The following is a 111,230-nucleotide window of genomic DNA, read 5'->3' as shown; positions in this document are numbered from 1 at the left end:
GCCGCCGAGGCGGAAGCCCCTCGTTGGGTTGAGCAGATCGTCCGAGCCGTCGTAGTTGAGGCTGGTCGGCAGCGCGCCGATGAAGAAGGTGCGGCGCCGTGGTGCGCCCGTCGAGAGGATCACGTCCTGCTCGTCCGACGCGAGCAGTTCGGCGCCCACGGACCATGTCCAGGTCTTCTGGAAGAAGATGTTGGTCTGGCGCTCCAGCGTGCCGGCGAGCGAATAGGTCTTCGCGTCGTACGCGTCGCGGTTGGTATGCGCGGCCGACGCCTGGAGCGTCAGCACCCGGTCTCGTGCCTTGAAATTGTTGCGACGGAAGACGACCGAGCCGAGCTGTTCCTGCGTTCCCAGCACGCCGCGCAACGTCAGCGCGCCTTCGGGCGGGAACAGGTTGCGATGCGTCCAACTGAGTTCCGCGCGCGCGCCTTCGCCAGTACCGTAGCCGAGTTCGCCCGCGACGGTATGCGGCGGCGCGCGATCGAGCCTCACGGCGATGTCGACGGTGTCGGGGGTGGCACCTTGGACCGGTTTGAGATCGACCGCGGAGACGAGACTGGTCTGGATCAGCGCGCGGCGGAGGTCGTCGAGCTTTGTCGCGTCGTAAAGGTCGCCGGGCGAGAAGCGTGCGATTTCCGCGACATGGTCCGCGCCGAATACGCGGTTGCCGGGCAGCGCGACGACCTGTCCGAACTTGCGCGCGCCGCCGGGTTGAACGGACAGGTCGAGCGTTGCTGTGCGCGTGGCATGGTCGACGACGATCGCCGGATCGCCGACCTTGGCGAACGGGAAGCCCTCGCGGCCGATCTGCGTCGTCAGCTTGGCTTGCCCCGCGACGATCGCATCGGAATTGACCGGGTCCTCGGGCTTCACGCCGAACGCAGTCGTCAGGCCCGGCGCCTTGTCACCTGCCGCGGCGATGCCGTCGATCGTCACGCCCTTGAACTTGTAGAGCGTGCCGGGGGTGGCCGAGAGCACGACCATTGGTTTCGCACCCGGCTCGACGCGCGTGACGACGTTGGCGTCGTAATAGCCTTCCGCGCGGAGCAGGCTGTTGAGCAAATCGGCATCTTCGCGTGCGCGACGATCGAGTTGCGCGGCGTTGGCGGCCTGATGATCGTTCGCGTCGAGCGTCGATAGCTGCGCGAACCGTTGGCGGAGCAACGCGTCGTTGATCCCGTCGATGCCGTCGATCCGCCAGGCGTAGCGGCTCTCCGCATTGGCATCGACCGCAGCGACCGTGGCGGCCGGGTCCATTGGCGACGTGGCGAGATCGGGCCAGGCGACGCCGATGTCTGGCAACGGCGCGAGCGGCGAATTGGGGTCGAGCGACATCGGTGGGTCGGCGGTTGGCGTTGCTTGCGTTTGCGTCGGCACAGACGGGGTTTGTGCTCCTGCGGCACGTATGCCCGCGCAAGGTAGCGCACCCGCTGTCGTCAGAACGAAAAAGACGGCGGCCGGCCCGGCTCGCCCGACGCGGAACACCATGTCCGGCTCCTAGCCGGGCTTGTCGTTGCGGAACAGTATCTAACGCCGTATTTCCGCCACGTTTCGTCCGGGGGGCGGAACAGGTGTGCCGTGTGGCTGGCATCCCATGGCTGCGCGTGGCAGGACATGGCGATGGCCGATCCGACTTCCCGCGACACCCTCCCCCCCCACAAGGACCCGAGCGCTGCGGGCGGGTTCCTCGTCGCGCTGGGGATGCTGGGCGGTGCGGGGGTCGGCTTTGCGATCGGGGAGGCGACGCCTGGGTTTCTGGTTGGGACTGGGGTCGGCGTGCTGGCGGCGGTACTGGTTTGGTTGAGGGACCGGCGGTAGGGGCATCGCTCCTCATTTCCGTTCGTCCCGAGTAGTCGTCGAGTAGCTCCAACGGAGCGTATCGAGACGGCGTATCGAAGGACAGGTTGGCGCGGGTAACCCATGCTTCGATACGCGCCCTCGATACGCTCCTTGCGGAGCTACTCGGTCTCTACTCAGCACGAACGGAATGTGGCGTGGGGCCCCGTACCATGCTGATTTAGCGACCACCTACCGCCTATCGGCTACCGCGCCAGATCTGAAGCGGTGCGCTCGGGTTCAGTCCGCCCTGATGCACGGGGCAGCGGCGGTAGCGGAAGCGGCGGTCCAGGCAGATCCAGACCTCGTCGAGCCAGCCCTGCTTCGTCGCGGTGACGCGCATCATGTCGGGCTTCAGGCCGGGATTCGCCCCCGCCATCGCCGCAGCGAACCGGCCCGCCGTCAGCGGTGCTCGCGACAACGCGTCCATGTCCGGATACCGAAGCTTGCCGTACAGCCCGGCGGACTGGTTGAAATACTTGGCCGGACGATAGCCGGGCATACAGGTGCCGTGCTTGGCCCATTCGTGCTGGAGCAACTGCGCGGACGGCGTCGTGCAGAGATGCGCGCGGATCACCGGCGGCGGGACGAACTCGGCGTCATGACAATATTGTGGCCAGTCCTTGCCGACCCCGTCCGGCCACAGACCGTGCAGCGTAAAGCCGAACCGGTTGCCCGCCCCGCACTGGAAGGTCGATCCGGTGCGATCGCCATTCTCACGGCAATATTGCGGCGCCCAAGTGATCGCGAGCGTGTAGCTGCCGATCGGGATATCGCGCTTCGGCTGGCTCTCCGACGGCAGGTCCGGGCGGACGCGCTCGACCGACGCGGGGGTCGAGCATTGATAAGCCTGCGCCTGCACGACGCTCGGCAACGCGATCACCACGGCGGCAAGGGTCAGCCTGGAGATCATGCGACGTTCCCTCTGTCGGTATCCGTGTCGAAATCGGCGTCGTCGTCCTCACCGAACCAGGCTTTGCTGCCGGGCCGGAAGAGGTGGACGGCGGCGGCGACGTAGAGTGCTTCTGCGATGAGCGAGAGGATCGATGCCGTGCCGACGATCGCACTACCCGTCGCGAGCGTCGCAAGCGCCTGAACGGCGGCCCAGGTCGACAAAGCCGCGAGGATCACGACCACCCATTTCGCGACGACGCTCGGCGCGCGCGCGGTGAAGTACCAGAGCAGCACCGTCACCGCGATCCCGATGGCCTGGAACGTCGGCAATATCCACGTCGCCTTGGCGAGTACCGGATAGGCGGTGACGATCGCCTCGCGCTGCGTCCAGGTCATCGCCGCGACGACCGTATCCAGTATGAACGCTGCCCAATAGAGGCGCTCGTAGCGAACGATGGCAACCGGCCTGATCATGGTCCTACTCCCTGACCTGGCCAGCCGAAGGCCCGCGCCGGATCTGGCGGAGCTATTCGACGGTCGCGAAGTCCAGCCCTATATCTGCTGCGGGCGCCGACTGCGTCAAGCGGCCGACCGACACATAGGTCACACCAGATTCAGCAATCGCGCGGATGGTGTCGAGATTGACGCCGCCCGATGCCTCGGTGGGGACACGACCGGCGACGAGCGCCACCGCGTCGCGCAACATCGCTGGCGGCATATTGTCGAGCAGCAGATGCGTCGCGCCCGCCTCCAGCGCCGGCTCGATCTGGTCGATGTGGTCGACCTCGACGATGATCTGCGCGATTCCCGCGGCCTTTGCGCGACGAACCGCCTCGGCGACGCCACCGGCAACCGCGACATGATTGTCCTTGATCATCGCGGCATCCCACAGACCCATGCGGTGGTTCTGCGCGCCGCCCATCCGGGTCGCGTATTTCTCCAGCACGCGCAGGCCGGGGATCGTCTTGCGCGTGTCGAGCAGGATCGCGCCGGTGCCCTCGATCGCGTCGACATACGCGCGCGTCATCGTGGCGATGCCCGACAGATGCTGGACGGTGTTGAGCGCGGACCGCTCCGCCGTCAGCATCGCGCGCCCTGCCCCTTCGAGCCGCATGAGTTCGGTGCCGGCGGCCACCTGCTGCCCGTCGTGGACGAGGCGTTCGATCCGCACGCCCGGGTCCAGCGCGCGGAAGAAGGCTTCGGCGAGATCGAGGCCAGCGACGACGATCGGATCGCGGCTGCCCATGACGCCGGTGAACCGTGCGTCGGCGGGAATCACAGCGGCCGAGGTTATGTCGCCGATAGTGCCGAGATCCTCGGTCAGCGTTGCCGCGACGAAGGCGTCGATATCGAACGACTCGGGCAATGCTGTCTTCACCTGTCGTCTCCGGATTGTTCGTCGAAAAGATGCTCGGCGCGCGGTGCCAAAAAATAGACGGTCGGAACAGTGACTTCACGGTTCATTCGACTCATCGAATTATTTTTCCGGTATAGGAACCATTCGATACTTCGAGGGTTTGCCGATCACTACCGAGGATATTCTTATGCCCACCACCACGATGGCCGATACCGCACGCCTGCATGCCCTGCTGGACGAAGCTCTTACGCTGGCCGATACGCTGCAGCTGCCGCTTGCCGCCATCCATATCGACCAGGCGCTCGCCCAGTTGAGCGGTGCCGACGTCCCGGCACTCTGAGCGCGCCCTGATCTGAACTATTCCTGATGTGACCGCGCCGGGTTGGAATAATCCAGCCCGAACGGCGGCCAATTGAAACGGGCCGTCACTTCGGCCCGAGATCACCCTTCCCGACGGTATTCGATGCCATCGACAGCATGCGGTCGAGGCTTTTCTTCGCCTGGAGCCGAAGCCCCTCCTCGATCTCGATCCGCGGCGAGAGATCGCGTAGCGCGACGTACAGCTTTTCGAGCGTGTTGAGCGCCATGTACGGGCAGATGTTGCAGTTGCAGTTGCCGTCCGCGCCGGGCGCACCGATGAAGCGCTTGTTCGGGAGCGCCTTTTCCATCTGGTGGATGATGTGCGGCTCGGTCGCGACGATCAGCGTGTCGCCGGGCATCGCGAGCGCATAATCGAGGATCCCGCGCGTCGAGCCGACATAGTCAGCATGATCGAGAATGATCGGCGGGCATTCGGGGTGCGCCACCACGGGCGCACCGGGGTGCTGCGCCTTGAGCTTCATCAGCTCGGTTTCGCTGAACGCCTCGTGGACGATGCACACGCCCGGCCACAGCAGCATGTCGCGGCCGGTCTTCCGCGCGAGATACCCGCCGAGATTGCGGTCGGGGCCGAAGATGATCTTCTGCTCGGGCGGGATCTGCGCCAGGATCGTGTCCGCCGACGACGAGGTGACGATGATGTCGGAGAGCGCCTTCACCTCGGTCGAGCAGTTGATGTAGGTCAGCGCGATGTGATCGGGGTGCTTCGCGCGGAAGGCGGCGAACTGCTCGGGCGGGCAGCTGTCCTCGAGGCTGCAGCCGGCATCCATGTCGGGGAGCACGACGATCTTGTCGGGCGACAGGATCTTGGCGGTCTCGGCCATGAACCGCACGCCGCAGAATGCGATCACGTCGGCATCGGTGGCCGCGGCCTTGCGCGACAGGTCCAGACTGTCGCCGACGAAATCCGCCAGATCCTGAAGCTCTGGCTTCTGATAATAATGCGCGAGGATGACGGCGTTCTTCTCCTTGCGGAGGCGCTCGATCTCTGCGCGTATGTCGATGCCGGCGAAGTTCTGCTTCAATTCCATGGTCGTATCCCGAGTTTAGCGCCCGTCTTCTAGCGACGATTCCCTAGCACGTCCTGCAGCGAGCGCGAGGTATCCCAGCGTTCCGCGTTCGCGGTCGGCTCGTCGGCGAAGCGCACTGCGACGGTCGCGTCGATTCCGGCAGCCCGCAGCGGCATCGCGAAACTGCGTTCGACCGCACGACGCGTCGCGTCGCGCGCGAGCTTGATCATCGCGGGCTCGCGCGCCTGGCGGATCAATTCGATCTGGCCGGCGCGACGGTTGGCGGCGTCGAGGCGCTTCTCGACATCGGTGAACGTGGTCAGCACGCCGCCCGACCCATATTCACGGACCGCGTTGAGATCGACCTGCGGGCCATCGGCCTCGACGGCCGGCAAGCGCACGGACAGCGTCTTCGAAGTGCCATCCCACGCGACATCGGACTGGGTCAGCTTGGCCATGTCGACTTCGTAGCGGACCATGCCGGGCATGATCAGCGTCTTCTCGGTGGTAAAGCCGAGCTGCGACTGTTTCGAGGTGACGACCGCGACGTAACGCGCGGCGAACGCCGACAGGCGGTTCTGCTCGCGCAGTCCTTCAAGGCTCGCGCTGGCGATCGTCGTCGGGTCGGGCGTGAGCCGGTCGCTGACGTAGCGCTGCACCCCCCAAAGCACGAGCAGCCCTGCGAGGACGAGGATCAAGACGATTCCGACGGCCTTAGCCAGGAACGGGGCCACGCCGCTCTTGCGTACGGGTTCGGTCACGCTGTCGTTCGCCATGTCTCGCCTTCCTCGATAACCAGTCCGCGGGTTTGCAGGTCGTACAGGTGTGCCAGCACCGATCGTGCAGCGGCGGGCACGAGTTGCGGGCCGAGACCGACATACATGCGCTCGACCATCGCCGGGATCGGCCGCGCGCCCTCGCGGAGCAGGCGGAGGATCTGCCCTTCGCGTTGCTTGCGGTGGCCGAGCATGCCGCGAACGAGGCGTTGCGGCTTGTCGATCGCCTCGCCGTGGCCAGGATAATAGATGCGGTCGTCGCGCCCCATCAGCTTTTCGAGGCTGGCCATGTACGCCGTCATATTGCCGTCGGGCGGCGAGACGATCGTCGTCGACCAGCCCATGACGTGATCGCCCGAAAACAGCGCCTTCGTCTCGGGGAGCGCGAAGGCGAGATGGTTCGAGGTGTGGCCAGGCGTCGCGATCGCCTCCAGCGTCCAGCCTTCGCCGGTGACGGTATCGCCCTCGGAAAGAACGCGGTCGGGTGCGTAGGCGGCGTCGAACGACGCGTCTGCGCGCGTACCCGGATCGGTCAGGTCGAACGGCGCCGCGCCGACGATCGGGGCGCCGGTGAGCGACTGGAGCGGACGCGTGGCGGGGCTGTGATCGCGGTGGTTATGCGTGACGACGATCGCCTCGACCGGGCGGCCATCGATCGCGCGCAGCAATGCGTCGATGTGCGCGGGATCGTCGGGGCCGGGATCGATCACGGCAAGATCGGTCGCGCCGACGATGTGCGTCTGCGTACCCGTATAGGTGTAGGGAGAGGCGTTGGGCGCGAGCACGCGAACGACGAGCGGCTCGAGCTGGATCGGGATACCGGTCGGATGCTCAGCCATGGATGCGAGATGGCGGCTCGACGCGGCGATGGCAAGACCTCGTTAGTCTCGGAAAGCTGTCGGAAACTCTTACAGGCCGACGCCGGGCCAAACCTGGATTAACTATCGAACGTCGCCAAAACTGCGAACGGCAGGTTCTGGCACAGGCCGTGCAAATACTATTCCGTCACCGAACGCGAACGCGTTCACAGGGTGGATCGACCGCTTTGCCTTCCGGTCTCGCGTCGATCCATCCACCCGGTGCCTCGATCAGTTGGCCTTCTGCGTCTCGAACAACTGCGCCAGCTCGCCGCTCTCATACATCTCCATCATGATGTCGGAGCCGCCGACGAATTCGCCATCGACGTAAAGCTGCGGGATGGTCGGCCAGTCGGAATAGCTCTTGATACCCTGGCGGATACCCTGGTCCTGCAACACGTCGACGCTCTCGAACTCAACCTCGAGATGGTTGAGGATCGCGATCGCGCGGCTGGAAAAGCCGCACTGCGGGAACAGCGGGCTGCCCTTCATGAACAGGACTACCGGGCTGGCTTTTACCAGGGCGTCGATGCGGGCGTTGGAATCGTCGGTCATGTCTTCGGTCCTCAGGAGATTGCGGTCGTAAGCTGTAGTGCGTGCAGGACGCCGCCCATCCGACCGCCGAGCGCGGCATAGACGGCCTGGTGCTGCTTCACCCGGCTCATCCCGGCAAAGCTGGCGGCGGTGACCTTGGCGGCATAATGATCGCCGTCGCCCGCGAGATCGGTGATCTCGACCTGGGCATCGGGGATCGCGTCCTTGATCATTGCTTCGATATCGTTGGCAGCCATCGGCATATCAATGCGACTCCAGCAATTGGCGACGCGCCTCGATCATCTGTTGCGCCAGCGCGCGGCGGACGGTGGCCTCGTCATGGTCGAGACCGGCCGCGGTCAGGTCGCCGACCAGTTTTCGCACGACATCGTCGTCGCCGCCGCCTTCCATGTCGGCATGCACGAGCGCGGTGGCATAGGCGTCCGTCTCTTCAGGGGTCAGCTGCATTTCATGCGCCGCCCAGCCACCCAGCAGCCGATTGCGACGCGCCGTTATCCGGAAGGCCATCTCTTCCTCGCGCGCGAAATTCGCCTCGCTGGCGCGTTCGCGGTCGTCGAAAGTGGTCATTGCGCAGGTCCCCGTTCAGCCTTGTCGTCGGCCCCGAGATAGGTCGCAGGGCGCCGCCGCGCAACAATCGACGAAAACGTACAAAAACTACTGGAACAATGGTGCAGTTGTAACGATATATAAGTCGATCACGTGACACAGTGCACGGATAGGAGAGTGATATGTCGACGCTATCCCAACTACCATCCGTTCCCCTGGCCAAGGCGCGTGCCACGCCGCCGGTCATGCATGGGCTTGCCTACGGAATTTTTGCGTCGATGGCGATGTGGGGCGCGATCGCTGCTGTTGCGTACAACGTGTTTTAAACCCCCTGTAGAGGCGGCTTTTATTTAGCCGACCTCTACGACCAGTTTCCCGATAGCACCGCGAGCCGCCATCTTCCCGATAGCCTTACCACCGTCCTCGAACGCAAATGTCTCGGTTACGCGTGGCGCGATCCTTCCCGCTTGCCACAGATCGAACAGCGTTTCGATATGCGCCTGGTTCGCCTTCGGATCGCGCGCTGCGAATGCTCCCCAGAATACGCCGCAGACGTCACAGCTTTTGAGCAGCGTCAGGTTGAGCGGGAGTTTCGGGATGCCGGCGGGGAAGCCGACGACGAGATACTTGCCCTCCCACGCGATCGATCGCAGCGCCGGCTCGGCATAATCGCCACCGACCGGATCGTAGATCACGTGCGCGCCGTCGCGACCAACCGCGGCCTTGAACTGCTCGGCGAGCGCCTTCGACTGGTCCTTGTCGAACGGGGCGCGGGCGTAGATCAGCGTTTCGTCGGCGCCCGCGGACTTGGCGGCGGCGGCCTTCTCCTCTGACGAGACCGCGGCGACGACCTTTGCGCCGAACGCCTTGCCGAGTTCGATCGCGGCGAGCCCTACCCCGCCGGCCGCGCCGAGCACGAGCAAGGTCTGCCCGGCCTTGATATGGCCGCGGTCGAGCAGTGCGTGGATCGTCGTGCCGTAGGTGAGGATGAGCGAGGCACCCTCGGCGAAGCTGCGGCCTTCTGGGAGGCGATAGAGCTTGGCGGGGTCGGCAATGACCTTCTCGCACAGGCCGCCGTGACCGAGCATCGCGATCACGCGGTCGCCGACTGCCCAGCCGGTGACGCCTTCGCCGATCGAGTCGATCGTGCCGGCGATCTCGCCGCCCGGTGCGAACGGGCGTTGCGGCTTGAACTGGTATTTGTCCTCGATGATCAGGACGTCGGGGAAGTTGATCGCACAGGCCTTGACCGCGACGACGACCTGTCCGGGGCCTGCTACCAAATCGGGCAGCTCGACCATTTCCAGAGTTTCAGGTCCGCCGACTGCCTTCGACACCAATGCTCGCATACCCACTCTCCACCGTCGTCCAGGGGCGATTCGATGCGACCGCCTCCTCGAATTTCGAAATCTGGGTATCCCTTGCCAGCGTCAGGCCGACTTCGTCCAGCCCTTCCATGAGACACTGGCGACGGAATGCGTCGAGTTCGAAGGTGAAGCGGTCCTGGAACGGGGTGGTGACGGTCATCGTCTCGAGATCGACGGTGACGGTCTGGTCCTTGGCGACCTCCAACAGGCGGTCGATCGCTTCCTGCGGCAGCACGACGGGGACGATGCCGTTCTTGAACGCGTTGCCTGAGAAGATGTCGGAAAAGCTCGGCGCGATCACCGCGGTGATGCCCATGTCGGCGAGCGCCCACGCGGCATGCTCGCGGCTGGAACCGCAGCCGAAATTATCGCCCGCGATCAGGATCGGCGAACCGGCATAGCGCGGGTCGTCGAAGATGTTGCCGGGTTGCGCGCGGACCGTCTCGAACGCGCCGCGGCCGAGGCCGGTGCGCGTGATCGTCTTCAGCCAGTGCGCTGGGATGATGACGTCGGTGTCGATGTTCTTCGCGCCCCAGGGATAGGCGCGGCCCGAGACGGTCGTGACGGGAGTCATCGCTGTTCCGTGCGCTCCGGAACCACACGCGCTGATGCGACATAGGCCGCGACGCCGCTGATCATCGCGCCAGCCGCCAGCAATACGAAAACCTTCTTCATGCTCTTTCCCCCATCAACTCTCTGACGTCGCTCAGCTTACCGGTCACCGCCGCCGCCGCCGCCATTGCGGGTGATACCAGATGCGTGCGCGCTCCGGGACCCTGTCTGCCGACGAAATTACGGTTCGACGTGGAAGCGCAACGCTCCCCCGCAGGGACTTTGTCCGGGTTCATCGCGAGGCACATCGAACAGCCCGGTTCGCGCCATTCGAAGCCGGCGGTGATGAAGATCCGATCGAGCCCCTCGGCCTCGGCCTGACGCTTGACGAGACCCGATCCAGGGACGACCAGCGCCCGCACGCCGGTCGCGACATGGCGGCCGTCGGCGATCGCGGCGGCGGCGCGCAGGTCCTCGATACGGCTATTGGTGCAGCTGCCAATGAAGACGTGCTGGATCGTGACGTCGCGCATCGCGGTGCCGGCGGTGAGTCCCATGTAATCGAGCGACTTCTGCGCGGCGGCCTGCTTGGCAGGATCGGCGAAGCTCGATGGTTCGGGGACGAATCCGGTGATCGGCACGACGTCCTCGGGACTGGTGCCCCAGGTGAGACCGGGGGCAATATCGGCGGCGTCGAGCGTGACTGTCTTGTCGTAGCGCGCGCAGGGATCGGTCGCGAGGCTGCGCCACCACGTCACCGCGCGGTCCCAGTTCTCGTCGGTCGGGGCCATCGGGCGGCCGTTCAGATACGCGAAGGTCGTGTCGTCGGGCGCGATCAGGCCGGCGCGCGCGCCCGCCTCGATCGACATGTTGGCGATCGTCAGTCGGCCTTCGATCGACATGTTGCGGATCACGCTGCCGGTGAATTCGATGACGTGGCCGGTGCCGCCCGCGGCGCCGATCTTGCCGATGATCGCGAGGATGACGTCCTTCGGGCTGACGCCGAAGCCGAGTTCGCCGTCGACGCGGACTTCCATCGTCTTAGCTTGCGACAACAGCAACGTCTGCGTGGCGAGGACGTGCTCGACTTCGCTGGTGCCGATCCCGAACGCCAGCGCGCCGAGTGCGCCGTGTGCGGAGGTGTGGCTGTCGCCGCAGACCAGCGTGGTGCCGGGGAGCGTGAAGCCCTGCTCGGGGCCGACGACGTGGACGATGCCCTGCTCGATCGCGGTCGCATCGATATAGTCGATGCCGAACTCAGAGGTGTTGCGGCGGAGTGCGTCGAGCTGTTGCGCGCTTTCGGGGTCGGCGATCGGCAGGACGCGACCGGCGGCATCTTTCCGCGCGGTAGTCGGGAGGTTGTGATCGGGGACGGCGAGCGTCAGGTCCGGGCGGCGGACTTTGCGGCCTGCCACGCGGAGGCCTTCGAAGGCCTGCGGGCTGGTGACTTCGTGGACGAGGTGGCGGTCGATATAGATCAGGCAAGTGCCGTCGTCGCGGCGTTCGACGACATGCGCCGCCCAGATCTTTTCGTACAGCGTTTGCGGAGTGGCCATGATGGAGCGCGCGGTAACCGAAAAGGGGTGCTGCGCCAAGGTTGTATGTAATTTTCGGTCGTTCAGAGGAGCCGGGGTCACGCTCAGAGGAAGCTTGTTCTCCCGCGAAGACGGGAGCCCAGACTGGGTCCCCGCCTTCGCGGGGAAACAAGATTACCGCGCGGGCATCGTCTTGTTCAGGAACGCGACGCTGTCGGCCAACACGGGCGCCTTGCCGCGGAACGGCTTCGACAATGCCATCGCGACGTTCTCGTGGCTCAATCCGGGGTAATCGATGTGGGTCACCGGCGCGCCGAGCGCCTGCAGCCGCGCGGTGAGGTTGATCGCGTTGTGCGGCTTTACCTGCGTGTCGTCGCCGGCGGTGATCAGCAGCATCGGCGGGGCGTCGGCGCGCGCGAAGTGGATCGGCTGGGTCATCACCGGGTCGGCGGCGCCCTGCATCGCATCGATCGCGCGCTTGGCGGTGAAGGGGTAGAAGTCGTAGGGCCCGCACAGGCCGACCGCGGCCTTGATGATGTGCGGGTCGACGCCTTCCGCCTTCAGCCAGCGCTGGTCGAGCGTCAGCATCGCCACGGTGTAGGCACCCGCGGAATGGCCGGCGACGGCGATCCGGTTCGGGTCGCCGCCGGACTGTGCGATGTGGTCGCGGGTCCATTTCACCGCTTCTGCTCCGTCCTGGACGAAGGCGGGGAAGCGGACGTCGGGCACTTTGCGGTAGTCCGGCATGACGACGACGTAGCCCGCCTTCGCATAGGCGCGGGCGGCGAACGCGTAGGCGCCGCGCGAGCCGTGAACCCAGCCGCCGCCGTACCAGAAGATCAGCACCGGCAGGCCGGTCTTGACGCCGCCGGACGGGCGCCAGACGTCGAGCTTTTGGCCGTGCGTGCCGAACGGGACGTCTTCGCGGATGCGGGCGGTGCCGCGACCGCCGCCCATCACGCCGTCGAGGACGCTGAGCGTGCCGGGGCCTGCGGTGAACGCCGTGCCCGCGATCAGGATGACGATCAGCGCTATGACGATCGCGGCGCGGCGCATCAGCGGCGGAAGTCCGCAGTGATCGATCCGTATGTCGCGAGGTCGGCCTCGTGGCTTTCCTCGCGCCATGTCTCAGCGAGCGCGGTCGCTTCCCATTCGCGCATCGCCGGGTGGGCGATGATCCGCTCGACCCAGGCGAGTCCAGCCGCACCGACGTCGATCCCGTAGGTCCGGACGCGAAACGCGACCGGCGCATAGAAGGCATCGACGGCGGTGAACTGCGCGCCTGCGAGCCAAGGTCCACCGAACCGGTCGAGTCCCTCGCTCCAGAGTTCGGCGATCCGCGCGACGTCGCGCTCGAGCGCATCGCTACCGGGGGCGGCGTCGACGCGGACGCCGACGTTCATCGTCCGCTCGTTCCGCAGCGCGGAGAACCCGCCATGCATTTCGGCCGTCGCGCAGATCGCCCACGCGCGTGCCTCGGCGTCGGAAGGCCAGACGCCGTCGTGGCGTTCCGCAAGGTAGAGGACGATGCCGAGCGAATCCCAGACCGTCCGCTCGCCGTCGATCAGCACCGGCACCTGCCCGGTCGGCGAGAAGGCGCGGAACGCCTCGTAATTGACGGGCTCCAGGAACGGCTCGATCCGGTCCTCGAAGTCGATGCCGAGCACCTTCATCAGGACCCAGGGGCGCAGCGACCAGCTCGAGTAATTGCGGTTCGCGGTGACGAGGGTGTAGCCCATCAGGCGGTGTAGCGTGCGGTGGTCTTCGCGGCGATCTCGTCCGCGGTGACGCCCGGCGCCATCTCGACCAGCTTGAACGGGCTGTCGTGATCGGGGCGCTGGAACACGGCGAGATCCGTGACGATCATGTCGACGACGTTCTTGCCGGTCAGCGGCAGCGTGCACGACGGGATGAACTTCGGCGTGCCGTCCTTGGCATTGTGGTCCATCACGACGATGATCTGCTTGACGCCTGCGACCAGGTCCATCGCGCCGCCCATGCCCTTGATCATCTTGCCGGGGATCATCCAGTTGGCGATGTCGCCGCCTTCGCTGACCTCCATCGCGCCGAGCACCGTCAGGTCGATGTGGCCGCCGCGGATCATCGCGAAGCTGTCCGACGAGCTGAAATAGACCGACGAAGGGAGTTCGCTGATCGTCTGCTTGCCGGCGTTGATCAGGTCGGCGTCCTCCTCGCCCGCGTACGGGAACGGGCCGATCCCGAGCATGCCGTTTTCCGACTGGAGCGTGACGGTCATCCCCTCGGGGATGTTGTTCGCCACCAGCGTCGGGATACCGATGCCGAGATTGACGTAATAGCCGTCCTTGAGTTCCTGCGCCGCGCGCGCGGCCATCTGGTTACGGTCCCAGGGCATCAGTGCATTCCTTCCTGGATGGTAGTGATGGTCGTGAATTGTTCGCGGAGTTCGGTGCCGACGCCGTCGACGATCGCCTGCAACGCGGCGTCCTCGTCGAGGCCCCAGGTGCCCGCATAGGCGCGCGCGGCGTGGCGGATCGTGTCGGCGAGGAGATAGCCGAACACGGTCGGATCCTCGAGGATACCCGCGTCGATCAGCACGTTGCTGCCGGCGCCATTGGTGATCCAGATCCGCGCGACCTCGACCGATTCGCCGGTGAGTTGCGCGCCCTTGTCGAGCGCGATCGCGTTTGGGTGGTCGGCCATCAGCGTACGCCTCCTGTCGGGGCCCAGCGGACTGCGGGCGGGAATACCTCGTCGCGCTTGCCTTTCAGCGCGGTGCCGTAGACGGGGTTGGGGAGGACGAACCACCCTGCTCCCCATTTCGCGGCAATCGCGGGCGACTGGACCGTGGCGCGACGCGCGGCGGGGGTCTGGCCGGCGTTGAAGAGGTCGCTGAAGTCGCCGAGCTGGTCGCCCCCCATCGCGACGACGCAGTAGCGCGCAGCGATCGTTGCGCGGCGGCCGTCCTTCTTCGAGCCCATCGCGTCGTCGCCGGCCAGGAACAGCGTCTCGCCGTGGCGGGCTGGGCCGAGGCCGGCGGCTTCGATCGTGGCTTCAGTCTGTGCGGCGTTGGCGGCGGAGCGGTTGGTGTTGAAGATCACCGTGACGCCCATCGCGCGGAGTTGCGTAAGCGCGGCGCGCGCGCCGGGGACGGGGGCGACCTGCTTGACGCCGGTGCGCTCCCAATCCTGCCAGCGGGGATCGGACCAGGGCTGACCGGAGGACGCATCGTATTCGAAGCCGAGGTTGAGGAGGACGGTTTCGTCGACGTCGAACACTGCTGCTTTGGGTTTGATGCCGCAGGTGGTCCAGGTGGGTGCGGCTAGCGAAGCGCCTTGGGCCAGGACCACGGAGGTTGGCATGTGTTGTGTGCGGACGTATCCGACGAACGCGTTCCAGGCCTGGATGCTGACTGCTGCGGCTTCGCCCGAGGCGTAGAGATACTGCATGCCGGCGGGGACGCCGTTAACGGTCACCGGTGCAGAGATGACCGGCGCCGTCGCTACCGAGGTTGGCGCGGACACGCTTACGCACCCCTGCAAAACCAGTGCCCCTGCGAACGCAGGGGTCCAGGATACCAAGCGCCCCGCCCGCGACCCTCGGCTCCTGCGTGCGCAGGAGAACGGGGAGCGCTTGCGATCAACCATCAGGCCTGACTTCACGCGGAAACCCGCTCGCGGACGGTGCGGAATTCGATCTGTTTGTCGTACGGCGCACCGACGATCATCCGCTTCACGTAGATGCCCGGCAGGTGGATCGTGTCGGGGTCGAGGCTCCCCACGGGGACGATCTCCTCGACCTCGGCGACGCAGATCTTCCCCGCGGTCGCCATCGGCTGGTTGAAGTTGCGCGCGGTCTTGCGGAAGATGAGGTTGCCGCTTTCGTCCGCCTTCCAGCCCTTGATGATCGCCAGATCGGCGTGGATGCCGCGTTCGAGGATGTATTCCTGGCCGTCGAAGACCTTGGTTTCCTTGCCCTCGGCGACCTGCGTGCCGACGCCGGTCTTGGTGTAGAAGCCTGGAATGCCCGCCCCCCCTGCCCGGCAGCGTTCGGCGAGCGTGCCCTGCGGGCAGAACTCGACCTCGAGTTCGCCGCTGAGATATTGCCGCTCGAATTCCTTGTTCTCGCCGACATAGGACGAGATCATCTTCTTCACCTGGCGCGAGCGGAGCAGTTTCCCCAGCCCCTGCCCGTCGATCCCGGCATTGTTGCTGGCGATCGTCAGGTCCTTCACGCCCGACGCCTCGATCGCGTCGATCAGCCGCTCGGGGATGCCGCACAGCCCGAACCCGCCCGCGCAGATCGTCATGCCGTCGAACAGCACGCCTTCGAGCGCCGCCGCCGCGTCGGTGTAGAGCTTGTTCGCCATGCATCCTCCTCAGGTCTTTGGCCTCGCATAAAGCGCGGCGGCAGCGACGGCAACGCCTCGACTTCGCGCGCGCCGCCTGGCTAGGATGCGGCGAGGAGATTTGCATGACCCAGCGTACCGGCGGCCGCATTCTGGTGGATCAACTCATCGCACAAGGGTGCGACCGCGTCTTCACGGTGCCGGGGGAGAGCTTCCTGGCGGTACTCGACGCGCTGCACGATACGCCCGCGATCGATCTCGTCGTGTGCCGGCAGGAGGGCGGCGTCGGGTTCATGGCGTGCGCGGACGGGACGCTGACGCATCGGCCCGGGGTGGCGTTCGTGACGCGCGGGCCGGGCGCGACCAACGCTTCGATCGGCGTGCATGTCGCGATGCAGGATTCGCAGCCGATGATCCTGTTCGTGGGCGATATCGATCGCGGCACGCGCGACCGCGAGGCGTTCCAGGAGATCGATTTCCAGGCGATGTTCGCGCCGATCGCGAAGTGGGCGGCGCGGATTGACGATGCGCGGCGGATCCCCGAATATGTCGCGCGCGCCTATGCGACGGCGATGTCGGGGCGGCCTGGGCCGGTCGTATTGGCGTTGCCAGAGGACATGCTGCTCGACGTGGTCGACGCGGTCGATCGGCCGCGGGTCGAGCGGGTGGCGCAGGCTTGCGACGCCGACACGATGGACCTGCTCGCGGATTTGCTGACGACGGCGGAGCGGCCGGTGGCGATCGTTGGGGGTGCGGGCTGGGATGTCGCGGCGTCGGGGGCGTTCTCGACCTGGGCGGATCGTAACGGCATTCCGGTGGCGGCGGCGTTTCGGCGGCAGGATGCTATTCCGAACGACTGCCCGGTTTGGGCCGGGAACCTGGGGTATGGGCCTAATCCGAAGCTGGTCGAGCGGGTGAAAGCCGCGGACCTACTCCTGGTAGTCGGGCCGCGGCTCGGGGAGGCAACGACCGACGGCTACGCGCTGATCACGCCTGATCATCCGGGGCAGCGGCTGATCCACGTCCATCCCGATCCTGACGAGTTGCACCGGGCGTATCGCGCGGATGTCGCGGTATGTGCGGGGATGGAAGAGTTTTCCGAGGCGTTGCTGGCGGTCGACTTGCCGCCGCGAACTGCCGGGTCGGAGGCGCATGTGGAATGGCTTGCGTGGTCGACGCCGGCGCCGCGGGATCTGGTGATGGACCTGGGGCCGTGCGTGACGGCGATGCGCGAGCGGCTGACAGCGGATGCGATCATCTGCAACGGGGCGGGGAATTACTCGGGGTGGTGGCACCGTTACTGGGCGTATGCCGGGCCCGGGACACAGCTTGCGCCGACTGCCGGGGCGATGGGGTACGGCGTACCGGCGGCGGTCGCGGCGTCGTTGCGGCATCCGGAGCGGACTGTGGTCGCGCTCGCGGGGGACGGGTGTTTCCTGATGAACGGGCAGGAGTTGGCGACTGCGGTGGCGCATGGTGCGGACATGCTGGTGATTGTCGTGGATAATGGCGGGTACGGGACGATCCGGATGCATCAGGAGCGGGAGTATCCGGGGCGGGTTTCGGGGACCGGGTTGCAGAACCCAGACTTTGCCGCGCTCGGGCGGGCTTATGGGTGTTGGGCGGAAACCGTCGAGCGGACCGAGGATTTTGCGGGGGCGCTGGAGCGGGCGATGTCGCGGGGCGGGGTGCGGATGTTGCACTTGGTGACGGATATCGAGGCGATTACCGCTGGGACTACGCTGGCGAAGGTGCGCGGGGGCTGAGCCGTCTTCTGAAGTAATGCCCAACGCTCGACACGAGCACCACCCCGGCGAAGGCCGGGGCCCAGTTGGGGGACGGCGATAACAAAGGACCGCGCTCCGTTATTACCACCTTTCCAGCTGGGCCCCGGCCTTCGCCGGGGTGGAGATAGTTGTAGCGGGCGACTTCATCAGCGCAGTCTGTTCCCCCGGCGAAAGCGGGAGGCCAGGAGCCAAGGCAGCTAGCGGTACTTAGCTGGCCCCTCGCGTCCGCGGGGGAACATTGCTTGGGGTTAGTGTGCGGCGATGGCGAGTTTCAGGCGCCCGCCGCCTCCAGCTTTGCTCGCACCGCCGCGACTGCTTCCGCAGCCTTTTCGCCGTCGGGGCCACCGCCCTGCGCCATGTCGGGACGGCCGCCGCCGCCCTGCCCGCCTAGCGTCGAGACCGCGATCTTGAGCAGGTCGACCGCGTTGTAGCTCGCCACCAGATCCGCCGTCACGCCGACCGCGACCGAGGCGCGGCCGTCGTTGATCGCGACCATAACCGCGATGCCCGAGCCGAGGCGCTGCTTGGCTTCGTCGACCGCGCCGCGCAGGCCTTTCGCTTCAAAGTCGTTGAGCACCTGGCCGATGAACGCGACGCCGCCGACCTGTTCGGGGCCAGCCGCTTCGCCCGAACCGCCGCCCCCCAGCGCCAGCGCCTTCTTCGCCTCAGCGAGTTCGCGTTCGAGGCGGCGACGGTCTTCGAGGAGGGACGCAACACGTGCCGGGACCTCGTCGGGGGTCGACTTCAGGACTGCCGCCGTCTCGCGGAGGCGGTCGTCACGGCTGGTCAGATAGGCGCGCGCCGCCTCGCCGGTGAGCGCTTCGACCCGGCGGATGCCGCTGGAGACCGCACCTTCGCCGACGACCTTGAACAGGCCGATGTCGCCGAGCGCGGTGACGTGCGTGCCGCCGCACAGCTCGATCGAATAGGTCCCGTCCTCGGTCGAGCCCATCGACACGACGCGGACCTCGTCGCCGTATTTCTCGCCGAACAGCGCCATCGCGCCCATCGCGATCGCGTCGTCGGGGGTCATCAGCAGTGTCGTCACGGCGCCGTTGCCGCGGACCTGCGCGTTAACGTCGGCCTCGACCTGCGCGATGTCGGCGGGGGTCATCGCGACCGGCTGCGAGAAGTCGAAGCGCAGGCGGTCGGGCGCGACGAGGCTTCCCTTCTGCGCGACGTGCGTGCCGAGGCGTTCGCGGAGGGCCTCGTGCAGGAGGTGCGTCGCGGAGTGGTTGGCGCGAATCTGTGCGCGGCGGGCGACGTCGATCTGGAGCTTGACCGGGTCGCCGACCTTGATCTCGCCCGCGTCGACGATCGCGTGGTGGACGAACACGCGGCCGAGCTGCTTCGAGGTCTCGGTGACGTTCGCGCGCAGGCCGCTATCGTTGGAGATGTGGCCGGCATCGCCGACCTGGCCGCCGCTCTCGCCGTAGAAGGGCGTCTGGTTGACGACGATCGCGACGGTGTCGCCGGTGGTGGCGTGGTCGACGCGCGCGCCGTCCTTGACCAGTGCGACGACCTCGCCCTCGCCGGTATCCGATGCGTAGCCGAGGAATTCGGTGCCGCCGGTCTGCTCGACGATGTCGAACCAGATGTCGTCCGAGGCCTTCGCGCCCGAGCCCTTCCAGGCGGCACGGGCGGCGCGCTTCTGCTCGGCCATCGCGGTGTCGAAGCCTTCGCGGTCGACCGCGATGTTGCGTTCGCGCAGCGCGTCCTCGGTCAGGTCGTACGGGAAGCCGTAGGTGTCGTAGAGCTTGAACGCGACGTCGCCCGCCAGCGTGCCGTCGGTCATCCCGGTGGTCGCTTCGTCAAGCAACTTCAGCCCCTTGTCGAGCGTCTGGCGGAAGCGCGTTTCCTCCTGCTGCAACGTCGCCTCGATCAGCGGGCGTGCGCGCGACAGTTCGGGGTACGCGGCGCCCATCTCGGTGACGAGTGCGGGAACGAGCCGGTGCATCAGCGGCTGCTTGGCGCCGAGGATGTGCGCGTGGCGCATTGCGCGGCGCATGATCCGGCGCAGGACATAGCCGCGGCCCTCGCTCGCGGGCAGCACGCCGTCCGCGATCAGGAAGCCCGCAGTGCGCAGGTGATCGGCGATCACGCGGTGGCTGGCGGTGTTGGCGCCGTCGGTCGCGGTGTGCGTCAGCGCGCCCGAGGCCGCGATCAGCGCCTTGAACGTGTCGGTGTCGTAATTGTCGGTGACGCCCTGCATGACCGCGGCGATGCGCTCGAGCCCCATGCCGGTGTCGATCGACGGCTTGGGCAGGTTGCCGACGATCTCGGCATTCTCCTGCTCATATTGCATGAACACGAGGTTCCAGATCTCGACGAAGCGATCGCCGTCCTCGTCGGGGCTGCCGGGAGGACCGCCGAAGATGTGGTCGCCGTGGTCGTAGAAGATTTCCGAGCACGGCCCGCACGGCCCGTTGTCGCCCATCGACCAGAAATTGTCCTTGGTCGGGATGCGGATGATGCGGTGATCGGGGAGGCCGGCGACCTTCTTCCAGAGATCGAACGCCTCGTCGTCGGTGTGGTAGACCGTTGCCGTCAATTTATCCGGCGACAGGCCCCATTCGCGCGTGAGCAGCGTCCAGGCGTGGACGATCGCCTGTTCCTTGAAATAATCGCCGAACGAGAAATTGCCGAGCATTTCGAAGAAGGTGTGGTGGCGCGCGGTGTAGCCGACATTGTCGAGATCATTGTGCTTGCCGCCGGCGCGGACGCATTTCTGCGACGAGGTCGCGGTGGTGTAGGGGCGCGATTCGAGGCCGGTGAAGACGTTCTTGAACGGCACCATCCCGGCGTTGACGAACATCAGCGTCGGGTCGTTCTGTGGCACGAGCGGTGCGCTGGGCACGATCTGGTGCCCCTGCGATCCGAAATAGTCGAGGAAGCCGCGGCGGATGTCGTTCGTCGATGTCATGCGCGGGGACTTAGGCGAGCGGGGCGGTTCGCTCAAGTGAGGTGTGTGGGGCTCGCCTTGCACGCATCGCATTGAAACGAAGATAGCTTGTTTCCCCGCGAAGGCGGGGACCCAGACTGGGCTCCCGCCTTCGCGGGAGAACAAGGAGGCGTGGGCTGCGGTTCGGTAAGAGCCGCCGTTTGCCACAATGCACCACCCCGGCGAAGGCCGGGGCCCAATTGGAGAGGTGGAAATAATGGAGAGCAGCGCTTCGTTATCGCCGTCCCCCAATTGGGCCCCGGCCTTCGCCGGGGTGGTGGTGTTGGTGGAGGGGGTGGCGGTCCTTGGGCGTCCCTTACCCCAACGGTGCGTCGATCGACTTGGGCGGTTCGCTGAACCATTTCGGCCCGGCATCCGTCATGTGGAAACAATCCTCGATCCGCACGCCGTACCGTCCGGGAATGTAGATCCCCGGTTCGTCCGAGAAACACATTCCCGCCGCAAGCTTGGTCGTCTCGCCGCGGACGAGGTTGACGGGTTCGTGGCCGTCCATGCCGATGCCGTGGCCGGTGCGATGCGACAGCCCGGGAAGCTTGTACCCCGGCCCGTAGCCCAGCGTCTCGTAATGCCGACGGACCGCGTCGTCGACGCTGCCAGCGGGTGCACCGATCTTGGCGGCGGCGAACGCGATCTGCTGGCCTCGGGCGACTTGGTCCCACGTCTTGCGCTGGTCGACGGTTGCCACGCCGTGGACCCAGGTGCGCGAGATGTCGGACTGATAGCCCTGCACGGTGCAGCCGCAGTCCATCAGCACGACCTGGCCGTCGGCGACGCGGTGGATCTCGCGGCTTCCGTGCGGATAGGCGGACGCCTCGCCGATCAACGCGAGCGCGAATTCGGGCGCGCCGCCCAGTTTCTTGGTCGCGGCGTTCATCAACGCGCCGATCTCGGGGCCGGTCATGCCCTTCTCGACGCGCGGCTTGGTCCAGCGATAGGCGGCGAGCGTGACTTCGGTCGCTGCCTGCATCAGCGCGATCTCGGCGGGGGTCTTGATCATGCGGCAGGTGCGGACGACCGGGTCGGCGGACACGATCTTCGCCTCGGGCAGCACGCGCGCGAGTCCGGCATAGGCGAAGTAGCGCACCTCCGCCTCCAGCCCGACCGGCCGCGTTACGAGCTTTCGGTCGCGCAGGAACCCGGCGACCACGGCGAGCGGGTTCTCGTCCTCCTGCCACACGCGCACTTCGGCCGGGACGGCGAGCGTCTCGCGCACCGAGGGCTCCTCGAAGAACGGCGTGACGATGCACGGTTCGCCCTCGACCGGGAGGATCGCCAGCGTCAGCCGCTCGCTCGTGTGCCAGCGGACGCCGGTGAAGTAGATCATCGACGATCCCGGCTCGATCAGCACCGCGCCGATGCCCGCCGCCCTCATCAGCGATTGCGCGCGGACCAGCCGCGCGACGCGTTCGGTGGCGTCGATCGGTCTGGTCGCGCCGGTGATGTCGGACAGCGCCGACAGGTCGGGCTCGGCGGCGCGGAGAATCGCGCTGGTCGACAGCAACGGCGCCGCGATGGCGAGGCTCAGCAGGTCGCGACGCGAGGGGCTGAAGGCGGGCTTGTGGGATGCGGTCGACATCGCCGGACGATAGGGTCCTTGACCCGGGCGCCGCAATCCCCTTCCCTGTCGCCAATTCTCGGGAGCGATTAATGGCCAAGCGGCTAACCTATTACATCTTGTTCGGCCTCGTCGCGGGGATGGTCGTCGGCTGGATCCTGAACGCGTCGATCGACGACGGCACGGCCGAGTCCGCAGAACGGCTGAAGGACATCGCCGGCTATTTCTCGATCGTGACGACGCTGTTCCTCCGGCTCATCAAGATGATTATCGCGCCGTTGGTATTCTCGACGTTGGTCGTGGGCATCGCGCATATGGGCGATACCGGCGCGCTGGGCCGGGTCGGATTGCGTAGCCTCGGCTGGTTCATCTGCGCGAGCCTGTTGTCGCTCACGCTGGGCCTGATCCTGGTCAACGTGTTGCAGCCGGGCGTCGGCCTCGCGCTCGCGATCCCGCCCGCGACCGCGTCGAGCGGCGTCGACCGCGCGGCGTTCGATCTCGCCAAGTTCATCACGCACATCGTTCCCGATTCGATGATCGCGGCGATGGCGGGCAACGAGATCCTCCAGATCGTCGTGTTCTCGGTGTTCGTCGGCGTCGCGATCACCGCGGTCGGCGAGAAGGCCGCGCCGCTGGTCAAGGCGATCGAGGCGCTGGTCGCAGTGATGCTCCAGATCACCAATTACGTGATGCGGTTCGCGCCGTTCGCGGTGTTCGCGGCGGTGACCGCGACGCTCGCCGAGCGGGGGCCGACCATCCTTGGTCAGCTCGGCTATTTCATGTTGAGCTTCTATATCGGCCTTGCGCTGCTGTGGGCGATGCTGATCGGGATCGCGTTCCTGTTGATCGGCCCGCGGACGCGGTTGCTGGTGCGGTATATCCGCGATCCGTTGATCCTGGCGTTCTCGGCGGCATCGTCGGAGGCGGCGTATCCGCGGACGCTGGAGGCGCTCGACCGGTTCGGCGTGCCGCCGCGGATCGCGAGCTTCGTGCTGCCGCTGGGCTATTCGTTCAACCTCGATGGGTCGATGATGTACATGACGTTCGCGTCGCTGTTCATCGCGCAGGCGTACGGCATCCACATGCCGATCGGGCAGCAGATCGCGATGCTGCTGGTGCTGATGGTGACGTCGAAGGGCATCGCGGGGGTGCCTCGCGCGTCGCTGGTGGTGATTGCGGGGACGCTGTCGATGTTCAAGATCCCGGAGGCGGGGATCCTGTTGATCCTGGCGGTGGATCATTTCCTCGACATGGGGCGCTCGGCGACGAACGTGATCGGGAATGCGGTGGCGGCGACCGTGGTGGCGAAGTGGGAGGGCGGGCTCGACGAGCGCGAGCCGGCTGATCGGGATTTCCCGCATGCGCCTACCGGGCATGGGCCGAAGGTGGACGTGGACAGCTACGAGAAGATCGGGCCGGGGCAGGTTTGAGGCTAGTCGGCGATCTTGAACCGGTAACTTCTCAAGGCTGCCCTTTTACGCTGGCGGACCACTGAAGAAGTACCACCCCGGCAAAGGCCGGGGTCCAGTTGGGAGACGCCAGTGATCACCGTAGCGCCTGGTTATTTCGACCTTTCCAACTGGGCCCGGCCTTCGCCGGGGTGGTGTTCGAGGACAGGTAGTATTGTTGGCTCCGATCTGTTTCCCGACTCGCACTACTCAAGCGTAGGCGTAGGGGCCGCCCTTGTTGAGCCCGGCCTGATACGCTGGCCGTGCGTGGACCTTTGCCAGGCACGCGATCGTCGCGGGACGGGACTCGTTGAGACCGCCGCGGCTGCGGGCGGCTTCGAGGGGGAAGCTCATCATGATGTCGGCTGCGGTCATCTCAGCGCCGGCGAACCAGGGGCGCTTTGACAGTTCGGATTCGACATAGTCGAGGTGGACGTCGATCATCGGCTGGATCTTCTTGGTCGCCGCTTTGCCCAGGATCGGGATGCGCGCGAGGACGAGCTTCAGCAGCAGCGGCGGCATCATCGAGCCTTCCGCATAGTGCAGCCAGAAACGGTAGCGCAGCGCGTCGGCGCGGTTGGCGGGGGCACCGAGCTTGCCGTCCGCCTTGTCGACGAGATATTCGACGATCGCGCCGGTCTCGGCGACCACCTGGCCGTCATCCTCGATCACGGGCGACTTGCCGAGCGGGTGGACCTGCTTGAGTTCGGGCGGAGCGAGCATCGTTGCCTTGTTCCGCTCGTAGCGCTTGATCTCGTAGGGCAGGCCGAGTTCCTCGAGCATCCAGAGAATCCGCTGCGATCGCGAGTTTTCGAGGTGGTGGACGATGATCATGCGGGCTCCCCTATTCCTAATTCGTCGATTTACGCGCGGTCCAGATCCAGGCGGCGGCGGGGAATTCCACCGTGTCGCCGTCTCGGTACCGGTCGCAGACTTGGGTGAGACGCGCGATGTGGCGCTCGCGTTCCTCGGGGGCGGCGTCTCGGATGGCGGATGCTGCGGGGCCGATGCGGCGGAAATAGTCGACGGCGTCGGCTACGGGGTCGGCGCCCTCCCCTGCCCGGTAGGCGAAGTCGAGACGCTCGGGTGCCGCGACGTGCCAGCCTGATTTTCCGAGGATGCTCGCGACATAGGTTGGGTCGGCGAAGGCAAAGGGGCCGGGTGCGGTGCTTGCCGGAGCGTCTGCATCGCCGCCGGTCGCGGTGATGATTTCGGTGGCCCAGCGGTTGGCGGCGCGGTCGGCGAAGCAGGAGAAGACGAAAGTGGAGTTGGGGTCGGCGGCTTCGGCTAATGTCGTGAAGGCGGCGACGGGGTCCGCGAAGAACATAACGCCGTGGCGGGAGACGTAGAGGTCGATGGGGGCGTGGTTCGGGGCGGCGGCGGTGATGTCCGCGCACTTGAAGCTGGCGTTGGTTTGGGTTTTGGCGCGGTGTTTGGCGATCTCGATCAGGTTTGGTGAGAGATCTATGCCGGTTATTTGTGCGGTCGGGATCGCTTGGGCGGTGGTGAGTGAGGTTGCGCCGGCGCCGCAGCCTATGTCGATAATCTTGCGGGTTTGGGGGGTGGCGGCGGACAGGATCGCTGCGTTCAGGTGCGGTTTCAGGTTGGTGAAGCTGCGATCGGTTCGGCGCCATTCCGCGGCCCAGACATCGCCTATTCTGCCGGTCCAGTCGTAGGTGGTGGTCATGGGCTGGGGTGCTTTTTCGGTTGCGGTCGGGGCGGTGGTTTGGAGTGAAGTATAGGAAGTGTAGACGCTGGCGTGGGTTTGGTGTTGCGGGGTTTCGAGACTTTCCCAAAGCTCGCGCCCTGCCCTTCGCTTCCTTGTTTCCCCGCGAAGGCGGGGATCCAGACTGGGCTCCCGCCTTCGCGGGAGAACAAGGAGGGGGTCGGCTCGTTCAAGAATATGGTGCCATTGCCGCAAAAGAGCTTGGTTTAGCGCAGGACTTTATTTGCAGGGTCATGCCAATTGGGCCCCGGCCTTCGCCGGGGTGGTGCTGAGGGTGGGTTAGCGGGGTGCCAGTTCGCCACGCGTTTGAACTATCGGCCGTGCGCGTCCTTGGCACTATGAGCCGTGAGCCATGAAGCGTGCAGCCACCGCGTGCCCTCACCCTCCCATTGCGGAGGCAATGGGTCCCTCCCTCTCCCCACAGGGGAGAGGGTAAAGGAGGTTAGGCGTCGTCGCCTTCTTCGGGGCCGGCCATCATTTCCTCGGCGACCTTGTCGGTGCGCGCGCGGATCTGCTTTTCGAGGCGGTCGGCGGTTTCGGGGTTGTCCTTGAGGAAGGTCTTCGAGTTCTCACGGCCCTGGCCGAGGCGGACGCTGTCGTAGCTGAACCAAGCGCCGGACTTTTCGACTAGGCCCGCCTTCACGCCGAGATCGAGGATCTCGCCGAGCTTCGAGACGCCCTGCCCGTACATGATGTCGAACTCGACCTGCTTGAACGGCGGGGCGACCTTGTTCTTGACGACCTTCACGCGGGTCTGGTTGCCTGTCACCTCTTCGCCGGCCTTGATCGCGCCGATGCGGCGGATGTCGAGGCGGACCGAGGCGTAGAACTTCAGCGCGTTGCCGCCGGTCGTCGTCTCGGGGTTGCCGTACATGACGCCGATCTTCATGCGGAGCTGATTGATGAAGATCACCATGCAGCGCGAGCGGCTGATCGAGCCGGTCAGCTTGCGCAACGACTGCGACATCAGGCGGGCCTGGAGGCCGACGTGGCTGTCGCCCATCTCGCCTTCGATTTCGGCGCGCGGCACGAGCGCTGCGACCGAGTCGACGACGAGCACGTCGATCGCGTTCGAGCGGACGAGCGTATCGACGATCTCGAGCGCCTGCTCGCCGGTGTCGGGCTGCGACACGATCAGCTCGTCGATGTTGACGCCGAGCTTCTTGGCATAGACCGGGTCGAGCGCGTGCTCGGCATCGACGAACGCCGCGGTGCCGCCGCCCTTCTGCGCTTCGGCGATCACGTGGAGCGCGAGCGTGGTCTTGCCTGAACTTTCCGGACCGTAGATCTCGATCACGCGACCGCGCGGCAGGCCGCCGACGCCGAGCGCGATGTCGAGCCCAAGCGAGCCGGTCGAGATGACCTCGACCTGCATGGTTTCCTTGGAGCCCAGGCGCATTGCCGAGCCCTTGCCGAAGGCGCGGTCGATCTGCGCAAGCGCGGCGTCGAGCGCCTTCTGCCGGTCGTTGGTTGCGGTTGCCATGCCGGTGTCGATCACTTTCAGATTAGCGGCCATCGAATATGCTCCCATCGCTAAAGCAAGCGCGCGTGCCATTCAACGCGTCAAACACCATGTATTCTCTTTGTTCCTTTGGAACAAGTGGGGAACGATAGGTTTTCTGGAAAAGGTCGACGTTTGGTAACGGCCGTGAGCGGTTGCCGAGCTTAGTCATGCCGGGCTTGGTTCAGCGTCCACCGTTCCGCGCTCATCGACCATTGAGTATGCGGAGCGCTAGCCGCCTGAACACGTCGGCTGCTGTCCTTTGCGCGGAAGTAAGACATGTCTCCCCGCGAAGGCGGGGATCCAGACTGGGCTCCCGCCTTCGCGGGAGAACAAAACGCAAGGGCGTGGTGCCGTATCACTGCGGACTTCCACGTTTTCGAAGGGGATAAGCACCGTACACATCCGGATGTAACGAGATGGGCCGGGCAGAGTTTGGTCGAGATCGATTCTGGTTGTTCGAGCGCGGTTTTGGCGGCGATCGAATCGTCGATGGTGTCACGAACTGGTTTTAACGGGTGGTTCCGTTTGCCGCTCTGGATCCTGACGTTCGTCAGGATGACAGGCGGTGGCGGCGCGGTGGCGCCCCGTCTCAAAGCTGCCGCCGCCTATCGATCGATCACGCGAGCTTCGTTGCGAGGGCCCACCAGCCTTTGGCTTGGGCGGCGGTGGCGGCGGTGTCTCTGGCTTCGGGGGTTTCGAACAGGGCAAAGCAGGTGGCGCCGGAGCCTGACATTCTGGACAGGAGGACGCCGTGCGCCTTGTCGAGGAGGGTGCGGACTTCGGCGATTACGGGGGCGAGGGCCAGCGCGGGGGGTTCTAGGTCGTTGCGGCCTTCGAGGGCGCGGTCGAGGAGATTGCCTTCGGGGATTGGGCCTCGGTCGTGGCCGTCCCAGGTCTTGAAGACGGCGGCGGTGGAGACCGCGACACGTGGGTTTACGAGCAGGAGGGGGGTGCCGGACAGGCCTTCGAGATTGGTGAGGGTGTCGCCTTTGCCGGTGCCTAGCGTGGTGCGGTTGGCGAGGCAGGCGGGGACGTCTGCGCCGAGCTTTGCGGCGATGTCGTGGAGGCGGGGGTCGGTTGGGGGCACGCCGTGGAGGCGGGCTAGTGCGCGGAGCGTGGCGGCGGCGTCGGCTGAGCCTCCGCCTATGCCCGAGGCGATGGGGAGGTGCTTTTCAAGGGTTATTGCGTGGTGGGCCTCGGGGGCGAACGCGGTGGTGAAGGCGTCTGTTGCGGCGGTTACGAGGTTGCCATGCCAGGGGGCGTTGCCGGACAAGTGCGGTGCTTCGTCATTGCCCGTCCCCAATTGGGCCCCGGCCTTCTCCGGGGTGGTGTTGGGGGTCGGAGCGATGCTCTCGACGGGCAGGAGTGCTGCGGCGAAGGGGCCGGTTATGGTGAAGCTGTTGGTTTGGGCGGGTTCTACCGTGACCAGGTCGCCGTCGGTGGCGAAGGCGAAGAGCGTTTCGAGGTCGTGGTAGCCGTCGGGGCGGCGGCGGCGGACGTGGAGGGCCAGGTTGATCTTGGCGGGCGCGGGTTCGGTGATGGCGGGCATTGTCGGTCTCGGGGTTTGGCGGCGGGCCTGGTGCGTGCTTTGCCTATGCGCTTAGCCAACAATCGACCGTCATCCCAGCGAACGCTGGGATCTTATCGTTTGGCGGGCGGTGCGCGCCTCGTGGGAGATCCCAGCGTTCGCTGGGGTGACGGATGTTGGCGGAGCAAGCCCCTTCCCCATCGATTTTAGGGCGAGGGTCGTTGTTTCAGCGGCGGGCGTTGGCGGGGAGGCCGTTGGCGATCTTGGCGGCTATGCGCGCCGTGTCTGCGGGTTCGGCGGTCAGCAAGGCGGCGCGCCAAGCGTAGCGCGCTTCGTAGTTTCGGCCGGTGCTCCAATAGGCGTCGCCAAGGTGGTCGGCGATTTCGGCGTTGGTGGGTTCGGCCTGTGCGGCGGTTTCGAGCAGGGGGAGCGCTCGCGCCGTGTTGCCGGAGAGGTGGTAGGCCCAGCCGAGCGAGTCGGTGATCGACGCGTTGGTCGGGTCGATCCGGCTGGCGCGTTCGAGCAGCTTGATCGAGGTGGGGATGTCGTCGCCGTGCTCGACTTGCGCGAAGCCGAGATAATTGAGCGCGAGCGGTTGGGCGGGGCCGCGGGCGACGGCTTTTTCGAGCGCGTCGCGCGCTTCGGGCCAGCGGCCGGCCTGATCGAGCGCGCCGCCATATTGCAGCCAGTTGCCCCAGCTGCCGCCCTTCGCGCCGTCGGCAGTGATGATGCGCTGGTACCAGGTTGCGGCCTCGGCGGGGTTGCCGGTGGTCAGCAGGAGGTCGGCGTAGCGTTGCCAGTCGGCGGGCACCGAACCCTTCTGGTCGACGCGGTTCTTGGCGGCGGCGAGCGCTTCGCCGTTGCGGTCGGCGGTGGCGAGGATGTCGATGCGTTCGGCGGCGGCTGCCGGCGCGGACGGGCTCTTTGCGTCGACGCCGTCGAGCACGACGAGCGCGCGGTCGACGAGCTTGTTACGGGCGAGCGCGTCGGCGAGGAGGACGCGCGCTGCGTCGTAACTCGGATCGGCGCGCAGGGCTGCCTGGGTTAGCGCGATCGACAGCGGCGAGGGTTCGCCTGCGCTGAGGTCGCTGGCGAGGCGGGCGAGCAGGCGCGAGACGCCGATCGATAGCGGTTGCTTGCGCGGTGCCGCAGCGATCAGTGCGCGCGTCTCGGTGGCGAAGCGGTTGGCGACGGGGTCCTTCGCAGCGGTCGTTAGCGAGGGTTCGGGGTCGCGGCCTTCCGCATGCGCTACCCAGGCGTAGAGCGAGGGCGCGAGGACCACGAGGGGGCCGCTCGACAACGTGGCGATCGCAGCGCTGGCGGCTTTCGGATCGTTGCGGCGGGCGGCATCGGCGAGCGGGATCAACGCGGCGTCGGCGGGGGCTACGCCGGCCTTGTTTAGCACTGCGACGGCGCGGGTGGCGAGCGGCACGTCGCCGGCCTCCAGCGCCTCGCGGTAGGCGCGGATCGCGACGACGGGATCGTCGGGCGATGCCGCCAGCACCTTGGCGTAGCTAGCCGCTGCGAGGTCCGGCTGGCCGGCGGCGTCGGCGACGCGGGCCTTGAGATAGGCGGAGAGATCAGCCGGCGCAGCCGTGGCGGGCGCCGCCACGGCAAGACCTAGGGCTAAAAACAGACGCTTACATGTTGGGATAATTGGGGCCTCCGCCGCCCTCGGGTACGACCCAGTTGATGTTCTGGGTGGGGTCCTTGATGTCGCAGGTCTTGCAGTGGACGCAGTTCTGCGCGTTGATGACGAACTTCGGATCGGACGTGTCTTCGCCGACGACTTCGTAAACGCCGGCCGGGCAATAGCGTTGCGCAGGCTCGTCGTACATCGGCAGGTTGTAGGCGATCGGCACGCTCGCGTCCTTGAGCGTCAGGTGGACCGGCTGGTCCTCCTCGTGGTTGGTGTTCGAGACGAACACCGACGAGAGGCGATCGAAGGTGAGGACACCGTCGGGCTTCGGATAGACGATCGGCTTGACCAGGTCCTTGCGCCACAGGCTCTCGTTGTCGGGATGGTGGTGCATCGTGAAGGGCATCTTGATGCCGAGATGCTCGGCCCACATCGTGATGCCGGCGAGCCCCGAGCCGACGAGGTCGCCGAACTTCTTGACCAGCGGCACGACGTTGCGGACGACCGACAGCTCCTTCTTGACCCACGACTTCTCGAACGCCTCGGGATAGGCGGCGAGTTCGTCATGGCCGCGCTGCGAGACGATCGCCTCGACCGCGGCCTCGGCGGCCATCATGCCGGACTTCATCGCGGTATGCGTGCCCTTGATCCGCGGCACGTTGAGGAAGCCCGCGCTGTCGCCGATCAGCGCCGCGCCGGGCATCACGAGCTTGGGGATCGACTGCAGCCCGCCGTCGCTGATCGCGCGCGCGCCGTAGCTGACACGCTTGGCGCCCTTGAGCAGCGCGGCGATCTCGGGATGCGTCTTCCAGCGCTGCATCTCGCTGAACGGCGACAGATACGGGTTGGTGTAGTTCAGCCATGTGACGAAGCCGATCGAGACCTGGCCGTTCGCCTGGTGATAGATCCAGCCGCCGCCGTTCGAGCCGTCGGTTTCGGACAAGGGCCAGCCCTGCGTGTGGATGACGCGGCCGGGGACGTGGAGTTCGGGATCGATGTCCCACAGCTCCTTGATGCCGAGGCCGTAGACCTGCGGATCGCTGTCCTTGTCGAGCGCGAAATTGCGGATCAGTTCCTTCGTCAGGTGCCCGCGGCACCCTTCCGAGAAGAAGGTGTATTTGGCGTGGAGTTCGAGGCCGGGGGTGTAGTCGCCCTTGTGCGTGCCGTCGCGCGCGACGCCCATGTCGCCGGTCGCGACGCCCTTCACCGAGCCGTCGTCGTTGAACAGGATTTCCGCCGCGGCGAACCCCGGGAAGATCTCGACGCCGAGCTCCTCCGCCTTGCCCGCGAGCCAGCGGCAGAGGTTGCCGAGCGAGCCGGTATAAGTGCCCTTGTTGTGCATGAACGAGGGCGTGACGAAGTGCGGCATTTCGCTCTTCTTCGTCTTGGTCAGGATCCAGTGATGGTTCTCGGTCACCGGCACCTCGGCGAGCGGGCAGCCATCCTCGCGCCAGTTCGGCAGCAGCTCGTCGAGCGACTTCGGATCGATGACCGCGCCGGACAGGATATGCGCGCCGACTTCGGAGCCCTTTTCGAGCACGCAGACGCTGATCTCGGCGTCCTTCTCCGCGGCAAGCTGTTTCAGGCGGATCGCTGCCGAGAGACCGGCCGGGCCAGCGCCGACGATCACCACGTCGTACGGCATCGATTCACGTGTCGTCATCATCGTCTCCCGGGGGATGTCCCCTATTGCCATAGCTTTGCGCCCCACCCTTCGTTCGGGCTCGGGCCGGCACCATCTTGTCCAATATGGCGATTGCGCGAGTTGACCGCCACGTCAACCGTGCAGCATAGGTTACCCTGTGGGGGCGGACCAAACCATCGACTGGCGAAATACAGCGGCGAGCGCGCTCGACTGGTGGCACGAGGCTGGCGTCGACACGCTGGTCGACGACGTCCCGCGCGACTGGTTTGCGGCGCCCGAACCTCTTATCGTACCCGCCGCAGTGCCTGTTGCGCCAGTGTTGGCACCGTCCGCGATGCCGCATTTGCTGGCCGATTTCCTGGCTTGGCGGAGCAGCGCGGAGGTTCCCGAGGCGGACTGGAGCGGGGTTTCGCTCGCTGCCGTAGGTCCGGCTGACGCTACGGTCATGGTGCTTGTCGATTGCCCGGACCGGGACGATGGCGATGCGGGCGCGTTGCTGAGTGGTGCATCGGGGCGGCTGCTCGACAAGATGCTCGCGGCGATCGGTTTGACCCGTGACGAAGTGCATCTGGCGGCGGTCTGCGCAAAGCGGCCGACCGCCGGGCGGATCCAGAGCGAGGTCGAGGCGCGGCTGTCGGAAATCGCCAAGCATCACATCGGGTTGGTTGCGCCCAAGCGGCTGCTGTTGCTGGGCAATGCGGCGAGCCGTGCGATCCTCGGGACGGAATTACAGGCAGCGCGCGGGCGTTTACACGAGTTTAACCATAAGACCGGAGAAACGGGGTCCGGTTCGACGTCTGGCGAAGCTTCCGACGAGACCGGCGTGGTCGCGAGCTTTCACCCGCGGTTTCTGATCGAGAAGCCCGCGGCCAAGGCCGAGGCCTGGAAGGATTTGCAGATGCTGATGCGCGGACTGACGTCGCAAGAGGGTGTGAGATGATTCGGACTCTAGCTATCGTTCTGGGGCTCAGCGCCCTCCCCCTTCCGGCTCTGGCGGCGACCGGCGCCGGAGAGCCCGCTGGCGATGCGCGGCTCGGCACGACGCAGTTGATCGGCGCACCGACGATCGAGCAGATCCCCGACCAGCTCGATGCCAGCCAGCGCGAGGCGTACAAGACCGTGTTCGCGGCGATCCGCGACGGCAAGTGGACCGACGCGCAGATCGGGCTCGACACGATGAAGCCCGGCCCGCTGCATGCGATCGCGCGCGCCGAGATGTATACCGCGAAGGGCTCGCCCCGCGTCGAGATGGAGCCGCTGGTCGCGCTGCTCAACGAAGCGCCCGAACTGCCCGAAGCCGCGCAGATCTCGCGCCTCGCGACGACCCGCGGCGCGGTCGACCTGCCCCCCCTCCCCACGGCGCAGCGGCTGATCTGGCAGGACGGCGCACCGCGTCGCGTCCGCGCAAAGAGCCTGCAGGGCGACATGATCGCCGCCGATCTCGCGTTGAAGATGCAGCCTTATGTGAAGGCGGACATGGGCCGCGAGGCGCAGTCGCTGCTGGAAAGCACGCCGGGGCTCACTCCCGAGGCGCTGACCGAGTGGCAGCAGAAGATCGCGTGGATTTACTTCCTCCAGGGCGATGACGTGAACGCGCGCGTAATGGCCGCGAAGGCACAGGACGGCGTTGGCGATTGGGCAGTGCAAGGCCGCTGGGTCGGCGCTCTTTCGGCATGGCGGCAGAATGATTGCGCGAATGCCGAGACCGGGTTCGAGGGCGTCGCGGCGCGCGCCGGCGACGTCGATCTGCGCGCGGCGGCACTGTACTGGGCGTCGCGCGCAGATATGGTGTGCTCGCGCCCCGACAAGATCGAAGGCCGGCTGAAGGCGGCGGCGCAGTTCGGCGAGAGCTTCTATGGCCAGCTTGCGCGCCAGCAGCTTGCGATGAAGGACAAGGGCACGTCGGTCGGCGGGCTCGTGGCCAGCGACTGGAAGGTCGTCGGCAAGCGTCCGAACGTGCGCGTCGCCGCTGCCTTGGTCGAGGTTGGCGAGACCGACCTGGCCGATACCGTCATCCGCCAGCAGGCGAAGATCGGCGACCCGCGCGAGTTCGGCAACCTTGTCCGCGTGGCGGAAGCGCTGAGCTTGCCCGCTACGACCGTCTGGCTCGCGCACAACTGCCCGCAGGGGGTCACGTCGACCGCCGAAGCGCGGTACCCGACGCCGAACTGGACGCCCGACAGCGGCTGGCACATCGACAAGGCGCTGGTCTACGCGCACACGCTCGAGGAATCGCGGTTCCGCAACACGATCAAGAGCCCGGCCGGCGCGTATGGCCTGATGCAGATCATGCCCGCCGCCGCGACCGATTTCGCGCGCGAGCGTGGCACGTCGATCGACGTGAAGGCGCTGACCAAGCCCAGCACCAACATGGATGTCGGCCAGCGTCATCTCGAGCGGCTGCGCGACATGGCGGGCGTCACCGGCGGGCTGCTGCCGAAGGTCATCGCGGCGTATAATGCGGGCCCGCGCCCGGTCGGCGACTGGAACGCGATCGTCCACGATAACGGCGATCCGCTGATGTATATCGAGAGCATCCCGTATTGGGAGACGCGCGGCTACGTCACCACCGTGCTGCGCAACTACTGGATGTACGAGGCGCAGGGCGGCAAGAAGGCATCGACCAGCCGCAACGCGCTGGCGCAGGGCATGTGGCCGCGCTTCCCCGGCCTGCCGGGTGCGACCGCGGTGCGGATGGCGGCCAAGCCGTACACGCAATATCGTGCCAGCACGGCGCCGTTGAATGCTACCGTCGCGGTCAACGCCAGCGTCGGGCCGCAGTCCACCACTGTCACGCGCGCGGACTGAGCTTCATGCCGATCGATGAAAGCCGGACGTTCCTGCCGGTCCGAATTGCCGTGCTGACCGTGTCGGACACGCGGGGCCTTGCCGAAGATCGCTCCGGCGATACGCTGGTCGCGCGGCTGACCGAGGCGGGGCATGTCCTCGCCGATCGCCGGATCGAGAAGGACGACGTCGAGACGATCGTTTCGCGTCTCCACGTGTGGATCGGCGATCCCGAGGTCGACTGCATCATCACCACTGGCGGCACCGGCGTGACCGGGCGCGATGTGACACCGGAGGCGGTCGAACAGGTCGCGGAGAAGATGATTCCCGGCTTCGGCGAACTCTTCCGCATGCTGAGCTACCAGACGATCGGCACCTCGACGGTCCAGTCGCGCGCCTGCGCCTGCGTGTCGCATGGCACCTATATCTTCGCGCTGCCCGGCTCGACTGGCGCGGTGAAGGACGGCTGGGACGGCATCCTGCGCGACCAGCTCGATAGCCGCCACCGGCCCTGCAACTTCGTCGAGTTGATGCCGCGACTGCTGGAGCGCTGAGTTCATTTCAGGCTTGAGCCGGCATCTTCCAGTTTACTGTCATGCCCTCGCTCCTTTTACGGCCAAGTGCCGCGGACTCTTCCCCCTCCCGATTGAATGGGGAGAGCTGGCGAGTATCGATCCCGCCAATTTACTGTGGATTTCGCTAAGGTGTGGTGTGTCTCACTACGAAATCCACATCAGCAGACCTACCTCTACTTGTTGAAAAATCTCGCTAGCTAAGTGACTTCGCCCTCGCGTGGCGCTGTATTATGCAACTGGCACGGTCGATGCAGTAGTCGAGATACCGCCCAGCCGGGCGCGTCTCAACCACTGAAGGACGCTACCATGACCTCGATGATCCTGAAGAGCCTAGCCCTCGCCACCGTGCTCGTCGCCAGCGCGCCAGCCTTCGCAGCACCGTCGGATCCACAACAGAAGACCGTTCTCAAATACGAAGCAAAAACCGGTCAATATTGCCTGACCGAACCCGCAATGACCGGAACACGGATCAATCGGAAAACCTGCCGGACTTCCGCACAATGGTCGGAAGCCGGACTGAACATGCCGAAGCCGACCGAGCTCGCACAGAAGTGACCGGCGTTGCGCGGTCCGTCAGGGTGGCGGGCCGCGTCGCGGCGTATGACGCGACCGGACGTTCAGCCTTTGGCGGCGTGGATCAACTCGACGAGCTGTTTGTTGATCGAAGCGCCGTGCAGATGGAGATGCACCGCGTCATACCCCTCGCGCCGCAGTCTTTGGCGCAAGTCGTTGACCGAGTTGCACGCACCCGATCTTGCTAACTCGAAGGCACGCTCCACCGTGGTGATCTGTTCCGTCATCTCCCTGCCCTAGGCGCTCTGCCGCACCTCTGCGAGCGATCATTCGCACCGGTGCGAAACAGATCGAAAATGAATGTTTCACCACCGAATTAACCGTCTGGAAGGCACGTCGAATCCATGAACCCAGTGTGGGATCGGCCAGGGGGCCCGTCCGAAGGGGTCATCGTCGAATGTACAAGTTCATGCTTATCGCGGCACTCGCCGCAACGCCGGCGGCGCCTGCGTTCGCACAGTCCGACACCGGGCGGGATTTCGGACGCGACGCCGGACCGGGCTACGGCGCAACCGACGGCGTCAGCGGCTTTCGTGCCGAGCCGCGCATAGGGTACGACCGCGTGATCACCGAATTGAACGTCGAGACCGCGGACGACTCGGCGAGCGTGCGCGAGGGCAAGAGCGGCGTCACTTATGGCGGCGAACTCGGCTACGACATGGTCGTCAACACCGACATGATGCTGGGCGTCTATGGCGGCATCGAGGGATCGAGCGTCGAGCAGTGCTTCCCCGGCAACGGGACGGAAACCTGCCTTACCCCCGGCCGCAACCTGACGGCAGGCGTACGCGGCGGCTTCCTGCTGGACCCCAACACGGTGTTGTACATCAAGGGCGGCTATTCGAACGGCCAGATCCGCATCGGCTATTCGGACCGCGACTTTCCCCAGGACAATTTCCGCGTGTCGGACAATCTGAGCGGTTTCCATGCCGGCGCAGGCGTGCAGACCGCGTTCGGGCGCAATTTCTACGGCAAGCTCGAATATGTCTACACCGACTATAACGGCTACGAGATCACCGACGGCACCGACAAGGCCAGCCTGGATTTCAGCCGGCATCAGGTAGTTGCGGGGCTCGGCGTTCGCTTCTGATTTCGTTCTTGCTATGTTCTCGGACGTCGCCTAGTTTCTAGTCATGAAACAGGCCCGTCCGGTTCGTGGTGCCACGCTCAACAGCGAAAGCCGGCGGTTCAACCTGCCGCAAACCGAGGCGGATGGCGACTGGCTCGACATGCGCGAGGGAATCGACGGGATCGCGCCGAAACTTCGGACGACGGTGACAGTCGAGACCCCGCGCACGATCATAAGCCGCAACGCGTCGCCCGACGTGCCGTTCGACCGTTCGATCAATCCTTATCGCGGGTGCGAGCACGGCTGCATCTATTGCTTCGCGCGACCGACTCATGCGTTCCACGATTTGTCGCCGGGACTGGATTTCGAGAGCAAGCTGTTTGCGAAACCGTCGGCTGCGGCGCTGCTGCGCACGGAACTGGGGAAGCCCGGCTATACGGTCGCGCCGATGGCGCTGGGGACGAACACCGATCCCTACCAGCCGATCGAGACCGACTGGCGGATCACACGCGGCATCATCGAAGTGCTGGCCGAGACCGATCATCCGCTGACGATCACCACCAAGTCCGACCGCGTGGTGCGCGATATCGACCTCCTGGCACCGATGGCGGCGAAGGGGCTGGCGGCGGTGGCGATGTCGATCACCTCGCTCGATCCGAAGGTGGCGTCGACCGTCGAACCGCGTGCACCGCATCCGGAGCGGCGGCTGGCGGCGGTGCGCAAACTCGCCGATGCGGGGGTGCCGGTCTACGTTTCGATCGCGCCGGTCATCCCTGCGATCACTGACCACGAGATCGAGCATCTGATTGCGCGGGCGGCGGAAGCTGGGGCGACACGAGCGTTCTTCATCCCGGTGCGATTGCCGCATGAGGTGGCACCGCTGTTCCGGGCTTGGCTCGACGAGCATTTTCCGGATCGCGCGGGGAAGGTGATGGCGACGATCGCGTCTTTGCGCGGGGGCAAAGATAACGATCCGAACTTCTTCACGCGGATGCAGGGGCAAGGGCCTTGGGCGGACCTGTTGGGGACGCGGTTCCGGATTGCGTGCGCCAAGCACGGGTTGAACCGAGAGCGGGTGGCTTTGCGGAGTGATCTGTTCCGGGCGCCGCGGGGGCCGCAGGGGGAGCTGTTCTAGACGGGGACGAAGGTAGGGCTCGGCTAAAACCCTGGGGCAATCCACTGGTGAGAGATGACTGGCCAACCTGTTCCCCCCTCCCTGGAAGGGAGGGGTTGGGGGTGGGTCGGCTTCCGCACACCCGAATCGTGGTGGCTCAATCGGGCCAACCCACCCCCGGCCCCTCCCTTCCAGGGAGGGGGGAAGGTCGCCGCGTCGGCAAGGTCGAGACTAGCCCGCCCTCTCCCGAACTACCGCTGATCGTCAGACCAAGCTCGGGCGCTTCCTCAACATTCTGGTTCCTCGGGTTGCCACAGTTCGATCGGATTACCTTCCGGATCATGGATCCGCGCGAAGCGGCCAAAACCAGGCATGTCCCATTCGGGATTGGTGATTACCGCAATTCCCGCCGCATGGAGGGTCGCGATTAGAGCATCGATATCGTCGACGCGCAGATTGAACATCCACGGGCGATCCGTAGGAAAATAGTCGGCGTCGACAGCGAACGGCGAGAAGACGCTGGGGCCTGCCTGCGTCTCCCACGATCCATAGGGCACCGACCCGACGCCGAGATGCTCGACATACCATGAGCGTATCCCCTCCGGGTCCTTTGCCCGAAAGAAGAGGCCGCCGATCCCGGTCACGCCCATAGCCGCCCCCTAATGTCGCCCCGCCAAAAGCCGAGGCGATGATAGCAGACGGGGCATGGCGACACAGCCGACAGACCGGTCCGTTTCGGTTGCTCATGGCATCGGGTATCCAGGCTACTCCCGGCACAGCGCCGGTTAGCAGCCTTGGAGGTAACGCCGGTCCCAGCTTGTCAGCGCCTAGTAGGCGCGGCCGATCAGGATGCGCTCCACCGCGGGTTCGCCGGTGAAGATGCAGGCGCCGTCGTCACATCCGGTCTGCCCCATCGGCGCGTTGCGGATCGTGAGCTTGAGCGCCTTCAACCGCTCGACGACCTTGTCGAGCGCCGCGCCGGTCGGCTTGGACCAGCGGACGTCGACCCAGCCGGGGTTCTTCACACCGTCGGCGAAATGCGCCTCGACCGCGGCGAAGTCGTTGGCGGGGACGATGTTGCCCTTCACGCGGTTCATCGATTCGACGTGTAGCGTCGCCTGGATGTCGTGCAGCATGCCCGAGACTTCGCTCACGAACACGTCGCGCGACGTGGCGATGCTGTCGAGCTTGCCGTCCTCGCGGTAGAGCCGGTCGCGGCGGATCACGGTGACGTTGCCGCCGGCCATGTCGCGGCCGCCGACCTCGATCACGATCGGGGCGCCCTTCTTGACCCAGCCCCAGCGCTTGGTCGCGGCCTTGGCGGGCTTGAGGTCGAGTAGCGTGCGGACCGGTTCGCCGAGCGCGGACTGCTTGGCAAGTTCGGCCTGGAGCGACTTGCAATACTCGACGATCGCCGCGTCTTCGGGGACGTCGCGCAGCATCGGCACGATCACGACCTGCCAAGGGGCGATCATCGGCGGCACGCGCAGGCCGTCGTCGTCGCCGTGGACCATGATAACCGCGCCGATCATCCGCGTCGACACGCCCCAGCTGGTGGTGTTGCACAACTCGAACTCGCCACCAGCATTCTGGAAGCGGATGTTCTGTGCGGACGCGAAGTTGGTGCCGAGGAAGTGCGAGGTGCCGGCTTGCAGCGCCTTGCCGTCCTGCATCATCGCCTCGATCGAGTAGGTCGCGACGGCGCCGGGGAAGCGCTCGTTCTCGGGCTTCTCGCCGGTGATCACGTGGACGCCGAGGCATTCCTCCGCGAAATCGCGATAGACTTCGAGCATCTTGAGCGTCTCGTCGCGCGCCTCGCCGGCGGTGGCGTGCGCGGTGTGGCCTTCCTGCCAGAGGAACTCGCTGGTGCGCAGGAACATGCGGGTGCGCATTTCCCAGCGGACGACGTTCGCCCATTGGTTGATGAGCACGGGCAGGTCGCGCCACGACTGGACCCAGCGTGCGAACGCGGCGCCGATGACCATCTCGGAGGTCGGACGGACGACCAGCGGCTCCTCGAGCTTGGCGTCGGGATCGGGGATCAGGCGGCCATAGCCGTCGGCCTTGAGGCGGTGGTGCGTGACCACGGCCATTTCCTTGGCGAACCCGTCGACGTGCTCGGCCTCCTTCTCGAAGTACGAGAGCGGGATGAAGAGCGGGAAATAGCAGTTCTCGTGGCCGGTCGCTTTGATCCGGTCGTCGAGCAGGCGCTGGATACGCTCCCAGATGCCATAGCCCCAGGGGCGGATGACCATGCAGCCGCGAACGCCGGATTCCTCGGCGAGATCGGCCTCGGAGATGACGGCTTGGTACCAGGCGGAGAAATCCGCCTCGCGGGTGACGGGGAGTGCGCGCTTTATCATGGGGTGCGGATAGCGGGTGTGGGGGTGTTCGTCACCCCGTCTCCAGCGCCGGTCTGGTCAGATCAGCTTGCGAACTCGCTCGAATCTATTGGGGGTATCGTCATCGTACCTCCGACAGCCGACGCCCTGAAGAACCGTGCCCCATGATCTAGCCCGTTGCGCGTATCGTAGATCATCCAGCCAAGGTCGATCGACTCCGACGCGTAGTGGCTGACAGGGGGCCTATCATCCTTGTCCAGCAACCTGATTACGGCTGGAAATTCGGTCAGTCCAAGAAAGGGTGGATGATGGTACCGCCCCTGCCTGACTCGGCGTCGAAATAGTCCGGCATGCGCCGCCGCCGTGTCGGCAGTATCCGCGACCGCCGTAAGATCGAAGCGTCCCGTGACGAGATAGCCGACATCGAGCAGAATGTTCGCGCGACGAGTCCCCGCCCCTCGGTGTTCGACTATCGTCCATTGACTCCGGATCGGATGCAAAATCGTGATTTGCTCGATCGCCCAGCGGATCGACGGCGGCCCATGGATAGCCTGAAAGATATTGCGGGCCGCGACCGGCGGCATCGCGTCGTAACTCACGAGATCGGCGCCGAACTCCGGACGCCGGAAACACGCGCGGTCACCGCGTATCAACAATCTGAATACCACAGATTCTTGCCTCGTGTCGTTTTTGTTCGTCTTATGTTTTCGGTATTATCTGTTTTCGGGGCAAGGCGAAGTTCGACCGAATTGGCGGCGGTTTTCAAACACCCTGCCCTCTCCCGTTCTATCCTTTACGAGCCGCTGGCATTTGCCGGCGATTGTAGGAGGGCTAGCCTCATGACGACCAAACTAACGGCTACATGCGTTCTGAAAGGCTCCATCTGGACGGCGATCATGTTCGCAGTCGAACGTCGAAGGGCGCACTCCAGTGAGCCAGCCCGGCCGAGCCAAGCTAGCGGTGGCGAGGCAACCATTGCCGATCCTGCGAACAGGCATGCCTGCCGTTGCCGAACACCTTGAGGGCCGAAAGCGGAATGACGTAAGCGGGATGCTTGGTTAGAGGTCGCGCATGCCCACCGACCGCATCCTTCCCGCCATCGGCATGCGGTTGCTGTCGGTCGTGATCTTCGCGCTGATGAACACCGCGATCAAGCTGGCCGAGCGGCATGGCGCGAGCGTCTCGGAGATCCTGTTCTTCCGGCAGTTCGGGGCGTGCTTGCTGGTGTCGGCGGTGATCGTCGCGGGGCCGGGTTTGTCGTCGATCGCGACCAAGCGATTGCCGGCGCATATCGTTCGCGCGGTGGTCGGGCTGTCGGCGATGGCATTTACCTTCAACGGGATCGTCGCGCTGCCGCTCGCCGAGGCGACGACGATCGGGTTCACGGTGCCGGTGTTCGCGACGATCCTGGGGGCGCTGGTGTTGCGCGAACCGACCGGGTGGCATCGCTGGGCGGCGGTCGCGACCGGGTTCGCGGGGGTGTTGATCGTCGCGCAGCCGGGCGGGGATCACTTTCCGTTATGGGGTGCGGGGTGTGCGCTGGCGGGGGCGTTCGGGACGGCGAGCGTGTCGATCCTGTTGCGGCAGATCGGCAAGACCGAGAGCGCGCTGACGACCGTGTTCTGGTTCTCGGCGCTGTCGTTGATCCCGCTGTCGGTGTTCTACACGCAGGCGGCGCAGTCGCATGATCTGGTCGCCTGGATTTGCCTGGCAAGCGTCGGCATCTTCGGGGGGCTGGCGCAGATTGCGATGACGACGTCGTTGCGGCTTGGGCCGGTGTCGGTGGTGGTGCCGATGGATTATTCGAGCCTGTTGTGGGCGACGTTGCTGGGGTGGCTGGTGTTCGACACGCTGCCGGCGGAGGCGACCTGGGTCGGAGCGCCGGTCATCGTGGCGAGCGGGTTGTATATCGTCTGGCGCGAGCATGTCCGGCGGCGGGAAGAGACGGAGCAGGCGATTTCTTGAGGCCCTTCCCGTCATCCTGACGAAAGTCAGGACCCAAGGTAACCAAGCGCGGCGTTAGTGGCTCTGGGTCCTGACTTTCGTCAGGATGACGGGGGTTAGCGGACGCGGGCCGTTTCGAGCATCCGCTTGGCGCGGAGGTACATTTCGATCCGTTGCGTGGTGAACAGGCCTAGCGCCAGCGCGACCAGCATGTCGGTGATGGCGAAGGCATCGAGGTGGAGCACGTGGCCGTCGCCGATCACGGCGCGCGCGCCGGTGCGGACTGCGACGATCGCTACGATGAACAGGACCGCTGCCGGTGAGGACGTCGTGTTGAGCGCGTGGCTGTCGGGATCGATCGTGATCCGCATGAGCTTGCCGCGCTGCCAGCCGAGCGCGGCGCCCATGACCAGGGCTAGTGCGCAGAACAGCCAGGCGAGGCCGTGCGGCGGGTACATCAGGAACATGTAGAGCGTGACGGCCGCGTAGAGCGCGGGGAAGACCCAGAGGCGTTCGAGCTTGAGCGGCTTCACGATGCTCATGCGGCGCCAGCGGACCGCGAAGACTATGCCGATGACGACCGCGGTGATCGCATAGCTGATCCAGCCTTGTGCTTCGTGCGCCTGCATCGATCCTGGCCCCCACCCCTGTTGGGGCGGAGGCTAGATCGGTTGCGGTGTTCTAGGCAATCCGTTTTCCTGCGAACGCAGGAAGCCAGGGTTACGGGGGGTTGCGTTCGTAACCCTGGGCTCCTGCGTTCGCAGGAGAACTGCGAGGTTTACTCCGCGGCTTGCGCCAGCGGAGCCGGGTCCTTCCAGACCAGTACCGGTTTGCGTGCCGCAAGCGTCTCGTCGAGACGCGCGCGGGGGGCGAAGTGGGGGGCAGTCTTTAAGCTGGGGTCGCCGGCTTTCGCGCGTTCGGCGACCGAGCGGAGCGCGGCGATGAACTGGTCGAGTGCCGCCTTCGATTCGGTCTCGGTCGGCTCGACCAGCATCGCGCCATGGACGACGAGCGGGAAATACATCGTCATCGGGTGGAAGCCCTCGTCGATCAGGCCCTTGGCGATGTCGATCGTCGAGAAGCCGGCGGCGAGGCCCGAGTCCGAGAACAGCGCCTCGTGCATGCACGGACCCGAGGGGCCGAACGGGGCATCGAGCGTGTCGTCGAGGCTGCGCAGGATGTAGTTCGCGTTGAGCACCGCATCCTCCGACACCTGGCGGAGGCCGTCCGCGCCGTGGCTGAGGATGTAGGTCAGTGCGCGCGTGAACATGCCCATCTGGCCGTGGAACGCGACCATGCGGCCGAAGCTGCCGGCATGGTGTTCGCCTGCGGTTTCCTCCTCGACGAGGACGAACTGGCCGTCCTGGTTCTCGACGAACGGGAGCGGTGCATAAGGAGTCAAAGCCTCCGAGAACACCACCGGGCCTGAACCTGGGCCGCCGCCGCCGTGCGGGGTCGAGAAGGTCTTGTGCAAATTGATGTGCATCGCGTCGATGCCGAGATCGCCCGGCCGGACGCGCCCGACGATCGCGTTGAAGTTCGCGCCGTCGCAATAGACGAAGCCGCCCGCCGCGTGCACCGCGTCGGAAATCTCGCGCATGTCGCGCTCGAACAGGCCGCAGGTGTTGGGGTTGGTGATCATCACGCCGGCGACGTCGGGGCCGAGCCGGGCCTTCAGCGCGGCGGTGTCGACGCGGCCTTCGGCGGTGGCGGGGATGTCCTCGACGCTATAGCCGGCGAACGCTGCGGTGGCGGGGTTGGTGCCGTGCGCGCTCTCGGGGACGAGGATGATCTTCCGCGCGCCTTCACCCTTGGCTTCGAGTGCGGCGCGGATCGCTAGGATGCCGCAGAGTTCGCCGTGCGCGCCGGCCTTGGGGCTCATCGCGACCGAGGTCATGCCGGTGAGCGTTACGAGCCAGTGTGCGAGCTGGTGGATGACTTCGAGCGCGCCCTGGACGGTGTCGACCGGCTGGAGCGGGTGGACGTCGGAGAACCCGGGCAGCCGCGCCATCTTCTCGTTGAGGCGCGGGTTGTGCTTCATCGTGCAACTGCCGAGCGGGAAGAAGCCGAGGTCGATGCCGTAGTTCTGGCGCGAGAGGCGGGTGTAGTGGCGGACGGTTTCTGGTTCGGACAGGCCGGGGAGGCCGATCGGTGCGGTGCGCGACAGGTTGCCGAGGCGCGATAGCCCTCTCCCCTTCGGGGAGAGGGTTGGGTGAGGGGCTGTTCCGGGTGCAGCATTGCTGGGCTTCCCCTCACCCCGGCCCTCTCCCCGGGGGGGAGAGGGAGCAGCGAAATCTACGCCAGTGCTGTGCGCGTCACCGATCTCGAAGATCAGCGCTTCTTCCAGCATCAGGGCCTTGTTGCCGGTGACGCTGGCGGGAACGTTGCCCGTGTTCGCCTCGGGCGAGGTCGGGCGCCAGCCGCTCTGGTTGATGCTCATGCCAGTATCTCCTGGAGTTCGGACGCAAGCGTTTCGACGTCCTCCGCGGTGGTCGTTTCCGTCACGGCGACGACGAGGCCGTTCGCGAGGGCGTCCTGCCCGGGGTAAAGACGCCCGAGCGATACGCCGGCTAGGATGCCGCGATCGGCAAGCGTGCGGACGACGGGGCGGGCTTCGACGGGCAACTTCAGTGTGAACTCGTTGAAGAAGCTGTCGTTGACGAGTTCCACTCCGGGGATCTGCGAAAGGCGTTCGGCGGCGGACACCGCGCCTGCGTGGTTCACCTCGGCCAACTGGCGCAGGCCGGCTTCACCGAGCAGAGTCATGTGGATCGAGAAGGCCAGCGCGCAGAGGCCGGAGTTGGTGCAGATGTTCGACGTCGCCTTTTCGCGGCGGATATGCTGCTCGCGGGTCGACAGCGTGAGGACGAAACCGCGGCGGCCGTTGGCGTCGACGGTCTCGCCGCAGAGGCGACCGGGCATCTGGCGGACGTATTTGTCCTTGCAGCCGAAGAGCCCGACATAAGGCCCGCCGAACTGGAGGCCGACGCCGAGCGACTGGCCTTCGCCGACGACGATATCCGCGTCCATCTCGCCCGGCGAGGTGATTGCGCCGAGTGCGACGGGCTCGGTGACGACCGCGATCAGCAGCGCCTTCTTCGCATGGCACGCATCCGCGAGCGGACGCAGGTCGGCGATGCGGCCGAGGATGTCGGGGTACTGGACGACGACGCACGACGTCTCGTCGTCGATCTTCCCGATCAGCTGGTCGAGGTCCATGTCGGCGACCAGCTCGGGCGCGGCGGTGTCGAGCACGTCGCCGGTGAACTTGGCCATCGTGTTGGCGACCGAGACGTAGTGCGGGTGGAGGCCCGACGACAGGATCGCCCTGCCCCGCTTGGTGATGCGACGCGCCATTACGATCGCCTCCCAGCACGCGGTCGAGCCGTCGTACATCGAGGCGTTGGCGACGTCGGTGCCGAGCAGCCGCGCGACCTGCGTCTGGAACTCGAACAGCATCTGCAGCGTGCCCTGCGCGATTTCCGGCTGGTACGGCGTGTAGGCGGTGAGGAACTCGCCGCGCTGGATCAGGTGATCGACCGACGCGGGGACGTGATGCTTGTACGCGCCGCAGCCGAGGAAGAACGGCGCTTCGCCGGCGGTTAGGTTCTTCTTGGCGAGCGCCGACATGTGGCGTTCGACCGCCATTTCGGAGGCGTGCATCGGGAGTTCGCGGATGGGGCCGTCGAGGCGCGCGGCTTCGGGAACGTCGACGAAGAGGTCGTCGATGGTCGAGGCGCCGATGACGGCGAGCATCGCCTCGCGGTCGGGCTGGGTCAGGGGAAGGTAGCGCATTCTAGTCTCCTCCCCTCCCGTTCACGGGAGGGGTCGGGGGAGGGAATGAGACGGGGAACGACTGTAACAGCCCCTCCCCCGACCCCTCCCGCAAGCGGGAGGGGAGCAGTTAGCTCAGAGTCCTTCGACGAAGGCTGCGTAGGCGGCTTCGTCCATCAGGCTGTCGAGCTCGCTCGGGTCGCTGAGCGTCAGCTTGAAGAACCAGCCCGCGGCTTCGGCGTCCGAGTTCACCAGGCTGGAGTCGTCGGTCAAAGCCGCGTTGCCCTCGTTGACGGTGCCCGAGACCGGCGAATACACGTCCGAGGCGGCCTTGACCGACTCGACGACCGCGGCTTCGTCGCCCTTGCTGAGCGTCTTGCCGGCTTCGGGGACGTCGACGAACACGACGTCGCCGAGCTGGCTCTGCGCGTATTCGGAGATGCCGACGGTGCCGATGTCACCATCGACGTCGACCCATTCATGATCCTGCGTGAAGTAACGGCTCATATCACTTGGCTCCTGCACGGACGTAGCGGTGGGGAATAAAGGGCATCGCGGTGACGGTGGCGGTGTGGACTTTGCCGCGTTGCGCGATCTCGATGCGGGTGCCGGGCGTCGACAGCGCGAGCGGCACATAGGCCATCGCGATCGGCTTCCCGAGCGTGGGTGCGAAACCACCGCTAGTAAGGCGGCCGATCGGCGCGCCGGTGTCGTCGATCACTTCGGCGCCTTCGCGGGCGGGCTGGCGGCCTTCGACGATCAGGCCGACTCGCTTGGTGGCGGGGCCATGCTCGCGCTGGGTGAGGATGCGCTCGGCACCGGGGAAGTCGGCGGCTTCGCGGCGGCGCTTCGAGAGCGCGAAACCGAGGTCGGCCATGACCGGCGTGATCTCGGGATCGAGGTCGTGACCGTAGAGCGGCAGGCCGGCTTCGAGTCGCAGCGAGTCGCGCGCGCCGAGGCCGATCGGCTTGATCTCTGCGAGCGCGAGCAGCGCGTCGGCGAACGCGACGGCGTGTTCGGCGGGGAGCGAAATCTCGACGCCGTCCTCGCCGGTATAGCCCGAGCGGCTGATCCACAGCGGGACGTCGTTCCAGTGGAACGCGCCGGCGGTCATGAACACGAGGCCGTCGACGCCGGCGACGATCCGCGCGACTGCCTCGACCGCCTTGGGACCCTGCACCGCTAGCAATGCCTGGTCTTCGAGGATGTTGATCGTGACGTCGTCGGGCAGATGCTCGATCAGATAGCTGATGTCGTCATACTTGGTCGCGCCGTTGACGACGACGTAGAAGCTGCCGCTTGCGGTCGGCAACGGGTGGAGCGGGTCGTACGCCTCGGGCTCCACGTCCTGCGCGGAAAAAGGCGACGGCTGATCGTCGGGGAGGCGCGTGGCCATCAGGTCGTCGAGAATGCCGCCGTCCTGCGCGAGCAGCAGCGAATAGCGCATCTTGCCCTCGCCGAGTCCTGCGATGTCGCCCGGCAGCACGGTTTCGAGCGCATGCGCGACGCCTTCGCCCGAGAAGACGAGCTGGCCCATGTGGCTGACGTCGAACAGCCCCGCCGAGTCGCGCGTCCAGGCGTGCTCGGCCATGATGCCTTCATACTGGATCGGCATATCGTAGCCGGCGAACTCGACCATCCGCGCGCCGTGCGCCCGGTGCCATGCGTCGAGCGGCAATGGCAGGATCTCGGGCTCGACGTAATCGTCGGCCTGATCGATGATGCTGGCGTAATCGCTCATGGTCGTCTCCGTCGAAGGGGCGCGCGGCACCAAGGGGTGCAACGATCCGAACCCCCTCTGTCACGGGACCTGAGAGCTTTCGCGCCGGACTTGTCCAGCGCTTACCCCTTCGGTGGCCCTCGACTCACGTCAGGACGCTTTCCAGAGTGTCGATCAGCCCCGCGCGGTCTCTGGTGCCTGAGAGATTCCGGGGTGGTTGCTCCTTCGGCGGTTCCATCAGCCCTGAAAGGACCGGAAACGCTCTCCCGCGCGGTGCCATGCCGGTTGCCCGACATCGACGCCGCGAGTTGTGACGCGGCGCACAATCTTAGTCAATCGAGGGTTTGGGGCGGGGGGAAGAAATTGGTGGATACCCCGTCCTTAGCACCACCCCGGCGAAGGCCGGGGCCCAATTGGAAAGGTCGCTGTAACAGAGGACTGCGCCTCAGTTACCTCCGTCCCCCAATTAGGCCCCGGCCTTCGCCGGGGTGGTATAACGGGTGGGGTACGGGCGCGTTATTCGACCGTCACGCTCTTCGCGAGATTACGCGGCTGATCCACATCCGTGCCCTTGAGCACCGCGACGTGATACGCGAGCAACTGGACCGGTACCGCGTACACCAGAGGCGCGATCAGCGGGTGGACCTTGGGCATGGTGATGGTCGCCATGCAACCTTCGCCGGCAGCCTGGATGCCGTCGTAATCCGAGATCAGCACGACCTTGCCGCCGCGCGCCATGACTTCCTGCATGTTGCTGACGGTCTTGTCGAAAAGCGGGCCTGAAGGTGCGATGACGATGACGGGAACATGCTCGTCGATCAGCGCGATCGGGCCGTGCTTCATTTCGCCGGCGGCATAGCCCTCGGCGTGGATGTAGCTGATTTCCTTCAGCTTGAGCGCGCCTTCGAGCGCCAGCGGGTAATCGGTCCCGCGCCCTAGATACAGCACGTCGCGCGCGCCGGCGATGTTGTGCGCCATCGCCTCGATCGCCTCGTCATACGCCAGCGCGCCGTTGAGCGCGGCGGGCGCCTCGGCGAGGTGGCGGACGATCTCGCGCTCCTGGTCCTTGCTCAGCAGCCCCTTGGCATGCGCCAGATTGGCCGCGAGTGCCGCGAGAACCGCCAACTGGCAGGTGAACGCCTTGGTCGATGCCACGCCGATTTCAGGCCCCGCATGGGTCGGCAACAGAAGGTCGGCCTCGCGGGCCATCGTGCTGGTCGGCACGTTGACGACGACTGCGATCTTCTGGCCCTCGGCCTTGGCGTGGCGCAGCGCCGCGAGCGTGTCCGCGGTCTCGCCCGACTGCGAGATGAAAAGAGCGAGGCCGCCCTCCTCCATCACCGGCTCTCGGTAGCGGAATTCGGACGCGACATCGAGGTCGACGGGGACGCGCGCGAACTGTTCGAACCAGTATTTGGCGACCATGCCCGCGTAGAAGCTCGTCCCGCACGCAACGATCGTCACGCGCTTGATGGTCGACAGGTCGAACTCTGGGATCGGCAGCGTGATCTCGCCTTCCATCCGCTTCAGATACGAACGCAGCGTCTGTGCGACGACGATCGGCTGCTCGTAGATTTCCTTCAGCATGTAATGCTTGTGGTTGCCCTTCGAGATCACGTCGCCGGTAATGCCCGAGATCGTGATGGCGCGTTCGACAGGCGCGTTGTCGCGGTCATAGACCTGCGCGCCGTCGCGGGTCAGAACGACCCAGTCGCCCTCGTCGAGGTAGGCAATACGCTGCGTCAGCGGGGCGAGCGCCAGTGCGTCGGAGCCGAGATACATCTCGCCTTCACCGTGGCCGACGACCAGAGGCGAGCCGAGCCGCGCACCGATCAGTAGGTCGGGATGCTGGCGGAACAGGATGGCAAGCGCGAACGCACCATGAAGCCGGGGTAGGATCTCGCGGACGGCCGAAACCGGGTCCATCCCCGCCTCGATTTTTTCGCTCACCAGATGCGCAACGACTTCGGTGTCGGTTTCGCTGGTGAACGTCCGGCCGCGCGCGATCAATTCGTCGCGCAGCGGCTTGAAGTTCTCGATGATGCCGTTGTGGACCACCGCGACTTCGCCGGTGGCGTGCGGATGCGCGTTGTTGGTGGTCGGGCCGCCATGCGTCGCCCAGCGGGTATGCGCGATCCCGGTCTTGCCAGGCAACGGATGCGCGGCGAGTTCGTTCGCCAGATTGACCAGCTTGCCCGACGCACGACGCCGCTCGATCGCGCCGTCATTGTCGGTCGCGATGCCAGCCGAATCATAGCCGCGATATTCTAGCCGCTTCAGGCCATCCAGGAGACGACCGGCAACATCCTCGCCGCTCAGGATTCCAACGATACCACACATTTACATCATACTCCGTGGAACGGGTCTTACTTGCCGCTTGCCTGCGCGGCCTTACGCGCGATCATGCCGTCGCGAAAGCGCTTGGCCCAGCCGGCCCTCGCGGTTTGCGGCGGGCGGACCAGCGCAAGGGCATCGGCCTCGACGTCTTCTGTCAGAACCGAGCCCGCTGCAACGATCGCGCCTGCACCGACCGTGACGGGTGCTACCAGCGCCGAGTTCGAGCCGATGAATGCGCCCGCGCCGATCACGGTGCGGTATTTGAAATAGCCGTCATAGTTACAGGTGATCGTCCCCGCGCCGATGTTCGCGCCCGCGCCAATATCCGCGTCGCCGATATAGCTGAGGTGGCTCACCTTCGCGCCTTCGCCGATCACGGCCTTCTTGATCTCGACGAAATTGCCGACCTTGGCGTCCGCATGCAGGTCCGCACCGGGGCGGAGGCGGGCGAACGGACCAACGTTCGCGCCCTTGCCGACTGTGGCTCCCTCGACGTGGCTGAACGCGTGGATCGTCACGCCGTCGGCGATGCGCGCGCCGGGGCCTAACACGACATTGGGCTCGATGACGACGTCGCGGCCGAGGACCGTGTCGTGCGAGAACCAGACCGTGTCGGGCGCGATCAACGTGACGCCGTCGGCCATCGCCTGCGCGCGTCGCGTTGCCTGCCATGCCCCTTCAACGCTGGCGAGTTCACCGCGACTGTTGACGCCGGCGACTTCGTCCGCGCCGGTTTCGATGACCGCGGACGATCGGCCGGCGGCTGCGGCAAGCTCGACGATATCGGTAAGGTAATATTCGCCCGCCGCATTGTCGTTGCCGAGCCGGTCGAGCAACGCGAACAGATCGCTCGATCGTACCGCCATCAGCCCGGAATTGCACAGCGTCACGGCGCGTTCCGCCTCCGACGCGTCCTTATACTCGACGATCCGGTCCATTCGGCCCGCGGCATCGGCGATCACGCGACCATAGGCCCCGGGATTTTCAGGACGAAAGCCGAGCACGACGACGGCGGGCGTGTCGTCGGCGTGCAACCGGTCGATCATCCGCTGCATCGTCGTGGCGGTGACGAGCGGAACGTCGCCGTAGAGGATCAGGACGTCGCCCTCGAACCCGGCCAGCGCCTCGCGGGCCTGCGCGACCGCGTGGCCGGTGCCGAGTTGCTCCGCCTGGAGCGCAGTGGCGATCCCAAGCGGCGCCACCGCCGCCTCGACCTGTTCACGCCCTGCCCCGGTCACGACGACGGTCTTCGCCGGCTGCAACGCCGCCGCGCTTGCAACGAGATGCAGCAGCATGGGTCGGCCGGCGATCGGGTGAAGCACCTTGTGAAGATCGGATTTCATCCGCGTACCCTTGCCGGCGGCGAGGATCACGACTGCGATGGGGTGGGCCGGAATCGGTTGGTCGATAGAATGCGTCGTCATGGAAGGATCGCTGCCACGAAAGCCTTGCCAATTCCATAGTCTCGCTGGCAGGCCCGCCCCCAATGACGCATTTTTTATTCGATATCGTCGGGTTCGACCTAGACGGCACGTTGCTCGACACGAGCGGCGACCTAGCCGCCGCCGTCAACCACGCGCTCGCTACGGTCGGTCGCCCGCCCCTCACCGTCGCGCAGGTCAAGCCGATGATCGGCGGCGGCGCGCGGCACATGCTCAAGCAGGGCCTGACCGCGACCGGCGGCTATGACGAACCGATGCTCGATGCGCTGCATGCCAAACTGCTCGCCTATTACGAGGCGAATATCTGCGTGCTGACAAAGCCTTACCCAGGTGTGATCGCAGCGCTGGACGCTTTGACTGCGAAGGGCGTGACGCTGGGGATCGTCACCAACAAGATCGAACGGTTCGCGCGGACCGTGCTGGGCGAGCTCGGGCTGACCGATCGTTTTGCGTGCATCCTCGGCGGCGATACGATGACGGAGTCGAAGCCCTCTCCGATGCCGATCCACGAGATGGTGAAGCTGTGTCGTGAAAGCGGGGGCGGCGGAGACCGCGCGGCGTTCGTCGGCGATTCGATCTTCGACATCCAGGCGGGGCAAGCAGCAGGCCTGCCGACGATCGCGTGCAGCTTCGGTTTTCTGATGCAGCCCGTAGCAGAGCTTGGCGCCGACGCGGTGATCGACGGTTTCGACGAACTCATCCCGACGCTCGAAAGGCTTGGCGCATGAACCGGACAACGCTCACGCGTATCGCCCTGATCGTGGCGATCGTCTTCGCGGTGACGATGGCTTTGCTGCCGAAGCCGCCGCACATGCCGATCGACCAGTTCGGCGACAAGTTCGGGCACATGCTCGCTTTTGCGACGATGGCGTTGCTGGCGGCGCTGTCGTTCCCGACCGCGCGGCTGTTCCGGATCGGCGAGCGGCTGTCGTTCCTCGGCGCGATGATCGAGGTCCTGCAGGCGATCCCGTCGCTCCACCGCGATTGCGACATCTACGACTGGATCGCCGATACGTTTGCGATCACCGTCGTGTTGCTTATCGTCTGGGCCGTCCGGCGCAAACGTGGCGCGCGTCTCAACTAAGCCTTGCGCCACTTCGTCCAGAGGTGGCGGGCGAGCATTGCCGGGGGCATGCGTAGCCAGTGCGAGCGGACGTAGAAGGCTAGCCGGGTTAATGGTCGGGTCGGCCTGCCCCAGCCATCTCGCGCGGTGATGCGGCGAATGTAGAAACGATCGATGCCGGTCGGCTTGCCGTTGCCGAAGAGCGCATCGATCACCCGGAGCGACCGGCCGACTTCTTGGCATAGTCCGTGGCTTTGCGCTTCCGCATCGAGCCCGTCCATGCCGAAGTCATCGACCAGACAGCGGATATCCCACAGGTTGCGCAAGCCACCGGCGAGATCGCCATCGGCGAACAGATGCGCCGCGGCGTGAACCAGCATGCCGTTGGGGGAGAGCGTTCGCAGACCATTCTCCAGCGCCATGCTTCCGTCGATAAGCGCCGCCGCATCGGGCGTAATTCGCGCGGTTAGCGGCAATATGGTGTGGTGGACGTCGATCATCCGGTCGCGGTCGCGATGAATCAGCGGGGGGAGCTCGTGCATCCAGCGGCGGTAATAGACATCGTCATACGGGTCGGGCTTCACCCATTCCCAACCGGCCGCGAGCAGCGCCGCCTCGACCGCATCGAGCGATACACGCGGCACCAGAATATCGAGGTCGCCGATCGAACGCCCCTGCCCTGCCGACAATCCCGCGGCGACGAACGCGGTGCCCTTCAGCAGGATGACTGGGCAATCGACCGCAGATAGCGCCCGCCGTGCCATCTCGGCCTCCCATAGCGCGGCACGGCGGCCGTGCTCGGCGGCGGCGCGGGCGTCGGCCAGGATGGCCTTCACGCTATCCGGCATCGGCAGGCCGTCGAGACGCATCGCCAGCGTACCGATCAACTGCTCCGCTCGCGCCATCGTCAGCAGTGCGGTCCAGCCGTCCCAATCGAGCCCGACGATGCTGGCCGGATCGGCGAGCGCGCGAGCAAGGATGTGGGCATCGTTCACAGGGCGGACCATAGCGCTTCGACCTGCTCGATCGCGCTCGCACCGTCCGGATAATCGATCGCGACCGAAGGAACGTCGGCGATCAAGCCCGTCAGCGACCGAAAGCCGGCCTCGCCCAGCGCGACGTAATTCGTCGAGGCCTGTGTCATCCGCACGAACGCCTCGGCCGGCGGCACCGGTCGCGTCTCCGCCTCGAAACCATAGCGCGGAAACACGAGCAGCGCGGGCGTGGCGGGCACATCCATCGCCGCGATCGCACGCGCGTCGGGGACCATGTGGCGGATGTCGCCTTTCGGCGTCGCCGGCATCAGCGGCCCCATCCGCGCGGTCGGCCATGCCGCCTCGGCCGCCGCGATCGCTTCATTCTTGAGACTGATCAATCGCGGGAACGCATGGATCAGCCCGGTCGCGGGATCGAGCAGCGCGAACTCGTCCCCCATGAACCGCCAGCCCTTCACCGCGAGCAACGTCGCGAGCGTCGATTTTCCAGCGCCCGAAATGCCGGTCATCAACAGCGCGCGACCATCGCGTTCGACTGCGGATGCGTGGAGCAGCAGATAGCGGCGGGCGCCCAGCGCCATCTGCAGATTCATCGCCATCTCGGCTGCGAGCAATCCTTGGCGGAGCGGCAAAGGTGCAGCTTCAGGGAGCATGTAGTCGCCACCGATCTCGACGGACGGGCGGATTAACCGTCGCCACGGACGCCGCGCAAACAGGCGCACGGTGAAGTCCGGCACGCCGTCGTGCGGCTTAGGGTAATCGCGGTACAGGCTTTGGAGTTCGGCGATCGGCGCGCGCCAGTCGGAGCCGATGCGGAAACCGATCGGCCCGATGCGGACGGAAAAGGCGTACCTCATGCCCGCTCAATCAGTCCGGCTTCGACGAGTTCTTCGAGCCGTGCCGCCAAAGCCTCAGGCGTACCGTCGTCGAGATCATAGTCCCGTCCAAGCCGCTCCAGGAGGACGTCCAGCGACGATGCCCCCTCGCCCAGCACCGCTAGAATCTGCGGCGCGGGTTCGGTCAGCAAGTGCGTGATCCCCGACGCGCGATGATAGACCGCGGTGAATTCATCGAGCGGCGCGATCAGCAGGCCTCCGTCGAGCGGTCCCCGAAAGATCGTCCCCGACACGGCTTCAGCCGCGCGGCATCTGCAACGATGCGAAGCAGGTGAAGCCGCCCTGGCCGCGCTGCAACCGGCGGATATATTTGACGTACGCGCGGCTGCGGTCCGAATCGGTGCCGGGCAGCGTGCTGCCGCTCGCCATCGCGCGCTTGACCTCTTCGCCCTTGAACGCGCGCGTCGAGGGTGGGAATGCGCCCTTCGTACGCGCCGGTACGACGCCGCCGTTCGCATCAATATAGCTGCCGGCGCGGCCCGGATCGGGCACGGGGATCTCACAGTTCAGCACCGAGCCGGCGGTTTGGGCCAGCGCCGGACGGATCGACATGACCGCACCCGCCGTCACTGCACCCAACGCCAGCACGCGACGACGCGATGGAACGCCGGTGTCGGTCTCCGCGGTTGCGACCGGGTCCTGGTTGAGTTCGATGTCGTCCATGATGCCCCTGCTAGACCACAGCCCTTTCATAATCCTGAAGCGCTGACAACATCGCCGTATCGACGCTTGGAAGAGCGTGCCGGAGTAGGACGACTTCGCACGCCGTTCAATTCCGCGGTCGGCAAGTCGACGGCGCCAACAGACGATACCGGTTTGCACCGTGCCGCTGTATGGCGCTGCGCATGGACGTCGATTCCGTCCCAGGAGACCGCAATGCTTTCCGGATTTGGCCTGCGTACGTTTTGGGCGATCGTCGTGGTCGTCATCGCTGCCGTGGCGGTGTTCGCGCTTACGCATGACGTGCAGGGCGCGATCGTCGCGCTTGTCGGGGGAATCGCCGCCGCTTTGGTCGCCGCCGGAACCGGCGACGAGGCGCCTGCCTTGGATGACGCGACAAGCGTGTCGCCGTCCGTGCTCGACGACGTTCTCGACGCGATCGTCGCGCCGGTGATGCTGGTCGAGGATGGACGTGTGGTGGTCGCCAATCGCGCCGCGCGGACGTTGCTCGGGGCGCATATCCTTGGCGAGGACGCGCGCGTCGCGATCCGCCATCCTGCCGCCGCCGAACGGCTGGGAACGCCGGGGCCGATCGACGGCGAGCGGCCGATCGAACTGGTCGGGCTCGGCACGCGCGACCAGCGCTGGGAAATGCTGCTCAGCGAGACGTCGGAGGGCCAGCGCATCGTCCACCTCGTCGATCAGACCGGCAACTATGCCGCCGAGCGGATGCGGATCGATTTCGTCGCCAATGCGAGTCATGAATTACGCACGCCGTTGGCGTCGATCCTCGGCTTTATCGAGACGTTGCGCGACGAGGCGGGCGAGGATGCCGAGGTCCGTGCGCGGTTCCTGAAGGTGATGGACGACGAGGCGCGGCGGATGCAGCGGCTGGTCGAGGACCTGATCTCGCTGTCGCGCATCGAGGCGGAGAAGTTTCGCCTGCCCGACCAGGCGGTCGATTTCGCGCAACTCGTCGAGGACACGCGCGAGGAACTCGCCGATGCCGCGGGCGATCGCGGGCACGATTTGGTCGCGACGATCGATCCGAACCTCTCCTCGGTGTCGGGGGATCGGGTGCAGCTGTCGCAGATGCTCCACAACCTCATCGGCAATGCGATGAAATACGGGCGCGCGGGGACGCCGGTGACGATCGAGCTGAAGCGCGACGATGCCGGGATGATCCGCCTGTCGATCCGCGACGAGGGCGACGGGATCGCGGCGGTGCACATCCCGCGGCTGACCGAGCGCTTCTATCGCGCGGATGCGGGACGCAGCCGGTCGCTGGGCGGTACGGGTCTCGGGCTGGCGATCGTCAAGCATATCGTCGAGCGGCACCGAGGACGGCTCGATATCGCCAGTCAGGTCGGCGTCGGGACGGTGGTTTCCGTCATCCTGCCCCCGAGCGGCGGCGCAGCCAAAGGCGCTGTCATAAAAGGGTAACCCAACTGTCACACAGGATCGTCTTAAGTACCGCTAAGGCCGGTGCATGACGGGAATTCTGGTGCAGCAGTTCGTTCTTTTAGGGGTGGTTGGGGCTCTGGCCGCGTGCGTCGATCAGGCGAACGGCGGCGGTGCGGGCTCGCGTGACCAAATCACGGCTGTCGGGTCGTCGACGGTCTATCCGTTCACGACGATGATCGCCGAGCAACTCGTCGCCAACGATCCCGACGCGAAGGCGCCGGTGATCGAATCGACCGGCACCGGCGCGGGCATGAAGCTGTTCTGCGCAGGCGTCGGCGCGGCGCATCCCGATATCGAGGACGCGTCACGGCGGATGAAGGCGAGCGAGTACGCGACGTGCGCGAAGAACGGCGTGCGCGACGTGATCGAGATCCAGGTCGGGATCGACGGCATCGCCTTTGCCGAGGCGAAGAACGGCCCCAAGATGCAGCTGACGCCGACCGATCTCTACAAGGCGCTCGCCGCCAATCCGGGGGGCAAGGTGAACACGGCTCGGGTGTGGCACGACGTCAATCCTGCGCTGCCCGCTGTGCCGATCCAGGTTTACGGGCCACCGGCGACCAGTGGCACGCGCGATGCGCTGGCCGAGCTGATCCTGACCAAGGGGTGCGAGGCTAGCGATCCTTCGGCCAAGGCGCTCGCGAAGTCGGATGCCGAGGCGCACAAGGCGTTGTGCACGCGGGTGCGCGAGGACGGCGTGTATGTCGATGCGGGCGAGAACGACAATCTGATCGTCCAGAAATTGCAGTCGAATCCGAATGCGATCGGCGTGTTCGGGTACAGCTATCTCGAAGAGAACAAGGACAACGTGAACGGGGTATCGATCTCGGGCGTGGCTCCGACCTATGCGACGATCGCGGACAATGCGTATCCGGGGTCTCGGCCGCTCTATATCTATGTGAAGAAGGCGCATTTGACGGCGATCCCGGGCTTGCGGAACTTGTTGAAGCTGTATGCGGCGAACTGGGGGGCGACGGGGCCGTTGGTAAAGCGGGGGTTGATTGCTTCGCCGGCGGCGATCCAGGCGCGGTCTGCGGCGATTATCGCGAACGAGACCGTGCTCGATCCCGCGGTGTTGTCGTGAGTCGCTTATCCTCCAACCTCGCTCCCGCCCTAGTTCCCCCGCGAACGCGGGGGCCCAGGGGCCAAGCACGCCATCGGAACTTAGCTGGGCCCCCGCATCCGCGGGGGAACCGGGGTTCGGCTACGTTTGGTTCACACAAGGCCACCACCCCGGCGGAGGCCGGGGCCCATTTGGGCACCGTTGCATTGGCTGGCGCTGCGCCCCGTTACCTCGACCTTTCCAACTGGGCCCCGGCCTTCGCCGGGGTGGCGGCTAATGACTTGGTGCGCATGCGCGCAACCAATCATTGCGGGCGAGAAGTATAATGTCCCCCATCGCTCTTCTCTTCCTAGTCCTCGGCCTGGGCCTCATCGGCTGGCTTACCGCACGAGTCCGCGCCACGCGGTTCCGTACCGGCAGCACCGTGCGGTTCAGTTCGCTGCCTTCGCACCACGGCTGGTACGTCGCGCTGTGGACAGCCATCCCGCCGCTCGTCTTCCTCGTCGTCTGGTCGATGACCGCGCCGGCGCTCGTCACCGATGCGGTGCTTGCGACCCCGGCAGCGATCCAGCTCCCCCCGCCCGGCTTCGACCGCGCCTCGATCCTGTCCGAAGCGCGTAGCCTCGCGGAGGGCCGCAGCTTCGGCGCGTTCCACGGGCTCGCACGCACGCTCGCCCCGTCCTACGCCGCGGCGCAATCGCGCTACGACTGGATCGCCACCGCCGCCGCCCTCCTGCTCGCGTTCGCAGGTGGCGCGTTCGCCTTCACCCGCGTCAAGCCCGGCTTCGGCGCGCGGACGCAGGTCGAGCGGGTCGTGATGCTGATGCTGCTCGGCGCGTCGCTGATCGCGATCCTGACCACGGTCGGTATCGTCGCCTCGCTGCTGTACGAATCCGCGCGGTTCTTCTCGGTCGTGCCGATCACCGATTTCCTGTTCGGCACGCACTGGAGCCCGCAGGTGATCGACGGCCGCGATCCGGGCGCGTCGCTCGGCGCGGTGCCGCTGTTCTGGGGGACGTTCTTCATCGGCGCGGTGATCGCGATGATCGTCGCCATTCCGTTCGGGCTGATGAGCGCGATCTACCTTACGCAATATGCCGCGCCCAACACGCGCAAATGGATGAAGCCGATCCTCGAGGTGCTCGCGGGCGTGCCGACCGTCGTCTACGGCTATTTCGCCGCGCTGACCGTCGCCCCCGCGGTACGTGACCTCGCCGTATCGGTCGGGATCAGCTGGGCGTCGTCGGAAAGCGCGCTCGCCGCGGGTCTCGTGATGGGCATCATGATCATTCCGTTCGTGTCGTCGATGGCCGACGACTCGATCGCCGCGGTCCCCTCGTCGATGCGTGACGGCAGCCTCGCGATGGGCGCGACCTCGTCCGAGACGATCCGCCGCGTGCTGCTCCCGGCAGCCCTACCCGGCGTCGTCGGCGGCGTGCTGCTGGCCGTGTCGCGCGCGATCGGCGAGACGATGATCGTCGTGATGGCCGCGTCCGGCGTCGCGACGCTGACGCTCAACCCGTTCGCCAGCACCACCACGGTCACCAAGCAGATCGTCGACCTGCTGACCGGCGAGGCCGAGTTCGACAGCCCCAAGACGCTTGCCGCATTCGCGCTCGGCCTGACGCTGTTCGTGGTCACGCTCCTCCTCAACATCGTCGCGCTGCGCGTCGTCAAACGGTACCGCGAAGCCTATGAGTGACACGCTCGTGCCCCAGATTCCGGTGACGAATGCGGAGCCCGTGCGCCGCGTGCCGACCGACTGGACGACGCAGGCGATGCAGTCGCGCATCCGGCGCCGCTATGCGTCCGAGCGTCGCTTCCGCTTCGCCGGGCTCGCCGCGGTGTGGCTGTCCGCCGCCTTCCTCGCCTACCTGCTGATCACGATGGTGATGCAGGGCGCGAGCGGGTTTGTCGAGACGCGCGTGTCGCTCCCGGTCGATCTCGCCGCCGCCAAGCTGCCGATCGAGCCCGCCCGCCTTGTCGGTCGCGGCGCCGATCTCGCGCTCGCTGGCGCAGGACTCGAAGGCACGGTCGACCTCGCCGCCACGAAGGCGTTCGGCAAGGACGGCACCGACCTCCTGTCCGACGGCGCCTGGGCGGTGGTGCGCGATGCGATCAAGGCCGACCCGTCGCTGCTTCAGCGCAGGACCGTGTTCGAGGTCCCCGTATCCAGCCCGATCGATGTCGCCGCCAAGGGCAACGGCACGCGCGACGCCGAAGCGATCGTCGCGCGGCTGAAGGCGAGCGGCGCGCTGACCCGTGGGTTCAACGCGGGCTTCCTCACCTCGGCGGACTCGACCGACGCCACCCGCGTCGGGATCTGGGGGGCGTTCAAGGGGTCGCTGTTGACGATGATCGTCACGTTGCTGCTGGCTTTCCCGATCGGCGTGCTATCCGCGCTGTACCTCGAGGAATATGCGCCGAAGAACCGCTGGACCGACCTGATCGAGGTCTCGATCAACAACCTCGCCGCGGTGCCGTCGATCATCTTCGGGCTGCTCGGGTTGGCCGTGTTCCTCGGCACGTTCGGCATGCCGCGTTCGGCGCCGATCGTCGGCGGTCTCACGCTCGCGCTGATGACGATGCCGGTCATCGTCATCGCCGGCCGCAACGCGATCAAGGCCGTCCCGCCGTCGATCCGAGACGCCGCGCTCGGCATCGGCGCATCGCCGGTGCAGGTCGTCTTCCACCACGTCCTGCCGCTCGCGCTGCCCGGTATCCTCACCGGCACGATCATCGGCATGGCGCGTGCGCTCGGCGAGACCGCGCCGCTGCTGATGATCGGCATGCGCGCGTTCATTGCAGCCCCGCCGTCCGGGCTAAGCGATCCCGCGACCGTGCTACCCGTCCAAATCTTCCTCTGGTCCGATCAGGTCAGCCGTGGCTTCGTCGAGAAGACCTCCGCCGCGATCATCGTCCTGCTCGTGTTCCTGCTCGCGATGAACGGCGTCGCGATCTACCTCCGCAACCGATTCGAGACCCGCTGGTGATGCCAAAACCTTTCAAGCCTCCCGTCCTCAAGATGACGGCGCGCAACGTCTCTGTCGCCTATGGCAGCAAGATCGCGATCAACGACGTCTCGATCGACGTCGACCAGGACGAGGTGGTCGCGTTCATCGGCCCGTCGGGCTGCGGCAAGTCGACCTTCCTGCGCACGCTCAACCGCATGAACGACACCGTTGCCAGCGCGCGCGTCACCGGCGAGATCAAGCTCGACGGCCAGGACATCTATTCGCCCGACATGGACGTGGTGCAACTCCGCGCGCGCGTCGGCATGGTCTTCCAGAAGCCCAACCCATTTCCGAAATCGATCTACGAGAACGTCGCCTATGGCCCGCGCATCCACGGGCTGGCGGGCGCCAAGGCGGATCTCGACCGGATCGTCGAGAAGTCGCTGCGTCGCGCCGGCCTGTGGGACGAGGTCAAGGATCGCCTGAGCGACAGCGGCACCGCGCTGTCGGGCGGCCAGCAGCAGCGGCTGTGCATCGCGCGCGCGATCGCGGTCGATCCGGAGGTCATCCTGATGGACGAACCGTGCTCGGCGCTCGATCCGATCGCGACCGCCAAGATCGAGGAGCTAATCCACGAACTGCGCGGCCGCTACGCCATGGTGATCGTCACGCACAACATGCAGCAGGCCGCGCGCGTCAGTCAGAAGACCGCGTTCTTCCACCTCGGCACGCTGGTCGAATACGGCAACACCTCGGACATCTTCACCAATCCCCGCGAAGAGCGGACCAAGGATTACATCACCGGCCGTTACGGCTGAGTCGGGAAACGACCATGAACACGCATACGGTCAAGGCCTTCGACAACGACATCGGCGAGCTCCGCGGGTTGATCTCACAGATGGGCGGGCTCGCCGAGGACGCGATCGACAAGGCGATGCAGGCGCTGCAACGCAACGACCTCGCGCTCGCGGAGCAGGTGCGCGTCGCCGACAAGCAGATCGACGTCATCGAGGCGGAGGTCGAACGCCTTGCGGTACGGATCATCGCGCTGCGCGCGCCGATGGCGGTCGATCTTCGCGAGGTCGTCGCCGCGCTGAAGATCGCCGGCGTCGTCGAGCGGATCGGCGACTACGCCAAGAACATCGCCAAGCGCGTGCCCATGATCGAGAGCGAGCACCGGATCGAGCCGATCTCGATCCTGCCGGCGATGGGCCGGATGGCGAGCGAGATGGTCCACGACGTGCTCGACGCGTTTGCCGCGCGCGACCCCGAGGAAGCCGTCCGCGTCGTCGAATGCGACAATGCGCTCGACGATTTCTACGACAGCATCTTCCGCACGCTCGTCACCTACATGGTCGAGAACCCCAGGACGATCGGCCAGGTCGCGCATCTGCTGTTCGTCGCCAAGAACCTCGAGCGGATCGGCGATCACGCCACCAACGTCGCCGAGATGGTCTATTTCGCCGCGACCGGCACGCAGATGGTCGATCGCGAACGCGGCATAAAGAAGGAGCAGGCATAATGGCACGCGCAAAAATGCTGTTGGTCGAGGACGATGCTGCGCTGGCCGAATTGCTGGTCTGGCATTTTAAGCGCGAGGATTTCGAGATCGCGCATACCCCCGATGGCGAGGAAGCCTTGCTGCTCGCCAAGGAGAAGGTGCCCGATATTGTCCTGCTCGACTGGATGGTCGAGGGGTTGTCGGGGATCGAGGTGTGCCGACGCCTGCGCCGTGCGCCCGAGACGCAGAACGTGCCGATCATCATGCTCACCGCGCGCGGTGAGGAAGAGGATCGCGTGCGGGGCCTCGAAACCGGTGCCGACGATTACGTGACCAAGCCCTTCTCGCCGCGCGAACTCGTCGCGCGCGTCGGCGCGGTGTTGCGCCGCGTCCGCCCTGCCCTCGCCGGCGAAGCGCTCAGCTATGCCGACATCGAGATGGACACGGTCGGCCACAAGGTGCGTCGCTCGGGCGAAGTCGTGTCGCTCGGACCGACCGAGTTCCGCCTGCTGAAGCATTTCCTCGAGCATCCGGGCTGGGTGTTCTCGCGCGAACGCCTGCTCGATGCGGTGTGGGGGCACGACAGCGATATCGAGAGCCGGACGGTCGACGTGCACATCCGTCGGCTGCGCAAGGCGATCAACGTCGGCGAACGTCCGGACATTATCCGCACCGTTCGTTCGGCGGGTTATTCGCTCGATACGGGCGGATAAGGACTCTGTCCCGCGATGGGGCGAATGGAATCGGATGCGAAACGAAGGACCCAAGCGCGACTTAGTGCGTTCAGACGTCGCGCTACCAAAATGGTGCACCCATTTAGGAGATTCACATGAAGTCCATCCTTCTCGCCGCCGCCGCTCTTCTCGCGTCGCCCGTGATCGCCCAGACGACGCCGCCGGCAGACCCCGCCGCGCAGCCTGCGCCGGCCGATCCCGCGATGCAGACGGCCCCGGCCGATCAGGCTGCCCCTGCCGACCCCGCAGCGCCTGCTGCACCGGCGGATCAGGCAATGGCGGCTCCTGCCGATCCGGCAGCGGCACCAGCCGCACCGATGGCAGGCGCACCGATGGCGCCGGGCGCAGGTCGCGTGACGTTCGGCCAGCCGACGGTAACGCCGCCGACGCCGGCACCGGCGACGTATCCGGTGTGCTCGAAGACGGTCAAGGACGGCTGCCGCAACCTCGGCGGCAAGTAACTGACGTCTGCGTAAGTGGCGGATTTATCCGCCGCTTGCACGGCTAGCTTTACGTTCTAGGAAAGGCGCTCCAACGATAAGAGAGGAGCGCCTTTTCCATGTCTATTAGCTTTGACGGCCGGGTTGCCATCGTGACCGGTGCGGGTGGCGGCTTGGGGCGCGAATATGCGCTCGAACTCGCGCGCCGCGGCGCGAAGGTCGTGGTCAACGATCTGGGTGCTTCGCGCGACGGCACCGGACATTCCGACGCCGCGCTGAAAGTTGTCGAGGAAATCGAAGCGGCCGGCGGTGAGGCAATGTCGAACGGCGGCAGTGTCACCGACTACGACCAGATGGTCGAGATGGTCGCCCGCGCCTCCGAGAAATGGGGCAGCGTCCACATCCTCATCAACAACGCCGGCGTGCTGCGCGACAAGAGCTTCGCCAAGATGGAGCCGGCCGACTTCAAGTTCGTCGTCGACGTCCACCTCAACGGCTCGGCCAACGCCACCAAGGCGGTATGGGACACGATGCGCGCGCAGAATTACGGCCGCATCCTGATGACCGCGTCGTCGACCGGTCTCTTCGGCAATTTCGGCCAGGCGAACTACGGTGCCGCCAAGCTAGGTCTTGCCGGGCTTACCAAGACGCTCGCGATCGAGGGTGCGAAGAACAACATCAAGGTCAACACGATCGCGCCGACCGCGGGCACGCGCATGACGCAGGACATCTTCCCCGAGGAAGCGTTCAAGGCGTTCTCCCCCGACAAGGTCGCGCCAGCCGCGGTGTTCCTCGTGTCGGAGGACGCGCCGACCAACATGATCGTCGGTGCGGGTGCCGGCGTGTTCCAGGCGGCGTACGTGACGCTGACGCAGGGCAAGTTGCTGACCGGCGACGACCTGTCGGTCGAGGGTGTCGCGGCACATTGGGACGCGATCATCGACCGGACTGGTGAGATCGTCCCGCAGTCGGGCTCGGAACAGTCGATGACCATCCTGAGCAAGCTGCAGGGGCGCTGACTCCTGGGCATCCCTGCAAGGGGAGGCTTTTCTACCCGTTCCCCCGCGGAAGCGGGGGTCCAGGACCACGAACGTTGTCGGTTGTAACCCTGGGCTCCCGCTTTCGCGGGAGTACCGGATCCATTTAAGGAAGCTGCGGCTCCATCCTTACCGCGGCTCTCGCATTTGCCAGACTACGCGGCCGATGACGGCGATCGCTCCGTCCGGCACAGCCGCCGCGTCCGGGTTATCGCTCGTCGCAACCAACGCTCCCCGTATAAGGGCGACGCGCTTTACCATCACCGCGTCGTCGATCCGGATGACGTACACCCCCCCCTTTGCACGCGGCGTACGGTCGGCGGTGTCGACCACGATGTGATCGCCGTCGAACAGTCCCGGCTCCATCGAAGTGCCGCGCACGCGGATGATTGCCGCCTGCCCGTCCCTTAGCCCGAGTTTTCGCGCGAGGCCGGGGTCCAGCGTGTCGGTGCCGAGCACGATCTCGCCATCGACCAGCGCGCCCGGCCCCGCCGATGCCGCGACGTCGAGCTTGCGGATGCGAAACCCTGCCGGCCGGTCGGCGGGCGCGCCCAGCGTCGCTTCGCTCACCCCCAGATATTCCGACAGCAATCGACGATCGCGTTCGCCGAGCACCCGCGGCGATCCGCGCCCGACATATTGCTGAAGGTAGGCCGCGTTGCGCCCCAACATCGCCGACAGCGCCGCCAGACTGTCGCCACGCGCAGCGGCCAGCATTGCCAGCGCGGTTCTTGGATCGGGATCAAACACGGTTCTAGCCACGCCCGAACCGTAGCGTAGGATTTTTCCTAGACAAGTAGGATTTGTCGGAACAGATCAAGAACACAGGCAGGGACCCGGGCCAGGGACTCGGGGCCAGGAACAGGAAGGAGCGACCATGTCCGTTCTCATCAAGATCGACCGATATCTACGGCAGACCGGCATGCCGACGTCGAAGTTCGGCCGGTTGGCGGTAGGCGATCCGCGGCTGGTCCACGATCTCCGACTCGGTCGCCAGCCGCGCGCGCCGATGGTGGCGCGGATCGAAACCTTTATCGAACGGCACGGATCGTGAGAATGGACGCGATCCGTGGTCCCGACGCGGGCACGCTGCTGATCCGCGCGCTTCGCGGCCATGCGGCGGCGGCAGGCCTGACGATGTACGTCGAGTCGATTGCGTGCACGCCTTGGGCGAGCGCTACGTTCGTCGGCACGCTGCACCGGTTGACGATCGCAGCAATGCCCGTACCCGGTCTTCGAGACTGGATCGCGGGCTTGCCCGAAGCGGAGTTCGCGATGCGCGGGCATATCGCCGTCGATCTCGTGGTCGACCGCATCGAGTTGATCGGCGACCGCGAGCATGTGACGATCGCGGTACTGACGCTGATCGACGCTTAAACCGCTTGAGAGGGGTGGACTTTCGCTGGCCGAACCACGAAGTCGGCGGTCAACGAAGGAGATTCATATGGCCGGGATGGGCAAGTTCGACTGGGCAGATCCGTTCCTGCTCGACGATCAGTTGAGCGAGGACGAGCGGATGATCCGCGACAGCGCGAAGGCCTATGCCGACGACAAGCTCGCACCCCGGATCATCGACGCGTTCCAGCACGAGCATACCGATCCCGCGATTTTCCGTGAAATGGGTGCGTTGGGGTTGCTCGGGCCGACCATCCCGGAGGAATATGGCGGCGTCGGTGCGTCCTATGTCGCGTACGGTCTGGTCGCGCGCGAGGTCGAGCGGATCGACTCGGGCTATCGCTCGATGATGTCGGTGCAGTCGAGCCTCGTGATGTACCCGATCAATGCATTCGGGTCCGAAGAGCAGAAGCGCAAATACCTGCCCAAGCTCGCGACCGGCGAATGGATCGGCTGCTTCGGGCTGACCGAGCCCGATGCGGGGTCCGATCCCGGCGGGATGACGACGCGCGCGAAGAAGACGGCCAACGGCTATGTCATCTCGGGTGCGAAGACGTGGATTTCCAATTCGCCGATCGCCGACGTGTTCGTGATCTGGGCAAAGTCCGACGAGCATGGCGGCGGCATCCGCGGCTTCATCCTGGAGCGCGGGATGAAAGGGCTGGAGACGCCCAAGATCGAGGGCAAGCTGTCGTTGCGTGCGTCGATCACGGGCATGGTGATGATGGACGAGGTCGAGGTCGGCGACGACGCGCTGCTGCCCGACGTGCAAGGATTGAAGGGGCCGTTCGGGTGCCTCAATCGCGCGCGGTACGGGATTTCCTGGGGTGCGCTCGGCGCGGCGGAGTTCTGTTTCCATGCGGCGCGGCAGTACGGGTTGGATCGCAACCAGTTCGGGACGCCGCTCGCCGGGCGGCAGCTTTTCCAGAAGAAGCTGGCGGATATGGAGACCGAGATCGCACTGGGGTTGCAGGCGTCGTTGCGCGTCGGGCGGCTGATGGACGAGGGCAGGTTTGCGCCGGAAATGGTTTCGATCGTGAAGCGCAACAACGTCGGCAAGGCGCTCGATATCGCGCGGATGTCTCGCGACATGCATGGCGGCAACGGGATTTCGGGGGAATATCAGGTGATGCGTCACCTGATGAACCTGGAGACGGTCAACACCTACGAGGGCGCGCATGACGTGCATGCGTTGATTCTCGGGCGCGCGATCACGGGTATCGCTGCGTTTTGATCAAATTAGGCAGTTTGTTTCCCCGCGAAGGCGGGGACCCAGTCTGGGCTCCCGCCTTCGCGGGAGAACACAGGTGAAGGATACGCCCCTCGCCGGCTTGAAGGTGGTCGAACTCGCCCGGATCCTTGCGGGTCCTTGGGCGGGACAGGTTCTTGCCGATCTCGGTGCCGAGGTGGTCAAGATCGAAAGCCCGGCCGGTGACGACACGCGAACCTGGGGTCCGCCGTTCATCGACAATCCTGACGGCACGCACGACGCCGCGTATTTCCATGCCGCCAATCGGGGCAAGCGGTCGGTCGTGGCTGACTTTACCACGCCTGAAGGACAGGCTGTCGTCCGCGACCTGATCGCCGATGCCGACGTCGTGATCGAGAACTTCAAGGTCGGCGGGCTGTCCAAATACGGGCTCGACTACGCCACGCTCGCCGCGATCTACCCGCGGCTGGTATATTGCTCGATCACAGGGTTCGGGCAGGACGGGCCCTACGCGCCGCGCGCGGGCTACGACTTCATCGTCCAGGGCATGAGCGGGATCATGGACCTGACCGGCGAGCCCGATGGCGCACCGCAGAAGATCGGGGTCGCGTTCGCCGACATCATGACCGGGCTGTATGCGGTGATCGCGATCCAGGCGGCGCTGGCGATGCGCGAGCGGACCGGCAAGGGTCAGCAGATCGACATGGCGCTGCTCGACACGATGACCGGGGTGCTGGCGAACCAGGCGATGAACTGGTTCGCGAGCGGCGTGTCGCCGACGCGGGTCGGGAATGCGCATATGAACGTCTGTCCGTATGCGGTGTTTCCGTGTGCCGATGGGTGGTTCATCCTGGCGGTCGGGAATGACGGGCAGTTCCGGCGGTTTTGCGACGCGATGGGCTTGCCCGAGATGCGCGACGATCCGCGGTTCGCGACCAATGCCGGGCGGTTGGCGTTCAAGGAATTGCTGTTCGCGGGGATCGAGGCGGCGACGTCTCTGGTGCCTAAGCTGGAGTTGCTCGCGCGGCTGGAGGCGGTCGGGGTGCCGGCCGGGCCGATCAATACGGTGGCGCAGGCTTTCGACGATCCGCAGGTGATTGCACGGGGGATGGCTATCGAGGTGGCGCGGCCGGATGGGTCTCTGGTCCCGGGGCTGCGTACGCCGATCCGGTTTTCGGAGGCCGATCTGGCAACCGGACGGGCCGCGCCGATGTTGGGGTCTAGCGACTAAGCATGTGTCCCCGCGAAGGCGGGGACCCAGTCTGGGCCCCCGCCTTCGCGGGGGAACACGCTCAGTAGGCCGCTTCCGCCACCGGCTTCCTCGCATACAACCCATAAGCCAGGATCAGCGCGTAGCAGATCGCCGGGAGCAGCAGCGCGAAGTGCAGGCTGCCCGACTTGTCCGCCAGCATTCCCGTCAGATACGGGACGATCGCGCCGCCGACGATCGCCGTAGCGATCACGCCCGAGCCTTCCGCCGCACGCTTGCCGAGACCTTCGGACGCGAGGCTGAAGATCGTCGGGAACATCACCGCGTTCATCAGGCCGATCGCCAGCAACGCCCAGCCCGACAGCGCGCCCTCGGTGTTCGCCGAGATCAGGATCAGCGCCAGCGTGCCCGTCGCGACGCCCGCGAGGACCTTGCCCGGCGACACCTTGTTCAGCACGTATGCGCCGATGAACCGGCCGACCAGCGCGCCGCCCCAGTAGAACGGCACGTGCTTGCCCGCGGCGACATCGCTCAGGCCCATCACGCTCGGCTGCATCAGATAGTTCACGATCAGCGAGCCGACCGCGACTTCGGCGCCGACGTACAAGAAGATGCACGCCGTCCCCATCGCGAAGCGCGGGCGCTTCAGCAGCGTGAACGCGTGGAAGATGCTGCCGGTCTGGTCCTGCTCCTCGTTGAGCCGGTTGCGGCGGGTCCACACCACCGCGGCGACGATCAGCAGCGCAATCGCGAGGCCGATATAGGTGTGCACGACGGTCCGCGACGATTCCGTCCGGTAGGCGTCGAGCGCGGCGCCGGTGAGCTTCGAGGAGTCGACCGTCGCCAGCCCGCCGAGGATCAACGCGGAGCCGACATACGGGAAGATGGTGGTGCCGAGCGAGTTGAACGCCTGCGCGAAGGTCAGGCGGCTCGAGGCCGACTTGGGATGGCCGAGCGCGGAGATCAGCGGGTTGGCGACGACCTGCACCACGGTGATGCCGGCGCCGAGCACGAACAGCGCGAACAGGAACATGCCGAAGCTCGCCTGCCCTGCGGCGGGGATGAACAGCAGGCAGCCCGCGGTCATCGTCACGAGACCGATCGACGCGGTCCGCATGTATCCGGCCTTGCGGACGATCGCGGCGGCAGGGATCGAGAACAGCGCATAGGCGAGGAAGAACGCCGACTGGACCAGCATCGCGGTCGCGTGGTCGAGCGTGAAGAGCTCCTTCATCTTGGGGATGATGATGTCGTTCAGCGAGGTGATGCCGCCGAAGATGAAGAACAGCGCGAACACGAACACGCGCAGGTCGGGCGCGTCGTAGCCGTGGCTGGCATCGCCTCCGGCTGCTGGTGTGGATTTGGTATCGACGTGCATCTTGGTGCGCCCCCTCGCGGTATTATCCGTGCGACATAAGCCGGGGCGGCAGCGCGTGGCAATGCCGCGTGGTGCGATCCGTCTCGCGGGGCTAGGACGGCGGGCATGAGCCGCTTCACCGTCAACAACGAACCGATCGAATACAAGCTCGACAACGAGACGCCGCTGCTGTGGGCGCTGCGCGATGCGTCGAACCTGACGGGGACCAAATATGGCTGCGGCACGGGGCAGTGCGGCGCGTGCACGGTCGATATCGATGGGCGCGCGGTGCGGAGTTGCCGGGTGCCGATCGGCTCGATCGAGGGGGCGTACGTCACGACGATCGAGGGGCTGTCGAAGGAGCGTAACCACCCGGTGCAGCTGGCGTTTATCGCGGAGTCGGTGTCGCAATGCGGGTTCTGCATCCCGGGGATGATCATGGCCGCCGCAGCCTTGCTGAAGCGCAATGCCGACCCGAGCGAAGCGCTGATCCGCGAGCAGATCACGAACCTGTGCCGATGCGGGGTGTATCCGCGGGTGGTCGAGGCGGTGCAGCGCGCGGGGCGGGCGACGCGGGGGGAAGAGGTTATTCCGGCAGGACCGCGCCCGGGGATCGATCCCGCGGACTCGGCGCGGCTGGTGCCGGCGCTGGTGCCACTGCCGGCGCGATAGGCGATCCCCAGAGCCAAGCTTGTTCTCCCGCGAAGGCGAGAGCCCAGTCTGGGCCCTCACCTTCGCGGGAGAATAAGTACGCGCGAACTGTGTGCAGTGGTTGGGCCGCCCACCCAACCGTCGCCAACATAATCGCCGCTACCCCTCCTGCACCACCCCGGCGAAGGCCGGGGCCCAATTGGAACGTCCAAGGTAATTAGTCGCGCGCCTCGTTACTTTCCGCCCCCAATTGGGCCCCGGCCTTCGCCGGGGTCGACGCTTCAAAGACGTAGCGACGTATCCGACCTAAACCTGTCTGATCGCTGACGAACCCATTCAGCCTCTCCACATAGCGTAAAGCCTAGACCCGACCCCATCACAGGAGCCGGCTCGTGCGCCGGCAGTCGAGGACGACGGCGATGACGGGCAAGTTTCTCAAACTCTTGATGGCGGCCTCCGCGTTGGTGCCGGCGACCATGATGGCAACGACCGCCACCGCGCAGCAGGCCGACCAAGACCGCGGTGACCGTGGACCGCGTCAGGATCGTGGCCAGCGTCCGGATCGCGGTGATCGTGGCCCGCGCGCGGACGGGCAGGCGTTCCAGCAGCAGCGTCCCGATCGCCTCGCCGCGCCCGACCAAGGCCAGCGCCCACAGCGCGCAGATTTCGGCACGCAGCCGCAAGTCCGCAGCGACCGCCCCGACGGTCAAGGACGTCGCGACTGGAACGGCCAGCGCGGCACCGGCCAAGGCTGGAACGGCCAGGCTCGTCCCGACGCGCAAGCCGGGCAGAACCGTCCCGACTGGAACCGAGGGCAAGATCGCCCCGGTTTCGACCGCGGCAACCAGCAGGCGGATCGCAGCCAGTTCGACCGCAACGGACGCGGCGACTGGCGCAACGACGGACGTAATGACGGACGGGGCGACAACCGAGGCGACTGGCGCAACGGCGGCCGCGACGGTTACCAGAACCGCCAACCCAACCGCGCCTATGGCAACGTTCAGGGCTATGGTCGCGGCGGCTACAATCAGGGCCATTACAACCAGGGCGGTGCATGGAACCGTGGCTGGAGAAACGACAACCGCTATGCCTGGAGCAATTACCGCGCTTCGAACCGCGGCGCCTACCGCCTCCCGCGCTACTACGCGCCGAGCGGCTGGGGATCGGGCTATCGTCGCTTCGGCGTCGGCTTTTCGCTGAACAGCATCCTCTACAACCAGAATTACTGGATCCAGGACCCGTACACCTACCGCCTGCCCGAAGCGTACGGCGCGTATCGCTGGGTGCGCTATTACAACGACGCGTTGCTGGTCGATCTCGACAGCGGCCGCGTGGTCGACACGGTGTACGACATCTTCTGGTAGGCTCCGGCTTACCGGCACGAGGTAACAGGGGAGAGCCCCGCGGTGGTCCAGATCACCGCGGGGCTCTTGCGTTTACCCCTCTTGCCTTTCGGGGCGAGTTCGCCAAATCCTGCGGCGTGGGTATCTTTTCAAAAGCCAAGAAGGTCGATCCGGCCGCGGCACTTCGCCAAACCTTCGGATCGCAGGTCGGCGCGCGCCTCGACGCCAATCCCGCGGTGCAGCGCATCGCGATGGACACGGTGCAGTTCTATTACCAGGACAAGTTCCTCGATCCCGCGACGTGCAAGCGACTGATCGCGGTGATCGATTCGAAGCGACGGCCGTCGACGCTGCTCTCCGATCGCCCGAACAGCAATTTCCGGACCAGCGAGAGCTGCGACATGGACCGCTGGTCGCCCGACGTGCAGCCGACCGACGAGGCGATCGCGACGTTGCTCGGGATCGACCTGCTCCACGGCGAGACGATGCAGGGCCAGCGCTATGCCCCCGGCCAGCAATTCCGCGCGCACCATGATTATTTCCACGAGTCCGAAAGCTATTGGGCGAAGATGCAGGAGCAAGGCGGCCAGCGGACGTGGACCGCGATGGTGTTCCTCAACGACGTCCCCGAGGGCGGCGCGACGTGGTTCCCGCAGGCCGGCGTCAAGATCGCGCCGAAACGCGGCATGCTGCTCGCGTGGAACAACATGAACCCGGATGGGACGCCGAACGGGCTGACGCTGCACGAGGGTATGCCGGTGGTCGAGGGCGTGAAGTATATCGTGACGAAGTGGTTTCGCGAGCGTCCCTGGATCAAGTGAAGGGGCGCAAACCGACTCCGACATCGCTCGCCTATCCCCTGTTGCGGATCCGGCCGGCGCGGATTCCTTATCTCGCCCCCCTCCCCGTTCGTCCTGAGTAGCCGTCGAGTAGGCGTCGAAGGCGGCGTATCGAGACGGCGTATCGAAGGACAGGTTGGTGGCACGGAACCGATGCTTCGATACGCGCCCTCGATACGCTTCTACGAAGCTACTCGGTCGCTACTCAGCACGAACGGGATTGGGGTCTCCCCTTCGCCAATTAGCCGCCTCTTAGAGGAAGCGCCGAACTGTTTCCCCGCGAAGGCGGGGACCCAGACTGGACTCCCGCCTTCGCGGGAGAACAAGACGCAATGGGTGCATGCGGTGGCAAGATCACCCTAACAACGCGCCCCCTCCCCGCTCGACAATCCCCCCAGAGCCACTACGTCCGAGGCATGACAGTTCTCGGCGTAACCTCCTCGATCCTCGGCCAGCCCTGGCGCTGGCGCGCGCTCGCCGCCGACGGCCGGGACGGCTTCGGGATCAACGGTTCAGGCGACGACCTCGTCACCCAGCTCCTCCTCGCCCGAGGCTGCCCCCGCGACGCGCTCGACGCGCACCGTACGCCGTCGATCCGCGCGTTCATGCCCGACCCGTCGATCTTCCGCGACATGGACCGCGCCGCAGAGCGCCTCGCAGACGCCGTACAAGCCGGCGAACAGGTCGCGATCTTCGGCGATTACGACGTCGACGGCGCCACCTCCGCCGCGCTGATGGTCCTGGTCCTGCGCGATCTCGGCATCGAAGCCCGCCCCTACATCCCCGACCGCCTGCTCGAAGGCTATGGCCCCTCGGGCGAAGCACTCGTCCGCCTCGCCAGCGAAGGCGCCTCGCTGATCGTGACGGTCGACTGCGGCGCACAGGCGTTCGACGCGCTCGACGCAGCCCGCGACGCGCAGGTCGACGTGATCGTCATCGACCACCACAAATGCTCGACCGCGCTCCCGCACGCGCTCGCGCTGGTGAACCCCAACCGCCTCGACGAGACCGAAGGCGCCGCGCATGGCCATCTCGCCGCGGTCGGCATGTGCTTCCTCGCCGCCGCCGCGCTGGTCCGCACGCTCCGCGCACGCGGCTTCTTCGCCGAGCGCGCCGAGCCGAAGCTGATCGACCTGCTCGACATCGTCGCACTCGGCACCGTCGCCGACGTCGCGCAACTCCGCGGCCTCAACCGCGCGTTCGTGTCGCAGGGCCTCAAGGTCATGGGCGCACGCAAGAACATCGGCGTCGCCGCACTCATCGAAGCCTCGCGCCTGACGCGCAACCCGACCTGCACGGACCTGGGCTTCGCGCTCGGCCCGCGCATCAACGCCGGCGGCCGGGTCGGCCGCGCAGACCTCGGCGTCCGCCTGCTGACCACGCAAGACCCCGACGAAGCGCGGGCGATCGCCACCGAACTCGATCGCCTCAACGAAGAACGCCGCGCGATCGAAACCGCCGTGCAGGAAGCCGCCGACCTGCTCTCGAGCCGAGACCGCGCGGTCGCCGTCGTTGCCGGCCATGGCTGGCACCCCGGCGTGATCGGCATCGTCGCCGGTCGCCTCAAGGAGAAGCTCGGCCGCCCCGCGATCGTCATCGCGATCGACGAGAACGGCATCGGCAAGGGCTCCGGCCGCTCGATTCCCGGCGTCGACCTCGGCGCAGCTGTAATGGCCGCGCGTGAACACGGACTGCTGGTGGCGGGCGGAGGCCACGCGATGGCCGCCGGGCTGACGATCAGCGAGGCGGCAATTCCCGCCTTCACCGACTTCCTCGAAGAACGCCTCGCCGCAGCGGTCGAGCGCTCGAACGGCGACCGAGCGCTGCTGCTCGATGCCGTCCTCGCGGCAGGCGGCGTAAACCCCGGCCTCGTCGAATCGATGGAAGCCGGCGGCCCCTACGGCATGGGCTGGCCAGCGCCGCGCGTTGCGATGGGCCCGGTCCGCGTGATCAAGGCGGACGTCGTCGGCAACGGCCACGTCCGCACGATCGTCGCCGGCGACGACGGCCGCAGCATCAAGGCGATGGCGTTCCGCGCGGCGGAAAGCGCGCTAGGCCAGGCGTTGCTGGGCGCCGCCCCTCACCGCAAGCTCTGGCTCGCCGGTCGCGCCAAGATCGACGACTGGTCCTCGCGCCCGTCCGCCGAACTCCATGTCGAAGACGCGGCGTGGGCGGACTAAATTCTTGTATCGAAACGCTTGACGCCCCGCCCCCTTCCCCTTAGTCGGCCTCCACCACGCAGGCCCCTTCGTCTAGCGGTTAGGACGCGGCCCTTTCACGGCTGAAGCACGGGTTCGATTCCCGTAGGGGTCACCAATGGCTGAAATCAGTCGTTTTTGGTGAGTGTGTTTGGAGCGGTTGCCCCCGACATCGTAATGATTTTGCCCCCGGTCATCCGATCGGCTGCGCCACGAGCCACCATCAGGGCCCTCGCGCGCTTGCTGTAGTGGCGCACCATCTCCGGCGACATGCCGAGGATCTCGCCGATCTCGCTGTCGTTGATGCCGCATTCGACCAGGTAGCAGCACGCGTTCTTGCGCAGTCCATGGAACGAGAAGCTGGCGTCCTCGCGGATCATCTCGCGCGCGATCCGATCAGCGATCACCTCCTGCACCGCGGGCTCTGACATCAGCTTGCGCAGCCGCTCCTGGATGGCGGCGGTCGTCTTGAACGGCGCGCCTGACCGCTCGTAGAGCAGCGTGACAGAACGCCGAGGCAGCTTGGCAAGCTCCTCTAGCTAGAACGGATGCATCGGCACGGCGACGTCCTTCGTCACGCCGCCCTTGCGCTTTTTGACTTGCGTGAATTCCATGATGCCGGCGGTGATCCAGCCGTACTGCATCCTGACGCAATCGCTCACCCGCTGCCCGGAGCATAGTCCGGTGACGATCGCGAGGCGCGTCATGGGCGTAGCCTCGGCGAGACACACGGCCAATAGGTCGGCCGGCCACGGCTCGTGCTCGCCGATCGCGAGGATCGGGATCTTGTCGCATGGATTGTCGTCGCGCAGCCCGAGCTTGATCGCGTGGCGCATCAGTGAGCCGAACGCGCTCAGCCATACGTTCGCCTTGCCGGGGGTATCGGCATAGGTGTCGCGCATCTTGAACAGGCTGACCGGGCGGACGCCGGCGACCGTACGGTGACCGTGCACGGTGGCGATCAGCTGTAGATAGCGGCCTTGGTTCTCGCGCGTTTTGAGGCCCTTCGCCTGCCACTCCGGGCTCGCTCGGTAGTCGGCGACCAGCCATCCGAGAGTGCCGCGCGCAGGCCCCACGACGACGGCCTCGGGCTTTGACAGCCACGCATACTCTTCGGCGACGTCGGGGCTGTCGCCGGCCGGAAGGCGGATATACGTGTCCTTCCCGCCGATCTTACGCCGAAAGTACAGCAGCCCTTTGCGTTCGGTGACGTTCTTCACCGCAAGTCGTCCCACGAGCTATCTCCATCGCCGTCGGCGACAGGCTGGGGGATGGCGAACTGCTTGGCAATGATCCTGTCCAGCTGGACACGCGCCCACAGGACGTTCGCGCCCTCCTTCACGCCGATCGCACCGAAGCGCGTGGCGAAGGTCGACTTCGATATGCCCATGTAGATTGCGGCAACGTCGGCCGTCATGCGGGCCGGCCAGTCGGGTAGCTTTTCGAGGCGCGCGAGGTTCATGCTGCCGCTCGCTCCTGCTCGACGTACCCCATGCTGCGCAGCTGCTGGTTCACCATCGTGATGAAGCGCCGGCTTTCGAAATGCGGACGCTCCTGCCACCAGAGCATCGCCTCGATCGCGGCAGGCCACCCGAACGTGATCTACAGAAAACTCCGTACAAAGATGATGCGCCATCTACCGCCGCACGAAGTCCGCTTCAGTTCTGGATCGATTCTCACCCAAATGAATGGACTGCCCATTTGACATCTTGTTAGCCACCTAACATATATGCTAGATGGCTATCAAAATTGATGATCTCGAACCAGCCTCGGTAGGAGCATGGGCAAAGCGATGTTACTTCGCCGGACGTGCGATGATGGAGGCGGCTCTTCGGCCGCACGGTCTTGGCGCGACGCAATGGTATGTCCTGCACCAGCTTGGTCACGTCGGGCCGACGATGCAGCGCGAACTGGTGCGATTGCTTCGGGTCGAACGCGCCACCTTGAGCATCATCGTCGGCACGCTCGTCCGAAAGGGATTGATCGAGCAAGTTCCGGACACCGTCGACCAGCGGCAGAAACTGCTGCGCCTGACACCGGCGGGCAAGAGCCTGTGGGCCGACCTGCCTGATCTCGGCTTCATCCATGACGCGGCATTCGCCGGGTTTTCCAAGGCCGACATCGCGATCACGACACGGGTGCTCAAGGCAGCGACCGAACGCCTAAATCAACATCTTGAGGGAGAGCCGACATGACGATCCTCGTGACCGGCGCGACCGGACTGGTCGGCCAACGCTTGCTACCTCGCCTCGTGGAGGCTGGCGTGGCGTGTCGCGCGCTGGTTCGTCCCGGCAAGGACGGTCCTGCGGGAGTGGTCGCCGTCGAGGGCGACCTCTTCGATCCGGCGTCGTTGGCACGCGCTGTCGACGGCGTTTCGAGTATCGTGCATCTGGCAGCGGTGTTCCGCACGCCGGACACTGCGCTGATCTGGAAAAGCAATCTCGAAGGCACGCAGAACCTGATTGCCGCGGTCCAGGCTCATGCTCCCGCAGCGCGCTTCATTCTGTCGAGCACGTCGCACGTCTATGCCAGGAACTAGCCATATCCGGGGTTGGAGACCGATGCCGTCGAACCGGCAGAGGCATATCCGGCCAGCAAGATCGCGGCAGAAGCCACGCTGCGCGAAAGTGGCCTGAACTGGTCGATTCTTCGGTTCCCGTTCGTATACGGCGACGGCGACGGCCATCTCGCGATGTTGCCTCGGCATGTGGCTGCGTTCGGATTTCATCCGGCCAACCGTATGAGCACGGTCCACCACCGCGACATCGCAACCGCGACAAAGCTCGCATTGGACGGGACTTTCGACGGTCATATCGTCAATATCGCCGATGAGGCGCCGACCACGATCTACGAACTTGTCGACATGGTCGGCGAGTCGATGCCGCCGTCCTGCGAACCCATGCCGGATCCCTGGCATCTCCATATCGACGCATCGCTTGCGCGCAGCCTTGGTTTTCGACCGATAGTGAGGACCGTTTACCAGGCCGCGCAGGAAGGTATCCTGTAAGGGAGCGGCGCGGTCGCGTACAAAGCCCAAGGGCAGATGCCAACGCCCGGTATCACCACGGAACGACACCCATCGTGGCATGCGTGAACGTACCGGTGGGACCAGCAGCACCGAACACCGCCACGCGTACGGCCTCGACCGCACCTTCCTCGGGCGTATCCGTGCCAGCAAAACCGGTTAGTCTGGTCCGGGTAAAGCCGGGTGAGACCGCGTTGACGTTGATGCCGTAAGGCTCAAGCTCGATAGCCATCGCGAGGGTCAGCGCGTTGAGTGCGGTTTTCGAGGCGGCGTAATTGACGTCGAACAGTGGCCTCAACGGGAAGTCGGGGTCCGAGTTCAAGGTCAGCGACCCCATGCCGCTGGACACGTTGACGATGCGCGCGTTCGGCGTGTCGCGCAGGATCGGCACCATCGCCTGATAGACGGCGAGAACGCCGAACACGTTCGTCTCCCAGACCGCGCGCGTTTCGTCGAGGGACGCAGTGCTTGGACGACCTGCGCTGGCCAACTCCTCCCCCGCCTGTATTTGATCGCGCGTGGTTGCAATGGCGGCGTTCTGGACAAGTACGTCCAAGCGACCGAACTCTTGAGATATTCGCTTCGCGGCTGCCGTAATCGAGAGCAGGTCGGTAACGTCCAGTTGCACGGCGACCGCGGTCTGCCCGACATCCGCGGCCGCGACTTCACCGCGGGTGAAATCGCGCGACCCCACGAGAACGGTGAAGCCGCTAGCCGCGAGGCCTTTGGCGATCTCGAGGCCGATGCCTTGGTTGGCGCCTGTGACAAGCGCGACAGGTGTATCCTGCATGTTCAATCTCCTAGCGTAATGGCATCAGCACCGTGGTTTCCGCTGAACGAAATACCGGGCGTCGCTCAGATCGGCAGGCTTGCGGTCGGACGTCCGGTCAAAGCCAAGATCGCGTTCGCAATGGCTGGTGCGATCGGCGGCACGCCGGGTTCGCCCATGCCGGACGGCCTGTTGGTAGAGGCAATGATGTGCGTCTCGACCGCCGGCATGTCGCTCATGCGCACGACCGGATAGCGGTCGAAATTGGTTTCCTGGACGATGCCGTCCTTGAGCGTGACGGCGCCGAAAAGCGCAGCGGAAAGGCCGAAACCGATGGCCCCCTCCATCTGCGCCGCGATCTGGTCGGGTGAGATGGCGATACCGCAATCCACCACCGCGACGACCCGGCGGACGATCGGGCGGCCATCCTCCAGCCTGACTTCGGCAACCTGGCCGACGACGGTGCCGAAGCATTCGTGAAGGGCGATCCCGCGTGCCCAGCCGGTGTCGATCGGCTTGCCCCAATCGGCCTTGCGGCAGAGTTCGTCGAGCACCGCGAGATGCCGCTTCGCGCCCGCCCGGCGGTAGATCGAACGCCGATACTCCGCCGGATCCCGCCCGACCCGGCGTGCGAGCTGATCGACGATATGCTCCATTACCATGCCGTTGTAGGAATGACCGACCGATCGCCAGAATGCGACCGGCACCGGACAAGTCGGTGAGAAGACCTTGCCGTCAATGATCTCGGCCGCTGCCAGATAGGGCGATTCACCGATACCCTCGACCGCGGGTATGTTCGGAACAAACGGCAGCAGCGGCTGGGCGACGAGATGGTGCCGCCACCGTTTCGGGACGCCGCCCGCATCAAGCTCGACCCAGACTCGGTGGTGCGTCATCGGACGGAAATACCCCGACGACATCTCGTCTTCGCGCGTCCACATCAACTTGACCGGCCGTCCGTCGGTGCGCTTGGCAATCCGCACACATTCGACCAGATAGTCGGACACCATGACGCCGCGTCGACCGAACGATCCGCCGGCCGGCACGACCCGAATATCGACGCGGCCGGGGATCGTGGTCGCGATCCGTGCGGCCTGTATCTGGTCGACCGACACCAGGTGCGACCCCGAGATGATCTTGACGTCCCAGCCGTCGACCTGCGCCACGCAATCGAGCGTCTCCATCGGCGCATGAGCGAGATAGGGAAAATCGAACGTGAACAGGATCGCATCGCGGCCGAACGCGACCTCCGGATGATCACCCTTCGTGGCGAAATCGCCGGGCTCGACATCGGTCTGCCCGGTGGCGATCTGGTGATACTGGTGCACGATCTCCGGCGTGGAACGTGTTTCGGCAGCGCTGTCGTCCCATTCGATTTTCAGCGTATCGCGTCCCTGACGTGCGGCGAAACTATTGTCCGCGACGACCGCCACACCGGTCTCGATCGCGAAAACGTCGGAGACGCCCTTGACCTTGTACGCTTCGGTCGCGTCGAACCGCACGAGTGAGCCGCCGAAGCGCGGGCTGTGCGCGACCATCGCCACGAGCATAGCGGGCAACTGGACGTCCTGCGTATAAACCTGCTTGCCCGTACTTTTGGGCCGGCTGTCCTTCCGCCGTACCCGGTCGGTGCCGATCAGTCGGTAGGCCGTAGGGTGCTTCAGAGCAGGTTCCTGCGGCGGGGTCTGACGCGACGCATCAGCCAGCAGTTCGACGAAGGTCGCAGACCGGTTCGAACCCGCGTGAAGGACGACGCTGTCGCGTACCATGATCAGATGACGCGGAACGCCCCAGCGCAGTGCCGCCGCAGCGACGAACATGGCGCGGGCGGCCGCGCCGGCGGTGCGGAGCGGATCCCAGTGATTGGCGATCGCGGTGGAGCCGGCGGTGACCTGAATGCCGTAAGCGCGGAAATTGGCATGGGCGTCGATCACACGGACCCGGTCCCAGTCGGCATCGAGTTCCTCGGCGATCATGGCGGCAAGACCGACGTGGATCCCCTGCCCCATCTCCTGCTGTTTGTTGACGATCGTGACCCAGCCGTCCTTACCGATGCGGATGAACGAGCCGAAGACGCTGGGTTCGGGATCGTCACCGCCGCCTGCGAGGACTGCACCCGCGACCTGCATCGGATGCGTCGCAGTGTATCCAACGACGAGCGCGCCGCCCGCGAGCGTTCCACCGAGGATCATCTTGCGGCGCGTCATCCGGAAGCCACGCTTGGGGGCCGGCGTATCGATCACGAGCTATATCCTTTTTGCAGGGGGATCAGGCGGGGCATGTGCCACCGGTATCGAGCCAGGCTTTGATCAGCGCACCGAACTCCGCCTGTGTACCGGGCGCTGGAGTGCGCTTGCCACCAGGGTGCCAGGCCCAGCCGACCAGCTGGTCCGTCGCCATGTGATCGAGCAATTGCCCGCGTCCCATGTGCGAGCGCGTGGGGTCGAGGATCTGACGGCATATCTCACCGAGCGTCTTGCCAGCCCATGCCATCTCGATCGGCGCCAGCTTCCACTCAGGATTGCCGGGAACGCCCGACGACGCGAAATTCGCGTCATGATGGCAGGTCTTACAGCGGAGCGCCGGCGCACCGGCGTCGTCGGGCCCGCGAGTAACCCAAGGCAAATGGGGGCGCATTGCTTCCGTCTGCGTCGGGCGATCGGTGCGCGGGTGACAATTCATGCAACGCGGATGCTGGATCACGCGGCCCGCTTCCTCGAACAGAGCGACCGATCGCGTCTGCGGATCCGCGATTGTCGTGAACGCCGCAATCGGACGAAGATGCGCGATCTCGATCCGAGGATGGTGGGAAGGGAGCGGCTGCGCATCCGGCATCGGATGGGGACGCAGGACGAGCGAGAGCGCCAGGATCGAGCCGGCCACCACCAGCACCAGGACGGACAGACAGCCCGTGCGCCAGCCTCGCGTTGTTCCAAGAATACGCCGCCACCTCATGCCTCGACGGATACGATCACGCGAGCCGCATCGTGGATCGCGGCGCGGATGCGGGTGTAGGTTGCACAGCGGCAGATGTTGCCGCTCATCGCGGCATCGATATCGCTGTCGGTCGGCGTCGGAACGGTCCGCAGCAACGCGATCGCGCTCATCACCTGACCCGACTGGCAGAAACCGCACTGCGGCACGTCGCGCGCGACCCAGGCATCCTGGACCGCCTTCGCTTCTGCCCCGTTCACAGCCTCGATCGTCACGATTTGCGCCGTTCCTACGGCGTCCAGCGCGAGCGAGCACGAGCGCGTCGGCTCGCCATCGACATGCACGGTACAGGCGCCGCATTGCGCGATGCCGCAGCCGTATTTGGTGCCCGTGAGCTTCAACGTGTCGCGCAGTACCCAGAGGAGTGGGATCTGGCCGTCCTGGCCGACGTGATGGATCGCGCCGTTGACCGAAAGCGAATACCGCATGGATTAATCCCGAATAGCGACGATAATGACGATGAGATTATGCCGGCCGGGCCAACGCGAGAACGCCGGATCCCCCGAAAAACATGCCCGTTTCTACAAGAGCGCGCGGGGCATTTGCGCGAACCGTCACCAAGCGAGAGCGCGACCCGCCAGAAACGGCACGACCCCGAGGACCACGACTATCGCCACGCGCACTTTCATATAATCGCGGACATCGGGGCGGACGAAGATCCGTCGCGCGTTTCGCACGTCGTCGACGAGTGTCAGCACGATGCCGGCGATCACCGCATAGGCAAGGAAGCCCCATAAAGTTGCGCCGGACACGCCGATCCTGGCGGGCAACAGCGCAACCATCACCACGTTCGCGGTCCAGTGCAGCAGAAAGTCCAAGGTCATCGAACGATCGCGTTCCAGTCGGGTGAGCGGAAGCATTAACCGGCGACCGCGCAAGCCGCGAGACGGTATACGGAAGCCGGTGGCACGTTGCGCAGCGTGGCCCCGACCCGCTCGGCAGCAAGCCCGAGACGGGTCAACACCTCATCCGGTACGGAACATCTCCAGCCGTAGGTAAAGAGGTACAGCGCCGCATCGGGTTTCATCCGCGCAAACGCGGCGCGCATGATGGCCTCGACCTGCATGGCGTCCATGCTTCGCAGGCCCAACCCACAGATGGCAGCACCGAAAATTCCAGTGCCGGCCGTTTGCGCATGGCTCAGGTCCGCGGCGTCGATGCCGAGTATCGTCGCACGCGGAAAACGCTGCTGCAGCAGCCGGGCGAAGATGGGGTTCTGCTCGACCAGCGTGAGATCGCTTTCGGCGACACCGCGCGCGACCAGCGCGTGCGTGAACACCCCGGTGCCCGGACCGAGTTCGAGCACTGTGCCCGTCGTCTCGTCGATCCCGCGGATCATGAGCGCTGCAAGCGCCTTGCCAGACGGCGCCACCGCCGCGGTACCGACGGGGTCACGCACCCACTCGAGAAGGAACCGGAACGGATCCAGCAATCGCCTGCTCGCGGGATCGTGGAGGTTGGATGCCGTATCGACGGTCCTCGGGTAACCACGGTCCAACGAGAGCACGTCCGAACTGAGTCGCCCTTGTGCCAGGTGCCCGCCATGCCGGGTCACGTCGCGTAGCCCGCGGTGTTGGTGCCGGACAGGGCTTCTCCGCACGGAACAGGGTGGAACTTCACGGCAGTCAGCGTTTCCGACACCTGCCAAAGACGGGCGACCGCCGTCTCATCGAGCGCCTGTGGCGGCACAATCGCTAGCGTCGGAAAGCCGCGCGTTTCGCCCAATCTGTCAGGACCGTAATAGGCACCGCCGTGCGCCTCGAGCGATGTCGCGGCGAACAGAGTGGGGAGCGCCCCCTGATGGGCAGGCTGAAACAGAAACGGCAGCAGGGAGCGTGCGATGCCGTACGCGCTCCAGCGACCGGGCGCATTATGCAACAGATCGGTGCGCGAAACGCCGGGGTGCGCAGCGATACTGGTGATCCCCCAGCCCCCCGCCTTGCTCCGTCGATCGAGCTCGAGAGCAAACATCAAACAGGCGAGCTTGGACTGGCTGTAGACGGCCATCGGCCGGTAGCTGCGCAAGGCGTTCAGATCGTCGAAGTCGATCGTGCCAGCTCTGGCGGCGACGCTCGAAAGCGACACCACCCGGGTGTTACGGCCATTGCGAAGAAGCGGCAGGAGGTGAGCCGTCAGCGCGAAGTGGCCGAGGTAATTCGTGCCCAGCTGCAGCTCGAAACCGTCGCTCGTTTCCTGTCGGCGTGGCGGAACCATCACGCCGGCGTGGTTGATCAGTATGTCCAGCCTGTCCCACACAATCCGCAACCGCCCGGCGAATGCCGCGATCGACGTCAAGCTCGCCAAGTCGAGTTGCTCGAAGCGGACCTTCGCCAGGGGTATTGTCGCGCGAATTTTACGAACCGCCATGTCACCCTTTCGGGGATCGCGTCCGGCGATGACAATTTCGCTGCCGGCGCGCGCAAGCGCGAGCGCGTCTTCGAGACCAAGCCCGCCGGTGCCGGTCACGACGGCCATGCGGCCAATTTGCGAAGGGATGTCGGCCGCTGTCCAACGGGTCATGAAGATGCCTTCCTGGTTCGTATTCGGTGCGTCCTGGAAATACGCACGCGGCGAGAAACACCCATGCCCGAAGCTGGAAGTTACCTGCCTATTGCTACGCCTCAGTGCCCGGCTTGCCTGCCGATCATGTCCAGGAGCGCGCAGGTCTGAGACGCCGAGAAGCCGGCGTCCTCCAGGCTCGTCGTCGGCACGCTTCGCGGGAACAGCGCGCGCGTCAGTTCGACATAGGCCCGCAAGGCCTCCAGCCGTGGGTCGGCCAGCGGTCCAGGCCGTTGGTTCGCGAAGAAGAGGAAGAAGTTCTGCAACCGCGAGCGGATCTGGGCGATCCGACCATCCTCGATGCCGATCGAGATGGCCGTCCTCTCCAAGAGTGAGAACATGGGCTTAGTATTGACACGATCGACGGTAGCGACGGATATCGCCTGTGACAGGTCCATGAGCATTGGGATTCTACATCGGCCAGGGGTTTTGAGCGATGAAATCGTGCCCGTCCGCGGACGCGCATCTCGTGGCCTTGCGCCCGATGTGCCGGCAGAGGGGCGTATGGCTCAATGCCCGAACTCGCAGAAGACTTGCCTGTTACTCCATACGGGTGCGTTCCGTCGATGCGCGGGGGCATCCTGCGCGCGCCCAAGCGCCGGCGGACAGACCGACACGCTGATTGCGCGCAAGACGGTATCTACGCGAGCGACACCTTGAGACCCATCGCATCGCGCTTGGGTGCGACGCCGAACGCCCGCGAATACTCGCGACTGAACTGCGACGCGCTTTCATAGCCGACCTGGTACGCTGCCTCGGCTACGTTCACCGCCTCGGCCATCATCAGGCGACGTGCCTCCAGCAATCTCAGTTGCTTCTGGAACTGGAGCGGCGTCATCGATGTCAGCGCCTTGAAGTGCTGATGGAAGGAGGACTGGCTCATATGGGCCGCATCCGCGAGGCGCTCGATACGCAGGGTCTGCGCGAAATTGTCGCGCAGCAGGCGGATCGCCTTGGCGATGCGCTCCAGGTGCGAGTCGGGCACGGCCTGCTTGCACAGTTCCGCGCCGTTCGGTCCGCTCAACAGCCAATAGTAGAACTCGCGCATGAGCGCTGGATACAGGATCGGGATCGCCTTTGGCGTGTCCGTGAGTTTGACCATGCGCATGACGCAGTCGGCGAGCGGCCCATCGACATCGGCGACGAACATGCTTCGCCCGGTACTTGCCGCCGGCACAGGCGCGATCTCAAGGTCCCTCAACACCTCGCGCATGACCCCCACGTCGAACTCGACCGTAATGCCGACAAACGGCTTTTCCGGGCTGGCGACCACGATCCGGCCGCAGGCGGGAAGATCGACGCCGACCACCAGGCACTGCATCGGCCCGTAACTGAGCATATCCTCGCCGACGAGGAACTCCTTGGCCCCCTGCAGCGTGATGCAGAGCGACGGCCGATACACGTGATGATTGTTCATCCGGTGATAGGTTCGGATCATGTGGACGCCGACGTCCGGCACCGGGAAATACCCTTCGCCGCCGCCATGCGCGTCCATGAAGCCACTTACCGCTGCGAGCAGCGCGGACGCCATGCCGTCATTCTTTGCGCGATCAGTCTCTGCGTGATGCACCATCGAATCCGGCGCGGACACCACACTGACCGGGCCGCTTGCAGGAAAAGGCAAGATTTTTCCAGTTTCTGGCATTCTGACCATGGGTCGTTCCCTCTAGCGTGTTGGCGCCAACCAAAGCGAGGTGAGCGGTCATTATGTCAGTAATCGCCTCTGCGTCAACATATACTCCAATATAGAGGTGACCACTATCCAAGTTGTTGTTTTATAATTCAGAATAGATTTGCGCCACTATGCTTACCCCGATCCACATGCTTGATAAATTGATCGTCACGAACGACAGACGACCCGTTGTGATGTGAAGTCTCCTGCATCTTCATCACGACGGCGGTCGAGAACGCTACGCCGACTATCTCACCATAGCCACGCCGATCGTCGCTCGCTTCGGTGCCGAGATCCTGTTCGTCGGTGACGGCCTTCCGGCGCTTTAGGTCGAATCGGGGCAAGCCTGGGATGCTATGGCTCTCATCCGTTACCGACCCGCAGGTCTTTCGCGGATATGTCGAGGACGTCGATTACCGCACACTCGCGGGCCCGATGCGCGAAGCCTCACTGATCCAGGCAGTGTTGCAGCCAATCCGTGACCTGCCCGCCTGACCGGTGACGCTGTCACGACGCACCAAATGCCACCGTCGCTGACGCTCGATTTCTGGCGTCAGGAAGGGCGGTCGTTCCGGCTCCCTGCCCTCCCGAGCCATTCGACGAAGATCCATCCGGGTATTCGCGCTGGCCTAGTACACCACCCGAAAGGACCGTGCATGCGTACACTTTTCCGGACCCTCCTTGCCTGTGGCTTTGCTGCGTCGAACGCCGGTGCCGCACAGGCGCAAACTCGGACCAATCCAACCGATGGCGCGCCACACGGCGTCGTCGCGATCGGCCCCGGGATCGTTCCCCAATATGACGGCGCCGGAGACATGCGCGTGCTGCCGATCATCATGGCCGATATTCGCTGGGCCGGTGTCAACGTCCAGATGCGCGGCACGGGCTTGCGCGCGGACCTCGTATCGGACTCACGTCTTGCCTTCGGGCCTGTCATCGGCGGGCGCCTGCCCCGCAACGATGCGGACGGCCCCGTCGGCCTGCTCCCCGAGATCGGCACCGCGATCGAAGCGGGCGCGTTCCTAGGCTACCGCTTCGGTGGCGACCAACTGGGCCAGGGTTCGTTCCAGATAGAGGTCTCCATGGTCCACGACGTCTCGCAAACCCACAACGGCCTGCTCGGCACGGCGAGCGCGAGCTATGCCGTCATCCGGCAACCGGATGTCTTCTTCTCGCTCGATGCCCAGACGACATGGGCGAACCAGGACTATACGCGCACCTATTTCGGCATCGACGCCGCAGGTGCCGCAGCAAGCGGCCTTGCCGCATACCGGCCGGGCGCGGGTATCAAGGACGTCGGCGCCGGCGTAACTGCCGGCTATTGGTTCAGCCGTCATTTCGGCGTCACGGCGCGTGCCGGTGCGAGCTACCTCGTCGGTGACATCGCCGACAGTCCGATCACCGACGAGGGCAGTCGCTGGCAGCCAGCGGCCGGGCTCATGCTGTCTTACCGGTTCTGAGATGATGCGATGACCGACGAGCCGCTTGGCGACATCCGATGCTCGCCACCCCGCTGAGCGTTGCCGGAATCTTCGTCATGGCGACGAACTACCGCTTTGCGGTCGGCACGAATTCGCGTCGGGCCACCTGTTGGAAAAGGCAAGATTTTCCCGGTTTCCGGCATTCTGACCATCGATCATTCACTCTAGCGCGCTGGTTACAATCAAAGCGAGGGGAGCGACGGACATGATAGTAATCGCAGCTTCGTCACCATGCGCCGAAAACCACCGCGTTCATGCCCGAAATATTATCCCCGATGAATATTTCGACGGAGTGCAGATAGCGCTTCTCTTGGTAGCATTGTTTCTTGTCAGCGCATTCAGCCAGATCGACCGAATACTTCCCTTCATTCTTGCCGAGTCCATCAAGGCCGACCTTTCACTCAGCGATACGCAGATTGGTTTGCTGACAGGCATGGCGTTCGCGGTCTGCTATGCGCTGTTGTCGCTGCCGCTGGCGCGCGCGTCCGATCGTGGCTCGCCCCGTCTCGTCTTGGTATGCTGCGTTGCAATCTGGAGCGCGATGACGGCGCTGGGCGGCTTCGCCGCCAGCTTTCTATTTCTGGCCTTTACGCGGTTCGGCGTCGCATTCGGCGAGGCCGGCGCAACGCCATCCGCGCACGCGCTGATCGCTCGCAAGATCAGGCCCGAACGTCGCGGCCTCGCCATCGGCATCTTTTCGATGGGCATTCCGCTTGGCACGATGACCGGCTTCGCCGTCGGCGGCGCGCTCGGCGATACGTTGGGGTGGCAGACCGTGCTGCTCGGTGCCGGTGCGATCGGTGGGCTGATCGCAGTACTGGTACTAAGCGTCGCAGGACCGACCCCAACCTTGAAAACCGTTGCGGTCAATCGAGAGCCTTTTCTCCGTTCGAGCATGCGCTTGCTGTCGTCCCGGAGCTTCCGCTGGCTGTTCGTCGGCGCGGTTGCTGCCGGATTTGCCGGCGCGCCCTTTTACGCTTTCGCCGCGCCCTTCCTCATGCGCACCCACGGCTTCAGCGCCAGTCAAGCGGGGCTTGCCTTCGGTCTTCTCCAAGGGCTGATGGGTATCCTCGGTACGCTTGGTGGCGGACGCTGGTTCGACCGACTGGTTCGCGCCGGGCATGGTCGCGTGCTCGGTCCGCCCGCGATACTGTTCCTGATCGCCAGCGTGACGATGAGCGGCGCGTTGTTCACATCCGTGGGATGGCTCTCCATCGCCTTGATGGTGCCGACCATGCTGTCCTTCTCGTTTCTGCTACCCTGGACGTTCGGCGCGAGCCATCTCGTCGCGGGCAAGGGTAACGAGGGCATGGCGTCCAGCCTGGGCATGATCGGCTCCAGCCTGCTCGGCCCCGCACTCGGGCCCTTGTTCGTCGGCATGATGAGCGACGCCGCGGCGGCAGCGCAGGTCCCTCATGGTCTCTCGTTCGGCCTGCTGATCGTTCCCGTCGCAAGCGTCCTCACGGGCCTTGCCTATCTGATGGCCAACCGACGCATCGCCGACATGCTTGCGACGCCGCTGACCCCCATCGCGCCCGCCAACGTCCCACACGAAGGATACGCCTCATGAAGTACAAGACCTTGGGCAATACTGGTCTGTTCGTCTCCGAACTCTGCCTTGGCACCATGACCTTCGGCGGTCGGGGCGTCTGGGCGAACATGGGCAACGTGCAACTCGACGATGCCCAGGCGCTGATCGCCCGCGCACTGGACCACGGCATCAACTTTATCGACACCGCGGATATCTACTCGGCCGGCGCGTCGGAAGAGATCATCGGTCAGTCGTTGAGCAACTTGGGGGTGCGCCGCGAAGATGTCGTGATCGCCACCAAGGTATGCGGACCGATGGGAACCGGTCCGAACGATGCCGGGAATTCCCGCGCACACATTTTCGACAGCGTCAGGGCAAGCCTGAAACGCCTGCAGGTCAACCATATCGACCTCTATCAGCTTCACAACATCGACACGGTGACGCCGATCGAGGAAAGCCTCGACGCGCTCGATACGCTCGTGCGCCAAGGACTGGTTCCTGCTTATCGGTCTAGGCGCTTCGAACATCGTGCCGATCCTGTTCCGCCAAGCCGGTGCGCAAAGCGTCATGCCGGCGGGCCTTGCGATCGCCTCGATCACGACCATCGGTTACGCCGGCATCCTCGCAGGTCCTGCCGGGATCGGCTTTATCGCGCAAATCATCGGCCTCCCCGCTGCTTTCTGGCTGCTCACCGCGCTTCTGTGTCTCGTGCCGTTCTGCGCGAAGGCTGCGACCTCTGGCGGGCGCACGTCATGATCCGTCCCAACGTCGCCTTCCTTCATCGCCTCGCCGATCTTGCCGATGCCGAGACGATGCCCCGCTACCGCGCCGACATCGCAGTCGATATCAAAGTGGAGGAGGGTTACACCTTCTACGCAGTGACCGAGGCGGACCGTGCGGCGGAGGTAGCGATCGGCGCCGAAATTGGTGCGTGTTTCCCCGATCATGCCATTCTCGGCGAGGAACTCGGACTGACGGGGAGCGGGCGCTTTCAATGGGTGCTCGATCCGGTCGACGGCACACGCCCGTTCATTTGCGGTCTACGCGTCTGGGGGACGTTGATCGGGCGACGGTCGACGGACGTGCCAAGCTGGGGATGATGAGCCAGCCCTTTACGCGCGAACGCTCCTGGGCAGATCGCGACCGTGCCTGGATCGAGCGTGACCGTGTGCGCCGCCCGCTGGCAACGCGCGACGTCGGCAGCCTGAATTGCGCGATCCTGCACACCACCTCGCCCGAGCATTTCGACGATGTCGCATTCTAAGCGCGCCTTAAACTGCCTTGCGCGCCCGACCATAGCGGGCCGGAGACAGACCGGTATGTCGGCTGAAGGCGACGCTGAAGGTGCTTGCCGAACTGTAGCCGACGCGTTCGGCAACCTGGTCCACCCCGAGTTCGCGATCGCCCAGCAGGCGCTTGGCCAGCGCCATTCGCCAGGCCAGAAGATATTCCATCGGCGGCAAGCCAACGATCCGGCTGAAGCGGGCGAAGAAGGCGGAGCGCGACAACGCGGCCTCGTCGGCAAGGTCCGCGACCGTCCAGGGACGTTCCGGGCGCGCGTGGAGGGCGCGCAGCGCGGCCGCGAGACGCCGGTCGGCTAGCCCTTGCACCAGGCCGGGCGCCGACATCGTCGCGTCCCCGCTTCGCACCGCTTCGATGAGCACCAGTTCGAGCAGCCGTTCGAGGACGACTTCGCGCGCCGGGCGCCGTGCGAAGGTTTCCTCCCCCACCAACTGCATCAGGGTCGCAAGCCGTGGCTCGCCGCGCGCAAGGATGACGCGGGGGAGCAGGCGCACGAGCAGATCCGCATCCGGCGAAGCGAAGCGACAATGCCCGATCCGCATCGTGAGGTCTGCCGGCGCATCGACGCTGCCGACACGAAAGCATCCCTCGGCGATCTCGACCGGCTCTGTGGTGGTCTCGACCGGAGGCGCGTCCAGGCTCTCGCTGATGATGGCGTGCATCGCGGGCACCAGCACGAAATCTCCTGCCTGCAGAAGCATTGGCGCCTGCCCGTCCACCGTCATGCGGCACCGCCCGTCCAGTACTGCGCAATAGAAGGAATCGCCCGTGCCCGCACGGTAGATTTTCCACCTGCCGGCATATTCCACAAGCTTCGAGAAGCGGATCGTCGGTTGGAGCAGCGTGACGACTTCGGCTAACGGATCGACGGTCATAACAGGACTTATACCAACTTTTGAGCGACGCAGAAACGTACCGCGTCTTGATGGTATCGGCTAGATCCACTGCGACGACAAGCATTGGAGTAAGCATGCCAACCATCCTCATCACCGGCGGCTCGTCGGGCTTCGGTCTGGAAACCGCCCGACTGTTTCTCGATCGCGGCTGGGAAGTCGTGGCGACGATGCGTTCACCCGACGACAACGCCCTGCCGCCGTCGAAGACTCTGCGCACGCTACAGCTCGACGTGACCGATCCCACGAGCATCGCCCGCGCCGTCGAGGAAGCGGGGCCGATCGACGTCCTCGTGAACAACGCCGGCTTCGGGGTACCGTCACCGATCGAACTGACCGAGCTGACGACGGCGCACGCCTTGTTCGAGACCAATACCCTTGGCACGCTCCTGATGATCCAGGCCGTGCTCCCGGCCTTCCGGCAGCGTCGTTCGGGCGTCATCATCAACGTCAGCTCGTCCGCGACGCTCAGGCCACTGCCGCTCGTCGGCGTGTACCGCGCCAGCAAGGCTGCGGTGAACGCCCTGACCGAATCGCTTGCCGAGGAAGTGAAGTCCTTCGGCGTGCGCGTCCATCTGGTGTATCCCGGGCGAGCGCCGGAGACTCGGTTCGGGACAAATGCGTTCGCGCATCTGCGGGGTCGCGACGATCCCGCCTATGGACAGTTGGTCGAGCGGATCTTGACCGGCATGCAGGCCCATTCGGGTCCGATGACGCATGCCTCCGATGTCGCGGAAGCGATCTGGACGGTTGCGACCGATCCTGCCGCGCCGTTTCGGATCGCTGCAGGCGCGGACGCCGAGGCTTGGCTGGTCGAGGCGGGGCTGGCTGAGGCGGAGCTGGCCGAGGCGGGTGCGGGTTCCGCAAGCGTGATCAGCATCGATGCGGAAGGGTGACAGCGTGCGCGACTTCACCTTTCGATGCCGCATCGACGGCCAGCCCTATTCGCGCGGTCTGCTGCAGACGATCCGCTATCACCGCGACATCCACGTCCTGCACGAGTTGAAGCGGGCGGGTGCCGAAGTCGCGATCGACGGCCGGACCCTGTCCCATGACGACATCAACCTTCTTGGGGCCGACGAAGCTTTCGCCGTTTCGGTCGCCGTGCGCCGATCGCTCACTGCCGACGACATCAGAATGATGTTCAAGCAGCAATTGCTGGCCTCCGACCGGCGATGGCGCGACATGGACGCCGCATCGGACGGATTGCCGTTGCAGGCGTGCGTCGCCGAAATCGAGATCACCGGCATTTCCTTCGAAGCGTTCGTCGAAGACATGAAGACGCAGACGCCGTTCCTTGCGGACTACCCTGCCCTGCATCCCGACCATTTCTTCATCACGAAGCATGGCGAGACGCTGCAAGGTGTCGAGATCTTCGGTATGTATGGTGGGCCATCGGAGATGCGTCTCTCACCTGTTCCCGATCTCGTGGTGCCTATCGAGCGGGACGAGACATATCCGTTCGCGTTCGGCGCGGTCGCGACCCTCGTTGACGGCACGAACGCCAACGCCCCCGCCTTCATGCAAATGAAGCCGATCAAGAGCGGGCTCGCCGTGAAGGCGGGCTGCTGTTTTCCCGCCGCAGCACCCAAGGAAATGGTCGAGGGGCACAAGCTCCACCTCGCCATCGAGTTTCTCGGGTTCGCAACCACGGCCGCAGCGGCACACTGATCGCCACCGGAAAAAGGAAACGCAGGCATGCCAACGATTTTGATCACGGGCGGCCATGGCGGGATTGGGCTGGCGTGCAGCAAAAACCTTGCCGCGCAGTATCGTACCAATCTCCTGCTCGCCGGGCGCAGCCTGGAACGCATGGAACCAGTCGCGCTGGAACTGGCGAGGACCTACGGCGTCAAGGTGAATACCCTTGAGCTCGACACATCGTCATTGGCGTCGGTCCGGGCGGCGGCTGCCAGATGTCGTGCGTTGCTGGACGACGGGGCGGTCGACTCTCTTCAGGCCATTCTTTGCAATGCCGGCACCCGCATACGAGGCCTCAACTATTCGGTGGACGGTTACGAGGAGACTTTCGCCACCAATCACCTGGGTCACGTCCTTTTGCTGGAACTGCTGATCGACCGGGTGGCCGCGAGTGGCCGCGTGGTGTTCACAGCCAGCGGCACGCATGATCCCGATACGGTCGACGGAAAGCTTGTCGGCGTGGCGAGCGAGCCCGACGCGGTGATGCTCGCGAACGAGGGCAAGGAAGGTCGCAAGCCCATCTCGGGTGGAAAACGGTATTCCACATCGAAGCTGTGCAATGTTCTTACGGCCTACGAGCTCGACAGGCGCCTGAGGCGGTCGGGAAGCGCGATCACTTCTATCGCGTTCGATCCCGGCAGCACCGCTGGCACCGGGTTCCTGCGTGCCATGCCTGCGCCGCTCCGATGGCTGTCGAGAAGGCCTTTCTTCTATCGATTGCAGAAACGCCTTGGCATAACGATGGGCAGTATTGAATTCTCGGGAGCCTCGCTTGCGCGTCTCGCTGCCGATCCCGCGTTCGCAGAATCCTCAGGTAAGTATCTTCAGTCAAACGACGGTCGGCTGACCGAAACACGATCATCGGCGATGTCCTACGATAAGGCGCGAGGCTCAACGCTCTGGGACGATTCCAAGCTGCTTGTGCACCTCCGGCCCGACGAGCAATCCACACTGCTACGGTGAAGCTGGGGCAACTGGAACCGAGGCTGACGTGGTAATTGTTGCTCGCTGAGCGGCTCGTGCATTCGCAAATCTACTTTGCCGAGGAGAAAATCGGTGAGCGATATCCGTGAACTCAGCGTCGAGCGCCGCATCGCCGCCTCCGTGGAGGATGTCTGCGGACGATGATCGACCGTTTCGGGGAGTGGTTCTGTCCACGGCCGTGGTGCGCCGTTGCACGGGAGATCGAGCAGCGCACCGGAGGTCGTAGCCTGGTGGTGATCATGGCCCCGAGGGTGGCACACACATGCTCATCGCGCGGCGAGCAGCGCCGTCAGCCCATCCCGACGCCCGGCGACACGTGTCAGGTGGGGGTATCGCAGTCCGCCACGATAATCGATCGTTCGTGTCACGGAGCGTCCGTCGTGCTGCCAGGTGAGCGCAATCGGGTTCGCTGGAGTATTCCGTACTGCATCTTGGAGCGCGCCACGTGTGTACGGCGCCCCCGTGACCGCCGTAATGCGATCGCCGGGAGCCATCCCTGCGCGGAACGCCGGCCCGGCCCAATTCACCGCGCGCACCTTCCCGTCATCTGCAACCGTCAGGCCGATCGAGTATGAAAGGTCCGCTCCGCCGAGTTCCTGCTCGTTCTGCTGGAATGTTAGCGTCGGCTCTGCATCATAGATGAGACGCCATCCATGCCGCTCGAGCCCTTCGGACGGGTCCATTTCCCCATGGCCTTCGATCCAGCGCTTGAGGAAGCCGGGCCAGTCGAACGGCGCAACGCGGTGCAGCGCAGTGCAGAGGTCGCCGAAGGTATAGGTGCGAACGGGATGCTCCGCCGAGGCACCGGCGAAGAAATCTCGCGCGAAATCATCGGTTCCACGGCGCCCGTGGGTCTGTTCGCGTAACAGCGCATCGATGTCGAGCCACAGCATCACGCCTTCCAGGTAGTAATCCTTGCGCCGCTGCCAGTCGCGCCAAGGGACTGATTGGCGAAGCATGAATGAAGGGTAGTTCACGTCGTCCGACAGCGACCGCCACGCGCGTCCCGGTCGATTGACGACCTCGGCCGCATCGAGCGCAAGCTTGTCGAGCGTTTCCTCGCGGCTCCGCAGCCCCGAACGAGCGGCGAGCACGCGCGCCCAGAACTCGGTCTGGCCTTCGTACATCCACAGCAGGCTGCCGCTTTGCGGTACATTGGGAGTGGGTGCCCACAGGTCCGCGGGCACGCGGTAGAGGCCGTTCCAGGCATGGACGAACTCGTGCGCGACGATGTCGCGATTGTTGAGCTGCCCGGCCCAATCGCGGAAGTAGGACGAGGCCATGCCGATTTCGGCCGACGCCCGGTGCTCGGTGCCGCCGGACGAGCCGTCGTCGCTCATCCGTGCCAGCACCTCATAGCGGCTGAACGGCGGCGGGCCGAACACCGCGCTCGCCTGCGTTACCATGCGACGCAGATCCGCGATGCGATCGGGGGGAACGGCAAGATCGCCGGCTTTTGTTGCAACGAGGTCGAGCGTTACCGCGCCTGCGCCGTCTCGTGCGAGCGGCACGCGTGCGGCGTGACGTCCTGCGAGGATCGGCGAGTCGAGCAACCGCTCCAGAGAAACCGGTCTAAAGCTAAGCTTGCCTTCTTCCGGATCGGCAACGTCAAGCGACGAAAATGCGCTCAATCCCGTCGGCAGCATGACCGACGGTGCTACCGCGATATTTCGAGCGTACCACCCGGCCGGGTACAGCAGCAGGTGCTGCCAAGCCACGGCGACTACATCGGCCGACAGTCGATCTTCATCCGCGACGATCTGGAAGCTTACGTCGATCGTCTTGGTATCCTCGGGAACTTCTAGATGAAACGCGTGCGGCTCGATCGCATCCCGCCGCCACGCGATCGGTTTTCCGTTCGCCGATACCGTCAGCCCGGCCAGCTCGGTGACGGTGAGACTTGGCCCGTGGCTTGCCGCTTCCCAGCGCGGGTAGAGCAGCGTCATCGCGCCCGCGCGTTGCACCGGCACGCGTTCGCGGACGGCGAACACTCTGTGCGCCACGTCCCGCGCGTCCACTTCCAGCGCGATCGTCCCTCGGAACGGGTGATCGACGGGGGAAGTGATCGGTGTTCGATCGAGCGTCTGGACGGGGAGGTCCATCCGCGCCGCTACCTGTGGTGCGCCGGCAGCAGCGCCGGTTGCGCACAGCACAGCCGCCGCACCCGCCATTTTCCATTTTTGCATAACCGTCGCTACCTCCGTTCTTCTCACTCGTAGCCTCCTGATCGACCGCCCGCAAAAGCGTGAACGGTCACGGGCACGCCGATCTCGAACGGAGTCGGGTCGAAGACGAAGCGGCGAGCAAACTTGCCGCCGTCGACGACGTAAGAGCGGTCCCAGGTAAAGCCGACATCGGCGACTTCCTTGGCAAAACGGTAGAACAACCCCAGCGGACGCAGCAGAGCCAGCGGTACGCCCCACACCCGCAACGTGCAGCCACGAGAGGCAGCTGCCATCGCCAGCAGCGCACGCGGCGTGCGGGTCGGCGCGCAAGGCATATTCCAAACCTGATCGAAATCCTCGTCCGGCGCATCCAGCAATAGCACTGCTGCGCGGGCGATATCGGGCACATACGCGAAGTCGTGCGGCGTGTCGGTCGGCACCAGCATCTGCGCGGGCTTGCCCTTCGCGATTTCACCGATGGCGAGCGCACCAAGGTGCGACACCGTTACGCCAGGTCCATAGAAATCAGTGCAGCGCAGCGCCGCCACATGCACGCGGCCGCGCGCCGACTGCCAGATGCGCGTCACCTCGGCCAGGATCACGGGTTTTTCACCGACCGTGGTCAGCGGCATATCTTCCGTGCGCGGCGTCGTCTGCGGTCCGAGCTGATAGAGGTTATCGATAAATACCAACCGCGCGCCGGCGGCCGCACATCCCTCAACCATGTTGGTCATCGCCCGCGGCCAAACGGTGCGCCACAGCCGCGAATCGTAGGCAAAGCCAACTGCCAGAACCGCCTGCGCGGCACCCGCGAGCGCCGCTCGGACATCGGCGGCGTCGAGGACGTCACATGGCATGTGCTCGACGTCCGCAGGAAGGTTCGCAGGTAGGCGGCGCGTCGCGACACGCACGCGGTCTCCACGAGCCAGCAGCCTCTCGACGATTGGCTGGCCGACCGCCCCGTATCCGAACACCGTGATTTGCTGTTTCATGTTTTGTCTCCGTTGCCGTGCGACCGAATTACGTGGTCGCAACAACATCGAAAATTGCCTAAGAACGTTGATCTGCTATACAAAAACCAATGAGCGACGATCCTGATTGGGCCCTCTACCGCACGTTGCTCGCCGTTCTTGATGAAGGCTCGCTGTCTGCCGCCGCTCGCAGCCTTGGGCTCACGCAACCCACGGTTGCGCGTCATGTCGACGCGCTAGAGGCGGCTCTGGGCGCCGACCTGTTCGTCAGGTCGCAGCGCGGGCTGGAACCCACTGATCTTGGCCAATCTCTCCGATCGCATGCGCAGATTATGGCGACCACGGCCGCCGCGCTGCTGCGCACTGCCAGCGGTACGCTGGGTAGCGTCACAGGAACGGTGCGGATCAGCGCCAGTGACGTCGTCGCCGTCGAACATCTACCGCCAATCCTGACGCTGCTTCGACGCGACCATGCGGCACTTGTGGTCGAGTTGATGTTATCGGATCGCGTCGACGATCTGCTCGCACGTGAGGCCGACATCGCCGTTCGCATGACCGAGCCCACACAGACCTCTTTGCTCGCGCGCCGCCTCCCGCCTGTCGAACTCGGTTTTCACGCACACCGAAGCTATCTAGACCTGCGTGGAACGCCGGCCAACATGGAAGAACTCTCCGCCCATGACCTGATCGGGCATGACGCCGAAACGCCGGCGCTGCGCGCGATGGTCGAGCAGCTTCCGCCCCTTGATCGGCACGGCTTCGCGTTAAAGACAGACAGCAACCTTGCCCAGCTTGCTGCTATTCGCGCAGGGTTCGGCATCGGCCTGTGCCAATCCGCTGTCGCGCAGCGCGACAAGGCCTTGGTGCGCGTTCTTCCTGCAATTGCACTGCACCTGCCAATTTGGATCGTCATGCATGAGGATCTAAAGACCAGTGCCCGCTTCCGCACCGTGTTCGACGCCTTGGCTAACGGGTTGGGCAACATGACTGTCCAACGTTCCTTGCGGAGCTAGCACCCGAAATCGGTGCTATTAACCTCCTACGCTGGGCGGCGCGGCACCGTGAAAGACACAGTTCCGGACGCTAGGCTGCGGTTCCACGCCTCCCAGTTCCGGACCTCAATTCATGTCGGCTCTACGGCTTCGACAAGGCGCCCTTTATAGGCAGGAAGTGAGACGACGCGGTCGTTCGCAGGCCCGATGCCCATGATCCAGATCTCGGCAGGAGCGGACATTCGGGGTGCTTCCGACATCCTGCCTCGAAACGAACAAGCCTGGCCGCTGACGACCGACGGATTCCCAACTGCCTTGGGCAGAAAACCGTCTTTGAGCGAAGCCTGATGAAGCCGGACGGTGATCAGGAAGGTGTGCGGCGCCACCTCGCCTCGCTCCGCCTCGAGCGAGATCACCTTTCGCACCCGCACCGCCAGGACCCCAAGTGCAGAAGCGGCGCTTGCCGATAAGTGTCAATCGGACGGATCAAAGTGAACCGTCGCTCATCCGCGATTATAGTCCCAGGAGCCCGAGGCGCCCAATGCGCTCTGGAAAGGCGCACGGCCCGCGCCGGCAAGCCATTCCCGAACAGATTGCATCGCCGGGTTTACGGCGCGCAGCGCGTCCAGATCGGCGGTACCGGCGAGCCGCCCTGCATCAAGCAATGCCGTGAGGCCAGCAAGGAAGGGGCTTCCCTCTAGAACTTCCTCCGTGAAACGCGCGTAGCTGATCGGACGCCCCGCCGCCTCGCTGAACAGAACCTCCAGTTCCTTGCCTGTCACGGTGTCGCTGGCGATTTCGAAGGTCTGGTCGCCGAAGCGCCGCGGATCCGCGAAGATCGGTTCGACGAACTTGCCGATATCCTCGACTGCCAAAAGCTGGATCGACTGGTCGGGGTGCATGAAGAAATTGAACTGCCCCGTGTCGAGCCCAAAGCCCGGCATGACGAGCATGTCTATGAATGCGACCGGGCGAATGATCGTCGACCGCATCGGCAGCGTGCGAATATGCTGCTCGATGCGCATTTTGCTATCGAAATGGCCCATGCCGGTCGGCGTGTCGCTGACTGCGGCGCCCGAACTGTAGACCAGATGAGCAACGCCAGCCTCAACCGCGAGGTCAGCAACCGAAATGCCGACGCGCACTTCCTCGTCGTCAGTCAACTCTCCACTCGGCGAACTCTGCTGGACGCTGAAGACGCCGTAAGCGTCACGCATGGCTGTGCGGATAGCATGGGTATCGGCATAGCTCCCCTGGACAAGCTCTACGCCCGCCTGGAGAAGCGCGTCGGCCCTTGCCGAACCCGGGTCGCGCACCAGCGCAATCACCGGCCAATCCGCCTTTATGAGCGCGGTGGCAACGGATCCACCCTGCTGGCCGGTTGCGCCGAAAACCACGATCGGCTGCTTGCTGTGCGACATAATTTCCTCGGTGCGTTTGCGTGAGTTACTCATATATACTCATGCAGATTTGCTGGAAGACGGCACATTTTTCAGCGTCAGGCACAAGGATGATACGCATGGATAATGTCGTTCACGGGCGCCCTTACGAGGTGACGAAGGACGGCCCGCGCTTCCGCCCCTGCGCGCCGCACGGCGTGCTTTCCCGGCTTGGCGACAAATGGACAATTCTCGTGATGTCGCATCTCGCCATCGCCAGCGGCCATCGCCTTCGTTTCTCTGAACTCAAACACGGCATCGATGGCATAACCCAACGCATGCTGACGCTGACGCTTCGCAATCTGGAGCGCGACGGGTTGGTGAGCCGTCATTATTTTCCCGAAGTGCCGCCACGTGTCGAATACGAACTCACTGGCATGGGCGCCAGCATGCTACCCGCTCTCGAAGGTTTTACGTCATGGATCCGGGACAACTGGCCTCGCATGGAGGAATGCCGAAACCTCTTCGACTTGGCGAAGGCAGAACATGGCTGATCCATGTCCGGAGATACGGACAGTTCTCAGGCGGCCAAGTTCATCACGCGGCCTGCCCCGCGATGCCTTATTGCCTGCCAGCGAAACCCGGATCGAAGACGAAGGTCTTCAACATATCAATGAATGCACGAAGCCCAGCGGGAACGTGCCGGTTGCCAGGATGATAAAGGCACAGACCGGGGATTGCAGGTGCCCAGTCCTCCAGCACGATCGCCAACTTTTTGCTTTCCAGGCCCGCACGGGCAACGTGCTCGGGGACAAACGCGATGCCTAAGCTCTCGATCGCCGCCTCCACCATTAGGCCGCTGTGATCGAGCGTCAGCGCCCCCGGCACGTCGATCGCGATCTCTTGATCTTGTCTGGCGAGATCCCAACGGCGCCGTGACCAGGAACAGCATGTTGATGCCGGTCATCGCGTTCGTCAGCGTTTCCGGCCGGTCGAGGTGACCGAACACTGCGTCCACGTCATCCGTATGGAAGCGGTCGATCTGCTCTTGCTTGCGGGCCACAGCACGGAACGATGTGCCTGCATGCTTCAGCAGCCGGCAAACCTCGCCGCCGGTGGCGCCTGGGACTAGGATCATAAGAGAGTTTCTTCGGGGGTGTGGGGGATGGAGGTTGACGCGGCTTCGGCATCGTCGCGCCGCTCAGAGATAACGGTTATCATCTCGCCGAGCATGGCGATTGCAGCCTGCAAACGCTCGCTCCCGATCCGGTTGGCAATGGCTTGTCCAAGGGCGCGACCACGTTTTCCGCGCCGGTGACCGCCTTGAGGCCGACGGGCGTGAGAACGACCAGCTTGGCGCGTTGGTGGTGAAGATTGCTCTGAAACTCGACCAGCCCACGTTCGGCGAGCACATCAACAATGCGCTGCACCGGTTGCTGGGTCAGACCCGTGTTGCGGGCGATGGACGCGGTGGGCAACGGAACGGGCGAGTAGTGGAGCGCTGCCAACACCTGCCACCAGGCGCTGGTCAGGCCGAGGTCTGCAACGAACTCATCGCCGGCGCCGATCAGCCGACCGTTAGTCGTAAAGATCGTCAGCGCTAGCTCGCGAACGTTGTTGTTCTAATACTGCGAAAGACAGCCTACTTCCCATATGACGTCGTGCTGTCGACTGAGCTTTAGGCGATTGGTTCCTGCTTGCTGCGCAAATTGGCGCGTGTTGGTGTCAGAACCCCACGTCAGAATGTCCGCCCAAAATCCGTGCTAACGCCAATGGCGGGCGAACGTGGACCATCCGGCTTCCCGGAGTTGCCGCTCGGAGATGGGAAATCGGGACCGGCGTACTGAACGGATGCCCGCTTTAAGAAGTGCGTATCTACTAGGGGGATGTCCGCTTTGGGCGGGGGAAATGCCCGGCCAGTGCGGGGCGGCCGGGACCCATTACCGGACGCTCGCAGCGGCCTTTTGTTTCCCTACTCAGGCCTCTCGTTCATCGTCCCCTTTTGTCAAAGGGCTTCGACGGCGGAGGTTGCCCTGTCTGTGAAGCAGCAGACGGAGTTCCGTTGAACCAGTTGATCGCACGTGGCGTTACTTTTCCGCAGACAATTGCGAAAAGGGCGCCCAAGTTTCCTAAGGCGCCCTTCCAGTTCGAGCTGTGCTTGGGAGCGGCTCGTTCTGTCTCGTGAAACTAGATACCGTTCGACAGGTTCGTGTCGGGATCGTTCGTCCGCATATCGTCAGCTTGGTTCTGACCGGTTGCACGGACGGCATCCGCCTTGTTCTCGAGGCGCGCTTCGGCCGCGTCGTTGCTTACGTTGTCCGCAGCGTCTTCCAGGTTATCTGCGACAGCCTCGGTGTTGGACTCGATGTTATCGGCTGCCTGCTCGCGTGGGCTGGAGTTGCATGCCGACAGCGAGACAAGCCCGGCTGCGATCGCGATAACGAATACCTTCTTCATTTTTTCGATCCCCTGTCGTTCGGTCTGAACTGGGCAAGCTAATTCCTGCGTGAGTAATTTGTTCCGTTGTGCTTCAAGATTAGGGCGGGACTGATCGATCTATGCCGGCAGAAGGCATCGTCTAGATACAAACGGTTTACGGCGTCAGCGAGCCGGTCCGCGCGACATCGGCGCAAACAGCGTCGATTTGGTCCGTCCATCCGCTGACGCGTGCCGTGAGCCGCCCCGGCGCTGCAAACTAGGCGCTTCATGCCCCGATCTGCGCAACGCCATTTCACGGCATGCCTGGCCTGCTCGCTCACGTTTAAGCTTTGTCCGCAGGCAAATCGAAACGCCCCGTGGCCGTCAATGCAGGGCGGTGGGGGCTGGAATAAGGCTAAACAACTCGCGGTGATCGCGGGCCGCTGCCACGCCCGTCAAACCGCCGCCTTCCGGCACACCGGCAGTGCGGATCCAGATGGCGCCGCCCTCGTTCTTGGCCTCGTACATCAGTCGGTCGGCAAGGCTTACATGAGCCTTGTGGATGGCGGTTTCGCTCAGGTTCAATACCAGGGCGCCGATGCTGCAGCCCAGCGCGAACGGCGTCTGCATGCAGTTCATCCGTAGATGCAGCGTCGTGGCAAGCCCATAGCCTTCGGCTTCGCTGTCGACCGGTAAAAACAACAGAAATTCGTCGCCTCCGATGCGAGCGAACACGTCGCCCGATCGAATCAAGTCGCGCACCCCGCTGGCAAAGGCCTGTAGCGCTTCGTCCCCCGCGGCATGGCCGTGGCGATCGTTGATCTGCTTGAAGCCGTCGAGGTCCACATAGGCGAGTATACCCCATGCCCGATGCCTCGCGGTCGCAGTGGCATTGTCGAAAAAGGCTTGCTCATTGACAAGCCCGGTCAGGGGATCGCTGCGCGCGCGGTTCCATTCGCGATCGTGCGAGCGGCGCGTGCCGGACATCAACACGATGATGATTGTCACCGCCAGGATCCGCATGGCCATGTTCCAGGCGATCGCAGTTTGACCAAGTGGATAAGCCTCCAGCCCGTTCGCGGCGAGAGATACCGCCACACACGCGGCACTGGTCAGCGCGGCCTCACGCCAGCCCAAGGTCCAGGCGGGCATGCAGATAATCAGCAGGTAGATCGGGCCGAACCATAGGGCATCTCCGGTCGCATAATCGACGAGTCCGGCGACCACGACGGCTGCGGTGGTCACGGTGCGTGCCTGAGCACGCGAGAGCGCGGTCGACCAAGCAATCAGAGCGTCCAGCCGGTCATGCCAGCGCTGGGCGGGCGGCATCGCTTGAGACGACGAAGGTAGATTCATTATGTTTCCGTAAGGATAAAAGGTGAAGCTTGCGTTATGAAAAAGACACACCCTATTCGGAGCGAGCAGGAAATGGCTGCATTTAGCCACTCTTGTTTATTCGCGATCGACGGTTCCAAATGGGCGTAGTAAAAAACCTCTTTGGTGCCACCGAGTTTCCGACCGTGGACCCTCATCGCATGTTTGGCCATCCGAATAGCCGCCAACCTGTATTGGCTTCTGTTCATAATTATCGCCGTGCCGGCGTGCTTCGTCTGGGGAGCCGTCTGTATGGGTTCCACGCGCGCTAAACGATACGGGCGCGTTTTGGCCGACCCAGCAAACACGGATGGTGATGCACGACTAGCTGAGCACCTTACGGCTTCAGCCACTCTCAGGCACTAAGGCGGTATGTTCGCTCCCTAGCTTCAGCCATTCGTTCATTTGGTTGGACGCCAGCTCGCCGCAGCTGACTCAGCCGCCTGTTAGCCGGAAACAGGAGGGGATCTGCGTGTCCATGATCAAGGTATTTGAACCGGTTGATCGAGGTTGTCGATCGGATGACCGGTACTTGATATGCGACTTACATGCCAACCTACACCGTCACAATCGTCAACGAACACTTTACTCAGTCAGGTGAGCAGGAATCATCAGATAACATCGAGGCGTGGAAGTCTGCTATTTCAAGCGCGATTGCAATCGGTGCGGATCAAGTCTCGCATGGTAGCCCGTTCTTCGGCGCAGAAGTGATCGTAACGCAGGGCAAACAGCAGTTGGGCCGATACGTCGTGTCAGTGGGCGCTACTTCGCTGAAAGACTAAGGTCCACTACTGTAGTCCGAGCTACCTGGCGGCGCGCGGCTGGCAAGACCCAAGCCCAGATACTCAGCCGAGTTAAATCCTTTCAGAGGCCGGACGTCCATTAATATGGCAGTGCTTTAGGCGGCGAGGCCTTAAACTACAACGAGGCAGAGGCGGGCGCTGCAGCAGATTTTACTGCGGAATCGACCCGATTGCTGACATACGCCTGCTGACACAGCTCTCCCAATCTCTACCGCTCATTCACCGGCATCGGCGCCATCCATAGCGGTTGCTTGGCCTTCTTGGATGTACGCCGCAGCGCTATTCTGCCGGTCGACGCAAGCATCGAAGGGGGCTGAGCGTAAACTCGTGCTGATCCACTGTAGTGCGATTCCACACGAGCTGCTCGAAGGCGAGCTGTTTGACTATCTCAAGGGCAATTTCACTGGCGCGATGAGCGACCGTCCCGGGTTCGTCGAGACCGCAGCTGGCGGCACGCTGTTCCTCGACGAAGTCGGCGAAATGCCCGCAGCAACGCCGGTCAAGCTGCTCCGCTTCCTGGCCGACGGCAGCTTCCAGCCAGTGGGCGCGCGCGTCGCGTATCGCGGACGTCCGCATCGTCGCCGCGACCCACCGCGACATGGCAGCCTGCGTTGCCGACGGCAGCTTCCGCGAAGACCTGTATTACCGACTGAAGGGCGTCATTCTGCGCACGCCGTCACTCGACGAACGCCCGGGCGACGTATCCCTGCTCGCCTCGGTTTTCTAGGCCGCGCGAGCAACCGCACGGCCCGTTCACCACCGACCCGCTGGGCCTGCTAGCTACGCGGGGCCGGCCCGGCAACGTCCGTGAACTTGCCGCAGACACTGGAAGAGGAGATACCAGCGCTTTGGCGTTGTTCAATCGGCTTCCCACATGGTTATCGCCGCGGCGTGGGCTGCTGTCGGGCTCCACCTGTTCACACGACTAAATTCGCCGTCACATACCTGGCCTGCAAGATCGACCGACGAACGCCGAAATTTTTCCCGCAGCGCCGTTGTCGAAATGCCGCGGAAAGAACACCGATCGCGAGCAGCACTGTAGAGCCCTCCCCATTGCCTGATATCGGTCGAGCCCGCCGCAGTTACTTGTAACTACCCATAGTCACCTTGAGAATGACCGGCGTGGTGAGATTGATCCCGTAGTCGGTCTGGTCGCCGTTCCACACTCGGCTCATCACCCATCGTCCGTCGACCACGCGACCTTCTTCGACGCGGAATACCGAACCGTTCTTCGGGCCATCCTTCGCCGTCCCGAAGTTCAGGCGGACGTGATCGCCAACCACGAGGAATTCGTTCGGCGACAGATGTGCGACGGCAACGCCTCCCACAGGCTGCTTCGCCCAGACTGGCGGCTCGGACTTGATCCAGGTCCAGTCCTTCTGACCGAATTGCCATTCGCCGTAGCTGGTGGCGATCGTCCAGTTCCCCATGGTGGTAGACTGAGGAGCGGTCGGCCCCGTGCTCTCGTCGGGCTTGGCTGCACCCCAGGTCGGATGCTCGTACGCGATCTTCGCCCAGTCGCGCGCCATCGTCGAAAGGGCTGCGTATTTCAGCCCGATCGCGTCGACCGTGTCGTCGTCGAGCGCCTTCGCCCCGAGCGGATAGTTGAAATACCCCGTGTCATCCATGCCGAACGGCGCATAGCCGATCGCACCGCGCCCGAGCGCCGCATAGAAGAACCGCGCAAACTCCTTCGCATTGCCGATCTCGGGCACCATCAGCGCATTGTCGGGCCGCGCATACGCGTCGAGGTACAGCGCGACATGGCCTGCATCGCGGTCGTAGATATCGGGCGCCTGAAAATCGATCGCAGGCGCCGCCGCCTTCCAGATATCCAGCACGTCCTGTTGCGGTCCGCCGCTCGCGACGCCGGTCGGATCGGGCACGTTCGAGGGCCCTGCAAGCGACGCGTTGACGTACATCGGCAAAGGCTTGATCGCCTTGCCCGCCGCGGCGATCTCGTCGACGAAGCGCGCGGTATGCCAGGTGTTGAACGCGCGGTCGGCCTGCGCGCCGAACATCTGCGTCCAGCTGCCGCCCGGCTTCTTCAGCGCCTTCGCCAGCGCGGCGGGCACGGGCTTTGCAAACACCGCATTCGCCTGCGCACCGTAATCGCGCGGCGAGCGATAGCTGCCCACCTCGTTCTCGGGCTGTACCATGATCACCGTGTTCTGCGGATCATGAGTCTTCAGATATTTCATCACCTCGACGAACGCGCGCTTGTCCGCCTCCAGCGTCGCGCGAAACATCGGCGAATGGACATAATGGTCGGTGCCGTCCTTCATCTTCATCCGCGGAAAACGGCGATTGTCGGCCTTGAACCAATCCGGCGTGTAGCCGGGCGAGGTGTTCTTCCACGTCCCGAACCAGAGCAGCACGACGCGCTTGTCATGCGTCCGCGCCTGATCGAGCAGCGTCTGGAGAAAGCTCAGGTCGAACCTTCCTTCGACCGGCTCGACCTGCTGCCACGCGATCGGGATCTCGACGGTGTTCGCATGGATCCGGTCGAGCATCGGCCACACTTGCGGTAGCGCGGACGCGTAGTTGCTGCTGTTGTTGACCTGCGCGCCCAGCATCAGGAACGGCGCCCCGTCGACGATCAGCGCATGCCGGCCCGCCTTGCTGACGATCCGCGGAACCTCGGTCATGGTCTGTGCCGACGCGGTACCGCCGGTCAACGACACGGAAAGGGCCACGCCCGCGATTAGCTTATTCATACGAACCAAGACTGCATCCTTCTCCGTGAGCGCAAAGCGAACGGGCTACGCCGGTTTTCTAGTCCCGGGGTGCGACGATCAACGGAAATACAGTTGATCCATCTCCCGTATCTGCAATTATACGACAAAATCGCCGTTCCGGCCATGATCGCGTTACCGTAAGGGCATAAGCCCGTGGAGAGGATTTTAATGCATATTGCCCCAGCCCGTGTTGTCACGCAGCCGTCCGATCAGTCCGGCAAGACGTCACGACTAGACCGCTCGTCGCGGGGCTGGTCGTCGCGCCTGGTCGCACGGTTGGCTATTGGTGTCGCTCTCGCCACGCTTGGCACCACCGCCTTTGCCGCACCGATCGCGACGGTCGATCGCAACGGCAGCTTGGTTTCGGTCGAGGCCTATGCCCCCAACATCGTCCGCGTGACGATCGCGACCGACCGTAGACAGGTCGACGCGCCCCCCGGCGATGGCCCCAACGCAAAGCCCGATGCCGCCGGCTGGACGCATCGTAACGACACAGGCGCCGACGTCTTCACCTCCGCCGCGCTGTCGCTGTCGGTCGATGCCAAGCCCTGGCCCAAGGCGCCGTCGCAGATGGAGCGCTATTTCGCGCCGTCGCTGCCGCCCGTGTCGGTGACGATCCGCAAGCCCGACGGCTCGATGCTGACGCAGATGACCGGCTGGGAAATGGCGCCGCACACCGTCAACGGCGAGAAGACGTTCCGCGTCGGCGCCAGCTTCGCCTCGCCTGCGGACGAGCATTATTACGGTCTCGGCCAGAACCAGGAGGGCAAGCTCGACTTACGCGGCCGCACGATCGACTGCCGCCACAATTACGATGCGCCGGCGGGCGAGACGGTCTGCGTACCGTTCATGGTCACCAACAAGGGTTACGGCATCGTCTGGGACAATCCCTCCTCGACAATCGTCTCGCCCGGCCTGCACAGCGCGACGCACTGGCAGTCGGAGGTCGGCGAGCGCGTCTCGTTCTTCATCATCACCGGCGCCACCACCGACGAAATCTATGCCGGCTACGCGACGCTGACCGGCACCACGCCGTTGCCGCCGAAGGCCGCGTTCGGCCTCATTCAGAGCAAGGCGCGCTACGAGACCGAGAAGGAACTGCTCGATGTCGCCAACGGGTATCGCAGCCGCGGCCTGCCGCTCGACATCATGGTGCTCGACTGGTTCTATTGGTCGCGCATGGGTCAGCTCGACATCGACCGGACCTATTTCCCCGATCCCAAGGGCATGAACGACAAGCTCAAGTCGATGGGCATGCACTCGATCATCAGCGTCTGGCCGCGGTTCGAAAAGGAATCGCGCTACTTCGACCTGCTGTCGAGCAAGGGCTGGCTGCTGAAGGACAAGGACGGCAACGTCGTCGACGGCCTGCCGATCCGGTCCGACCGCGCGGGCGCGTTGCTCGACAGCACCAACCCCGATGCGCGCCACTGGTTCTGGGACCGGATCCGCGACAACATCGCCAGCCAGGGCTTCGACTGGTTCTGGCTCGACGAGACCGAGCCAGATCTGGTGCCCGACGGCAGCTTCTACTCGATTGGCTCGGGCGACCGCTATCACAACGTCTTCCCGCTGCTCCACACGATGAGCGTGGCGGACGGGTCGGCGAAGGATCGCCCCACGATGCGCAACCTGATCCTGTCGCGCGCGGCCTATCTCGGCGCACAGCGCAACGGCGGGCTGTTCTGGTCGTCGGACATCAAGTCGACCTGGGAGGCGCTGCACCGGCAGGTGCCGGCCGGGCTAGGCTTCACCGCGAGCGGCATGGCCTATTGGGGCAGCGACATCGGCGGCTGGCAATGGCCGAATGGACCCAAGGCAACCCGCCCCGTGCTGCTCGATCCCGCCGGCGCGACCGCGATGGCGCCCGACTACGCCGATTATCCCGAGCTGTTCACGCGATGGTTCGGCTACAGCGTGTTCACGCCGACATTGCGGATCCACGGTCAGCGCCCCGCCACCGCGATCTGGCAGTACGGCACCGCGGCCGAACCGGTCCTCGCGAACTTCCTGAAGCTGCGGTATTCCTTGATGCCGTACATCTATTCGCTCGGTCGCCACACGTATGAGAGCAACGCGCCGATGATGCGCGCGCTGTTCATGGATTTCCCGAACGATCCCAACGTCGCCGACATGGGCGACGAATATATGTTCGGCCCCGCCTTCCTGGTCGCGCCCGTCACCGAACAGGGCAAGACCAGCCGCCAGGTCTATCTGCCGGCCGGTGCAGAATGGTATGAGTACTGGACCAACCAGCGCTTCACGGGCGGCCAGACCGTCACCGCGAATGCGCCGATCGACAAGATCCCGCTGTTCGTGCGCGCCGGCTCGATCATCCCGATGGGCGTCCAGGTGCCGAGCACCGCGACCGCGCAGTCGCTTGAGAGCATCCGCGTCTATCCCGGCGCAGATGCCAACTTCGCGCTGTACGACGATGACGGCGTGACCAACGACTATCGCACCAAGGGCGGGCGCAAGGCAGTGCTGCGCTGGGACGACAAGACCCGGAGGCTCACCGCATCTGGCAAACTGCCGACCGGGCAGGATGCGGCGTCGCTGGTCCAGATCGTCGCTGCAAAGTGATGCGCGGGGAAGTGATGCGCGGCATCGCCATTGCGGCGTTGGCGTTGGTCTCGTTGCCAGCGGCTGCGCAGACCAATGTCCCGGGCGACCCCTATGCCGGCGATCCGGTCGGGATCGTCGCGGCCCCCTGCCCTGCGCATCCGTCGCCGACCGATGGCGCCGGGTGGGAGGCATGGAAGCTTCACATGCTCACGCGCGACTTCGGCCAATTGTGCCGGTACCGCGCGCAGAACGAACAGCTGAAGGCATCGAGCACGCCGGTCCGCGTGGTCTTCATGGGCGATTCGATCACCGACAACTGGATCGGCGCGGACGGCCAGCTGTTCACCGGCGGACTGGTCGATCGCGGGATCAGCGGCCAGACCACGCCGCAGATGCTCGTGCGCTTCCGCGAGGACGTGATCGCGCTGAAACCGCGCGCGGTCCACATCATGGCGGGCACCAATGATATCGCCGGCAACACCGGCGCCTCGACCATGGCGATCGTCCAGGGGAACATCGCCAGCATGGCCGATCTGGCGCGCGCGAACGGCATCAAGGTCATCATCGCCTCGACCCCGCCCGCCGCCGCCTTTCCGTGGAGCAAGGACAAGCAGCCGGTCCCGCAGATCCGCGCGCTCAACAGCTGGTTGAAAACCTACGCGGCGAAGAACGGCTTCACCTATGTCGATTACTACACCGCGCTTGCCACGCCCGAGGGCGCGATGAAGCCGGGTCTGGCGAGCGACGGCGTCCACCCGACCCCCGCCGGCTATGCGGTGATGCGCCCGCTTGCTCTCGCCGCGATCCGCCGCACCCTCGCAACCAAGTGAGTATCGATCTCAGCCGCCGGTCTGTCCTAGCCGGGATCGCCGCACTAGGTCCAGCAACGCACGCGCTCGCACGAAGCCCGATGGGGCTGGCCCGCGGGCCGGTACAACCGACCTGGCAATCGCTGGTCGATCACTATCGCTATCCCGAGTGGTTCCGCGACGCGAAGCTCGGCCTGTGGTCGCATTGGGGCCCGCAGTCGGTGCCCGAGCAGGGCGACTGGTACGGCCGCTTCATGTATATGCAGGGGCACCCCGTCTACGAACATCACCTCAGGACCTATGGCCATCCGACCAAGTCGGGGATGATGGAGGTGATGAACCGCTGGACCGCGGAGCGCTGGGACCCTAACGCGCTGATCGCCCGCTATGCGAAGGCCGGCGCGAAATATTTCGTCTCGCTCGCCAATCACCACGACAATCTCGACTGCTACGACAGTCGCTATCACGCCTGGAATTCGCTCCGCGTCGGGCCGAAGCGCGATGTCGTCGGCACTTGGGAAAAGGCCGCGCGGAAAGCCGGGCTTAAGTTCGGCGTCTCGAACCACGCTGCGCATAGCTGGCACTGGTATCAGACCGCCTATGGCTATGACCCGACCGGTCCGCTGAAGGGCCAGCGCTACGACGCGTTCACACTGCGCACCGCCGACGGGCACGGCAAGTGGTGGGACGGGCTCGATCCGCAACAGCTCTACACCGGCGCGCATGCGGTCCTGCCCAATGGCATCGACACGATCGCGGCGATGAACGCGTGGCACGACGCGAACGACGGCCAGTGGATCGAGACACCGCCGCCGAACGATCCGGGCTATGCCGCGAAATGGCTGCTCCGCCAGACCGACCTGATCGACAAGTACAAGCCCGACTTCTGCTATTTCGACGATTACGAGCTGCCGTTCGGCCCGATCGGGCTCCAGGCAGCGGCGGACTATTATAACCGCTCGATCGCGTGGCACGGCAAGATCGACGTCGTGCTGACCGCCAAGCAGTTGAAGCCCTATGCACGGTTCGGCCTTGTGCAGGACGTCGAGCGCGGATTCACCGACCATCTGTGGGACGAGCCGTGGCAGACCGATACGTGCATCGGCGACTGGTTCTACAACGTCGCGCGGCTCAACGACAAAAGCTACAAGACCGCCGAGCAGGTGATCCAACGGCTTGCCGATGTCGTGTCGAAGAATGGCAATCTGCTGCTCTCGATCCCGCAGCCCGGCGACGGATCGATCGACGGCGAGGAAGAGAAGATCCTCGACGGCATGGGCCGCTGGATCGCGGTCAACGACGAGGCGATCTTCGGCTCGCGGCCATGGCGCATCTACGGCGAAGGCCCGACCAAGCTCCAGGCCGGCATGCAGAACGAACAGTCGTCGGGCATGTTCACAGCCCGCGACGTGCGCTTCACCACCAACAAGGGCGCGCTCTACGCGCTGTTCCTGGGCTGGCCGCAGGGCGACGTGACGATCGAGGCACTGGGACGCAACCGCTTCGCCGACGGCGTGGTCGAGCGCGTGACCCTGCTCGGCGGCGGCAGCATGGCGCACCGCCGCGATACACGCGGGTTACATTTGACGATGCCCGTCAACACCGGCGAGGGTTTCGTCCCCGTCCTGAAGCTGGAA

The 111,230-nt window shown here is 65.1% G+C and carries 115 protein-coding genes, 1 tRNA gene, 3 pseudogenes and 2 riboswitches (2 of these 121 cut by a window edge); of the genes and pseudogenes, 51 read left to right on the top strand and 68 right to left on the bottom strand.

The window, feature by feature from the left end:
* A protein-coding gene (locus tag C8J25_RS07355) for an autotransporter assembly complex protein TamA (protein ID WP_107953718.1) crosses the window boundary here: on the bottom strand, positions 1-1,485 show its 5' portion. The gene continues 510 nt to the left of window position 1, outside the view; 1,485 of the gene's 1,995 nt are visible here — the first part of the coding sequence; the start codon lies at positions 1,483-1,485; the stop codon falls past the left edge of the window.
* A 132-nt stretch (positions 1,486-1,617) separates the two neighbouring features.
* Here C8J25_RS07355 and C8J25_RS07350 point away from each other — a divergent pair, with 132 nt between their 5' ends.
* Complete coding sequence (locus C8J25_RS07350) at positions 1,618-1,815, top strand: hypothetical protein (RefSeq protein WP_146173313.1); 198 nt, start codon at positions 1,618-1,620, stop codon at positions 1,813-1,815.
* A gap of 217 nt (positions 1,816-2,032) precedes the next feature.
* Here C8J25_RS07350 and C8J25_RS07345 read toward each other — a convergent pair whose 3' ends face one another.
* The 3 genes from C8J25_RS07345 to nadC are packed head-to-tail and all read right to left on the bottom strand — an operon-like array spanning position 2,033 to position 4,105.
* Positions 2,033-2,746 (bottom strand): ribonuclease T2 family protein, encoded by a 714-nt coding sequence (locus C8J25_RS07345; protein WP_107953714.1) that lies wholly within the window; start codon positions 2,744-2,746, stop codon positions 2,033-2,035.
* Positions 2,743-3,201 carry a hypothetical protein gene (locus C8J25_RS07340; protein ID WP_107953712.1) on the bottom strand — a complete coding sequence of 153 codons (459 nt, stop codon included), beginning with the start codon at positions 3,199-3,201 and terminating at the stop codon, positions 2,743-2,745. Before C8J25_RS07340 ends, C8J25_RS07345 begins: the two co-directional genes overlap by 4 nt.
* 52 nt (positions 3,202-3,253) lie before the next feature.
* The gene (gene nadC / locus C8J25_RS07335) at positions 3,254-4,105 is read right to left on the bottom strand and encodes a carboxylating nicotinate-nucleotide diphosphorylase (RefSeq protein WP_107953710.1); all 852 of its coding nucleotides are present in this window, start codon (positions 4,103-4,105) and stop codon (positions 3,254-3,256) included.
* Between the two features lie 166 nt (positions 4,106-4,271).
* Here nadC and C8J25_RS20675 point away from each other — a divergent pair, with 166 nt between their 5' ends.
* Entirely contained in the window at positions 4,272-4,424 is a 153-nt protein-coding gene (locus C8J25_RS20675; protein WP_167397683.1) for a hypothetical protein, read from the top strand.
* Between the two features lie 85 nt (positions 4,425-4,509).
* Here the strand turns inward: C8J25_RS20675 and nadA are convergent, their stop codons facing one another.
* From nadA to C8J25_RS07305, 6 genes are all read right to left on the bottom strand, one after another.
* Positions 4,510-5,493: a quinolinate synthase NadA gene (gene nadA / locus C8J25_RS07330; RefSeq protein WP_056057445.1), complete on the bottom strand. Its 984-nt coding sequence runs from the start codon at positions 5,491-5,493 to the stop codon at positions 4,510-4,512.
* Positions 5,494-5,522: 29 nt separating this feature from the next.
* A complete protein-coding gene (locus C8J25_RS07325) occupies positions 5,523-6,248 on the bottom strand; it encodes a DUF4230 domain-containing protein (protein WP_107953708.1) in 726 nt (241 codons plus the stop codon).
* Positions 6,230-7,087: an MBL fold metallo-hydrolase gene (locus C8J25_RS07320; RefSeq protein WP_107953706.1), complete on the bottom strand. Its 858-nt coding sequence runs from the start codon at positions 7,085-7,087 to the stop codon at positions 6,230-6,232. The genes C8J25_RS07325 and C8J25_RS07320 overlap by 19 nt, the downstream gene beginning before the upstream one ends.
* Before the next feature lie 249 nt (positions 7,088-7,336).
* Positions 7,337-7,660, bottom strand: a complete 324-nt coding sequence (gene grxD / locus C8J25_RS07315; RefSeq protein WP_056057434.1) for a Grx4 family monothiol glutaredoxin — start codon at positions 7,658-7,660, stop codon at positions 7,337-7,339.
* Between the two features lie 11 nt (positions 7,661-7,671).
* Complete coding sequence (locus tag C8J25_RS07310; RefSeq protein ID WP_056489106.1) at positions 7,672-7,902, bottom strand: BolA/IbaG family iron-sulfur metabolism protein; 231 nt, start codon at positions 7,900-7,902, stop codon at positions 7,672-7,674.
* A gap of 1 nt (position 7,903) precedes the next feature.
* On the bottom strand, positions 7,904-8,227 hold the full coding sequence (locus C8J25_RS07305) for a DUF1476 domain-containing protein (protein ID WP_107953704.1): 324 nt from the start codon (positions 8,225-8,227) through the stop codon (positions 7,904-7,906).
* A gap of 161 nt (positions 8,228-8,388) precedes the next feature.
* Between C8J25_RS07305 and C8J25_RS20670 the strand changes: the two genes are divergently transcribed.
* Positions 8,389-8,532 (top strand): hypothetical protein, encoded by a 144-nt coding sequence (locus tag C8J25_RS20670; RefSeq protein WP_167397682.1) that lies wholly within the window; start codon positions 8,389-8,391, stop codon positions 8,530-8,532.
* A gap of 24 nt (positions 8,533-8,556) precedes the next feature.
* Here C8J25_RS20670 and C8J25_RS07300 read toward each other — a convergent pair whose 3' ends face one another.
* The 9 genes from C8J25_RS07300 to C8J25_RS07260 all read right to left on the bottom strand — a co-directional run bounded on the left by C8J25_RS07300 (position 8,557) and on the right by C8J25_RS07260 (position 16,008).
* Positions 8,557-9,555 carry an NADPH:quinone oxidoreductase family protein gene (locus tag C8J25_RS07300; RefSeq protein ID WP_208622549.1) on the bottom strand — a complete coding sequence of 333 codons (999 nt, stop codon included), beginning with the start codon at positions 9,553-9,555 and terminating at the stop codon, positions 8,557-8,559.
* Entirely contained in the window at positions 9,518-10,147 is a 630-nt protein-coding gene (gene leuD, locus C8J25_RS07295) for a 3-isopropylmalate dehydratase small subunit (protein WP_056489099.1), read from the bottom strand. Before leuD ends, C8J25_RS07300 begins: the two co-directional genes overlap by 38 nt.
* A 97-nt stretch (positions 10,148-10,244) precedes the next feature.
* Positions 10,245-11,681: a 3-isopropylmalate dehydratase large subunit gene (gene leuC, locus C8J25_RS07290; RefSeq protein ID WP_425275456.1), complete on the bottom strand. Its 1,437-nt coding sequence runs from the start codon at positions 11,679-11,681 to the stop codon at positions 10,245-10,247.
* A 153-nt stretch (positions 11,682-11,834) separates the two neighbouring features.
* The gene (locus C8J25_RS07285; protein WP_107953700.1) at positions 11,835-12,716 is read right to left on the bottom strand and encodes an alpha/beta hydrolase; all 882 of its coding nucleotides are present in this window, start codon (positions 12,714-12,716) and stop codon (positions 11,835-11,837) included.
* Positions 12,716-13,399, bottom strand: coding sequence for a glutathione S-transferase family protein (locus C8J25_RS07280; RefSeq protein ID WP_107953698.1), 684 nt, complete (start codon positions 13,397-13,399; stop codon positions 12,716-12,718). The genes C8J25_RS07285 and C8J25_RS07280 overlap by 1 nt, the downstream gene beginning before the upstream one ends.
* Positions 13,399-14,034, bottom strand: a complete 636-nt coding sequence (locus tag C8J25_RS07275; RefSeq protein ID WP_093399662.1) for a 3-oxoacid CoA-transferase subunit B — start codon at positions 14,032-14,034, stop codon at positions 13,399-13,401. The genes C8J25_RS07280 and C8J25_RS07275 overlap by 1 nt, the downstream gene beginning before the upstream one ends.
* Entirely contained in the window at positions 14,034-14,342 is a 309-nt protein-coding gene (locus C8J25_RS07270) for a DUF5076 domain-containing protein (protein ID WP_107953696.1), read from the bottom strand. Before C8J25_RS07270 ends, C8J25_RS07275 begins: the two co-directional genes overlap by 1 nt.
* Positions 14,342-15,163: a 5'-nucleotidase, lipoprotein e(P4) family gene (locus C8J25_RS07265; protein WP_244186867.1), complete on the bottom strand. Its 822-nt coding sequence runs from the start codon at positions 15,161-15,163 to the stop codon at positions 14,342-14,344. Before C8J25_RS07265 ends, C8J25_RS07270 begins: the two co-directional genes overlap by 1 nt.
* Positions 15,164-15,297: 134 nt before the next feature.
* Entirely contained in the window at positions 15,298-16,008 is a 711-nt protein-coding gene (locus C8J25_RS07260) for a CoA transferase subunit A (RefSeq protein WP_107953694.1), read from the bottom strand.
* A 104-nt stretch (positions 16,009-16,112) separates the two neighbouring features.
* Here C8J25_RS07260 and C8J25_RS07255 point away from each other — a divergent pair, with 104 nt between their 5' ends.
* A complete protein-coding gene (locus tag C8J25_RS07255; protein WP_107953692.1) occupies positions 16,113-17,753 on the top strand; it encodes a thiamine pyrophosphate-binding protein in 1,641 nt (546 codons plus the stop codon).
* Between the two features lie 292 nt (positions 17,754-18,045).
* Here C8J25_RS07255 and alaS read toward each other — a convergent pair whose 3' ends face one another.
* Both alaS and C8J25_RS07245 read right to left on the bottom strand, forming a co-directional pair.
* Positions 18,046-20,697 (bottom strand): alanine--tRNA ligase, encoded by a 2,652-nt coding sequence (gene alaS, locus C8J25_RS07250; RefSeq protein WP_107953690.1) that lies wholly within the window; start codon positions 20,695-20,697, stop codon positions 18,046-18,048.
* Positions 20,698-21,031: 334 nt separating this feature from the next.
* A complete protein-coding gene (locus C8J25_RS07245) occupies positions 21,032-22,312 on the bottom strand; it encodes a M24 family metallopeptidase (RefSeq protein ID WP_107953688.1) in 1,281 nt (426 codons plus the stop codon).
* A gap of 71 nt (positions 22,313-22,383) precedes the next feature.
* On the opposite strand from C8J25_RS07245, the gene C8J25_RS07240 reads away from it, so the two are divergent.
* On the top strand, positions 22,384-23,721 hold the full coding sequence (locus C8J25_RS07240; RefSeq protein WP_107953686.1) for a dicarboxylate/amino acid:cation symporter: 1,338 nt from the start codon (positions 22,384-22,386) through the stop codon (positions 23,719-23,721).
* A gap of 228 nt (positions 23,722-23,949) precedes the next feature.
* Here C8J25_RS07240 and C8J25_RS07235 read toward each other — a convergent pair whose 3' ends face one another.
* The 6 genes from C8J25_RS07235 to C8J25_RS07210 all read right to left on the bottom strand — a co-directional run bounded on the left by C8J25_RS07235 (position 23,950) and on the right by C8J25_RS07210 (position 31,799).
* Positions 23,950-24,573 carry a glutathione S-transferase family protein gene (locus C8J25_RS07235; protein ID WP_107953684.1) on the bottom strand — a complete coding sequence of 208 codons (624 nt, stop codon included), beginning with the start codon at positions 24,571-24,573 and terminating at the stop codon, positions 23,950-23,952.
* 16 nt (positions 24,574-24,589) lie between these two features.
* The gene (locus C8J25_RS07230) at positions 24,590-25,426 is read right to left on the bottom strand and encodes a class I SAM-dependent methyltransferase (protein ID WP_107953682.1); all 837 of its coding nucleotides are present in this window, start codon (positions 25,424-25,426) and stop codon (positions 24,590-24,592) included.
* Positions 25,427-25,907: 481 nt separating this feature from the next.
* Positions 25,908-26,981: a recombinase RecA gene (gene recA / locus C8J25_RS07225; RefSeq protein WP_056047175.1), complete on the bottom strand. Its 1,074-nt coding sequence runs from the start codon at positions 26,979-26,981 to the stop codon at positions 25,908-25,910.
* A gap of 604 nt (positions 26,982-27,585) precedes the next feature.
* Positions 27,586-28,518 (bottom strand): 4-(cytidine 5'-diphospho)-2-C-methyl-D-erythritol kinase, encoded by a 933-nt coding sequence (locus C8J25_RS07220; RefSeq protein WP_107953680.1) that lies wholly within the window; start codon positions 28,516-28,518, stop codon positions 27,586-27,588.
* Between the two features lie 205 nt (positions 28,519-28,723).
* The gene (locus C8J25_RS07215) at positions 28,724-30,109 is read right to left on the bottom strand and encodes a tetratricopeptide repeat protein (protein ID WP_107953678.1); all 1,386 of its coding nucleotides are present in this window, start codon (positions 30,107-30,109) and stop codon (positions 28,724-28,726) included.
* 28 nt (positions 30,110-30,137) lie between these two features.
* Positions 30,138-31,799, bottom strand: coding sequence for an electron transfer flavoprotein-ubiquinone oxidoreductase (locus C8J25_RS07210; RefSeq protein WP_107953997.1), 1,662 nt, complete (start codon positions 31,797-31,799; stop codon positions 30,138-30,140).
* A 139-nt stretch (positions 31,800-31,938) separates the two neighbouring features.
* Here C8J25_RS07210 and C8J25_RS07205 point away from each other — a divergent pair, with 139 nt between their 5' ends.
* From C8J25_RS07205 to C8J25_RS07190, 4 genes are all read left to right on the top strand, one after another.
* A complete protein-coding gene (locus C8J25_RS07205) occupies positions 31,939-32,721 on the top strand; it encodes a uracil-DNA glycosylase (protein ID WP_107953676.1) in 783 nt (260 codons plus the stop codon).
* A complete protein-coding gene (locus C8J25_RS07200) occupies positions 32,718-34,589 on the top strand; it encodes a lytic transglycosylase domain-containing protein (protein WP_107953674.1) in 1,872 nt (623 codons plus the stop codon). The genes C8J25_RS07205 and C8J25_RS07200 overlap by 4 nt, the downstream gene beginning before the upstream one ends.
* 5 nt (positions 34,590-34,594) lie before the next feature.
* Positions 34,595-35,122: a molybdenum cofactor biosynthesis protein B gene (gene moaB, locus C8J25_RS07195; protein WP_107953672.1), complete on the top strand. Its 528-nt coding sequence runs from the start codon at positions 34,595-34,597 to the stop codon at positions 35,120-35,122.
* 327 nt (positions 35,123-35,449) lie between these two features.
* Entirely contained in the window at positions 35,450-35,698 is a 249-nt protein-coding gene (locus C8J25_RS07190) for a hypothetical protein (RefSeq protein WP_107953670.1), read from the top strand.
* 62 nt (positions 35,699-35,760) lie between these two features.
* On the opposite strand, the gene C8J25_RS07185 is transcribed toward C8J25_RS07190, so the two are convergent.
* On the bottom strand, positions 35,761-35,943 hold the full coding sequence (locus C8J25_RS07185; protein WP_107953667.1) for a hypothetical protein: 183 nt from the start codon (positions 35,941-35,943) through the stop codon (positions 35,761-35,763).
* A gap of 170 nt (positions 35,944-36,113) precedes the next feature.
* Here C8J25_RS07185 and C8J25_RS07180 point away from each other — a divergent pair, with 170 nt between their 5' ends.
* Positions 36,114-36,806 (top strand): outer membrane protein, encoded by a 693-nt coding sequence (locus C8J25_RS07180; RefSeq protein WP_107953665.1) that lies wholly within the window; start codon positions 36,114-36,116, stop codon positions 36,804-36,806.
* 43 nt (positions 36,807-36,849) lie between these two features.
* Complete coding sequence (locus tag C8J25_RS07175) at positions 36,850-37,920, top strand: PA0069 family radical SAM protein (protein ID WP_107953662.1); 1,071 nt, start codon at positions 36,850-36,852, stop codon at positions 37,918-37,920.
* Between the two features lie 266 nt (positions 37,921-38,186).
* On the opposite strand, the gene C8J25_RS07170 is transcribed toward C8J25_RS07175, so the two are convergent.
* From C8J25_RS07170 to cas5, 3 genes are all read right to left on the bottom strand, one after another.
* On the bottom strand, positions 38,187-38,549 hold the full coding sequence (locus C8J25_RS07170) for a VOC family protein (protein ID WP_107953659.1): 363 nt from the start codon (positions 38,547-38,549) through the stop codon (positions 38,187-38,189).
* A gap of 177 nt (positions 38,550-38,726) precedes the next feature.
* The gene (locus C8J25_RS07165) at positions 38,727-40,262 is read right to left on the bottom strand and encodes an aminoacyl--tRNA ligase-related protein (RefSeq protein WP_107953657.1); all 1,536 of its coding nucleotides are present in this window, start codon (positions 40,260-40,262) and stop codon (positions 38,727-38,729) included.
* A 62-nt stretch (positions 40,263-40,324) separates the two neighbouring features.
* On the bottom strand, positions 40,325-40,909 hold the full coding sequence (cas5, locus tag C8J25_RS21375) for a CRISPR-associated protein Cas5 (protein WP_107953655.1): 585 nt from the start codon (positions 40,907-40,909) through the stop codon (positions 40,325-40,327).
* 403 nt (positions 40,910-41,312) lie between these two features.
* Between cas5 and C8J25_RS07155 the strand changes: the two genes are divergently transcribed.
* Positions 41,313-42,206 carry a DMT family transporter gene (locus tag C8J25_RS07155; protein ID WP_107953653.1) on the top strand — a complete coding sequence of 298 codons (894 nt, stop codon included), beginning with the start codon at positions 41,313-41,315 and terminating at the stop codon, positions 42,204-42,206.
* A 95-nt stretch (positions 42,207-42,301) separates the two neighbouring features.
* Here C8J25_RS07155 and C8J25_RS07150 read toward each other — a convergent pair whose 3' ends face one another.
* The 7 genes from C8J25_RS07150 to glmU all read right to left on the bottom strand — a co-directional run bounded on the left by C8J25_RS07150 (position 42,302) and on the right by glmU (position 51,440).
* Entirely contained in the window at positions 42,302-42,814 is a 513-nt protein-coding gene (locus C8J25_RS07150; RefSeq protein ID WP_107953651.1) for a CcdC protein domain-containing protein, read from the bottom strand.
* Between the two features lie 149 nt (positions 42,815-42,963).
* Positions 42,964-44,625: an aminomethyl-transferring glycine dehydrogenase subunit GcvPB gene (gcvPB, locus tag C8J25_RS07145; protein WP_107953649.1), complete on the bottom strand. Its 1,662-nt coding sequence runs from the start codon at positions 44,623-44,625 to the stop codon at positions 42,964-42,966.
* Complete coding sequence (gene gcvPA, locus C8J25_RS07140) at positions 44,622-45,980, bottom strand: aminomethyl-transferring glycine dehydrogenase subunit GcvPA (protein WP_107953647.1); 1,359 nt, start codon at positions 45,978-45,980, stop codon at positions 44,622-44,624. The genes gcvPB and gcvPA overlap by 4 nt, the downstream gene beginning before the upstream one ends.
* Before the next feature lie 114 nt (positions 45,981-46,094).
* Positions 46,095-46,466, bottom strand: coding sequence for a glycine cleavage system protein GcvH (gene gcvH, locus C8J25_RS07135; RefSeq protein WP_107953645.1), 372 nt, complete (start codon positions 46,464-46,466; stop codon positions 46,095-46,097).
* Between the two features lies 1 nt (position 46,467).
* Positions 46,468-47,700 (bottom strand): glycine cleavage system aminomethyltransferase GcvT, encoded by a 1,233-nt coding sequence (gene gcvT, locus C8J25_RS07130; protein WP_107953643.1) that lies wholly within the window; start codon positions 47,698-47,700, stop codon positions 46,468-46,470.
* Positions 47,701-47,747: 47 nt separating this feature from the next.
* Positions 47,748-47,853: riboswitch (glycine riboswitch) on the bottom strand.
* Between the two features lies 1 nt (position 47,854).
* A riboswitch (glycine riboswitch) is annotated at positions 47,855-47,958 on the bottom strand.
* Positions 47,959-48,195: 237 nt separating this feature from the next.
* Positions 48,196-50,019, bottom strand: coding sequence for a glutamine--fructose-6-phosphate transaminase (isomerizing) (gene glmS, locus C8J25_RS07125; RefSeq protein WP_107953641.1), 1,824 nt, complete (start codon positions 50,017-50,019; stop codon positions 48,196-48,198).
* A 26-nt stretch (positions 50,020-50,045) separates the two neighbouring features.
* Positions 50,046-51,440, bottom strand: coding sequence for a bifunctional UDP-N-acetylglucosamine diphosphorylase/glucosamine-1-phosphate N-acetyltransferase GlmU (gene glmU, locus C8J25_RS07120; protein ID WP_107953639.1), 1,395 nt, complete (start codon positions 51,438-51,440; stop codon positions 50,046-50,048).
* A gap of 62 nt (positions 51,441-51,502) precedes the next feature.
* Here glmU and C8J25_RS07115 point away from each other — a divergent pair, with 62 nt between their 5' ends.
* The gene (locus C8J25_RS07115; RefSeq protein WP_107953637.1) at positions 51,503-52,186 is read left to right on the top strand and encodes an HAD family hydrolase; all 684 of its coding nucleotides are present in this window, start codon (positions 51,503-51,505) and stop codon (positions 52,184-52,186) included.
* Positions 52,183-52,542, top strand: a complete 360-nt coding sequence (locus C8J25_RS07110) for a VanZ family protein (RefSeq protein WP_107953635.1) — start codon at positions 52,183-52,185, stop codon at positions 52,540-52,542. Before C8J25_RS07115 ends, C8J25_RS07110 begins: the two co-directional genes overlap by 4 nt.
* Here C8J25_RS07110 and C8J25_RS07105 read toward each other — a convergent pair.
* The 4 genes from C8J25_RS07105 to C8J25_RS07090 are packed head-to-tail and all read right to left on the bottom strand — an operon-like array spanning position 52,539 to position 55,075.
* Positions 52,539-53,528 (bottom strand): nucleotidyltransferase domain-containing protein, encoded by a 990-nt coding sequence (locus C8J25_RS07105; protein WP_107953633.1) that lies wholly within the window; start codon positions 53,526-53,528, stop codon positions 52,539-52,541. The genes C8J25_RS07110 and C8J25_RS07105 overlap by 4 nt on opposite strands.
* Positions 53,513-54,373, bottom strand: coding sequence for an HprK-related kinase A (locus C8J25_RS07100; protein ID WP_107953631.1), 861 nt, complete (start codon positions 54,371-54,373; stop codon positions 53,513-53,515). The genes C8J25_RS07105 and C8J25_RS07100 overlap by 16 nt, the downstream gene beginning before the upstream one ends.
* On the bottom strand, positions 54,370-54,645 hold the full coding sequence (locus C8J25_RS07095; protein ID WP_244186863.1) for an HPr-rel-A system PqqD family peptide chaperone: 276 nt from the start codon (positions 54,643-54,645) through the stop codon (positions 54,370-54,372). Before C8J25_RS07095 ends, C8J25_RS07100 begins: the two co-directional genes overlap by 4 nt.
* Before the next feature lie 4 nt (positions 54,646-54,649).
* A complete protein-coding gene (locus C8J25_RS07090) occupies positions 54,650-55,075 on the bottom strand; it encodes a hypothetical protein (protein WP_107953629.1) in 426 nt (141 codons plus the stop codon).
* 213 nt (positions 55,076-55,288) lie between these two features.
* Here C8J25_RS07090 and C8J25_RS07085 point away from each other — a divergent pair, with 213 nt between their 5' ends.
* The 9 genes from C8J25_RS07085 (at position 55,289) to C8J25_RS07045 (ending at position 64,247) form a co-directional block, all read left to right on the top strand.
* Positions 55,289-56,515 carry an ATP-binding protein gene (locus C8J25_RS07085; RefSeq protein ID WP_107953627.1) on the top strand — a complete coding sequence of 409 codons (1,227 nt, stop codon included), beginning with the start codon at positions 55,289-55,291 and terminating at the stop codon, positions 56,513-56,515.
* Positions 56,516-56,561: 46 nt separating this feature from the next.
* A complete protein-coding gene (locus C8J25_RS07080; RefSeq protein WP_107953625.1) occupies positions 56,562-57,620 on the top strand; it encodes a substrate-binding domain-containing protein in 1,059 nt (352 codons plus the stop codon).
* Positions 57,621-57,924: 304 nt separating this feature from the next.
* On the top strand, positions 57,925-59,301 hold the full coding sequence (pstC, locus tag C8J25_RS07075; RefSeq protein WP_107953623.1) for a phosphate ABC transporter permease subunit PstC: 1,377 nt from the start codon (positions 57,925-57,927) through the stop codon (positions 59,299-59,301).
* Positions 59,294-60,592, top strand: a complete 1,299-nt coding sequence (pstA, locus tag C8J25_RS07070; protein WP_107953621.1) for a phosphate ABC transporter permease PstA — start codon at positions 59,294-59,296, stop codon at positions 60,590-60,592. The genes pstC and pstA overlap by 8 nt, the downstream gene beginning before the upstream one ends.
* Positions 60,592-61,371, top strand: coding sequence for a phosphate ABC transporter ATP-binding protein PstB (gene pstB / locus C8J25_RS07065; RefSeq protein ID WP_056051462.1), 780 nt, complete (start codon positions 60,592-60,594; stop codon positions 61,369-61,371). The genes pstA and pstB overlap by 1 nt, the downstream gene beginning before the upstream one ends.
* A gap of 14 nt (positions 61,372-61,385) precedes the next feature.
* Entirely contained in the window at positions 61,386-62,075 is a 690-nt protein-coding gene (gene phoU, locus C8J25_RS07060; RefSeq protein ID WP_056057297.1) for a phosphate signaling complex protein PhoU, read from the top strand.
* A complete protein-coding gene (gene phoB / locus C8J25_RS07055) occupies positions 62,075-62,767 on the top strand; it encodes a phosphate regulon transcriptional regulator PhoB (RefSeq protein WP_055873047.1) in 693 nt (230 codons plus the stop codon). Before phoU ends, phoB begins: the two co-directional genes overlap by 1 nt.
* A 116-nt stretch (positions 62,768-62,883) precedes the next feature.
* A complete protein-coding gene (locus C8J25_RS07050; RefSeq protein ID WP_107953619.1) occupies positions 62,884-63,249 on the top strand; it encodes a hypothetical protein in 366 nt (121 codons plus the stop codon).
* Between the two features lie 98 nt (positions 63,250-63,347).
* Entirely contained in the window at positions 63,348-64,247 is a 900-nt protein-coding gene (locus tag C8J25_RS07045; RefSeq protein ID WP_107953617.1) for an SDR family NAD(P)-dependent oxidoreductase, read from the top strand.
* Between the two features lie 147 nt (positions 64,248-64,394).
* Here the strand turns inward: C8J25_RS07045 and C8J25_RS07040 are convergent, their stop codons facing one another.
* Positions 64,395-65,027, bottom strand: a complete 633-nt coding sequence (locus tag C8J25_RS07040) for a S24 family peptidase (RefSeq protein WP_244186861.1) — start codon at positions 65,025-65,027, stop codon at positions 64,395-64,397.
* 115 nt (positions 65,028-65,142) lie between these two features.
* Between C8J25_RS07040 and C8J25_RS20665 the strand changes: the two genes are divergently transcribed.
* From C8J25_RS20665 to C8J25_RS07025, 4 genes are all read left to right on the top strand, one after another.
* Positions 65,143-65,319 (top strand): hypothetical protein, encoded by a 177-nt coding sequence (locus C8J25_RS20665; protein ID WP_165895153.1) that lies wholly within the window; start codon positions 65,143-65,145, stop codon positions 65,317-65,319.
* Between the two features lie 2 nt (positions 65,320-65,321).
* A complete protein-coding gene (locus C8J25_RS07035; RefSeq protein ID WP_107953613.1) occupies positions 65,322-65,642 on the top strand; it encodes a hypothetical protein in 321 nt (106 codons plus the stop codon).
* A 67-nt stretch (positions 65,643-65,709) separates the two neighbouring features.
* Entirely contained in the window at positions 65,710-66,894 is a 1,185-nt protein-coding gene (locus tag C8J25_RS07030) for an acyl-CoA dehydrogenase (protein ID WP_056055772.1), read from the top strand.
* 73 nt (positions 66,895-66,967) lie between these two features.
* Positions 66,968-68,101 carry a CaiB/BaiF CoA transferase family protein gene (locus C8J25_RS07025; RefSeq protein ID WP_107953611.1) on the top strand — a complete coding sequence of 378 codons (1,134 nt, stop codon included), beginning with the start codon at positions 66,968-66,970 and terminating at the stop codon, positions 68,099-68,101.
* A gap of 61 nt (positions 68,102-68,162) precedes the next feature.
* On the opposite strand, the gene C8J25_RS07020 is transcribed toward C8J25_RS07025, so the two are convergent.
* Complete coding sequence (locus tag C8J25_RS07020; RefSeq protein WP_107953608.1) at positions 68,163-69,458, bottom strand: sugar MFS transporter; 1,296 nt, start codon at positions 69,456-69,458, stop codon at positions 68,163-68,165.
* 105 nt (positions 69,459-69,563) lie between these two features.
* Here C8J25_RS07020 and C8J25_RS07015 point away from each other — a divergent pair, with 105 nt between their 5' ends.
* The 5 genes from C8J25_RS07015 to C8J25_RS06995 all read left to right on the top strand — a co-directional run bounded on the left by C8J25_RS07015 (position 69,564) and on the right by C8J25_RS06995 (position 74,586).
* Positions 69,564-70,109: a (2Fe-2S)-binding protein gene (locus C8J25_RS07015; protein WP_107953606.1), complete on the top strand. Its 546-nt coding sequence runs from the start codon at positions 69,564-69,566 to the stop codon at positions 70,107-70,109.
* A 398-nt stretch (positions 70,110-70,507) separates the two neighbouring features.
* Positions 70,508-71,452, top strand: coding sequence for an RcnB family protein (locus C8J25_RS07010; RefSeq protein ID WP_107953604.1), 945 nt, complete (start codon positions 70,508-70,510; stop codon positions 71,450-71,452).
* A 116-nt stretch (positions 71,453-71,568) separates the two neighbouring features.
* Positions 71,569-72,252, top strand: coding sequence for a prolyl hydroxylase family protein (locus C8J25_RS07005; RefSeq protein ID WP_107953602.1), 684 nt, complete (start codon positions 71,569-71,571; stop codon positions 72,250-72,252).
* A 434-nt stretch (positions 72,253-72,686) separates the two neighbouring features.
* Positions 72,687-74,450, top strand: coding sequence for a single-stranded-DNA-specific exonuclease RecJ (gene recJ, locus C8J25_RS07000; RefSeq protein WP_107953600.1), 1,764 nt, complete (start codon positions 72,687-72,689; stop codon positions 74,448-74,450).
* A gap of 61 nt (positions 74,451-74,511) precedes the next feature.
* Positions 74,512-74,586, top strand: a tRNA-Glu gene (locus tag C8J25_RS06995).
* A 10-nt stretch (positions 74,587-74,596) separates the two neighbouring features.
* On the opposite strand, the gene C8J25_RS21090 is transcribed toward C8J25_RS06995, so the two are convergent.
* From C8J25_RS21090 to C8J25_RS06985, 3 genes are all read right to left on the bottom strand, one after another.
* The gene (locus tag C8J25_RS21090; RefSeq protein WP_244186859.1) at positions 74,597-74,899 is read right to left on the bottom strand and encodes a site-specific integrase; all 303 of its coding nucleotides are present in this window, start codon (positions 74,897-74,899) and stop codon (positions 74,597-74,599) included.
* Between the two features lie 108 nt (positions 74,900-75,007).
* Positions 75,008-75,703, bottom strand: a complete 696-nt coding sequence (locus C8J25_RS21085) for a hypothetical protein (RefSeq protein ID WP_244186857.1) — start codon at positions 75,701-75,703, stop codon at positions 75,008-75,010.
* Positions 75,685-75,930, bottom strand: coding sequence for a hypothetical protein (locus C8J25_RS06985; RefSeq protein ID WP_107953597.1), 246 nt, complete (start codon positions 75,928-75,930; stop codon positions 75,685-75,687). The genes C8J25_RS21085 and C8J25_RS06985 overlap by 19 nt, the downstream gene beginning before the upstream one ends.
* A 274-nt stretch (positions 75,931-76,204) precedes the next feature.
* Between C8J25_RS06985 and C8J25_RS06980 the strand changes: the two genes are divergently transcribed.
* From C8J25_RS06980 to C8J25_RS21330, 3 genes are read left to right on the top strand one after another with little or no spacing between them, the layout of a single operon-like run.
* Positions 76,205-76,663, top strand: a complete 459-nt coding sequence (locus C8J25_RS06980; RefSeq protein WP_107953595.1) for a MarR family winged helix-turn-helix transcriptional regulator — start codon at positions 76,205-76,207, stop codon at positions 76,661-76,663.
* Entirely contained in the window at positions 76,660-77,007 is a 348-nt protein-coding gene (locus C8J25_RS21335) for an NAD-dependent epimerase/dehydratase family protein (RefSeq protein ID WP_341871526.1), read from the top strand. The genes C8J25_RS06980 and C8J25_RS21335 overlap by 4 nt, the downstream gene beginning before the upstream one ends.
* Before the next feature lie 12 nt (positions 77,008-77,019).
* Positions 77,020-77,475 (top strand): NAD-dependent epimerase/dehydratase family protein, encoded by a 456-nt coding sequence (locus C8J25_RS21330; RefSeq protein ID WP_341871525.1) that lies wholly within the window; start codon positions 77,020-77,022, stop codon positions 77,473-77,475.
* Between the two features lie 52 nt (positions 77,476-77,527).
* Here C8J25_RS21330 and C8J25_RS06970 read toward each other — a convergent pair whose 3' ends face one another.
* The 10 genes from C8J25_RS06970 to C8J25_RS20930 all read right to left on the bottom strand — a co-directional run bounded on the left by C8J25_RS06970 (position 77,528) and on the right by C8J25_RS20930 (position 85,831).
* On the bottom strand, positions 77,528-78,283 hold the full coding sequence (locus C8J25_RS06970) for an SDR family NAD(P)-dependent oxidoreductase (protein ID WP_107953593.1): 756 nt from the start codon (positions 78,281-78,283) through the stop codon (positions 77,528-77,530).
* A gap of 65 nt (positions 78,284-78,348) precedes the next feature.
* Positions 78,349-80,505 (bottom strand): xanthine dehydrogenase family protein molybdopterin-binding subunit, encoded by a 2,157-nt coding sequence (locus C8J25_RS06965; RefSeq protein WP_244186855.1) that lies wholly within the window; start codon positions 80,503-80,505, stop codon positions 78,349-78,351.
* 25 nt (positions 80,506-80,530) lie between these two features.
* Positions 80,531-81,217 (bottom strand): Isoquinoline 1-oxidoreductase subunit, encoded by a 687-nt coding sequence (locus C8J25_RS06960; RefSeq protein ID WP_107953591.1) that lies wholly within the window; start codon positions 81,215-81,217, stop codon positions 80,531-80,533.
* Positions 81,214-81,684 (bottom strand): (2Fe-2S)-binding protein, encoded by a 471-nt coding sequence (locus C8J25_RS06955; protein ID WP_107953589.1) that lies wholly within the window; start codon positions 81,682-81,684, stop codon positions 81,214-81,216. Before C8J25_RS06955 ends, C8J25_RS06960 begins: the two co-directional genes overlap by 4 nt.
* A 126-nt stretch (positions 81,685-81,810) precedes the next feature.
* A complete protein-coding gene (locus C8J25_RS06950) occupies positions 81,811-82,080 on the bottom strand; it encodes a hypothetical protein (protein ID WP_146173311.1) in 270 nt (89 codons plus the stop codon).
* A 35-nt stretch (positions 82,081-82,115) separates the two neighbouring features.
* Positions 82,116-82,688 carry a class I SAM-dependent methyltransferase gene (locus tag C8J25_RS06945; protein WP_208622548.1) on the bottom strand — a complete coding sequence of 191 codons (573 nt, stop codon included), beginning with the start codon at positions 82,686-82,688 and terminating at the stop codon, positions 82,116-82,118.
* Between the two features lie 119 nt (positions 82,689-82,807).
* On the bottom strand, positions 82,808-83,776 hold the full coding sequence (locus C8J25_RS06940; protein ID WP_107953585.1) for an SDR family oxidoreductase: 969 nt from the start codon (positions 83,774-83,776) through the stop codon (positions 82,808-82,810).
* A 101-nt stretch (positions 83,777-83,877) separates the two neighbouring features.
* Complete coding sequence (locus C8J25_RS06935; protein ID WP_146173310.1) at positions 83,878-84,156, bottom strand: hypothetical protein; 279 nt, start codon at positions 84,154-84,156, stop codon at positions 83,878-83,880.
* Between the two features lie 299 nt (positions 84,157-84,455).
* Positions 84,456-85,346 (bottom strand): AraC family transcriptional regulator, encoded by an 891-nt coding sequence (locus C8J25_RS06930; protein ID WP_107953581.1) that lies wholly within the window; start codon positions 85,344-85,346, stop codon positions 84,456-84,458.
* A gap of 251 nt (positions 85,347-85,597) precedes the next feature.
* Positions 85,598-85,831, bottom strand: a complete 234-nt coding sequence (locus tag C8J25_RS20930) for a hypothetical protein (RefSeq protein ID WP_208622547.1) — start codon at positions 85,829-85,831, stop codon at positions 85,598-85,600.
* Between the two features lie 7 nt (positions 85,832-85,838).
* On the opposite strand from C8J25_RS20930, the gene C8J25_RS20925 reads away from it, so the two are divergent.
* From C8J25_RS20925 to C8J25_RS20915, 5 genes are all read left to right on the top strand, one after another.
* Positions 85,839-85,982, top strand: coding sequence for a hypothetical protein (locus C8J25_RS20925; protein ID WP_208622546.1), 144 nt, complete (start codon positions 85,839-85,841; stop codon positions 85,980-85,982).
* 161 nt (positions 85,983-86,143) lie between these two features.
* Positions 86,144-86,947 carry a MipA/OmpV family protein gene (locus C8J25_RS06920; RefSeq protein ID WP_107953579.1) on the top strand — a complete coding sequence of 268 codons (804 nt, stop codon included), beginning with the start codon at positions 86,144-86,146 and terminating at the stop codon, positions 86,945-86,947.
* Between the two features lie 331 nt (positions 86,948-87,278).
* The gene (locus tag C8J25_RS06915; RefSeq protein WP_244186854.1) at positions 87,279-88,538 is read left to right on the top strand and encodes an MFS transporter; all 1,260 of its coding nucleotides are present in this window, start codon (positions 87,279-87,281) and stop codon (positions 88,536-88,538) included.
* Complete coding sequence (locus C8J25_RS20920) at positions 88,535-89,599, top strand: aldo/keto reductase (protein ID WP_244186853.1); 1,065 nt, start codon at positions 88,535-88,537, stop codon at positions 89,597-89,599. Before C8J25_RS06915 ends, C8J25_RS20920 begins: the two co-directional genes overlap by 4 nt.
* Positions 89,599-89,763 (top strand): hypothetical protein, encoded by a 165-nt coding sequence (locus tag C8J25_RS20915; protein ID WP_208622545.1) that lies wholly within the window; start codon positions 89,599-89,601, stop codon positions 89,761-89,763. The genes C8J25_RS20920 and C8J25_RS20915 overlap by 1 nt, the downstream gene beginning before the upstream one ends.
* 7 nt (positions 89,764-89,770) lie before the next feature.
* On the opposite strand, the gene C8J25_RS06895 is transcribed toward C8J25_RS20915, so the two are convergent.
* Entirely contained in the window at positions 89,771-90,676 is a 906-nt protein-coding gene (locus C8J25_RS06895) for an AraC family transcriptional regulator (protein WP_107953575.1), read from the bottom strand.
* A 95-nt stretch (positions 90,677-90,771) separates the two neighbouring features.
* Between C8J25_RS06895 and C8J25_RS06890 the strand changes: the two genes are divergently transcribed.
* The 3 genes from C8J25_RS06890 to C8J25_RS06880 are packed head-to-tail and all read left to right on the top strand — an operon-like array spanning position 90,772 to position 93,358.
* Positions 90,772-91,590, top strand: coding sequence for an SDR family oxidoreductase (locus C8J25_RS06890; RefSeq protein ID WP_107953573.1), 819 nt, complete (start codon positions 90,772-90,774; stop codon positions 91,588-91,590).
* 4 nt (positions 91,591-91,594) lie between these two features.
* The gene (locus C8J25_RS06885; RefSeq protein ID WP_146173309.1) at positions 91,595-92,365 is read left to right on the top strand and encodes a hypothetical protein; all 771 of its coding nucleotides are present in this window, start codon (positions 91,595-91,597) and stop codon (positions 92,363-92,365) included.
* Between the two features lie 27 nt (positions 92,366-92,392).
* Positions 92,393-93,358, top strand: coding sequence for an SDR family NAD(P)-dependent oxidoreductase (locus C8J25_RS06880; protein WP_107953568.1), 966 nt, complete (start codon positions 92,393-92,395; stop codon positions 93,356-93,358).
* Between the two features lie 287 nt (positions 93,359-93,645).
* Here the strand turns inward: C8J25_RS06880 and C8J25_RS06875 are convergent, their stop codons facing one another.
* Together C8J25_RS06875 and C8J25_RS06870 are read right to left on the bottom strand one after the other, a co-directional pair.
* Positions 93,646-95,565: a M61 family metallopeptidase gene (locus tag C8J25_RS06875; RefSeq protein ID WP_107953566.1), complete on the bottom strand. Its 1,920-nt coding sequence runs from the start codon at positions 95,563-95,565 to the stop codon at positions 93,646-93,648.
* Between the two features lie 23 nt (positions 95,566-95,588).
* Positions 95,589-96,536 carry an NAD-dependent epimerase/dehydratase family protein gene (locus tag C8J25_RS06870; protein WP_107953564.1) on the bottom strand — a complete coding sequence of 316 codons (948 nt, stop codon included), beginning with the start codon at positions 96,534-96,536 and terminating at the stop codon, positions 95,589-95,591.
* Positions 96,537-96,625: 89 nt separating this feature from the next.
* On the opposite strand from C8J25_RS06870, the gene C8J25_RS06865 reads away from it, so the two are divergent.
* Positions 96,626-97,528, top strand: a complete 903-nt coding sequence (locus C8J25_RS06865) for a LysR family transcriptional regulator (RefSeq protein ID WP_107953561.1) — start codon at positions 96,626-96,628, stop codon at positions 97,526-97,528.
* A gap of 110 nt (positions 97,529-97,638) precedes the next feature.
* Here C8J25_RS06865 and C8J25_RS06860 read toward each other — a convergent pair whose 3' ends face one another.
* A complete protein-coding gene (locus tag C8J25_RS06860) occupies positions 97,639-97,923 on the bottom strand; it encodes a hypothetical protein (protein ID WP_146173308.1) in 285 nt (94 codons plus the stop codon).
* 87 nt (positions 97,924-98,010) lie between these two features.
* Positions 98,011-98,961 (bottom strand): NmrA/HSCARG family protein, encoded by a 951-nt coding sequence (locus tag C8J25_RS06855; protein WP_208622544.1) that lies wholly within the window; start codon positions 98,959-98,961, stop codon positions 98,011-98,013.
* Between the two features lie 65 nt (positions 98,962-99,026).
* Here C8J25_RS06855 and C8J25_RS06850 point away from each other — a divergent pair, with 65 nt between their 5' ends.
* Entirely contained in the window at positions 99,027-99,440 is a 414-nt protein-coding gene (locus C8J25_RS06850; RefSeq protein WP_107953555.1) for a winged helix-turn-helix transcriptional regulator, read from the top strand.
* Positions 99,441-99,507: 67 nt separating this feature from the next.
* Here the strand turns inward: C8J25_RS06850 and C8J25_RS21080 are convergent.
* The 5 genes and pseudogenes from C8J25_RS21080 to C8J25_RS21290 all read right to left on the bottom strand — a co-directional run.
* Positions 99,508-99,813 (bottom strand): annotated as a pseudogene (locus C8J25_RS21080) (LysR substrate-binding domain-containing protein); the annotation flags it as partial.
* Positions 99,809-100,024, bottom strand: a pseudogene (locus C8J25_RS21370) (NAD(P)H-binding protein); the annotation flags it as partial. The pseudogenes C8J25_RS21370 and C8J25_RS21080, both read right to left, overlap by 5 nt.
* Before the next feature lie 79 nt (positions 100,025-100,103).
* A complete protein-coding gene (locus tag C8J25_RS20905) occupies positions 100,104-100,418 on the bottom strand; it encodes a MarR family winged helix-turn-helix transcriptional regulator (protein WP_279628745.1) in 315 nt (104 codons plus the stop codon).
* A 655-nt stretch (positions 100,419-101,073) separates the two neighbouring features.
* Positions 101,074-101,343, bottom strand: coding sequence for a hypothetical protein (locus C8J25_RS06830; protein WP_107953548.1), 270 nt, complete (start codon positions 101,341-101,343; stop codon positions 101,074-101,076).
* 345 nt (positions 101,344-101,688) lie between these two features.
* A complete protein-coding gene (locus C8J25_RS21290; protein WP_107953545.1) occupies positions 101,689-102,660 on the bottom strand; it encodes a GGDEF domain-containing protein in 972 nt (323 codons plus the stop codon).
* 566 nt (positions 102,661-103,226) lie between these two features.
* On the opposite strand from C8J25_RS21290, the gene C8J25_RS06820 reads away from it, so the two are divergent.
* From C8J25_RS06820 to C8J25_RS21280, 3 genes and pseudogenes are all read left to right on the top strand, one after another.
* Positions 103,227-103,460: a hypothetical protein gene (locus C8J25_RS06820; RefSeq protein WP_107953543.1), complete on the top strand. Its 234-nt coding sequence runs from the start codon at positions 103,227-103,229 to the stop codon at positions 103,458-103,460.
* Between the two features lie 285 nt (positions 103,461-103,745).
* Positions 103,746-103,973, top strand: a pseudogene (locus tag C8J25_RS21285) (sigma 54-interacting transcriptional regulator); the annotation flags it as partial.
* Positions 103,974-104,079: 106 nt separating this feature from the next.
* Positions 104,080-104,208 carry a hypothetical protein gene (locus C8J25_RS21280; RefSeq protein ID WP_279628738.1) on the top strand — a complete coding sequence of 43 codons (129 nt, stop codon included), beginning with the start codon at positions 104,080-104,082 and terminating at the stop codon, positions 104,206-104,208.
* Positions 104,209-104,563: 355 nt separating this feature from the next.
* Here the strand turns inward: C8J25_RS21280 and C8J25_RS06810 are convergent, their stop codons facing one another.
* Entirely contained in the window at positions 104,564-106,198 is a 1,635-nt protein-coding gene (locus C8J25_RS06810; protein ID WP_107953541.1) for a DUF5597 domain-containing protein, read from the bottom strand.
* A 189-nt stretch (positions 106,199-106,387) separates the two neighbouring features.
* Here C8J25_RS06810 and C8J25_RS06805 point away from each other — a divergent pair, with 189 nt between their 5' ends.
* The 3 genes in view from C8J25_RS06805 to C8J25_RS06795 are tightly spaced (at most 14 nt apart) and all read left to right on the top strand, a layout consistent with a single transcriptional unit that may run on beyond the window.
* Positions 106,388-108,802, top strand: coding sequence for a glycoside hydrolase family 31 protein (locus C8J25_RS06805; RefSeq protein ID WP_107953539.1), 2,415 nt, complete (start codon positions 106,388-106,390; stop codon positions 108,800-108,802).
* A gap of 14 nt (positions 108,803-108,816) precedes the next feature.
* Positions 108,817-109,614, top strand: a complete 798-nt coding sequence (locus C8J25_RS06800; protein WP_208622541.1) for an SGNH/GDSL hydrolase family protein — start codon at positions 108,817-108,819, stop codon at positions 109,612-109,614.
* A 2-nt stretch (positions 109,615-109,616) separates the two neighbouring features.
* Positions 109,617-111,230, top strand: partial view of an alpha-L-fucosidase gene (locus C8J25_RS06795; RefSeq protein WP_244186894.1) — the 5' portion only. 18 nt of this gene lie beyond the right edge of the window; the window shows 1,614 of its 1,632 coding nt (coding positions 1-1,614); the start codon lies at positions 109,617-109,619; its stop codon lies beyond the right edge, outside the window.

The organism is Sphingomonas faeni (assembly GCF_003053745.1).
Classification (GTDB): Bacteria; Pseudomonadota; Alphaproteobacteria; order Sphingomonadales; family Sphingomonadaceae; genus Sphingomonas; species Sphingomonas faeni.
This window is presented reverse-complemented; position numbering and strand designations above follow the sequence as displayed.

Bases quoted from the DNA above. Each gene is read 5' to 3' on its own strand.
- C8J25_RS07350 (WP_146173313.1), top strand. From the start codon at position 1,618: ATGGCCGATCCGACTTCCCGCGACACCCTCCCCCCCCACAAGGACCCG.
- C8J25_RS07345 (WP_107953714.1), bottom strand. From the start codon at position 2,746: ATGATCTCCAGGCTGACCCTTGCCGCCGTGGTGATCGCGTTGCCGAGC.
- C8J25_RS07340 (WP_107953712.1), bottom strand. From the start codon at position 3,201: ATGATCAGGCCGGTTGCCATCGTTCGCTACGAGCGCCTCTATTGGGCA.
- C8J25_RS20675 (WP_167397683.1), top strand. From the start codon at position 4,272: ATGCCCACCACCACGATGGCCGATACCGCACGCCTGCATGCCCTGCTG.
- nadA (WP_056057445.1), bottom strand. From the start codon at position 5,493: ATGGAATTGAAGCAGAACTTCGCCGGCATCGACATACGCGCAGAGATC.
- C8J25_RS07325 (WP_107953708.1), bottom strand. From the start codon at position 6,248: ATGGCGAACGACAGCGTGACCGAACCCGTACGCAAGAGCGGCGTGGCC.
- C8J25_RS07320 (WP_107953706.1), bottom strand. From the start codon at position 7,087: ATGGCTGAGCATCCGACCGGTATCCCGATCCAGCTCGAGCCGCTCGTC.
- grxD (WP_056057434.1), bottom strand. From the start codon at position 7,660: ATGACCGACGATTCCAACGCCCGCATCGACGCCCTGGTAAAAGCCAGC.
- C8J25_RS07310 (WP_056489106.1), bottom strand. From the start codon at position 7,902: ATGCCGATGGCTGCCAACGATATCGAAGCAATGATCAAGGACGCGATC.
- C8J25_RS07305 (WP_107953704.1), bottom strand. From the start codon at position 8,227: ATGACCACTTTCGACGACCGCGAACGCGCCAGCGAGGCGAATTTCGCG.
- C8J25_RS20670 (WP_167397682.1), top strand. From the start codon at position 8,389: ATGTCGACGCTATCCCAACTACCATCCGTTCCCCTGGCCAAGGCGCGT.
- C8J25_RS07300 (WP_208622549.1), bottom strand. From the start codon at position 9,555: ATGCGAGCATTGGTGTCGAAGGCAGTCGGCGGACCTGAAACTCTGGAA.
- leuD (WP_056489099.1), bottom strand. From the start codon at position 10,147: ATGACTCCCGTCACGACCGTCTCGGGCCGCGCCTATCCCTGGGGCGCG.
- leuC (WP_425275456.1), bottom strand. From the start codon at position 11,681: ATGGCCACTCCGCAAACGCTGTACGAAAAGATCTGGGCGGCGCATGTC.
- C8J25_RS07285 (WP_107953700.1), bottom strand. From the start codon at position 12,716: ATGCGCCGCGCCGCGATCGTCATAGCGCTGATCGTCATCCTGATCGCG.
- C8J25_RS07280 (WP_107953698.1), bottom strand. From the start codon at position 13,399: ATGGGCTACACCCTCGTCACCGCGAACCGCAATTACTCGAGCTGGTCG.
- C8J25_RS07275 (WP_093399662.1), bottom strand. From the start codon at position 14,034: ATGCCCTGGGACCGTAACCAGATGGCCGCGCGCGCGGCGCAGGAACTC.
- C8J25_RS07270 (WP_107953696.1), bottom strand. From the start codon at position 14,342: ATGGCCGACCACCCAAACGCGATCGCGCTCGACAAGGGCGCGCAACTC.
- C8J25_RS07260 (WP_107953694.1), bottom strand. From the start codon at position 16,008: ATGGCGAACAAGCTCTACACCGACGCGGCGGCGGCGCTCGAAGGCGTG.
- C8J25_RS07255 (WP_107953692.1), top strand. From the start codon at position 16,113: ATGACCCAGCGTACCGGCGGCCGCATTCTGGTGGATCAACTCATCGCA.
- alaS (WP_107953690.1), bottom strand. From the start codon at position 20,697: ATGACATCGACGAACGACATCCGCCGCGGCTTCCTCGACTATTTCGGA.
- C8J25_RS07245 (WP_107953688.1), bottom strand. From the start codon at position 22,312: ATGTCGACCGCATCCCACAAGCCCGCCTTCAGCCCCTCGCGTCGCGAC.
- C8J25_RS07240 (WP_107953686.1), top strand. From the start codon at position 22,384: ATGGCCAAGCGGCTAACCTATTACATCTTGTTCGGCCTCGTCGCGGGG.
- C8J25_RS07235 (WP_107953684.1), bottom strand. From the start codon at position 24,573: ATGATCATCGTCCACCACCTCGAAAACTCGCGATCGCAGCGGATTCTC.
- C8J25_RS07230 (WP_107953682.1), bottom strand. From the start codon at position 25,426: ATGACCACCACCTACGACTGGACCGGCAGAATAGGCGATGTCTGGGCC.
- recA (WP_056047175.1), bottom strand. From the start codon at position 26,981: ATGGCCGCTAATCTGAAAGTGATCGACACCGGCATGGCAACCGCAACC.
- C8J25_RS07220 (WP_107953680.1), bottom strand. From the start codon at position 28,518: ATGCCCGCCATCACCGAACCCGCGCCCGCCAAGATCAACCTGGCCCTC.
- C8J25_RS07210 (WP_107953997.1), bottom strand. From the start codon at position 31,799: ATGACGACACGTGAATCGATGCCGTACGACGTGGTGATCGTCGGCGCT.
- C8J25_RS07200 (WP_107953674.1), top strand. From the start codon at position 32,718: ATGATTCGGACTCTAGCTATCGTTCTGGGGCTCAGCGCCCTCCCCCTT.
- moaB (WP_107953672.1), top strand. From the start codon at position 34,595: ATGCCGATCGATGAAAGCCGGACGTTCCTGCCGGTCCGAATTGCCGTG.
- C8J25_RS07190 (WP_107953670.1), top strand. From the start codon at position 35,450: ATGACCTCGATGATCCTGAAGAGCCTAGCCCTCGCCACCGTGCTCGTC.
- C8J25_RS07185 (WP_107953667.1), bottom strand. From the start codon at position 35,943: ATGACGGAACAGATCACCACGGTGGAGCGTGCCTTCGAGTTAGCAAGA.
- C8J25_RS07180 (WP_107953665.1), top strand. From the start codon at position 36,114: ATGTACAAGTTCATGCTTATCGCGGCACTCGCCGCAACGCCGGCGGCG.
- C8J25_RS07175 (WP_107953662.1), top strand. From the start codon at position 36,850: ATGAAACAGGCCCGTCCGGTTCGTGGTGCCACGCTCAACAGCGAAAGC.
- C8J25_RS07170 (WP_107953659.1), bottom strand. From the start codon at position 38,549: ATGGGCGTGACCGGGATCGGCGGCCTCTTCTTTCGGGCAAAGGACCCG.
- C8J25_RS07165 (WP_107953657.1), bottom strand. From the start codon at position 40,262: ATGATAAAGCGCGCACTCCCCGTCACCCGCGAGGCGGATTTCTCCGCC.
- C8J25_RS07155 (WP_107953653.1), top strand. From the start codon at position 41,313: ATGCCCACCGACCGCATCCTTCCCGCCATCGGCATGCGGTTGCTGTCG.
- C8J25_RS07150 (WP_107953651.1), bottom strand. From the start codon at position 42,814: ATGCAGGCGCACGAAGCACAAGGCTGGATCAGCTATGCGATCACCGCG.
- gcvPB (WP_107953649.1), bottom strand. From the start codon at position 44,625: ATGAGCATCAACCAGAGCGGCTGGCGCCCGACCTCGCCCGAGGCGAAC.
- gcvPA (WP_107953647.1), bottom strand. From the start codon at position 45,980: ATGCGCTACCTTCCCCTGACCCAGCCCGACCGCGAGGCGATGCTCGCC.
- gcvH (WP_107953645.1), bottom strand. From the start codon at position 46,466: ATGAGCCGTTACTTCACGCAGGATCATGAATGGGTCGACGTCGATGGT.
- gcvT (WP_107953643.1), bottom strand. From the start codon at position 47,700: ATGAGCGATTACGCCAGCATCATCGATCAGGCCGACGATTACGTCGAG.
- glmS (WP_107953641.1), bottom strand. From the start codon at position 50,019: ATGTGTGGTATCGTTGGAATCCTGAGCGGCGAGGATGTTGCCGGTCGT.
- glmU (WP_107953639.1), bottom strand. From the start codon at position 51,440: ATGACGACGCATTCTATCGACCAACCGATTCCGGCCCACCCCATCGCA.
- C8J25_RS07115 (WP_107953637.1), top strand. From the start codon at position 51,503: ATGACGCATTTTTTATTCGATATCGTCGGGTTCGACCTAGACGGCACG.
- C8J25_RS07110 (WP_107953635.1), top strand. From the start codon at position 52,183: ATGAACCGGACAACGCTCACGCGTATCGCCCTGATCGTGGCGATCGTC.
- C8J25_RS07105 (WP_107953633.1), bottom strand. From the start codon at position 53,528: ATGGTCCGCCCTGTGAACGATGCCCACATCCTTGCTCGCGCGCTCGCC.
- C8J25_RS07100 (WP_107953631.1), bottom strand. From the start codon at position 54,373: ATGAGGTACGCCTTTTCCGTCCGCATCGGGCCGATCGGTTTCCGCATC.
- C8J25_RS07090 (WP_107953629.1), bottom strand. From the start codon at position 55,075: ATGGACGACATCGAACTCAACCAGGACCCGGTCGCAACCGCGGAGACC.
- C8J25_RS07085 (WP_107953627.1), top strand. From the start codon at position 55,289: ATGCTTTCCGGATTTGGCCTGCGTACGTTTTGGGCGATCGTCGTGGTC.
- C8J25_RS07080 (WP_107953625.1), top strand. From the start codon at position 56,562: ATGACGGGAATTCTGGTGCAGCAGTTCGTTCTTTTAGGGGTGGTTGGG.
- pstC (WP_107953623.1), top strand. From the start codon at position 57,925: ATGTCCCCCATCGCTCTTCTCTTCCTAGTCCTCGGCCTGGGCCTCATC.
- pstA (WP_107953621.1), top strand. From the start codon at position 59,294: ATGAGTGACACGCTCGTGCCCCAGATTCCGGTGACGAATGCGGAGCCC.
- pstB (WP_056051462.1), top strand. From the start codon at position 60,592: ATGCCAAAACCTTTCAAGCCTCCCGTCCTCAAGATGACGGCGCGCAAC.
- phoU (WP_056057297.1), top strand. From the start codon at position 61,386: ATGAACACGCATACGGTCAAGGCCTTCGACAACGACATCGGCGAGCTC.
- phoB (WP_055873047.1), top strand. From the start codon at position 62,075: ATGGCACGCGCAAAAATGCTGTTGGTCGAGGACGATGCTGCGCTGGCC.
- C8J25_RS07050 (WP_107953619.1), top strand. From the start codon at position 62,884: ATGAAGTCCATCCTTCTCGCCGCCGCCGCTCTTCTCGCGTCGCCCGTG.
- C8J25_RS07045 (WP_107953617.1), top strand. From the start codon at position 63,348: ATGTCTATTAGCTTTGACGGCCGGGTTGCCATCGTGACCGGTGCGGGT.
- C8J25_RS20665 (WP_165895153.1), top strand. From the start codon at position 65,143: ATGTCCGTTCTCATCAAGATCGACCGATATCTACGGCAGACCGGCATG.
- C8J25_RS07035 (WP_107953613.1), top strand. From the start codon at position 65,322: ATGGACGCGATCCGTGGTCCCGACGCGGGCACGCTGCTGATCCGCGCG.
- C8J25_RS07030 (WP_056055772.1), top strand. From the start codon at position 65,710: ATGGCCGGGATGGGCAAGTTCGACTGGGCAGATCCGTTCCTGCTCGAC.
- C8J25_RS07020 (WP_107953608.1), bottom strand. From the start codon at position 69,458: ATGCACGTCGATACCAAATCCACACCAGCAGCCGGAGGCGATGCCAGC.
- C8J25_RS07015 (WP_107953606.1), top strand. From the start codon at position 69,564: ATGAGCCGCTTCACCGTCAACAACGAACCGATCGAATACAAGCTCGAC.
- C8J25_RS07010 (WP_107953604.1), top strand. From the start codon at position 70,508: ATGACGGGCAAGTTTCTCAAACTCTTGATGGCGGCCTCCGCGTTGGTG.
- recJ (WP_107953600.1), top strand. From the start codon at position 72,687: ATGACAGTTCTCGGCGTAACCTCCTCGATCCTCGGCCAGCCCTGGCGC.
- C8J25_RS21090 (WP_244186859.1), bottom strand. From the start codon at position 74,899: ATGTCAGAGCCCGCGGTGCAGGAGGTGATCGCTGATCGGATCGCGCGC.
- C8J25_RS06985 (WP_107953597.1), bottom strand. From the start codon at position 75,930: ATGAACCTCGCGCGCCTCGAAAAGCTACCCGACTGGCCGGCCCGCATG.
- C8J25_RS06980 (WP_107953595.1), top strand. From the start codon at position 76,205: ATGGCTATCAAAATTGATGATCTCGAACCAGCCTCGGTAGGAGCATGG.
- C8J25_RS21335 (WP_341871526.1), top strand. From the start codon at position 76,660: ATGACGATCCTCGTGACCGGCGCGACCGGACTGGTCGGCCAACGCTTG.
- C8J25_RS06970 (WP_107953593.1), bottom strand. From the start codon at position 78,283: ATGCAGGATACACCTGTCGCGCTTGTCACAGGCGCCAACCAAGGCATC.
- C8J25_RS06960 (WP_107953591.1), bottom strand. From the start codon at position 81,217: ATGAGGTGGCGGCGTATTCTTGGAACAACGCGAGGCTGGCGCACGGGC.
- C8J25_RS06955 (WP_107953589.1), bottom strand. From the start codon at position 81,684: ATGCGGTATTCGCTTTCGGTCAACGGCGCGATCCATCACGTCGGCCAG.
- C8J25_RS06950 (WP_146173311.1), bottom strand. From the start codon at position 82,080: ATGACCTTGGACTTTCTGCTGCACTGGACCGCGAACGTGGTGATGGTT.
- C8J25_RS06940 (WP_107953585.1), bottom strand. From the start codon at position 83,776: ATGACCCGTTGGACAGCGGCCGACATCCCTTCGCAAATTGGCCGCATG.
- C8J25_RS06935 (WP_146173310.1), bottom strand. From the start codon at position 84,156: ATGTTCTCACTCTTGGAGAGGACGGCCATCTCGATCGGCATCGAGGAT.
- C8J25_RS06930 (WP_107953581.1), bottom strand. From the start codon at position 85,346: ATGGCGTCCGCGCTGCTCGCAGCGGTAAGTGGCTTCATGGACGCGCAT.
- C8J25_RS20925 (WP_208622546.1), top strand. From the start codon at position 85,839: ATGCTATGGCTCTCATCCGTTACCGACCCGCAGGTCTTTCGCGGATAT.
- C8J25_RS06920 (WP_107953579.1), top strand. From the start codon at position 86,144: ATGCGTACACTTTTCCGGACCCTCCTTGCCTGTGGCTTTGCTGCGTCG.
- C8J25_RS20920 (WP_244186853.1), top strand. From the start codon at position 88,535: ATGAAGTACAAGACCTTGGGCAATACTGGTCTGTTCGTCTCCGAACTC.
- C8J25_RS20915 (WP_208622545.1), top strand. From the start codon at position 89,599: ATGAGCCAGCCCTTTACGCGCGAACGCTCCTGGGCAGATCGCGACCGT.
- C8J25_RS06895 (WP_107953575.1), bottom strand. From the start codon at position 90,676: ATGACCGTCGATCCGTTAGCCGAAGTCGTCACGCTGCTCCAACCGACG.
- C8J25_RS06890 (WP_107953573.1), top strand. From the start codon at position 90,772: ATGCCAACCATCCTCATCACCGGCGGCTCGTCGGGCTTCGGTCTGGAA.
- C8J25_RS06880 (WP_107953568.1), top strand. From the start codon at position 92,393: ATGCCAACGATTTTGATCACGGGCGGCCATGGCGGGATTGGGCTGGCG.
- C8J25_RS06875 (WP_107953566.1), bottom strand. From the start codon at position 95,565: ATGCAAAAATGGAAAATGGCGGGTGCGGCGGCTGTGCTGTGCGCAACC.
- C8J25_RS06870 (WP_107953564.1), bottom strand. From the start codon at position 96,536: ATGAAACAGCAAATCACGGTGTTCGGATACGGGGCGGTCGGCCAGCCA.
- C8J25_RS06865 (WP_107953561.1), top strand. From the start codon at position 96,626: ATGAGCGACGATCCTGATTGGGCCCTCTACCGCACGTTGCTCGCCGTT.
- C8J25_RS06855 (WP_208622544.1), bottom strand. From the start codon at position 98,961: ATGAGTAACTCACGCAAACGCACCGAGGAAATTATGTCGCACAGCAAG.
- C8J25_RS06850 (WP_107953555.1), top strand. From the start codon at position 99,027: ATGGATAATGTCGTTCACGGGCGCCCTTACGAGGTGACGAAGGACGGC.
- C8J25_RS06830 (WP_107953548.1), bottom strand. From the start codon at position 101,343: ATGAAGAAGGTATTCGTTATCGCGATCGCAGCCGGGCTTGTCTCGCTG.
- C8J25_RS21290 (WP_107953545.1), bottom strand. From the start codon at position 102,660: ATGAATCTACCTTCGTCGTCTCAAGCGATGCCGCCCGCCCAGCGCTGG.
- C8J25_RS06820 (WP_107953543.1), top strand. From the start codon at position 103,227: ATGCCAACCTACACCGTCACAATCGTCAACGAACACTTTACTCAGTCA.
- C8J25_RS21280 (WP_279628738.1), top strand. From the start codon at position 104,080: ATGGCAGCCTGCGTTGCCGACGGCAGCTTCCGCGAAGACCTGTATTAC.
- C8J25_RS06810 (WP_107953541.1), bottom strand. From the start codon at position 106,198: ATGAATAAGCTAATCGCGGGCGTGGCCCTTTCCGTGTCGTTGACCGGC.
- C8J25_RS06805 (WP_107953539.1), top strand. From the start codon at position 106,388: ATGCATATTGCCCCAGCCCGTGTTGTCACGCAGCCGTCCGATCAGTCC.
- C8J25_RS06800 (WP_208622541.1), top strand. From the start codon at position 108,817: ATGCGCGGCATCGCCATTGCGGCGTTGGCGTTGGTCTCGTTGCCAGCG.